The sequence below is a fragment of the Bradyrhizobium sp. SBR1B genome (assembly GCF_014198205.1).
GTDB lineage: Bacteria > Pseudomonadota > Alphaproteobacteria > Rhizobiales > Xanthobacteraceae > Bradyrhizobium.
The window spans coordinates 334,462-449,804 of the sequence record NZ_JACIHC010000003.1; the positions used below are offsets into that span (position 1 = coordinate 334,462).

The 115,343-nt window shown below is 65.7% G+C and carries 97 protein-coding genes, 1 other RNA gene and 1 pseudogene (2 of these 99 only partly in view); 41 read left to right on the forward strand and 58 right to left on the reverse strand.

Annotation, left to right across the window (positions count from 1 at the left end):
- Together GGD61_RS09985 and GGD61_RS09990 are read right to left on the reverse strand one after the other, a co-directional pair.
- Positions 1-1,662, reverse strand: the start of a protein-coding gene (locus GGD61_RS09985) for an AsmA-like C-terminal region-containing protein (RefSeq protein ID WP_092253361.1). It extends 1,950 nt beyond the left edge of the window; only the first 1,662 of its 3,612 coding nucleotides appear in the window; it begins with the start codon at positions 1,660-1,662; its stop codon lies off the left edge, out of view.
- A 142-nt stretch (positions 1,663-1,804) separates the two neighbouring features.
- Complete coding sequence (locus GGD61_RS09990; protein WP_092253362.1) at positions 1,805-3,034, reverse strand: cytochrome P450; 1,230 nt, start codon at positions 3,032-3,034, stop codon at positions 1,805-1,807.
- A gap of 128 nt (positions 3,035-3,162) precedes the next feature.
- Here GGD61_RS09990 and GGD61_RS09995 point away from each other — a divergent pair, with 128 nt between their 5' ends.
- Together GGD61_RS09995 and GGD61_RS10000 are read left to right on the forward strand one after the other, a co-directional pair.
- Positions 3,163-3,774, forward strand: coding sequence for a TetR/AcrR family transcriptional regulator (locus GGD61_RS09995; RefSeq protein WP_092253363.1), 612 nt, complete (start codon positions 3,163-3,165; stop codon positions 3,772-3,774).
- Between the two features lie 147 nt (positions 3,775-3,921).
- Positions 3,922-4,848, forward strand: coding sequence for a catalase (locus GGD61_RS10000; protein WP_092253966.1), 927 nt, complete (start codon positions 3,922-3,924; stop codon positions 4,846-4,848).
- A 23-nt stretch (positions 4,849-4,871) separates the two neighbouring features.
- Here the strand turns inward: GGD61_RS10000 and GGD61_RS10005 are convergent, their stop codons facing one another.
- Positions 4,872-5,804, reverse strand: a complete 933-nt coding sequence (locus tag GGD61_RS10005; RefSeq protein ID WP_092253365.1) for an AraC family transcriptional regulator — start codon at positions 5,802-5,804, stop codon at positions 4,872-4,874.
- A gap of 403 nt (positions 5,805-6,207) precedes the next feature.
- Between GGD61_RS10005 and GGD61_RS10010 the strand changes: the two genes are divergently transcribed.
- From GGD61_RS10010 to GGD61_RS10035, 6 genes and pseudogenes are all read left to right on the forward strand, one after another.
- Positions 6,208-7,167 (forward strand): AraC family transcriptional regulator, encoded by a 960-nt coding sequence (locus tag GGD61_RS10010; RefSeq protein ID WP_177237001.1) that lies wholly within the window; start codon positions 6,208-6,210, stop codon positions 7,165-7,167.
- A gap of 54 nt (positions 7,168-7,221) precedes the next feature.
- Positions 7,222-7,520: pseudogene (locus GGD61_RS10015) on the forward strand (helix-turn-helix transcriptional regulator); the annotation flags it as partial.
- Positions 7,521-7,617: 97 nt separating this feature from the next.
- Positions 7,618-7,938, forward strand: a complete 321-nt coding sequence (locus GGD61_RS10020; protein WP_092253369.1) for a hypothetical protein — start codon at positions 7,618-7,620, stop codon at positions 7,936-7,938.
- Between the two features lie 123 nt (positions 7,939-8,061).
- On the forward strand, positions 8,062-9,267 hold the full coding sequence (locus GGD61_RS10025; protein WP_092253371.1) for an NAD(P)/FAD-dependent oxidoreductase: 1,206 nt from the start codon (positions 8,062-8,064) through the stop codon (positions 9,265-9,267).
- 87 nt (positions 9,268-9,354) lie between these two features.
- Positions 9,355-10,308: an MBL fold metallo-hydrolase gene (locus GGD61_RS10030; protein WP_092253373.1), complete on the forward strand. Its 954-nt coding sequence runs from the start codon at positions 9,355-9,357 to the stop codon at positions 10,306-10,308.
- A 130-nt stretch (positions 10,309-10,438) separates the two neighbouring features.
- Positions 10,439-11,392, forward strand: coding sequence for an MBL fold metallo-hydrolase (locus GGD61_RS10035; protein ID WP_092253375.1), 954 nt, complete (start codon positions 10,439-10,441; stop codon positions 11,390-11,392).
- Positions 11,393-11,466: 74 nt separating this feature from the next.
- Here the strand turns inward: GGD61_RS10035 and GGD61_RS10040 are convergent, their stop codons facing one another.
- The 3 genes from GGD61_RS10040 to GGD61_RS10050 form a co-directional block, all read right to left on the reverse strand.
- Complete coding sequence (locus GGD61_RS10040) at positions 11,467-14,049, reverse strand: EAL domain-containing protein (RefSeq protein ID WP_177236960.1); 2,583 nt, start codon at positions 14,047-14,049, stop codon at positions 11,467-11,469.
- 157 nt (positions 14,050-14,206) lie between these two features.
- Positions 14,207-15,508, reverse strand: coding sequence for an MFS transporter (locus GGD61_RS10045; protein ID WP_092253379.1), 1,302 nt, complete (start codon positions 15,506-15,508; stop codon positions 14,207-14,209).
- Between the two features lie 103 nt (positions 15,509-15,611).
- Entirely contained in the window at positions 15,612-18,002 is a 2,391-nt protein-coding gene (locus tag GGD61_RS10050) for an EAL domain-containing protein (protein ID WP_244550621.1), read from the reverse strand.
- A 328-nt stretch (positions 18,003-18,330) separates the two neighbouring features.
- On the opposite strand from GGD61_RS10050, the gene GGD61_RS10055 reads away from it, so the two are divergent.
- Complete coding sequence (locus GGD61_RS10055) at positions 18,331-19,497, forward strand: ABC transporter substrate-binding protein (protein WP_092253383.1); 1,167 nt, start codon at positions 18,331-18,333, stop codon at positions 19,495-19,497.
- 6 nt (positions 19,498-19,503) lie between these two features.
- On the opposite strand, the gene GGD61_RS10060 is transcribed toward GGD61_RS10055, so the two are convergent.
- From GGD61_RS10060 to GGD61_RS10070, 3 genes are read right to left on the reverse strand one after another with little or no spacing between them, the layout of a single operon-like run.
- A complete protein-coding gene (locus tag GGD61_RS10060; RefSeq protein ID WP_092253385.1) occupies positions 19,504-20,481 on the reverse strand; it encodes an NAD(P)-dependent oxidoreductase in 978 nt (325 codons plus the stop codon).
- A 12-nt stretch (positions 20,482-20,493) separates the two neighbouring features.
- Positions 20,494-22,368: a TRAP transporter large permease subunit gene (locus GGD61_RS10065; protein WP_244550622.1), complete on the reverse strand. Its 1,875-nt coding sequence runs from the start codon at positions 22,366-22,368 to the stop codon at positions 20,494-20,496.
- Complete coding sequence (locus GGD61_RS10070; RefSeq protein WP_092253389.1) at positions 22,368-23,399, reverse strand: TRAP transporter substrate-binding protein; 1,032 nt, start codon at positions 23,397-23,399, stop codon at positions 22,368-22,370. The genes GGD61_RS10065 and GGD61_RS10070 overlap by 1 nt, the downstream gene beginning before the upstream one ends.
- A 425-nt stretch (positions 23,400-23,824) precedes the next feature.
- Between GGD61_RS10070 and GGD61_RS10075 the strand changes: the two genes are divergently transcribed.
- Positions 23,825-25,297, forward strand: coding sequence for a caspase family protein (locus GGD61_RS10075; protein WP_092253391.1), 1,473 nt, complete (start codon positions 23,825-23,827; stop codon positions 25,295-25,297).
- A 52-nt stretch (positions 25,298-25,349) separates the two neighbouring features.
- Here the strand turns inward: GGD61_RS10075 and GGD61_RS10080 are convergent, their stop codons facing one another.
- The 3 genes from GGD61_RS10080 to GGD61_RS10090 all read right to left on the reverse strand — a co-directional run bounded on the left by GGD61_RS10080 (position 25,350) and on the right by GGD61_RS10090 (position 28,614).
- A complete protein-coding gene (locus tag GGD61_RS10080) occupies positions 25,350-25,721 on the reverse strand; it encodes a hypothetical protein (protein WP_026202237.1) in 372 nt (123 codons plus the stop codon).
- 35 nt (positions 25,722-25,756) lie between these two features.
- On the reverse strand, positions 25,757-27,055 hold the full coding sequence (locus GGD61_RS10085) for a Spy/CpxP family protein refolding chaperone (protein ID WP_092253393.1): 1,299 nt from the start codon (positions 27,053-27,055) through the stop codon (positions 25,757-25,759).
- Positions 27,056-27,189: 134 nt separating this feature from the next.
- Positions 27,190-28,614: an FAD-binding oxidoreductase gene (locus GGD61_RS10090; RefSeq protein ID WP_092253968.1), complete on the reverse strand. Its 1,425-nt coding sequence runs from the start codon at positions 28,612-28,614 to the stop codon at positions 27,190-27,192.
- Positions 28,615-28,698: 84 nt separating this feature from the next.
- Here GGD61_RS10090 and GGD61_RS10095 point away from each other — a divergent pair, with 84 nt between their 5' ends.
- Complete coding sequence (locus tag GGD61_RS10095; protein ID WP_018319671.1) at positions 28,699-29,205, forward strand: thioesterase family protein; 507 nt, start codon at positions 28,699-28,701, stop codon at positions 29,203-29,205.
- 16 nt (positions 29,206-29,221) lie between these two features.
- Here the strand turns inward: GGD61_RS10095 and GGD61_RS10100 are convergent, their stop codons facing one another.
- The gene (locus GGD61_RS10100; RefSeq protein WP_018319670.1) at positions 29,222-29,395 is read right to left on the reverse strand and encodes a DUF1328 domain-containing protein; all 174 of its coding nucleotides are present in this window, start codon (positions 29,393-29,395) and stop codon (positions 29,222-29,224) included.
- 237 nt (positions 29,396-29,632) lie between these two features.
- Between GGD61_RS10100 and GGD61_RS10105 the strand changes: the two genes are divergently transcribed.
- From GGD61_RS10105 to GGD61_RS10145, 9 genes are all read left to right on the forward strand, one after another.
- A complete protein-coding gene (locus tag GGD61_RS10105; RefSeq protein WP_092253395.1) occupies positions 29,633-32,272 on the forward strand; it encodes an ATP-dependent helicase in 2,640 nt (879 codons plus the stop codon).
- A 9-nt stretch (positions 32,273-32,281) separates the two neighbouring features.
- Complete coding sequence (locus tag GGD61_RS10110; protein WP_092253397.1) at positions 32,282-32,569, forward strand: type II toxin-antitoxin system HicB family antitoxin; 288 nt, start codon at positions 32,282-32,284, stop codon at positions 32,567-32,569.
- Between the two features lie 88 nt (positions 32,570-32,657).
- Positions 32,658-33,074: a hypothetical protein gene (locus GGD61_RS10115; protein ID WP_092253399.1), complete on the forward strand. Its 417-nt coding sequence runs from the start codon at positions 32,658-32,660 to the stop codon at positions 33,072-33,074.
- Positions 33,074-33,742: an OmpA family protein gene (locus GGD61_RS10120; protein ID WP_092253401.1), complete on the forward strand. Its 669-nt coding sequence runs from the start codon at positions 33,074-33,076 to the stop codon at positions 33,740-33,742. The genes GGD61_RS10115 and GGD61_RS10120 overlap by 1 nt, the downstream gene beginning before the upstream one ends.
- A 172-nt stretch (positions 33,743-33,914) precedes the next feature.
- Positions 33,915-34,433, forward strand: coding sequence for a DUF962 domain-containing protein (locus tag GGD61_RS10125; RefSeq protein ID WP_177236961.1), 519 nt, complete (start codon positions 33,915-33,917; stop codon positions 34,431-34,433).
- Positions 34,434-34,461: 28 nt separating this feature from the next.
- On the forward strand, positions 34,462-35,493 hold the full coding sequence (locus tag GGD61_RS10130; protein WP_092253405.1) for an NAD-dependent epimerase/dehydratase family protein: 1,032 nt from the start codon (positions 34,462-34,464) through the stop codon (positions 35,491-35,493).
- A 27-nt stretch (positions 35,494-35,520) separates the two neighbouring features.
- The gene (locus GGD61_RS10135; protein ID WP_092253407.1) at positions 35,521-36,147 is read left to right on the forward strand and encodes an isoprenylcysteine carboxylmethyltransferase family protein; all 627 of its coding nucleotides are present in this window, start codon (positions 35,521-35,523) and stop codon (positions 36,145-36,147) included.
- A 296-nt stretch (positions 36,148-36,443) separates the two neighbouring features.
- Positions 36,444-36,653, forward strand: a complete 210-nt coding sequence (locus GGD61_RS10140; RefSeq protein WP_092253409.1) for a hypothetical protein — start codon at positions 36,444-36,446, stop codon at positions 36,651-36,653.
- 143 nt (positions 36,654-36,796) lie between these two features.
- Positions 36,797-38,101, forward strand: a complete 1,305-nt coding sequence (locus GGD61_RS10145) for a sorbosone dehydrogenase family protein (RefSeq protein ID WP_092253411.1) — start codon at positions 36,797-36,799, stop codon at positions 38,099-38,101.
- A gap of 185 nt (positions 38,102-38,286) precedes the next feature.
- On the opposite strand, the gene GGD61_RS10150 is transcribed toward GGD61_RS10145, so the two are convergent.
- On the reverse strand, positions 38,287-39,111 hold the full coding sequence (locus GGD61_RS10150; RefSeq protein ID WP_092253413.1) for an aspartate dehydrogenase: 825 nt from the start codon (positions 39,109-39,111) through the stop codon (positions 38,287-38,289).
- A gap of 37 nt (positions 39,112-39,148) precedes the next feature.
- On the reverse strand, positions 39,149-40,066 hold the full coding sequence (locus GGD61_RS10155) for a LysR substrate-binding domain-containing protein (protein ID WP_183230653.1): 918 nt from the start codon (positions 40,064-40,066) through the stop codon (positions 39,149-39,151).
- A gap of 138 nt (positions 40,067-40,204) precedes the next feature.
- Here GGD61_RS10155 and GGD61_RS10160 point away from each other — a divergent pair, with 138 nt between their 5' ends.
- Positions 40,205-41,278 carry a tartrate dehydrogenase gene (locus GGD61_RS10160; RefSeq protein WP_183230654.1) on the forward strand — a complete coding sequence of 358 codons (1,074 nt, stop codon included), beginning with the start codon at positions 40,205-40,207 and terminating at the stop codon, positions 41,276-41,278.
- Between the two features lie 201 nt (positions 41,279-41,479).
- On the opposite strand, the gene GGD61_RS10165 is transcribed toward GGD61_RS10160, so the two are convergent.
- Together GGD61_RS10165 and GGD61_RS10170 are read right to left on the reverse strand one after the other, a co-directional pair.
- On the reverse strand, positions 41,480-42,421 hold the full coding sequence (locus GGD61_RS10165) for a LysM peptidoglycan-binding domain-containing protein (protein ID WP_183230655.1): 942 nt from the start codon (positions 42,419-42,421) through the stop codon (positions 41,480-41,482).
- A gap of 181 nt (positions 42,422-42,602) precedes the next feature.
- Positions 42,603-43,097: a MarR family winged helix-turn-helix transcriptional regulator gene (locus GGD61_RS10170; RefSeq protein WP_018322528.1), complete on the reverse strand. Its 495-nt coding sequence runs from the start codon at positions 43,095-43,097 to the stop codon at positions 42,603-42,605.
- Between the two features lie 100 nt (positions 43,098-43,197).
- Between GGD61_RS10170 and GGD61_RS10175 the strand changes: the two genes are divergently transcribed.
- Positions 43,198-44,406: an ABC transporter substrate-binding protein gene (locus GGD61_RS10175; RefSeq protein ID WP_179736162.1), complete on the forward strand. Its 1,209-nt coding sequence runs from the start codon at positions 43,198-43,200 to the stop codon at positions 44,404-44,406.
- 14 nt (positions 44,407-44,420) lie between these two features.
- On the forward strand, positions 44,421-45,599 hold the full coding sequence (locus GGD61_RS10180; RefSeq protein ID WP_183230656.1) for a cytochrome P450: 1,179 nt from the start codon (positions 44,421-44,423) through the stop codon (positions 45,597-45,599).
- A gap of 28 nt (positions 45,600-45,627) precedes the next feature.
- Here GGD61_RS10180 and GGD61_RS10185 read toward each other — a convergent pair whose 3' ends face one another.
- The gene (locus GGD61_RS10185) at positions 45,628-46,347 is read right to left on the reverse strand and encodes a hypothetical protein (protein ID WP_183230657.1); all 720 of its coding nucleotides are present in this window, start codon (positions 46,345-46,347) and stop codon (positions 45,628-45,630) included.
- A gap of 275 nt (positions 46,348-46,622) precedes the next feature.
- On the opposite strand from GGD61_RS10185, the gene GGD61_RS10190 reads away from it, so the two are divergent.
- Together GGD61_RS10190 and GGD61_RS10195 are read left to right on the forward strand one after the other, a co-directional pair.
- Positions 46,623-47,546 carry an ABC transporter ATP-binding protein gene (locus tag GGD61_RS10190; protein WP_183230658.1) on the forward strand — a complete coding sequence of 308 codons (924 nt, stop codon included), beginning with the start codon at positions 46,623-46,625 and terminating at the stop codon, positions 47,544-47,546.
- The gene (locus GGD61_RS10195; RefSeq protein ID WP_018322533.1) at positions 47,543-48,304 is read left to right on the forward strand and encodes an ABC transporter permease; all 762 of its coding nucleotides are present in this window, start codon (positions 47,543-47,545) and stop codon (positions 48,302-48,304) included. The genes GGD61_RS10190 and GGD61_RS10195 overlap by 4 nt, the downstream gene beginning before the upstream one ends.
- 7 nt (positions 48,305-48,311) lie before the next feature.
- Here GGD61_RS10195 and GGD61_RS10200 read toward each other — a convergent pair whose 3' ends face one another.
- Positions 48,312-48,638 (reverse strand): hypothetical protein, encoded by a 327-nt coding sequence (locus GGD61_RS10200; protein WP_018322534.1) that lies wholly within the window; start codon positions 48,636-48,638, stop codon positions 48,312-48,314.
- A gap of 304 nt (positions 48,639-48,942) precedes the next feature.
- Between GGD61_RS10200 and GGD61_RS10205 the strand changes: the two genes are divergently transcribed.
- Positions 48,943-49,737: a L,D-transpeptidase gene (locus tag GGD61_RS10205; protein WP_026202764.1), complete on the forward strand. Its 795-nt coding sequence runs from the start codon at positions 48,943-48,945 to the stop codon at positions 49,735-49,737.
- A 67-nt stretch (positions 49,738-49,804) separates the two neighbouring features.
- Complete coding sequence (locus GGD61_RS10210; RefSeq protein ID WP_183230659.1) at positions 49,805-50,788, forward strand: glycerophosphodiester phosphodiesterase; 984 nt, start codon at positions 49,805-49,807, stop codon at positions 50,786-50,788.
- Positions 50,789-50,873: 85 nt separating this feature from the next.
- On the opposite strand, the gene GGD61_RS10215 is transcribed toward GGD61_RS10210, so the two are convergent.
- On the reverse strand, positions 50,874-53,153 hold the full coding sequence (locus GGD61_RS10215; RefSeq protein ID WP_183230660.1) for a fused MFS/spermidine synthase: 2,280 nt from the start codon (positions 53,151-53,153) through the stop codon (positions 50,874-50,876).
- 228 nt (positions 53,154-53,381) lie between these two features.
- On the opposite strand from GGD61_RS10215, the gene GGD61_RS10220 reads away from it, so the two are divergent.
- Positions 53,382-54,992: an NAD(P)/FAD-dependent oxidoreductase gene (locus tag GGD61_RS10220; protein WP_183230661.1), complete on the forward strand. Its 1,611-nt coding sequence runs from the start codon at positions 53,382-53,384 to the stop codon at positions 54,990-54,992.
- A gap of 272 nt (positions 54,993-55,264) precedes the next feature.
- Here the strand turns inward: GGD61_RS10220 and GGD61_RS10225 are convergent, their stop codons facing one another.
- A complete protein-coding gene (locus tag GGD61_RS10225; protein WP_018322539.1) occupies positions 55,265-55,420 on the reverse strand; it encodes a Flp family type IVb pilin in 156 nt (51 codons plus the stop codon).
- A 162-nt stretch (positions 55,421-55,582) separates the two neighbouring features.
- Between GGD61_RS10225 and GGD61_RS10230 the strand changes: the two genes are divergently transcribed.
- Entirely contained in the window at positions 55,583-56,470 is an 888-nt protein-coding gene (locus tag GGD61_RS10230; RefSeq protein ID WP_183230662.1) for a 50S ribosomal protein L11 methyltransferase, read from the forward strand.
- A gap of 125 nt (positions 56,471-56,595) precedes the next feature.
- On the opposite strand, the gene GGD61_RS10235 is transcribed toward GGD61_RS10230, so the two are convergent.
- Entirely contained in the window at positions 56,596-56,775 is a 180-nt protein-coding gene (locus tag GGD61_RS10235; protein WP_018322541.1) for a hypothetical protein, read from the reverse strand.
- 186 nt (positions 56,776-56,961) lie between these two features.
- On the opposite strand from GGD61_RS10235, the gene GGD61_RS10240 reads away from it, so the two are divergent.
- On the forward strand, positions 56,962-58,791 hold the full coding sequence (locus tag GGD61_RS10240; protein ID WP_183230663.1) for an aminopeptidase P family protein: 1,830 nt from the start codon (positions 56,962-56,964) through the stop codon (positions 58,789-58,791).
- Positions 58,792-58,980: 189 nt separating this feature from the next.
- Positions 58,981-60,255 (forward strand): multidrug effflux MFS transporter, encoded by a 1,275-nt coding sequence (locus GGD61_RS10245; protein WP_183230664.1) that lies wholly within the window; start codon positions 58,981-58,983, stop codon positions 60,253-60,255.
- Positions 60,256-60,434: 179 nt separating this feature from the next.
- Here the strand turns inward: GGD61_RS10245 and ligA are convergent, their stop codons facing one another.
- The 20 genes from ligA to rsmH form a co-directional block, all read right to left on the reverse strand.
- Positions 60,435-62,588, reverse strand: a complete 2,154-nt coding sequence (gene ligA / locus GGD61_RS10250; protein WP_183230665.1) for an NAD-dependent DNA ligase LigA — start codon at positions 62,586-62,588, stop codon at positions 60,435-60,437.
- A 197-nt stretch (positions 62,589-62,785) separates the two neighbouring features.
- Positions 62,786-64,459, reverse strand: coding sequence for a DNA repair protein RecN (gene recN / locus GGD61_RS10255; RefSeq protein WP_183230666.1), 1,674 nt, complete (start codon positions 64,457-64,459; stop codon positions 62,786-62,788).
- A gap of 13 nt (positions 64,460-64,472) precedes the next feature.
- Positions 64,473-65,363 (reverse strand): outer membrane protein assembly factor BamD, encoded by an 891-nt coding sequence (locus GGD61_RS10260; RefSeq protein WP_092253450.1) that lies wholly within the window; start codon positions 65,361-65,363, stop codon positions 64,473-64,475.
- Between the two features lie 246 nt (positions 65,364-65,609).
- Positions 65,610-66,572, reverse strand: coding sequence for a UDP-3-O-acyl-N-acetylglucosamine deacetylase (lpxC, locus tag GGD61_RS10265; RefSeq protein WP_092253452.1), 963 nt, complete (start codon positions 66,570-66,572; stop codon positions 65,610-65,612).
- Between the two features lie 363 nt (positions 66,573-66,935).
- Entirely contained in the window at positions 66,936-68,735 is a 1,800-nt protein-coding gene (gene ftsZ / locus GGD61_RS10270) for a cell division protein FtsZ (protein ID WP_092253454.1), read from the reverse strand.
- Between the two features lie 87 nt (positions 68,736-68,822).
- A complete protein-coding gene (ftsA, locus tag GGD61_RS10275) occupies positions 68,823-70,145 on the reverse strand; it encodes a cell division protein FtsA (RefSeq protein WP_018318682.1) in 1,323 nt (440 codons plus the stop codon).
- On the reverse strand, positions 70,142-71,164 hold the full coding sequence (locus tag GGD61_RS10280) for a cell division protein FtsQ/DivIB (protein ID WP_018318681.1): 1,023 nt from the start codon (positions 71,162-71,164) through the stop codon (positions 70,142-70,144). Before GGD61_RS10280 ends, ftsA begins: the two co-directional genes overlap by 4 nt.
- 349 nt (positions 71,165-71,513) lie before the next feature.
- Positions 71,514-72,500: a D-alanine--D-alanine ligase gene (locus tag GGD61_RS10285; RefSeq protein WP_092253456.1), complete on the reverse strand. Its 987-nt coding sequence runs from the start codon at positions 72,498-72,500 to the stop codon at positions 71,514-71,516.
- Positions 72,501-72,596: 96 nt separating this feature from the next.
- Positions 72,597-73,517, reverse strand: coding sequence for a UDP-N-acetylmuramate dehydrogenase (gene murB, locus GGD61_RS10290; protein WP_092253458.1), 921 nt, complete (start codon positions 73,515-73,517; stop codon positions 72,597-72,599).
- 192 nt (positions 73,518-73,709) lie between these two features.
- The gene (gene murC / locus GGD61_RS10295) at positions 73,710-75,113 is read right to left on the reverse strand and encodes a UDP-N-acetylmuramate--L-alanine ligase (RefSeq protein ID WP_092253972.1); all 1,404 of its coding nucleotides are present in this window, start codon (positions 75,111-75,113) and stop codon (positions 73,710-73,712) included.
- 124 nt (positions 75,114-75,237) lie between these two features.
- Positions 75,238-76,338, reverse strand: a complete 1,101-nt coding sequence (gene murG / locus GGD61_RS10300; protein WP_092253460.1) for an undecaprenyldiphospho-muramoylpentapeptide beta-N-acetylglucosaminyltransferase — start codon at positions 76,336-76,338, stop codon at positions 75,238-75,240.
- Between the two features lie 172 nt (positions 76,339-76,510).
- Entirely contained in the window at positions 76,511-77,662 is a 1,152-nt protein-coding gene (gene ftsW, locus GGD61_RS10305; protein ID WP_018318676.1) for a putative lipid II flippase FtsW, read from the reverse strand.
- A 211-nt stretch (positions 77,663-77,873) separates the two neighbouring features.
- Positions 77,874-78,278, reverse strand: coding sequence for a hypothetical protein (locus tag GGD61_RS10310; RefSeq protein WP_092253462.1), 405 nt, complete (start codon positions 78,276-78,278; stop codon positions 77,874-77,876).
- Between the two features lie 2 nt (positions 78,279-78,280).
- Complete coding sequence (gene murD, locus GGD61_RS10315) at positions 78,281-79,681, reverse strand: UDP-N-acetylmuramoyl-L-alanine--D-glutamate ligase (RefSeq protein WP_183230667.1); 1,401 nt, start codon at positions 79,679-79,681, stop codon at positions 78,281-78,283.
- A 7-nt stretch (positions 79,682-79,688) separates the two neighbouring features.
- The gene (mraY, locus tag GGD61_RS10320) at positions 79,689-80,792 is read right to left on the reverse strand and encodes a phospho-N-acetylmuramoyl-pentapeptide-transferase (protein WP_018318673.1); all 1,104 of its coding nucleotides are present in this window, start codon (positions 80,790-80,792) and stop codon (positions 79,689-79,691) included.
- Between the two features lie 175 nt (positions 80,793-80,967).
- Positions 80,968-82,347 (reverse strand): UDP-N-acetylmuramoyl-tripeptide--D-alanyl-D-alanine ligase, encoded by a 1,380-nt coding sequence (gene murF / locus GGD61_RS10325; protein WP_092253467.1) that lies wholly within the window; start codon positions 82,345-82,347, stop codon positions 80,968-80,970.
- Positions 82,344-83,801, reverse strand: coding sequence for a UDP-N-acetylmuramoyl-L-alanyl-D-glutamate--2,6-diaminopimelate ligase (locus GGD61_RS10330; protein ID WP_092253469.1), 1,458 nt, complete (start codon positions 83,799-83,801; stop codon positions 82,344-82,346). Before GGD61_RS10330 ends, murF begins: the two co-directional genes overlap by 4 nt.
- Positions 83,802-83,880: 79 nt before the next feature.
- Entirely contained in the window at positions 83,881-85,623 is a 1,743-nt protein-coding gene (locus GGD61_RS10335; protein ID WP_092253471.1) for a penicillin-binding protein 2, read from the reverse strand.
- Positions 85,620-86,012 carry a hypothetical protein gene (locus tag GGD61_RS10340; RefSeq protein WP_092253473.1) on the reverse strand — a complete coding sequence of 131 codons (393 nt, stop codon included), beginning with the start codon at positions 86,010-86,012 and terminating at the stop codon, positions 85,620-85,622. The genes GGD61_RS10335 and GGD61_RS10340 overlap by 4 nt, the downstream gene beginning before the upstream one ends.
- A gap of 3 nt (positions 86,013-86,015) precedes the next feature.
- Positions 86,016-87,005 carry a 16S rRNA (cytosine(1402)-N(4))-methyltransferase RsmH gene (rsmH, locus tag GGD61_RS10345; RefSeq protein ID WP_177236962.1) on the reverse strand — a complete coding sequence of 330 codons (990 nt, stop codon included), beginning with the start codon at positions 87,003-87,005 and terminating at the stop codon, positions 86,016-86,018.
- A gap of 524 nt (positions 87,006-87,529) precedes the next feature.
- Here rsmH and GGD61_RS10350 point away from each other — a divergent pair.
- Positions 87,530-88,312: an N-acetylmuramoyl-L-alanine amidase gene (locus GGD61_RS10350; RefSeq protein WP_092253477.1), complete on the forward strand. Its 783-nt coding sequence runs from the start codon at positions 87,530-87,532 to the stop codon at positions 88,310-88,312.
- Between the two features lie 5 nt (positions 88,313-88,317).
- Here GGD61_RS10350 and GGD61_RS10355 read toward each other — a convergent pair whose 3' ends face one another.
- Positions 88,318-89,553: an RNA polymerase sigma factor gene (locus tag GGD61_RS10355; protein WP_092253479.1), complete on the reverse strand. Its 1,236-nt coding sequence runs from the start codon at positions 89,551-89,553 to the stop codon at positions 88,318-88,320.
- A 22-nt stretch (positions 89,554-89,575) separates the two neighbouring features.
- Entirely contained in the window at positions 89,576-89,929 is a 354-nt protein-coding gene (locus GGD61_RS10360; protein ID WP_026202052.1) for a YciI family protein, read from the reverse strand.
- Positions 89,930-90,078: 149 nt separating this feature from the next.
- On the opposite strand from GGD61_RS10360, the gene rnpB reads away from it, so the two are divergent.
- Positions 90,079-90,558, forward strand: an RNA gene (gene rnpB, locus GGD61_RS10365) — RNase P RNA component class A.
- Positions 90,559-90,693: 135 nt separating this feature from the next.
- On the opposite strand, the gene GGD61_RS10370 is transcribed toward rnpB, so the two are convergent.
- Positions 90,694-91,158, reverse strand: coding sequence for a DUF983 domain-containing protein (locus GGD61_RS10370; protein ID WP_177236963.1), 465 nt, complete (start codon positions 91,156-91,158; stop codon positions 90,694-90,696).
- Between the two features lie 49 nt (positions 91,159-91,207).
- On the opposite strand from GGD61_RS10370, the gene GGD61_RS10375 reads away from it, so the two are divergent.
- A complete protein-coding gene (locus tag GGD61_RS10375; protein ID WP_177236964.1) occupies positions 91,208-92,578 on the forward strand; it encodes a PLP-dependent aminotransferase family protein in 1,371 nt (456 codons plus the stop codon).
- Position 92,579: 1 nt separating this feature from the next.
- Here GGD61_RS10375 and GGD61_RS10380 read toward each other — a convergent pair whose 3' ends face one another.
- Positions 92,580-92,843 (reverse strand): hypothetical protein, encoded by a 264-nt coding sequence (locus GGD61_RS10380; protein ID WP_177236965.1) that lies wholly within the window; start codon positions 92,841-92,843, stop codon positions 92,580-92,582.
- A 224-nt stretch (positions 92,844-93,067) separates the two neighbouring features.
- Between GGD61_RS10380 and GGD61_RS10385 the strand changes: the two genes are divergently transcribed.
- Positions 93,068-93,811, forward strand: coding sequence for a sulfite exporter TauE/SafE family protein (locus GGD61_RS10385; protein ID WP_183230729.1), 744 nt, complete (start codon positions 93,068-93,070; stop codon positions 93,809-93,811).
- Here GGD61_RS10385 and GGD61_RS10390 read toward each other — a convergent pair.
- From GGD61_RS10390 to GGD61_RS10410, 5 genes are all read right to left on the reverse strand, one after another.
- The gene (locus GGD61_RS10390; RefSeq protein WP_092253487.1) at positions 93,808-95,079 is read right to left on the reverse strand and encodes an O-antigen ligase; all 1,272 of its coding nucleotides are present in this window, start codon (positions 95,077-95,079) and stop codon (positions 93,808-93,810) included. The genes GGD61_RS10385 and GGD61_RS10390 overlap by 4 nt on opposite strands.
- 74 nt (positions 95,080-95,153) lie before the next feature.
- Positions 95,154-96,560, reverse strand: coding sequence for an MATE family efflux transporter (locus GGD61_RS10395; RefSeq protein WP_177236966.1), 1,407 nt, complete (start codon positions 96,558-96,560; stop codon positions 95,154-95,156).
- 78 nt (positions 96,561-96,638) lie between these two features.
- Complete coding sequence (locus GGD61_RS10400) at positions 96,639-98,438, reverse strand: ABC transporter ATP-binding protein (RefSeq protein WP_177236967.1); 1,800 nt, start codon at positions 98,436-98,438, stop codon at positions 96,639-96,641.
- Between the two features lie 519 nt (positions 98,439-98,957).
- On the reverse strand, positions 98,958-100,541 hold the full coding sequence (locus tag GGD61_RS10405; protein WP_183230668.1) for a DHA2 family efflux MFS transporter permease subunit: 1,584 nt from the start codon (positions 100,539-100,541) through the stop codon (positions 98,958-98,960).
- A gap of 29 nt (positions 100,542-100,570) precedes the next feature.
- Entirely contained in the window at positions 100,571-101,884 is a 1,314-nt protein-coding gene (locus GGD61_RS10410; RefSeq protein WP_092253495.1) for an HlyD family secretion protein, read from the reverse strand.
- A 196-nt stretch (positions 101,885-102,080) separates the two neighbouring features.
- Between GGD61_RS10410 and GGD61_RS10415 the strand changes: the two genes are divergently transcribed.
- Positions 102,081-102,716, forward strand: a complete 636-nt coding sequence (locus GGD61_RS10415) for a TetR/AcrR family transcriptional regulator (RefSeq protein ID WP_092253497.1) — start codon at positions 102,081-102,083, stop codon at positions 102,714-102,716.
- A 44-nt stretch (positions 102,717-102,760) separates the two neighbouring features.
- On the forward strand, positions 102,761-103,096 hold the full coding sequence (locus tag GGD61_RS10420) for a DUF6665 family protein (RefSeq protein ID WP_092253499.1): 336 nt from the start codon (positions 102,761-102,763) through the stop codon (positions 103,094-103,096).
- A gap of 42 nt (positions 103,097-103,138) precedes the next feature.
- Here the strand turns inward: GGD61_RS10420 and GGD61_RS10425 are convergent, their stop codons facing one another.
- Positions 103,139-104,344 carry an extensin family protein gene (locus GGD61_RS10425; RefSeq protein ID WP_092253500.1) on the reverse strand — a complete coding sequence of 402 codons (1,206 nt, stop codon included), beginning with the start codon at positions 104,342-104,344 and terminating at the stop codon, positions 103,139-103,141.
- Positions 104,345-104,815: 471 nt separating this feature from the next.
- The gene (locus GGD61_RS10430) at positions 104,816-105,655 is read right to left on the reverse strand and encodes a DUF2147 domain-containing protein (RefSeq protein WP_092253976.1); all 840 of its coding nucleotides are present in this window, start codon (positions 105,653-105,655) and stop codon (positions 104,816-104,818) included.
- Positions 105,656-105,849: 194 nt separating this feature from the next.
- On the opposite strand from GGD61_RS10430, the gene GGD61_RS10435 reads away from it, so the two are divergent.
- Both GGD61_RS10435 and GGD61_RS10440 read left to right on the forward strand, forming a co-directional pair.
- The gene (locus tag GGD61_RS10435) at positions 105,850-106,629 is read left to right on the forward strand and encodes a DUF2147 domain-containing protein (protein ID WP_092253502.1); all 780 of its coding nucleotides are present in this window, start codon (positions 105,850-105,852) and stop codon (positions 106,627-106,629) included.
- Between the two features lie 264 nt (positions 106,630-106,893).
- Positions 106,894-108,336 carry a FecR domain-containing protein gene (locus GGD61_RS10440; RefSeq protein WP_177237002.1) on the forward strand — a complete coding sequence of 481 codons (1,443 nt, stop codon included), beginning with the start codon at positions 106,894-106,896 and terminating at the stop codon, positions 108,334-108,336.
- Between the two features lie 179 nt (positions 108,337-108,515).
- Here GGD61_RS10440 and GGD61_RS10445 read toward each other — a convergent pair whose 3' ends face one another.
- Both GGD61_RS10445 and asd read right to left on the reverse strand, forming a co-directional pair.
- A complete protein-coding gene (locus GGD61_RS10445; RefSeq protein ID WP_018318648.1) occupies positions 108,516-109,079 on the reverse strand; it encodes an NUDIX hydrolase in 564 nt (187 codons plus the stop codon).
- 69 nt (positions 109,080-109,148) lie between these two features.
- The gene (asd, locus tag GGD61_RS10450) at positions 109,149-110,012 is read right to left on the reverse strand and encodes an archaetidylserine decarboxylase (protein ID WP_092253506.1); all 864 of its coding nucleotides are present in this window, start codon (positions 110,010-110,012) and stop codon (positions 109,149-109,151) included.
- A gap of 35 nt (positions 110,013-110,047) precedes the next feature.
- On the opposite strand from asd, the gene GGD61_RS10455 reads away from it, so the two are divergent.
- Positions 110,048-111,712 (forward strand): aminotransferase class III-fold pyridoxal phosphate-dependent enzyme, encoded by a 1,665-nt coding sequence (locus GGD61_RS10455; protein ID WP_183230669.1) that lies wholly within the window; start codon positions 110,048-110,050, stop codon positions 111,710-111,712.
- 350 nt (positions 111,713-112,062) lie between these two features.
- On the opposite strand, the gene GGD61_RS10460 is transcribed toward GGD61_RS10455, so the two are convergent.
- The 3 genes from GGD61_RS10460 to GGD61_RS10470 form a co-directional block, all read right to left on the reverse strand.
- Complete coding sequence (locus tag GGD61_RS10460; protein ID WP_018318645.1) at positions 112,063-112,722, reverse strand: hypothetical protein; 660 nt, start codon at positions 112,720-112,722, stop codon at positions 112,063-112,065.
- A 125-nt stretch (positions 112,723-112,847) separates the two neighbouring features.
- Positions 112,848-113,537, reverse strand: a complete 690-nt coding sequence (locus GGD61_RS10465; protein WP_095426049.1) for a methyltransferase domain-containing protein — start codon at positions 113,535-113,537, stop codon at positions 112,848-112,850.
- A 33-nt stretch (positions 113,538-113,570) separates the two neighbouring features.
- The gene (locus tag GGD61_RS10470) at positions 113,571-114,623 is read right to left on the reverse strand and encodes a glycosyltransferase family 1 protein (RefSeq protein ID WP_183230670.1); all 1,053 of its coding nucleotides are present in this window, start codon (positions 114,621-114,623) and stop codon (positions 113,571-113,573) included.
- A 275-nt stretch (positions 114,624-114,898) separates the two neighbouring features.
- Between GGD61_RS10470 and GGD61_RS10475 the strand changes: the two genes are divergently transcribed.
- On the forward strand, positions 114,899-115,343 hold the 5' portion of the coding sequence (locus GGD61_RS10475) for a L,D-transpeptidase (RefSeq protein WP_018318642.1). Its footprint extends 272 nt past the window's final position; only the first 445 of its 717 coding nucleotides appear in the window; the start codon lies at positions 114,899-114,901; its stop codon lies beyond the right edge, outside the window.

The window sequence follows — 115,343 nt, forward strand, 5'->3', positions numbered from 1 at the left end:
CTCCGTGGTCACGCCGCCGGCCTGGCCGAAGCGCAGCTGCTCCAGCGACAGCGATGCCGGGCCGTAACCGAGCTTTGCCCCGAATGGCCGCAACTCCTGGCCAGCGGAGATCGCGCTGCCGATATCGAGCGAGAGCTTTGCCTCTTCCGGCCATTCGCCCTGCGGCCCCGCAAGCGCGCGCACAAAGCTCGCGGCGGCGTCGAGATCGAGCCGATCGGCCTTGAGCTCGGCGTCGATCCGCGAGCCCTTGCTCGCGCCTGTTTGCACGAAGGCGATGCGGCCCGTGACGGCGCCGCCTTCGATGTCGGCCTTCAGCCTGTCGATGGCGAGATGGTTGGCGGCGATGGTTACGTCGCCGGCAAGGCGCAGCGGCCGCGTGCTGCGGCGGTTGATCTCGCTGCGGCCCTGCAACCAGGCCACCAGCGCGTCAGGATCGGAGGATTCGACACTGAGACGACCGCTGAAACTGTCGGCGCCGGGAGCTGCGCCGTTGAGCGAGAGCTGCGTCATGCCGGGCGCGCGCAGCTCGAGCCGCTGGAAGGTCCAGGACCTTCCATCGGTCTGAAGCTCGGCCGCGATGTTCTGCAGCGGGCGGCCACCGAGCATGATCTGGTCGGAATTGAACTCGATCTGCGCCGGGATCGGCGCCTGCGGAATGGCAGCCAGCCCCGCGCGCAGCGCCGGCAGGATGCGAAGCGGCTCGGCATCATCCTTGCCCGCGAGCCTGTCGGCATCGACCTGGCGCGCCGACAGCACCGCGCGCAGCAGCGGCGAGGCGCCGAATTTGAGGTCGCCGACGCCGCCGAGCTTCAGCGCATTGTCTTCAGCGCCGAAGCTCGCGTCGATCTGCTCGAACTTCGCGCCGGCTGGATCCGCCCTAAGCTTGGTCGTGAGCTTCCACGGCGTTGGACCCGCCTCACCCGCCTTCTTGACCGCCGGCACGGCCAGCGTCAGCGCACCGTCGAATTTCGGCAGGCGGTTGTCGAAGGCGAGCACGCCCTCGAGATCGGCGAGGATGGCACGCTCGCCAGGATCGATGTTGAGATGGAGACGGGTGGCGCTGCCGTCGGCGCTCGGGCCGGAGGAGACGCGGAACGGATAGCGCACCCCGGCGGCGGTGAACCTGCCGTCGCCGCGCACCGAGCCCGCGAGTGAGCGGACGTCGCCGGAGAAGCCGATGTCGTTCAGCTCCAGCGTCGAACGGCTGGCGGCATCGTGGAGCGCAATGCGGCCGGTGAGATTCACCCGCTCGATGGCGAGCGAGGCCAGATTGAAGGTGCCGCTCGCGGTGGAGGGCAAATCGACCCGCCCCCGGGCATCGAGGCCGAGATCGACCGCCATGCCGCCTACCGAAAGCTCGGTGGCGCGCCATTCGCCGCGCATCAATGAGCCCAGGCTGAACTCGACATCGAGCTTGTCGGCGCGCAGGCGGCCGAGATCGTTGTTGCCGCCGAAGGTGACCTGGCGCAGCCGCAGCGTCGGCGCCGGCAACAGCCGCGCGTCGAGCTCGCCCGCGACCCGCACCGGTACGCCGATGATCTTGCCAGCCTCCGCCTCGAACTGGGGCCTGAACTGGTTCCAGTCGACGTAGTAAGGCCCGATCAGCGCGGCCAGCAGCGCAATAATGAAGGCAATCGCCAATCCGAGCAGCGTCGTCTGCACGGGTCTCCCCTCGGCCAAACCGGCATCCGGACCAAACCCTGGCCTTAGTGGACTTCAGGCGTGCCGGAACAGCCCCTTATATAGGGGGAAGTGTGGCGAAGTCACAGCGACTGTTGCGCGCGGAGGTTAATGCCGGCGCGCCTCACCAGCTCGCCGGCAGCCGCTTCAGGCCGCGCAGCACGAAGGTCGGCCGCCATTCCGGGTTTTCGACGTTGTCGATGCGCAAATCGGGCAGCCGCCGCAGCAGCGTGGCAATGGCGATCTCGGCCTCGATGCGCGCCAGCTGGGCACCGAGGCAGAAATGGATACCGCCACCGAACGACAGCGGTTTCACATTCTGGCGGGTGACATCGAGTTGGTCGGGCCGATCGGGATAGACCGCGGGATCGCGGTTGGCCGAGCCGAGCAGGCACAGCACGGTCTCGCCCTTGGGGATCCTCTTGCCGCCGAGATCCTCGATCTCCTCCAGCGCGACGCGTCCGGTCATCTGCACCGAGGAATCGTAGCGCAAGAATTCCTCGATCGCGCCTGCCATCAGCTCGGGGCGCGCCTTGAGCAGCGCAAGCTGGTCCGGATTGCGGTGGAGCGCGAGCAGGCCGTTGCCGATGAGATTGACGGTGGTCTCGTGGCCGGCGCCGAACAAGAGGATGATGTTGGCGGTCAGCTCCTCATTGGTGAGCTTGTTGCCGTCCTCCTCGGCCTGCACCAGCTGGGTGGTGAGATCGTCCCCGGGGTTCTTGCGGCGCAGCTCGAACAGCTGCTGGAAATACATCTGCGCCATCAGGTTGCCCTCGTTGCCCTTCCTGATCTCCTCGGCAGTGAGCGGAACGGGGTCGAGCAGCCGCCCGCCGTCACGCGAGCTCTTGTAGAAGACCTCGCGATGGTCCTCGGGGATGCCGAGCATCTCGCAGATGATGGTCACGGGCAGGCGGAAGGCGAAATCCTCGATCAGGTCCATGTGGCCGCGGTCGATCACGGCATCGATGGCCTGGTCGACGATCTCCTGGATGCGCGGCCGCATGTCCTCGACGCGGCGGGCGGTGAAAGCCTTCACGACGAGGCCGCGCAGACGGGTGTGGTCGGGCGGATCGGCCTGCAGCATCCAGTGGCTCATGCTGCGGAACACCGGCTCGTCCATGATGGCGGCGCTATATCGGCGCTTGGAGCGCTCGACGAAATCCTTGCCGAAGCGCTTGTCGCGCATCACGAGGCTGACGTCGGCGTGGCGACTGGTGACGAACTGGCCGAACGGCGTCACGTGGATCGGATCGTTCGTGCGCAGCCGTTCATAGTGCGGATAGGGATCGCGGATGAAGTCCGGCGACAGCGGGTTGAACAGCGGTCCGCCTGCGCCTTGCACGTGCTCGTTCATGGTGACCTCAATCGGTTGCCGATGACACGAATACGCCGATCGCAGCCCCACTGCCCGGCGTAACCATCCCTGAATTATCAACTCGATACATTGTTGTATCGAGTTGCATTCTGCCCTAACCTCGTCCGATGTCAAGGGTGAGAACCAGGCCGACCAGGGACGATACGCGCGACAAATTGTTCGAAGCGGCCGCGCGCGTGTTCGAGCAGGACGGCATCGGCGGCGCCAGCATCGAGGCGATCGCGGCGGCGGCAGGCTTCACCCGCGGCGCGTTCTATTCCAACTTCAAGAGCAAGGACGAGCTGATCATCGCCATGCTCGAGGACCATGTCGAGCAGTCGATCCGGCGCAACCTCGACATCCTCGCCCAGCACGACAATCTCGACGACTTCATCGCTGCGCTGAAGGCGATGGACCGCTCGCGGCAGGATCCCCTCGCCCGCTCGCCGCTGCTGCACATGGAGATGATCCTGTTCGTCGCCCGCGCCGAGAAGCGCCGTCCCGAGCTTGCCAAGCGCCTGCGCGCGCGGCGCAAGCTGGTGGCCGACATCGTCGAGGCGACGTTGAAGAGCAACGGACGCAACGACAATCTGAATCCGCCCTGGATGGCCTCCGTCGTGCTGGCGCTCGAAGACGGCTTTCGCCTGCACCGGCTGATCGATCCCGAGACGACGCCTGCGGACAGCTTTCTGCGGGCGATCACGGATTTGCGGCGGAGGACGGGGCTGGCGTCGGACTAGGGGGCGTCTTCATAGCGCGCGGTGGCCCCGAGCAAGCGAGCCGCGAGATTTGTCGCAGGATCGGACAAGGCGCGCCCGCTTTGGGAAAGAAGCTCGATCCGCCCTGCGTCACAAACGAGCGCCATCGTTCGAACCCAGGGTTTCGTCCTGCCTAAGTTCCCCAGCGGCGCTGCCCCGCCGACGTCTGTTGTCGATGCCCTGAAGGCGGTTGCCGGGCTTCCGCCAAAGGCACGGGCGAGCTTTGCCTGGAGCCAATGCGTTCGCGGCACCTACACCCCGTCGCATCAGGCCGAGGAGATCACCAGATCCCGCAGCTTCACCAAGCCGTCCCGGGTGCTGGCGCGGTTCTCGGCGGACGGCTGCCCCCCGAACGCGATGAACACTGACAGGTGCTCGCTGCGTGGCTTCAGCTTCCGGCTGGGCAGCGAGGGGCAGCGCTCCGAGATCTTCACCCAGAGCGCCCCGGTTCATTTCGCCAGAACGCTCGACCAGATGCTGGCGTTCCTCCAGGCGCGCATGCCGGGACCGGACGGCAAGCAGGACATGGCGCAGGTCGAGGCATTCTCCGCCGCCAATCCCGAAACGCTGCATCAGGCAAGCTACCTTGCCGTGCATCCGCCGCCCGCAAGCCTTGCGTGCACGACCTATTGGGGCGTGCACGCCTTTCCCGCGACGAATGCAAATGGCGAGACACGGTTCATCAAATTCAAGGTCGCGCCGGTCGGCGAGGAAGGCAGGCCGCCCGAGGACGCCGCCGCAGCCGAGTCCACCGGCCTTCTGCGCGGCGAGCTCGAAGCCCGGATCGGGGCACGCGATGTCAGGTTCAGCGTGATGGCGCTGCTGGACCGGCCCGGCGACCCCGTCATGGACGTGACCGATCGTTGGCCCGATGAGGATGCGCGCGAAGCGGTACGCCTCGGAACGATCGTGATCACGGGCACAGAATCAAACGAGGCGTGCGACGGGTCCGCGTTCAATCCGGCCAATCTTGCCGACGGCATCGGCCATCCGCCGGACGAGATGTTTGCAGCGCGCAGCGCCGCCTATGCCATCTCTCAGGCAAGGCGCCGTTGAGCGGATGGCGTCTTGAGCCCGGATCACGTTTCGCTTTCCGGCACGCCCTGCGCCTCGCGGCGCCATATTCCCGGGCTCATCCCGACCACCGAGGAAAATACCCGGGTGAAGTGGCTTTGATTGGCGAACCCGGCCGATATCGCAATCTCCGCCAGCGACAGGTCGCGCACCGTCATCAATTGCTTGGCCGTGTCCACGCGCTGGCGCAGCAGCCATTGGTGCGGCGGCAGGCCGGTGGAGACGCGAAATGCACGCGAAAAATGACTGACGGAGAGATCGAACTCGGCTGCGATCTTGTCCAGTGAGAGCTTTCCGCGGAGATCGGATTCCAGTCTTTCGCAGGCCCGCTTGACCTGCCAAGGAGCAAGGCCGCCGCGCGCCGGCTCGGCGGCGCACCGCAATCCGCCGTAGGTCGTCGCAACATGTGCGGCGAGCGCGAGCATCATGTGGTCGATGAAGAGCTGGTTGGCCTCATCAGGCTGGCGCAATGCCGCCAGGAACGATGCGCCGAGATGGCGGATCGTCATATCGTCATGGCCGACGCCGGGCTGATAGGCGAGTTCGCCAATCCTTGGCGCGCCGCCTTGCCTCGCCATGTCGTCCAGCACTGAACGGGGCAGATAGAACAACAGGGAATGGAAAGGCTTGTCGATCACGTAGCGCGGATCGCGTTTCAGGTCGTACAGGTATGTCGCGCCGGCTTGGATATCGCTCTTGATTACGCAGCGGCCGCGCTCCCAGCACTCGCAATCGGCGAAATCGCGAAATTTCAGGCCAACGAGATAAGCGTCCTCCGAGGGCATCGAATCGGAAAGACGCGGCATTGGATGGTCATCCCGGGTCTCGGTGACGGCGAGCTCGGCGCTGCGCAGCGAACGCGTGACCAGCGTTGGCGGCGCATCTTTCAGATGCAGAAACCGTTCGACCTTCTGCGCGAAGGCAGCTGCCTGTGTCATGGCGGGAATCTCGGGCGTGGATCTCGTGTGAGAGGAGACTTGAGAGCGCGGCGCCATCGCCAAATCACGCCCGATTATCCGACATCGCCAAGCGACGGTCCAGACCAGCGCGTCGGAGCGGCAGCCGTATGACGGCCCGCCGCATTTATTGCCCGGACCGTTTTTCACGAGCGATTTCAACGTGTTTTGGTACCTCTCCGCGCAATACCGATTCAGTGCCTCGGTAAGCGCATCGCCGGCCCATCGTGCGTTTGTGAAAGCGCGCGCCGGCTTGGAGCAGGATCGGACAAAGCATCACCGCTTCAGGAAATACACGGAACCTTCGCAGCGCATAGAACACGCGCCGACCCGTACAAGTACGGACACTGATCGAAAGCTTGAGCTGATCAGGAGGAGCCACGCAATGACCGGGAGCACTGCACTCATGCGCAATCCCTCGCACCAGGGCTTGCCACCCCCGCCGGGCTCACAGCCGCACGATCGCTCGAGCTCCGAGCGACGCGCCGATGCGGAAATGGCGCGCGTGCTCGGGACCGAGCCACTTCGCATGGCACTGGACTCCTCCGGCGCCGGGATTGCCCATTGGAAACATGATCGATTGCACGACGTCGTCAAGCCCATGAGCCACCACGTGATCATGGCCCATAACGGCATGGTGCAGCGCATGGAGCGGCGGACAGGAAAATCGGTTGCGATCGGCACGTTTCGTCGCGGGGTCGTGGTCATCATTCCGGAAGGATCAAGCTCCCGCTGGGACATTCCGAAGCCCGTGGATGTAGTTCAACTGTATCTTCCCGATGCAACGTTAAAGCGCGTTGCTCGCGAAGCCGAGATCACGGGAACGAACGAGCTGCTGGAGCGGACGGCGCATCCTGACCCCATTACGTCTCGGCTGCTCCTGAGCGCGGCTGATACGCTGGGAGGCAACGAAGCCCTGGATACGCTGTTTCGGCATCAGCTGACGGATCTTCTGGCCACGCGCCTGCTGGTTGCGCACACAGGTTCGCCAGCCACGCTCCAGCCGACCATGGGCGGGCTGTCGCCGAAGATCCTGCTCCGTGCGATCGAACGATTGCGCTCGGACAGCGATGCGGACGTCTCGCTCGATGCGCTGGCTTCCGATGCCGGACTATCGCGCTTTCACTTCTGCCGCGCCTTCAAGGAGAGCACCGGCCTTTCCCCGCACTCGTGGCTGCGCCAACACCGGCTCGAGCAGGCCATGAAGATGCTGCGCGACAGCGACGAAGCGGTCGTCTCGATCGCTGCGGCGCTGGGCTATTCGTCGCAGACGGCGTTCGCAGCAGCCTTCAGGAAGCTGACCGGCGAGACGCCGAGCGACTGGCGCAGGCGGCACGCACGCTAAGAGCCCCGCCGATCCGGTCCGTCATCGGCGGACTGTCAGCGACGACACTGAACCCGCGCGATCCAGCGCCCGCGGTCCGAAGTCGAGACGGACCTATCACTCGCCGCGCTGGCGTCGGATGCCGGGCTGTCGCGCTTCCGTTTCCGCCGCGCGTTCAAGGAAAGCACTGGACTTTCACCGCATGCCTGGCTGCGCCAGCACCGGCTCGAGCAGGCCATGAATATGCTGCGCGACTCCGACGATTCGATCGTCTCGATCGCAGCTGCGCTTGGCTATTCCTCGCAAACGGCGTTCGCAGTCGCCTTCAAAAAACCGGCGAGAGCCCGAGCGACTGGCGCAGGCACAAGCGTTAGCAGCAATCGCGATGCAACCGCGGCAATCGCTCTGGCGCAGCGGCAGATTCGATCCGCTAGACCATCACCGTGCCAGACCAATCGACGGAGACCGAAGATGACCTGGAAAAACTTCATCAGCCGGCGGGTGATCGCTTCGCGACGCCGAGGCCTTGCAACCGCAACATTGTACGGACTCTCGCTGGCCGTTCGCTTCACGTCGGCGACGGGCGAGCAGGTCGAGATTCCGGCGCAAGCCATGCATCCGACCTACCCGCTGGTGTCCATCATGACCCGGGATGGCTCCGGTCTTCCCTACCAGGACTGGGGCCCGAGGACGACTCAGCCGGTCGTCTCTCGTCAAGGTTGGCTACGCCAAAGTTCGTTGCACCAAGGCTGGCCATCGAGTTCGCCGCTGTCGCGCTGCGCCGCGCCTTAAGGCCGGCGATTCACTTCACCTCTTCGTGGAGTCACCGGACGCTGCCTCAAGCGGAGCAGCGACGGCGTGCGCACGGACTTTCGAAACGCAGAGATCGAAACGCAGAGATCAAGGAGTAAACTCATGCGACTAGTCATCGTCGGCGCCGGCTTTGCCGGCATGTACGCCGCCCTTTCCGCCGCCCGCCTGCGCGAGATCCAGGGCGTCTCGCCAGAGCAGCTCGAGATCGCGCTGGTTGCCCCCGAGCCGACGCTCGTGGTTCGCCCGCGGCTCTATGAACGAAAGCCCGAGACCCTGACGGCACCCCTGCTCGACGTGCTCGAGGCCATCGACGTCAGCTATGTGCAAGGCATTGCCGAGACGGTCGACACCAAATCGAGCATGGTCAAGATCGCGACAGTGAAGGGCACGAAAAAGACGCTCTCTTACGACCGCCTCGTCGTGACCACCGGCAGCCGGCTGTTTCGCCCGAATATCCCGGGTCTCGCCAAGCACGGCTTCAGCGTCGATTCGCTCGAGGATGCGATCACGCTGGACAAGCATCTGCATGGCCTCGCCAAGCGGCCCGCCAGGAACGGGCGCGACACGGTCGTCGTCGCCGGCGGCGGCTTCACCGGCATCGAGGCGGCCACCGAAATGCCGGCGCGGCTTCGCGAAATCCTCGGCACGAGCGCCAGGCCCCGCGTCATCATCGTCGAACGCAACACGTCGATCGCGCCCGACATGGGCGCGGGTCCCCGTCCCATCATCGAGGAAGCCCTTGGCAAGCTTGGCGTGGAAGCCCGCCTCGGTGCAGGGGTCGCCTCGCTCGACAAATCCGGCGTCACCCTGTCCAGCGGCGAGCACATCGAAACCGAGACCGTGATCTGGGCGGCGGGCATTCGCGCCGCGCCGTTGACGACGCAGATTCCCGCCGAGCGCGACAGTTTCGGCCGGTTGCTTGTCGACCGCTGCCTGCAGGTGACAGGCGTTCAGGGCGTCTTCGCGGCCGGCGATGCGGCGCGTGCGGCCTGCGACGACGAGGGCAATTACGCGCTGATGTCGTGCCAGCACGCCACGCGGATGGGCGCCTTCGCCGGCAACAATGCCGCAGCCGAGCTGCTCGGCCTCGCGACCAGGCCCTATCACCAGAAAACCTACGTCACCTGTCTCGACCTCGGCGAGGCCGGCGCGCTGTTCACGCGCGGCTGGGAGCGCAACGTCGAGATGGTCGGCGACGTCGCCAAGAAGACGAAGCGGGAGATCAACACGGTCTGGATCTATCCGCCACGCGCCGAGCGCGCCGCCGCGCTCGCGTCAGCCGATCCGGAACGCGTGACTGATCTCTAGACGCCCACCTGATGACGGCCGCGCTCCTGCGGGCGCGGCCCGCTGCAGCCCCTCAACAATCCACATGCGAACAGAGGAGTCTCAAAGATGAATCAGATGATCTCTCACGCTCAAAAGGAGACGAACATGAACCTGCACGACACCACACATTTCGACAAAGCGCGGTCCGACGAGCTGGTTCCGTCGCGTTATGCGCTCCGTGTCGGCGAGATCGACGTGATGGTGATCAGCGATGGCGTGTTGACACCGCCCGCGGAGTCGATGGCCACCAACGCCGACCCGGCTGCACGAGGCGCGTGGCTGGACGACATGTTCCTGTCGCGCGACGCGTTCGATTGGGCGCTGAACGAGGTCGTGGTGCGCAGCGGCGACCAGACCATCCTCATCGACAGCGGGCTCGGTGTGGAGTACCCGGAATTTCCGCGAGCCGGGCAGCTCGGCTCGCGGCTCGATGCTGCCGGCATCGATCTTGGATCGGTGACCGACGTGGTGCTGACCCACATGCACTTCGACCATGTTGGCGGACTGCTCGTCGACGGGGTGAAAGAGCGGATGCGTCCGGACCTGCGGATTCACGTGGCTGCGGCCGAGGTCAAGTTCTGGGCAGCGCCGGATTTCTCCCGCACCGCCATGCCGCCGGCGCTCGCCGACCTGGCTCGGCGAGCATCCAGGCAATTCATGGACGAATACCGCGACCAGCTGCGCACTTTCCAAGAGCAGCACGAAGTGGCGCCGGGCGTGGTCGTCAGTCGCACCGGCGGTCACACCCCCGGGCACAGCGTGGTCCGCCTGGCATCCGGCGGCGACCGGCTGATGTTCGCCGGCGATGCCATATTCCCGGTCTCGTTTGATCACCCCGAATGGCACAACGGCTTCGAGCACGATCCCGAGGAGGCGACCCGCGTCCGGATCCGGCTCATGCGCGAGCTGGCGGAGACGGGCGCGTGGCTGGTCGCCACGCACATGCCGTTCCCGTCGATCGGCCGGGTAGCGGCCGCAGGCGACCTGTTTCGTTGGGTACCGACCTGGTGGGACTACTGACCGCGTGTTGGACCAGGTCGCCCCAGCACGCCTCAATCTCCGAACACCTCAAGGCATTGACCGCACTGCCCACGGCAGACGCGCGGTCACTTACTGAACTGCGTCAAGACAGAGCAAAGGAGCTTTCAAGATGAACCAGACGATCCGTAACACTGAGGAGACGAACATGAACCTGCACCACACCACACGCCCCGGCGAGCCGGGGTCCCAAGAGCTGGTTCCTTCGCGCTACGCGCTGAAGATCGGCGAGATCGACGTGATGGTGATCAGCGACGGCGTACTGACGCTGCCAGGCGCGATGCTGGCCCACAACGCCGACCCGGCCGTCCGCGCGGCGTGGCTGAAGGATATGTTCCTGCCGCCGGACGCGTTCGATTGGGCGCTGAACGTGGTCGTGGTGCGTAGCGGCGACCGGACCATCCTCGTCGACGCCGGACTAGGATCCGACCCGGACTTGCACTTGCCGCGGGCCGGCCAGTTGAGCAAGCGACTGGAAGCCGCCGGTATCGATCTTGAGTCCGTGACCGACGTGGTGCTGACGCACATGCACATGGACCACATTGGCGGGCTGCTCGTCGACGAGGTGAAGGAGCGGCTGCGCCCGGACCTGCGCATCCACGTGGCAGCCGCCGAGGTCGCATTCTGGGAGGCGCCCGATTTCTCCCACGTCTCGATGCCGCCGGGATTCCCGGACGCGCTTCGGGCGACCGCCAAGCGGTTCGCGAAAGAATACCACAACCAGCTGCGTACCTTCGAGGACGAGCACGAGGTGGCACCGGGCGTGGTGGTCACGCGCACCGGTGGCCACACCCCCGGGCACAGCGTGGTCCGCCTGGCATCAGGCGGCGATCGGCTGACATTCGCCGGCGACGCCGTGTTCACTGTCGGGTTCGACCACCCCGACTGGCACAACGGCTTCGAGCACGATCCCGAAGAGGCGGCCCGCGTCCGGGTCCGTCTTCTGCGCGAGCTGGCGGCGAACGAAGAACTCCTCGTCGCCACGCACATGCCGTTCCCGTCCATCGGACGGGTCGCGGTCGACGGCGACCACTTTCGCTGGGTGCCAGCCTTCTGGGACTACTGACCGCTCGTCGGGTTAGAGCCGGGGGTGCGTACTCACCGCATGAGTGAGTTCGCACCCTGTGTTCGGCGCGGCCCCTAAGCCGACCGCCTTACGGCGTCGCTGCCTGCCGGCGCAACATCCAGCCGCCCCAGCATCGCCCTCGCCTGCTCGGCGCAGTGCTCGATCAGCCAGCGCTCGAACGCGACGGGGGGAAGTGCGGGGGCGTAGAAGAAGCCTTGCACGACGTCGCAGCCGAGCTCGGCCAGGGTCTTGCGCTGGCCTTCGGTCTCGACGCCCTCGGCGACGACGGTCATGCCGAGGCCCTGGCCGACGCGCACCACGGCGGTGGCGATCGCGAGCGCGCCGGCGTCACGCTCGATATCGCGCATGAAACTGCGGTCGATCTTCAATTCGCGGATCGGCAAATGCGCGAGACGGCTGAGGCTGGAATAGCCGGTACCGAAATCGTCCAACGAGAGCCCGACGCCGAGCTCGCGAATCGCGTTCATCGTCTCGAGCGCGGCGACGCCGTCCTGCATGAAAGCGCCTTCGGTGATCTCCAGCATCAAGGCGTCCGCCGACAGATCGTATTCGGAGAGAATGTCCTTGAGCCGCGCGGCCAGCGTGACGTTGCGGAAATTGATCGGCGACAGGTTGACCGACACGCTAGGGATGTTGAGCCCGGCGCGGCGCCAGCTCGCCATCTGCCGGCAGGCCTCGCGCACCGACCACAGTCCGATCTGCTCGATCAGGCCGCACTCCTCGGCGAGCGGGATGAACTTTGCCGGCGAGACGTCGCCGAGCACGGCATCACGCCAGCGCGACAGCGCCTCGACGCCGTGGATGGCGCCGTCGCAGCTGCGGATCTGCGGCTGGTAGCTGAGAGTCAGCGCGCCTTCGACGATGGCACGGCGGAGCGCCGCGATCAGCGCCAGCCGCTGCTCGGTGAGCCCGTTCATCTCGGCGCTGAAGATACGATAGGTCGAGCGGCCCGCCTGCTTGGCCATGTACATGGCGGCATCGGCCTGCTGCATCAGTGTATCGATGTCGGTGGCATGGTCGGGATAGAGGCTGATGCCGATGCTGGCCGACATCGGCATCAGCTTCGATCCGAGCTTCAAGGGTGCAGCCAGCGCCTCCGTGATGTCGGCCGCGACGCGCGCGGCGCTCTCGGCGTTGCGTTGCGGCAGCAGGATGACGAACTCGTCGCCGCCGAGCCGTCCCAGCATGTCCTCGGGGCCGATCTGCTCGCGCAGGCGCTGGGCGAGCTGGATCAGGAGCTCGTCGCCGGCGGCGTGACCGAGCGTGTCATTGACGTCCTTGAAATGATCGACGTCGAGAAAAGCGAGTGCGACATGGCTGCCGGTCGGGCAGGCATCGATCGCCGTGGTGATCAGGTGGCGCAGCTGCGCGCGGTTCGGCAGCCCGGTGAGAATGTCGTGATAGGCGAGCCGCGCGATCTCGGCGCGCGCTTCCTTGCGCTCGATCGCGAAGGCGCCGAGATTGACGCAGGCCTCGACGATGCGCCGATGCCAATTGCTCGGCGCGCGGGGCTCCCGATAGTAGAAGGCGAAGGTCGCGATGACCCGGCCGTCCTTGGCCTTGACCGGCGTCGACCAGCAGGCGCGCAGGCCGATCGCGAGCGGCATGGCCTTGTAGGGCTGCCAGCGCGGATCGGTCTCCAGATCGGTCGCCAGCACCGGTTCGCCGTAGAAAGCGGCGGTGCCACAGGAGCCGACATCGGGGCCGATGGCCACGCCGTCCAGCGCGCGGGAATAATCATCGGGCAGGCTGGGACCGCCGAGCGGATGGATCAGGCCCGCGGCATCGACGTGAAGCAACGAGCAGACCACGTGGGGCGCGATCTCCTCGACGCGACGGCACAGCCTGTCGGCGATCTCGCCGATCGGCACCTCGTCGGCGAGCGCGCCCATGATGAGTTGCTGGAGCGAGCGCAGCTGCTTGGTCTCGGTGATGTCCTCGAGCAGCGCGAAGATGTGCTTGACCCGGCCCTTCGTGTCGCGGAAGGCATCGATCCGGGCGCAGACCCAGATCTCCTCGCCGTCCTTGTCGTAGACCAGCACCTCGGCTTCGCCGCGGCGACCGCCATGCATCAGGCGCTTGATGAGCTTCGCGATGGCCTTGCGATCGGTATGCCGGCCGGCGATCAGCTCGCCAGCGCGGCGGCCCTCGGCCTCCGCGTTGGTATAGCCGAACAGCGTCGTGAAGGCGGAATTGACATAGACGATGTTCTGCTCGGTGTCGCTGATGATCACCGCCCGGTTGGTCTGGTCGGAGACGGCGTGGAGAAGCCCGATCCTGACGCGGCGCTCGGCTTCGATGGTGACGTCACGCGCAAACAGGATGTAATGATTGGCGCCGCCGATTTTCACGGAAGACAGCGCGATAGCCGCCCTGATGCGGCTGCCGTCACGGCGCACGAGACTGATCTCGTCCCGGAGATCGGCCACCGGATCGGCCTGAAGGCCCTTGAGGGCGAGAATTTCGGCATCGCGACCCAGCACGTCGGTGCGTGCCAACTTCCAGATGCGCTCCGCGGCGGCGTTGAAATGAGTGATGCGATGCGCGTCATCGACGATGACGACGCCATCGTCGGCGCGTTCGAGCGCGGCTCGCAGCACGTCCGGAATTTCAGTGAGACAATCGAAGGCGGACATCGTTTGACCCGGCGATATCGGGAAAATACGGCAAGCGGTCCGACGCTAACGCTCCGATGGTGTCCAAGTCGTTTTTTGCCGCGTCATCGCTCCTCGCCAAGAGGCGGCATGCTTAACGATCCGCGAAAACGGCGACGGTATCTTGATGCGTGCGGAACTAATCCGCGCCGGTTCCCGCGTGAAGCTTGTGCAGCCGGCCGGCGACGGCCCGCACCTTGCGCGGTGCGGCCTGCCAAATCGAGAGCGCCGACAAGGCGCTCACGATCATCGCGATGGCGAAGGCGAGCGTGTAGTCACCAGTGCGATCGTAGAGGAAGCCGGTCACCCACGGTCCGGCGGCACCGCCTGCCAACGCCGCCAGCATGATCGTGCCGAAGATGCTGCCCTGGTGCTTGCCCTGGAAAATCTCGAACACCACCGCGCCCATGATCGAGGTGAGGCCGTAACCGAACGCGCCTTGCGTGAACACCATCACGTAGACCAGCCACAGCGACGGCTGGAACTTCAGCGCCATCAGCGCCGCAAAGCAGATCACAAAGCCGGCGCAACTGATCGCCCACACCCATTCCCGCCCGATCCGGTCGGAGACATGGCCGAGCAGGATCTGGCCGGGAATGCCGAGCAGGCTGACGATGCCGAGCGCCCACACCGCGACACCTGGACTGAAGCCGATGTCGAGCAGGAACTTGGTCTGGTGCACCTGCACCGCGTACCAGATGTACAGGCCGCAGAAATAGCCGAGTGCGATCCACCAGAACCGCGCGGTCGCGACGGCACGTTTCAGCGTCCAGTCGGTCCCGACCCAGACGGGATCGACGACATTGGAGATCGGCTCGGCCGCACCTGCGGCCGGGACGACATCGCCGTCCGGCTCGAGGCCGATGTCCTGCGGGCGCTTGTGCAGCAGCAGATTGACCGGCGCCAGCACGACCAGGATGAGCAGGCCCATCGCGGTGCAGGCGGTGCGCCAGCCGGTCTGCTCGATCATGTGCTGCACCCATGGCAGCAGCGTCACCGAGCCGATACCGACGCCGGCGAAAGCGATGCCGATGGCGAAGCCGCGCTTGCGGATGAACCAGTTCGGCAGGAACAGCGACTGGCCGGAATAGCCGAGACACACCGATCCGGCACCAACCATGACGCCGATGGTGACATAGAGGTGCCAGGGCGCGCTGGTGAGCGGCGCAAGCAGCAATCCGCCGCCCATCAGCACGACGCCGAGCTCCATCACCGCGCGCGGGCCGGCGCGGTCCATCAGGCGGCCGATCAGCGGGCTGACCACGCCAGACACCACGAAGCCGAAGGAGAAGGCGCCCGCGGTGACGCCGCGCTCCCAGCCGAATTCGGAGATGATGGGAGGAAAGAACAGTGAAAAGGCGGTACGCGCGTTGACGCCGATGGCCATGGTGACGAAGGTCACGGCGACCACGACCCAGCCGTAGAAGAACGGAAGCCGCATGTTGTGCTTATTTCATCCCTAGACGATCCTTCCGACCATCTGGAGATGTCCGGGTCAAGCGCTTTTCGCGCATGCCCCTTGAGCGAGATGCGTCAGGGAGATCTCAGGCGGCGTCGCGCCGCGAGGGTTTGGCCGGCGCGTCGAACAGGATTCGCTCGATCGGCTGCGGGCGGCCGAACAGATAGCCTTGCGCGAAATTGACGCCGAGCGCCTTCAGTCGCTCGTACTCCTCGCGGGTCTCGACGCCCTCGGCGGTGACCGACATGTCGAGCCCGCGCGCCAGCGTCACGATCGAGGAGATGATGGCGGAGCTACGCGGCTGCTGGGTGAGGTTGCGGATGAACGACTTGTCGATCTTGATCTTGTCGAACGGGAACGCCGTCAGATAGCTGAGCGAGGAATAACCGGTGCCGAAATCGTCGAGCGCGAGCTCGACGCCGAGCTGCTTCAGCCGCTGCATGAAGGCGTGGTTCTCGACCCCGCGCTCCAGCAGCACGGATTCCGTGATCTCGATCTCCAGCCGCTGGGGCGGCAGGCCGGAATCGGCGAGCGCCGCGCAGATCACCTCGAACAGCCGGGCCTCCTTGAACTGGATCGGCGACAGGTTGACGGCGACCGCGAGATCCGATGGCCAGCCGGCCGCATCCGCGCAGGCGCGCCGCAGCACGAACTCGCCGAGCGGCACGATCAGCCCGGTCTCCTCCGCAAGCGAAATGAACTGGTCCGGCGGAATCAATCCGCGTGTCGGATGCCGCCAGCGCACCAGCGCCTCGAAGCCGCGCCGCGCGCCGCTCAGCGCGTCGACGAACGGCTGGTAGTGCACCTCCAGCTGGCACCGCGCGATGGCGTCGCGCAGATCCCCCTCCAGGGTGTTGCGCGCCTCGAGCTCGGCCGACATCGCCTCGTCGTAGATGGTGAAGCAGTTGCGGCCTGCCGATTTCGAACGATAGAGCGCAAGGTCCGCCTTCTTCAGCAATTGCTCCTGATCGCTGCCGTGATCCGGCGCGATGGCGATGCCAATGCTGGTGCCGATCTCGACGCGGTGACCAGGCAGCAGGAACGGTTCGGTCAAGAGCTTGGCAATCCGCGCCGCCAGCTCGGTCGAGCAGGCGCGCTGATCCTCGCCGGTTTCCTGGATGATGGCGAACTCGTCGCCGCCGAGCCGCGCCAGCACGTCGTTGGCGCGCACGGCGGATTTCAGCCGCTGCGCTACCTGGCGCAGCAATGCATCGCCGGCGCCGTGGCCGAGCGAATCGTTGACGTTCTTGAAGCGGTCGAGGTCGAGCATCAGGATCGAGAACGGCAGACCCCGCACGCTCAGCTGGCTGTTCATCTCGTCGAGCCGGGTGAGGAAGAAGGCGCGGTTCGGCAGCCCGGTCAGGATGTCGGTCTGGGCGAGCTCGAGCACCCGCCGGTTCGCCAGCGACAGCCGCCGCGAATTGCGGCTCGCAAGCATGAGATAGGTCGACAGCGACAGCGTCAGCAGCATGCCGACGATCAGCACGGCGCCGGCGCGATCGTAAGTCGTCTCCAGCGGACCGCCGGCGGTTGGAACCGCCCGCACCTGCCAATCGGTGTCGCCGATCTTGAGGCTGCCCGCCCAGTGCAGCGCCCGCGCAACGTCCCGCATCGATTGCGGCGCCGTGGCCGCCGACGAATAATCCGGCAGCATCTGCTCCAGGCTGACGATCTGCGCCGTGAAAGGCGGATAGACGTTCATGCTGACCGCGGGGCTTGCTCCGGTCGTGACGCGAATGGCCTGGATCAGCAACGGCATGTCGAAGATGCCGACCACGAAGCCGGCCAGATTGCGGCGCCGGTCCGCGACCGTATCGCGCGAGGTCCCCTTGGCGTAGACGGGAACGGCAACGAGGACGTCGGGCAGCCGGCCGCCCTCCTTCGGTTCGAACAAGCGCGTGCGAATGGCTGCGACCTTGTCGTTGTCGCGGGCGCGCTCCAGCACCGCGAGGCGCTCCGGGACGGTGGCGTAATCCATGCCGTACACCGCCGAGGTCTTCGGCTGGGTCGAGTAGAACACCGGAAAATATTCATCGGTCTGCGGCGCCGTCGCAAAGCCCGCGCCCTGGAGCGACTTGATGCGATAGCCGGACACGCCGTCCGCGATCGCCGCGGTCTCGTATTCGGCGCGTTCCTTGCGGTTGACGCGCGGCAACCAGGCGATGCGCAGCATGCCGGGATGGCGCTCGAACAGACGGGCGCTGAAGGTTTCGAACTCGCTGCGGGTGACCTCGTCGTTGGTCGATTCGAACAGCGTGCGCAACGCGACGAGCCGGGAGATGTATTCGCCCATGCCGTTCTGCATGACGATCGCTTCGGTTTCGGCCGCGTTCTCGAACTCGATCCTGTTGACGCGATCCTCCCACCGCGCCACGGCGGCCGCGCCCACGACCGAAAACAGAAGACCGACGCCGACCGCGACGAGCGCAGGGCGATACAGCCCGAGCAGCGGCGCGGCACGCCACCATCCGGTCATACGCCTCCGATCCTGATCGTTCTGATCGCGATCGCCCATCTTGAAGCCGCCGTCCCCCTGTCCGCGACGAACCGAACCTCTGGTTGAGGTGCCGGCGCCGCTATCGGAACAAGACCGCGGTTAAGAACTGCACAATTTCGGAACCCCTCCATTCCGCAACGCGTGAATTAGTTAATGAAGTGCCCGAATGATCCGGCATTCTGGAAACAACTTGCCGGTTTTGCCCGGAGTACTACGGGCTGCCGACACGTCGCCGGTTAGCGAGCTATTCAGGCTCGCAGGAATATGTTGCGCAAGGCTCCTCCCCATCATTCGGCAAAACTCCCTGATGTATCGATTTCGATCAGCGACATCCCTCGTCCTGGCCATCGCGCTCCTCGCCGCGACCGTGCTGGCGGCGAGAGCCGACGAGGCCGGCGTCAGCGAGGATGCGATCCTGTTCGGCCAGGCCGCCGCGCTGGAAGGGCCCTCCTCCGCGCTCGGACAGCGCATGCGGCAAGGCATCGTCGCGGCATTCACCGAGATCAACGCCAAGGGCGGGGTCCACGGCCGCAAGCTCCAGCTCATCAGCCGCGACGACGGCTACGACCCCGACCGTTCGGTGGCGCAGACGCTGCACCTGATCGACGACGACAAGGTGTTTGCGCTGATCGGCGCGGTGGGCACGCCGACCGCGATGGCGACAATTCCGATCACCAGCGCCAGGAACGTTCCCTTCATCGGTCCGTTCAGCGGCGCCGAATTCCTGCGCGACCTCGAGCTTGCCAACGTCGTCAACATCCGCGCGAGCTATGGTGCGGAGGCCGAGGCGTGGATCAAGCACCTCACCGAGGATCGCCACTTCACCCGCATCGGCATCTTCTACCAGGACGATTCCTTCGGCCGGGACGGTCTGGTCGGCGTCAAGCGCGCGCTCGCCAAGCGCGGCCTCGAGCTTGCCGCCGAGGGCACGTTCGAGCGCAACACCCGCGCGGTCACCGCAGCCTGGCGGGTGATCAGGCGCGCCGAACCCGAGGCGATCGTGATGGTCGGGACCTATGGGCCCTGCGCGGAGTTCATCAAGCTCGCGCACCGCAGCGGCTTCCATCCGACCTTCGTCAACGTCTCCTTCGTCGGCGCCAATGCGCTGGCCAAGGAACTCGGCCCCGAGGGTGAAGGCGTCATCGTCTCGCAGGTCGTGCCGTTTCCATGGGACCGCTCGCTCAAGCTCGTCGCCGAATACCAGGCGGCGCAGAAGGCGTTCGATCCGACGCTGACACCGGACTTCGTGTCGCTGGAAGGCTATCTCTCCGGCCGGCTTGCGGCCGCGGCGCTGGAAAGGGCCGGGCCGAACCCGACGCGCGCGAGCCTGCTCCGCGCCATCAACGATGTCGGCCGCTTCGACATCAGCGGCAGCGCCGTCAATGTCGGCATCCGCATGATCGATGCGCCGCCGAAGGTGTTTTTGACGGTGATCCAGAAGGACGGAACGTTCAGGGCGGTGGACCGGCTATGAAGCCGCTCACGGCCGCCGCGTCCAGCGCTCGGCATTGACGGCACCCGGCGGAATCTCGCCCTTGACGATTGCCTCGACCTGCCGAACCGTTTCCAGCGACTGATATTCGATCGCCTGCGGCGTCAGCCCGCCGACATGCGGCGTCGCGATGACGTTGGGAAGCTTCGCCAGCTCCGGCGTCGGCATCTGGTCGGGCGCGCGGCCGACATCCATCGCCGCGCCGGCGATGCGATGCTCCAGCAGCGCGCGCGCCAGCGCCGGCTCATCGACGAGATTGCCACGCGAGAGGTTGATGAAGACGGCATGCCTCTGCATGCGGGCCAGCGCCGCTTCGCCGATCAAATTCTCGGTCTGCTCGTTGGCGATGGCAAGGCAGACGACATAGTCGGAGGCAGCGAGGAGCTCATCGAGACCGACCTGCCGGATCGCGGCATCGCCGACGGTTGCGAAGGGATCGGTGACCAGCACCTCCATGCGCAGCACCTGTGCGACCTCGGCGAGATAACGGCCGATGCTGCCGTAACCGATAATGCCGATTTTGCTGCCCGCGAGCTGGCGGCCCATCCGCGCCTCGACCTTGCGGCCGGCCTGGTAGTCCGCCGTCGCCCGGGATATGCCGCGGGAGAGATCGACCATGAAGCCGAGTGCGAGCTCGGCAACGGCCTGCACGAAACCGGGCCCGGCGCGGGTCACGAGCACGCCGACCTCTGAGGCCGCTTCCACATTGACGTTGCGGATATCGACGGCACAGCGGACGAAGGCGCGCAGACGCGGCAGCTGCGCAAAGATCTCGCCGCGCCCTTCCGTCATGCGATCGGCGACGATGATGTCGACGTCTTTCGCCGCGCGCACGAGGCCGGCGGCGTCCAGGGTTTCGTCGCTCTCGTGCAGGATCACCTCGGCGGCCGCGCGTAGGCCGCTCAGGCTGCGATCGCCATAGTAATTGCGCCGCATCTCCGGTGTGTGCGCGAGCAGAACCTTCACGTCAAAACTCCTTCAGTAGCCGAATGCCCGCGGCAGCGCGGTGCTCAGCCACGGCACGAAGGCGATGACGAGCAGGCAAAGGAACAGCAGGCCGAGATAACCCATGATCGGCTTCACCGTCTGCTCGATCGGCACGTTGCCGATCAGGCAGGCACCGTAAAGCCCGAGCCCGAGCGGCGGCGCGAACAGGCCGATGCCCATGGCGATGACCAGCACGACGCCGAAATGCAGGGGATCGACGCCGAGCTGCACCGCGACCGGCAGCAGCAGCGGCCCGAAGATGATCAGCGCGGCCGCGCCCTCCAACACCGAGCCCATCACGATCAGCACGGCGATGGCAAGCAGGATGAACAGCCAGACGCCTGAGGTCTTCGACAATCCGAGCATGAAATCGCCGACCGCATGCGGCACCTGCTGCAAGGTCAGCGTGAACGCGAGCGACTGCGCGGCAGCGACGATGAACAGCACGAGACCGGCGCGCGTCGCCGCCTGCACGAAACTATGCGCGGCCGATTTGAAGCTGAGCTCGCGGAACACCACGCTGCCGACCACGAGCGCATAGGCCACGGCGAAGGCCGAGATCTCGGTCGCGGTGGCAAAGCCGCTCTTGAAGCCGAAGAAGATCATGAAGATCAGGCCGAACGAGGCGATCGCGCCGCTCCAGAGCCCCGACACCGGCATCTGCGGCTCGACGTCCTCGACCTTGTCCGGCCGCTTGCCGAAGATGATGGACACCGCGATCAGAACCAGCGCCATCAGCGCCGACGGCAAGAGACCGGCGACGAACAGGCCGCCGATCGACAAATTGGCCACAAAGCCCAGAATGATCAGGTTGATGCAGGGCGGGATGGTCTCCGCCATCACCGCGGACGCCGCCAGCAGCGCCACCGCGCCGCCGGGGTTCTGCTTCGATCGACGCGCCGCCGGGATCAGCACCGAGCCGACCGCGGCGACATCGGCCATCTTCGAGCCCGAGATGCCGGAGAACAGCACCATGGACGCGATCATCACGACGTTCAGTCCGCCGCGCATGCGCCCGACTGCGCGCTGCAGCAGCTCGATCAGCCGCACCGACATGCCGTTGGCTTCCATGAGGTAGCCGACGAGGATGAAGAACGGGATCGCAAGCAACACGAAATTGTCGATCCCGCGCGCCATCTGCTGGGCGAAGATGACGCCGGGCAGCGCGCCCTCGACCCAGATGAAGATGAGCGCAGCGAGCGCCAACGCAAAGCCGATCGGCAAGCCGCCGAACAGCGTTACGAAGAAGCCGATCAGCATCAAGGTGCCCGCCGACGGCACCGAGGACGGCGACAGGTAATCCCAAGCCAGATAGAGGCCCGTGACGATGATGATCGCAACGAGCCCCCTGATGATGTCGGGGAACGGGCGCGCGCAGAGATGGTCGATCGCGAACACCGTCATGAACAGCGCGCCGACGCCCATCGGATAGAAGGTCAGCTCCAGCGGCAGGCCGGAGCCGGTGGTCTGGCCTGCGGTCAACGAGCCCAGCTTGATGGCGTTGTAGGCGACGTAGCCGGAGATCAGCACGACCAGCAGCGCGCCGGCGGCATCGACCAGCGTGCGCAGGCGCAGCGGCAGGAGATCGCGGAAGAAGGAGACACCGACATTCTCGCCGCGCGCGAGCGCGCTCGCGGCGCCGAAGAAGGCCGAGCCCACCATCAATCCGCGTGCGACGTCGTCGGACCATTCGACCGGCGCGTTGAAGAAGAAACGCAGCAGCACCGAGACGCAGACCACCACGAGATCGGCGGCGAGCAGGATAGCCGCGATCGCATCGCTGAGCCGAAGCAGCAGGGCGATGCTGCCGTGGCGGCCGGCCGAAACGGGCACGGCGGCCGCCACCACCATCTCAGACCTGGCCATCAGGCTTGCGTCGCGCGGATGATGTCGATGACGGCCTTGGACTCCGGACGGGCCTTGATGAAGTTCTCGATCTGCGGCGCGACGCGCTTCTTGAAGGCCTCGCGGTCGCATTCGGCCGCGGTCACGCCCTTCTCGGTCAAGGCGGCCAGCGCCTCCTTCTCGACTGCAAGCCCATGCGCACGCGTGTCGGCCGCGGCCTTCTTCGCGGCGTCGAGAAAGCCCTCGCGCAGCTTCGGGTCCATGCGGTTGTAGGTCATGTCGCTGAAGTAGATCGCAAGCGGCGAGAAATTATGCTGCGTCAGGGCGTAGAATTTGGCCGTCTCGAAGAACTTGCTGGCCAGGATCGTCGGCGGATCGTGCTCCAGGCCGTCAAGCACGCCGGCCTGCAAGGCCGTGTAGATCTCGCCGAAGGCCAGCGGCGTCGCGGCGGCGCCCATCAGCCGCAGGCATTCCGTGATGACGGGGTTCGGCAGCGTCCTGATCTTGAGGCCGGCGAGATCTTCCGGCGTTTTCACCGGCTTCTTCGCCAATACGCTGCGCGAGCCGAAATTATAGGCCCAGGCGATGATGCGGATGTTGCCGCCCTTGAGCAGGGCGTCCTCGATCGGCTTGGCGGCGCCGGCATCGAACGCCTTGGTCTGCTGCGGGAAGCTGGAGAACAGAAAGCCGAGATCGTAGGTGCCGACCAGCGGCACCAGATTGGCCGAGATCGAGGAGCCTGACACCATGAGATCGATGACGCCGAGCTTCACCGAGTTGATGACGTCGATCTCCTGGCCGAGCTGGTTGTCGGGGAAGAAGGCGACCTCGATTTGCTCGCCGAGCCCGTTGCCCTTCAAATTTTTGACGAGGTTGTCGTAGTAGACGCGACCGTTGGCGAATTTGGGATCGTTCGGCAGAGAGGAGGAGCATTTCAGCTTGAGCGTCGCGGCTTCGGCGCGGCCGATGATGGCGGGGGAGAGCACGAGGCCGGCGGTGACCGCCGCGGATGACTTGATGAACGCGCGACGATTCACGGGCACGATGGTCATGGTGCGGTCTCTCCCACATTATTTTTGTTCGCCGCGGTCGTTGCCGTGGCCTGTTGCGCGGACTTTATGGCCAAAGCGACGGCGCAGGCAAGCGGGCGGCCGGCCACCGCAGAGCGTGCGCGAAGTGCGTTGGGAAGTCCGTGAGCGCTCCGAAACGGCTACGATTCCCGGGGATTTTGCGATAGTGATCGGCCTACGGCCATATCCGCGCAATGGGCCCCGTCGCGTCGAGCCTGCATCAATCCAATTGGAGCATGGATCAATGCGTGATTCACATGGATGGGGCTAGACCGATGCATCGCGCATGGGCCGGCGCCTGCCCCATTTTGCCGCAGCGCGCAGCGTGATCCAGCGCACAGACGGCGTCATGGCGCAGACGTAGAAAAGGTGCCATCATCGCAAATATTGCCGATGGAGGTGACACCATGCGCCGTCCAGTCCTTTCCAATTTGCTTCTTGCTTCCGGTTTTCTCGCCCTCGCCCAGTTGATGACGCCGACGGACGCTGCAGCCGAAGCGCGGCTCGCGCTGGTGATCGGACAATCCGCCTATCGCACCGTGCCCGAGCTGCCCAACGCCGCCAACGACGCCAAGGGCATGACGGAGTTGCTCGGCAATGCCGGCTTCACCGTCACCACGGCGGCCAACCTGGCGCAGAACGAGATGCGCGCGGCAATCTCGGATTTCGCCGGCAAGGTCAGCGCCAGCGGCGCCGACACGGTGGCACTGGTGTTCTATGCCGGCCATGGCCTGCAGATCGACGGCGAGAACTACCTGGTGCCTGTCGATCTCGATCCCAAGCGCGAGGCCGACATTCCGCTCCAGGGCGTGCGGCTGAACGACATGCTCAACACGCTCGGTGCGCTGCCGACGCGGGCGCGCATCTTCATGCTCGATGCCTGCCGCAACAATCCGTTCCCGGCGCTCAGCGGCGCCGGCCACGGCCTTGCGATCGTCGACACCAAGGCCGGCGCGCCGGGCTCCTTCATCTCCTATTCGACCTCCCCCGGCGCCGAAGCCGAGGACGGCAGCGGCATCGACAGCCCTTACACCACGGCCGCGCTGACCATCGCCAAGCAGCCCAATCTGCCGATCGAGGAAGTGTTCAAGCGCATCCGCGTCGCCGTCGCGCAATCGACCGACGGCCGACAGATCCCCTGGGAAAGCTCCTCGCTGACGACCGACTTCAAGTTCTTCGGCGAGAGCAGCGGCAGCACACCCGCTCTTCCGGGCGCGAACGCGATGGCGCTCGCCGGGGGCACGCGCAGCCTCGAGGACTGGCGCAAGGAATTGCGGGGCAAGCCTGCGATGGTCGCGTATGAGCTCGTGATCACCGAGGACACGGTGGAGGCCTATCAGGCCTATATCGAGCTGTACGCGCAGGACACCCGCACGCCGCGCGTGCGCACGGTGCTGGAACGGCGGCGCCAGATGCTGGCCTGGGAGCGCGCAACCGCGATCAACACCCGCGCTTCGTTCGAGGCTTACCTGGCCAATTGGGACAATAGCGACCTCGCCGCGACTGCGCGCCGGCTGCTGCTCCGCGTCCAGAACCGCAATTATGGCGTCCCCGTCGCCGCCGCAGCGATCCCGGTCGCCGTCGCGATGGGCCCGACCTGCCCGTGCTCGACGCCAACGACACCGGCAACGCCGGTCACTCCGAGCGTCGCGCCCGTGATCAAGAAGCGCGTCGACGACACCCCGCCCAAGCGCAAGGTGGTCGAGACGCCGCCGAAGCGCCGCCCGCCGCCCGAGGAAGTGGTCTACGAACGCGCGCCGCCCCCCGGCCCACCGCCCGGCGCCGTGATGCAGGGTATCGGCATCGGAATCGGGATCGGCATGGGAATGGGCGGCCGCGGCGGCGGCGACCATTATCGCGGCGACTACCGCAGATACTGAGACTGTCCAGCATTGACATAGATCCGGCTCGCGCCCGACGCGCGAGCCGGATCTACTGCGCCAGCGCCGGATAGTCGTGCTGGACGGCCTCCCGGATCCAGCCGGCCTGGATCGCGCGAAACAGGATCTGCGCCGTCTTCATATCATTTGCCTTCACGCAGAGGTCGACGATGCGGCGGACCGCATCGTCACGCATCAGATCGTCCGCGATCTTCATCGCAATCTCCATCGCGACGCGGGCTGCACGTTCAAAGCGCTCACGTTCGCGCTTATCAGCCGGTGCGGAGCCTCCGACAGCCTCCGCGCCCGCTCTCGCAGCCTCGCAGATGTTACGAATGCGCTCCGCCGCGTCGATATCGCCGATCGGTCCCTGGATCGGCTCATCCCAGATGTCGGCCGGCTGCCGCCTTGCGAACCACTTCATTGCCCCCACCCGTGGCCTTTATTGGCTTGCACCGTTCAGGACGTGCGGCGCGGCCCGATCGCCTCGAACTGCGCCTTCTGCTCGTCGTTGAGCGTGGCATAGAAATCATCGAGCGCCGCGCGCACCGACTTGATCCCGTCCAGCATCGCATCGAGCCGTTTGCGGATTGTGGCCATGCGGGCCGGCGGAGTCATCACGTCATTGGGCTCGCAGCCCGCCTTGAGCGATGCGCTGACCTTTGCGCTGGTATCCTGGAGCACCTGCAGCGCCGCGCGCTGGGTGTCGCTCGGACGAAGCCTCTCATCGATCGCAGCAGCAGGCCAATCGAACGCGGCGGCCACATTGCAAGCCTGCACCGACGATTCCCTCGCATTGTTCGATGCCGTCGCACGACGCTGATCCTCGGCGAGCGCATTGAAGCGCGCCTTCTGCTCGTCGTTCAGCGAGCCATAGAACTGGTCGAGCGCGGGCTGGACCAGCTCGACAGCCTTCTGCATCGCCTCGATGCGCTGCTGCATCGCTGCGAGCCGGCCTGGCGCCGTCGCTGCGGCCTGCGTCGGACAGGATGTGCGGATCAGCGCTGCGGCGTCGATCGAGGCATTGCCGAGCGCATCGAGAGCTGTGCCCTGCGCATCCGTCGGCTGCACCGCGGATGCGATCTGATCGATCGGTAGTCCGGCGATGGCACGGCGGTCACTGCCGCAGAGCTGATCGAGCGGTGCGCTACGCGCCCGTCGTCGTCCCTGCGATTGCTGCGGCAGATAGGCCGACAGGCGATCATAGCCATAGGGGCCGAAAATGCCGGCATAGATGTCCGGGTATCCGTAACCCCAGAAGCCGAGCCCGTCGCCCCAGATCGTGTAGTCGTAGAGATCGTTATAGGCGAACGGCCAGAACAGCGGCCCGACCCAGCCATAGCCGCCGCCCGCATGCTGCCACCATCCGCTGCTTGCGCCGCTCCAGCCGGCCAATGCGGCCGCTGCCGCGAGCTGTGCACGCGCTGCCGGATTGCTGATCAGCCGGCCATTCCGGAATGCGCTGGTGTTCAGGGCATTGCGGAAGCTCGCGGGGCGGATCGCCGCGTTGCGGATCTGACCGAAGTTGGGCCCGCCGCGTCGGACACCGGACGTGAACCGCATGCCGCGATGATGCCCGCCGGCATGCCCATGTCCACCGCCGTGGCCACGGAAATGTCCGCCGCCGTGATGGCCACCGCCGTGCCCGCCTCCATGGCCACCGCCATGTCCGCCCCCATGGCCGCCCTTGGCCAGAGCCGCGCCCGCCAGCATGCAGGCAAGCGCCATCGCGGCAATTCCAATGACCGGTCGCACCATCGCACCCTCCCGCAGAGCCGCGCCATTGAGGCATCGGAACTTGGCGGGAATTGGAACCGACAGGATTGCCGAAAGTTCCCGCCCCCGACCGGTGGACGGCATCGGCCTTGCGGCGGCTTTGTTGTGCCGAAGGCCTACGCCTCCGGCACAATCTTGCCGGGATTGAAGATGTTGAGCGGATCGAGCGCCTTCTTCAGCGCCCGCATCGCATCGAGCGCCTCGGGGCCGAGCTCGGCCTGGAGGTATTTCTGCTTGCCCTGGCCGATGCCGTGCTCGCCGGTGCAGGTGCCGTCCATCGCCTGCGCGCGCTCGACCAGGCGATGCATGAACTCTTCGCCGCGCGCCATCTCGGCCGCGTCCTTGGTGTCGCAGACCAGCGAGCAATGGAAATTGCCGTCGCCGACATGGCCGACGATCGGCGACAGCAGGTTGAGCCGCTTGAGATCTTCCTCGGTCTCGCTGACGCAATCGGCGAGCCGCGAGATCGGCACGCAGACGTCGGTCGCGACCACGCCGATGCTGTCGCCGGGCCGCAGCGCCTTCACGGACCAATAGGCATCGTGCCGCGCCTGCCACAGTTTCGTGCGGTCCTCCGGCTTGGTGGTCCAGGAGAATTCGCCGCCGCCGCAATCCCTGGCGATCTCGCCGAACGCCTTGGACTGCTCGGCAACCTCGATCTCGCTGCCGTGGAATTCCATCAGCAGCAGCGGCGTCTCCGGCAGCGTCAGCTTCGAATAGGCGTTGCAGGCCTGCACCTGCGCGGCGTTGAGCAGCTCGATGCGCGCCACGGGGATGCCGGTCTGGATCGCCAGGATGACGGCCTGACAGGCCCCGTGCACGGTCTCGAACGACACCGCACCGGCTGCGATCGTCTCGGGGATGCCGCGCAGGCGGATGGTCAATTCCGAGATGATGCCGAGCGTGCCTTCGGCGCCGACGAACAGATGGGTGAGGTCGTAGCCGGCGGACGATTTCTTGGCGCGCGTGCCCGTGGTGATGATCTCGCCATCGCCGCGCACCACCTTCAGGGCCAGTACGCTCTCGCGGATGGTGCCGTAGCGCACCGCATTGGTGCCGGAGGCGCGGGTCGAAGCCATGCCGCCGAGCGAGGCGTCCGCGCCGGGATCGATCGGGAAGAACAGGCCCTGGTCGCGCAGATGCTCGTTGAGCGCCTTGCGGGTGACGCCGGGCTGGATCACGCAGTCGAGGTCCTCGGCATGGACCGCCAGCACCTTGTTCATGTCGCGCAGGTCGATCGAGATACCGCCGGCCGGCGCGTTGACCTGGCCCTCGAGCGAGGTACCGGTGCCGAAAGGAATGACCGGGACGCGGTTCTTGGCGCAGATCCGCACCACGTCCTGGATGTCGGCGGTCTCCTGCGCCATCACCACGCCATCCGGCGGCTGGTTGGGAATCCAGGTGGTGGTATGGCCATGTTGCTCGCGCACGGCCTGCGAGGTGATGAGACGGTTGCCGAAGCGTGCGGCAAGCTGCTCCAGCGCGCTCGCGAGGGCTTTCGGCTCCGGCCGCGGCGGATTATTGGTGATGGTGGTACCCACGGACATTCCTCCCGACAGAAGAACCGTGGCAAAGGATATAAAACCGGTCAAGTCAAGCGACCGGACGCATAGCTGGAAGGAAACATGCCGGAGACTGCCGCCTCAGCGCCCAGAGCCGAGCCGTTCCGCGCCTCGATCATGCAGATCGAGCCGCAATGGATCGACTATAACGGCCATCTCAACATGGCCTATTACAACGTGATGTTCGACCGCGCGATCGACCAGCTCTGGGCCGAGCTCGGCATCGGGCCGACCTACATGAAGGAGCGAGGCGGTTCGACTTTCACTGCCGAATGCCATGTGCGTTACTTGCGCGAAATCCACCTCGGCGATCCCGTGCAGATCCTGGTCTGGCTGCTGGAGGCCGACGACAAGCGGCTGCACACGTTCGAGGAGATGCGGCACGCAACCGAGGGCTGGCTGTCGGCGACGTCCGAGAACATGTCGCTTCACATGGACATGAATGCGCGGCGCGTCGCGCCATTTCCGCCGGATATAAGCGAGCGCATCGCGGCGGTCACAAAGGCCCACAGCGCGGTCTCGCGCCCCGAGGGCATCGGCCGGAACGTGGCGATGCCCTCGAAGCGGTAGCGCGTGATCCGGCGGCCTATACCCTGTTGCGGCCGCGGGCCAGGCCGACCACGGCCGAGACCAGGAACAGAACGACCGCGATGAAGAAGATGATCTTGGCGATCTCAATCGAAGCGCCGGCGATGCCGCCGAAGCCCAGGATGCCGGCGATCAGTGCGATAACCAGAAACGTCACAACCCAGCCAAGCATGGTCAAACCCTCGTCTTGATGTCTGTCTGCGTCTAGCGCGGCTGGCCGCGCCACCTGTCCAGACAATCTCGAGGCGGGAACGATGGTTCCGGCCCGGACAGGGTGGAAATTCGCGAGGACCGCTGGAACAAAATGACGTGCCCCGCACGTGGAAAACCTCGTTCCGCCGCCCCATATAGGCACCAATCCCTGTTAGAAGGCTCCCTTCCGCCACCCCGCGGTGCCATCGTGGGGCCAATGATTCGCATGACCGAGCCGAGCAAGATCACGTCCCAGAACGTCTCCGACCACCAGCCCGCAGCCGGCGGCATCGCCGCGCGTGCGCGCGCCTCGGTGGGCCCGAAATATCTGTCCGGGCTCAATCCGGAGCAGCGCGAGGCCGTGGAGACGCTGGACGGCCCGGTCCTGGTGCTGGCCGGCGCAGGCACCGGCAAGACGCGCGTGCTGACGACGCGTATCGCCCACATCCTGAGCCAGGGCCGCGCCCGCCCCGCCGAGATTCTGTCGGTGACCTTCACCAACAAGGCGGCGCGCGAGATGAAGCACCGGCTCGGCCAGATGCTCGGCCACGCCGTCGAGGGCATGCCGTGGCTCGGCACCTTCCACTCCATCGGCGGCCGCATCCTGCGTGTCCATGCCGAGCTGGCGCAGCTCAAGTCGAACTTCACCGTGCTCGATGTCGACGACCAGGTGCGGCTGCTGAAGCAGTTGCTGCAGGCCGAGAACATCGACGACAAGCGCTGGCCGGCACGCATGCTCGCCGGCCTGATCGACGGCTGGAAGAACCGCGGCCTGATGCCCTCGCAGGTGCCCTCGGGCGAAGCCGCCATGTTCGCCAACGGCAAGGGCGGCAAGCTCTATGCGAGCTATCAGGAGCGGCTGAAGATTCTGAACGCGGCCGATTTCGGCGATCTGTTGCTGGAGAACATCCGCATCTTCCGCGAGCACCCGGATATCCTCAGGCAGTACCAGCAGCGCTTCAAATATATCCTGGTCGACGAATATCAGGACACCAACGTCGCGCAGTATCTGTGGCTGCGGCTGCTGTCGCAGGCGCCTTCCTTCACCTCTCCCCGCCCGCGGGGAGAGGTCGCATCGCGCAGCGATGCGGGTGAGGGGGACTCTCCGAGCACTGAGCTCGTGGAGACTCCCCCTCATCCCGACCTTCTCAGTGCGAGCGAAGCTCGTCACGACCCCGCATCCGCCTTCGCCAAGGCTTCGGCGGACATGAGCGGGGAGAAGGAGAAGACCAAAAACATCTGCTGCGTCGGCGACGACGACCAGTCGATCTATGGCTGGCGCGGTGCCGAGGTCGACAACATCCTGCGCTTCGACCACGATTTTCCCGGCGCCAAGGTCATTCGCCTGGAGCGCAACTATCGCTCGACCGGCCACATCCTCGCCGCCGCATCGCATCTGATCGCGCATAACGAAGGCCGGCTCGGCAAGACGCTGCGCACCGAGGACCAGGACGGCGAGAAGGTCACGGTGACAGGCTCGTGGGATTCGGAAGAGGAAGCCCGCGGCATCGGCGAGGAGATCGAGCAGATCCAGCGCCGCGGCGAGAAGCTCAACGAGATCGCGATCCTGGTGCGCGCCTCCTATCAGATGCGCGAGTTCGAGGACCGCTTCGTCACGCTCGGCCTGCCCTATCGCGTCATCGGCGGCCCGCGCTTCTACGAGCGCGCCGAAATCCGCGATGCGCTGGCCTACTTGCGCGTCATCAACTCGCCGGCCGACGACCTCGCCTTCGAGCGCATCGTCAATGTGCCCAAGCGCGGCCTTGGCGATGCCACCGTGCAGATGCTGCACGACCACGCTCGCAAGCGCCGCATTCCCTTGTTCGAGGCGGCCCGCGCGGTGGTCGAAACCGACGAGCTGAAGCCGAAGGCGCGCGGCTCGCTTCGTGAGGTCGTCGCCCAGTTCGACCGCTGGCGCGCCCAGCGCGAGGTTACCGCGCACACCGATCTCGCCCAGATCGTGCTCGACGAGAGCGGCTATACCGAGATGTGGCAAAAAGACCGCTCGGCGGACGCCGCGGGCCGGCTCGAAAACCTGAAAGAGCTGGTGCGCTCGATGGAGGAGTTCGAGAACCTGCAAGGGTTCCTCGAGCACATCTCGCTGGTGATGGACCGCGACGGCGGCGCCGAGGACGACGCAGTGTCGCTGATGACTTTGCACTCGGCCAAGGGGCTCGAATTCGACAACGTGTTCCTGCCGGGCTGGGAGGAAGGCCTGTTCCCGAGCCAGCGCACGCTGGACGAACAGGGCCGCGCCGGCCTCGAGGAAGAACGCCGGCTCGGCCATGTCGGCCTGACCCGTGCCCGCCGCCGCGCCATGATCTATTTCGCGACCAACCGGCGGATCCATGGCACCTGGTCGACCACGATCCCGTCGCGCTTCCTCGACGAACTGCCGGCGGCCAATGTCGAGATCACCGAATCCAAGGGCGGCTCGGCCTGGGGCGGCACCGGCGGTTACGGCGCCTCACGCTTCGACGACATGGAGGCGTTCGGCTCCACCTATTCGACGCCGGGCTGGCAGCGCGCGCAAGCCAATCGCAACCGCGGCGGCGGGCGCAGCGGCGGTGGCGGTGGCGGCGGCTTCGAGGAAGAGGCTTCGACGTTCTCATCCTCCTCGTCGTCCGGCCCCGATTTCGGCAGCTTCTCCTCGCGCCGCCGCGGTCCCCTGACGATCGAGGGCGAGCTGGTCGCCAAATCGACCGGCACCACCTCGGAATTCTCGCTCGAAGACCGCGTCTTCCACCAGAAATTCGGCTACGGCCGCGTCACCAAGATCGACGGCAACAAGCTCACCATCGCCTTCGACAAGGCCGGCGAGAAGAAGGTCGTAGACAGCTTCGTGCAGCGGGCGTGAGCGCGCGATATGGCTCAGTATGTCGCCATCATCGAGGACACCGATCCGGACGCTGTCAGCCTGTGGTTTCCCGACCTGCCCGGCTGCATTTCCGGCGGTGATGACGTCGACGAGGCCCTGGAGAGTGCACCGGAGGCACTGGCGTTCTATGCGCAGGAGCTGATCGCGGACGGTCGGCAGCTTCCTCCGCCCAGAACATTGGACGAGCTCAAGGCCGACCCTGATGTGGCCGACGACCTCGGGAAACACACGGTCGCCCTGATCGAATGGCCGCCCCGCGAAGACGCCGCGGAGTGAGGACTGTTCGCCGCACTCCCCTCGCCTTCGACAGTTCTCGTCCGAACAGCCCTTGACCCGCCCGAACTTCCCCGTATCAGATGCAGCCATGGTCCGGGGCTCCATGACACTGATCTTGCTGGCATTGGGGATGCCGTCGCTTGCGGCGGCGGAGACCATGAGCTTTGGCGATTCGATCGGGCTGCTGGCCAAAAGCTGCGGCGCCGAAATCGTCGCCAATTGCCGCGGCGTCAACCCGGATTCGACCCGCCTGAAGGAGTGCCTGTCGCGCAACCGCGACGTGCTGTCCCAGCAATGCGCGAGCGACTATCTCGGCGCGTTCGATGCCATCCAGAAGCGCGTCGCCGCGCGCGTCACGGTGGCGAACGCCTGCCAGCGCGAGATCGTCAAGGTCTGTGGCGGCTCTACCAAGGAGACTAGCAAGTCGATCCCCTGCCTGGTTTCGACGCCCAAGGGCATCAGCAACAACTGCCTGAAGGCCGTCGACGACGCGGGGTACCGCTGATGCGCGCGAGCAGGCTCTTCATTGCCGGAACCGCGGTCGCGCTCGGTCTCGCTTTGCTCGCGGGCACGGCCGTCGCCCAGACGGCGGCACCGACCCGCGACGACATCGTCGGCAAGCTCAACCATTTCGAAGAAGCCGCCGAGGCCGACCTTCCCGCGCTGAAGCAGCAGGTGATGGAGCGCGCCAAGACCAGGATCAAGAACGATCCCGGTCCGGTGAACCGGCCGCTGATCGCACCTGATCTCGCCAAGCTGCCCGCCTTCAATGCGCAGATCCAGTTCGATGCCGACACGCCGATCATCCAGCCGGCGTCCTACCAGACCGTCGGCCGCATCGCGGACGCGCTGGTTCATTCCTCGCTGCTGCCCTACACGTTCCTGATCGTCGGCCACGTCGAATCCAACTCGAAGACTCGCGAGGCCAACGCGATCCTGAGCCAGCGCCGCGCCGACGCGATCCGCGACGTGCTGGTGAACACGTTCAAGATCTCGACCAAGCGACTGCATCCGATCGGCCTCGGCGAGGAGCAGTTTCTCGACCGGGCGAGGCCGACCTCGGCCGTCAACGGCCAGTTGCAAATCCTGACCTATGCCAAGCTGCCGGAGGACGCGCCGCATACGGCTGCGGCACCTGCGCCTGCGGCGAAAAAGCCCGCCAAGAAGCGCTGAGCGAGCGCAGCTTCGCACCCGACGGAACCCTTTGAAGTCCTGATCGTTTTGTAGCCTGTCCGGGGCGCACAAATACGGTTTCACGCGACAAAAGCCCCGGTTTGTGCACCGCCCGGTCCAGTGCTATAGCCTCTGTTCGCCCTTCCCCGACCCCGTGCTGCATGAGACCGAAATGGGTGGCTATTTTCAGCGCCAACTTGCCGTTTATGTCGAGTACCATCGCGACCCCCGGAACACGGCGATGCATGTGGTCGGTATTCTCCTGTTGTTCACCGGCGCCGTGATGCCGCTGACGCTGGTCAGGCTGCCGCTGCTCGGTTTCGATGTCAGCCTCGCCGTGATCCTGGCTTTGCCGGTCCTGATGTACTGGCTGCTGCTCGATGTGGCGCTCGGGATCGGCATTCTGGCGGTCTCGATCGTGCTGTTTTCGGTTGCGACGACCGTTGCGGCGCAAGTCAGTACCGCGACGATGTGGGCGATTTTCGCCGTGCTGGTGGCGCTCGGCCTCGCCGCGCAGGCCATCGGCCACAAGGTTTTTGAGGGCCGCGAAGCCTCATTGTTCACTTTTCCTTCGCATCTTTTGCTTGGACCGATGTTCGTGATGGCAAAATTATTCATTGCATTGGGCTTCCGTCGCGACCTTGCCGCGATTCTGGCGCCTCTTCCGACCAATTCCCTTTCAACCCGATAGCTCTAGACGCGAAACAGCAACCTTCTGCATGGCTCTCGTACTGGTTACCGGTGGCAGTGGCTTCATCGGACATCACCTCGTCGAAGCGCTCCGCGCCCGTGGGCAGCGGGTGCGCGTTCTCGATGTCCGCGCGCCGGCCGCGGCGAACGCGGATGTTGAATTTGTCCACGGCTCGGTGCTCGACGGCGCCGCGGTCGATGCTGCGATCGCCGGGGTCGATCAGGTCTATCACCTCGCCGGCCTGCCCGGCATGTGGGTCGCCAACAAGCAGGACTTTCACGACGTCAACTGTCGCGGCACCGAAATCGTGCTCGCGGCCGCAATGAAGCGCGGCGTGTCGCGCTTCCTGCACTGCTCGACGGAATCGATCCTGTTCCCCTATTCCGACCTCAAGGGCGCTGCCGCCGAGGAGGCGCTACAGCCGGCCGACGCGATGCCGGGCGCCTATACGCGCTCGAAGTCGCTCGCCGAGCATCATGCCGCGAAGGCGGCGGCCAGCGGCTTTCCACTCGTGATCGGCACGCCGACCATGCCGATCGGCGCGGCCGACCACAATCTGACGCCGCCGACGGCGATGCTGTGGTACTTCCTGCAGAAGAAGGTGCAGCCGCATCTCAACTTCCTGGTCAACCTCGTCGACGTCCGCGACGTGGCCATGGGCCTCGTGCTGACCATGGAGCGCGGCCGCATCGGCCAGCGCTACATCCTCGGCGGCGACTGCGTCCCGCTCGGCAACATCCTGCGGATGATGTCGGCGATGAGCGGCCGCCGGCAGTTCCCGGTCGTCGTGCCCGGCAAGATCGCCGAGCTCTCGGGCATCATGCTCGAATACCTCGCCGATCGTGTCACGCGCCGGCCGCCCAACGGCACCGCCGAGGGCGTGCGCATTGCGCTCGCCGCAAGCGACCTCTCGATCGGCAAGGCGCGCACCGAGCTCGGCTACGCGCCGCGTCCGATCGAGCCGGTGCTGCGCGAAACCATCACCCATCTGCTCGCCCGCAACGGCCAGCAGCCCTCCGGCGCCATCAAGCATCACGCGCTCTCCTCGCGCGCGAGCTAAAGCCGCCGCCCAACGCAAAGAACCTTCATGTCCTTCGATTTCAGCAAGCTTCTCTCGGTCGCCTGGGGTGGCTGGACCACGGCCTGGCCGACCGAATTCCTGGCCCTGGTCTGGCTCGCCTTTCTCGCCAGCTGGGTCGGCGCCTCGTTCTGGCAGGGGCGGACCAAGAAGCAGGTCATGACGCTGGAGTCGCAGCGCTATCGCCTGCCGATCCTGGTCGGCGGCATCCTGTACACCCCGTGGGTTGCACAGCTGCTGGGCTGGAAGCCGCTTTGGGTGCTCGGCAACACCGGCATCTACATCGCCGCGGTCCTCTCGGCCGCCGGCATCGCTTTCGCCTGGTGGGGCCGACTGCATCTCGGAAAATTCTGGTCGAACACCATCACCCACAAAGAAGATCACCGCGTTATCGACACCGGCCCCTACGGCATCGTGCGTCACCCGATCTACACCGGCTTAATCTTCGGCATGCTCGTCACCGGCATCGCAATCGGCCTCGTAACGACGATCCTCGGCGCGATCCTGATCTCGCTCGGCATGTGGCAGAAGGGCCGGATGGAGGAGGTGTTTCTGTCGAAGGAGCTCGGCGAAGACGCCTACGGCGCCTACTGCCGCCGCGTGCCGATGATCATCCCGTTCCTGTCGCCGCGGTGAGGGGCGTAGCACCTTCCTACTATTTTCTCCGCGTAAGACTGCTGTTTGGTCCCGTCATCCTGAGGTGCGAGGTTTGCGATGCGAATGCATCGTAAGCCGAGCCTCGAAGGATGCACGGCCGCCAATGCATCCGGGCCCTCCATCCTTCGAGGCTCCCCATGCGGCGCGTTGCGCCCCATGGCTCGCACCTCAGGATGACGGGAACGGAATGGCACAACTCGGAACATTCAACCAGGAACCGCCCCTCTCCAAGCCCGTTATCCCTCGACAGCTGCCACCTGCGCGAGCATCGAGCCATGTCGGACGCCTACGATTATTTCCGCGAGCACGCGATCGCCGCCGTCCGCAAGGCGCGGGCACTGCCGCGTGGGCGGCCGAAGCAGAAGCAGCGCACGGTGGCGCGGATCTATCACCTGCTGTCCAAGGAGGCAGCGCTGGTGCCGAACATGCATCACCTCAACGATTTTCGCGCAGCACGGCGGCTGGAGCGTCAAATCTCTCGCTGATCTCCGGGCAAAGGCCATCGGCGTTCGTCCCATGCAAAATCGATCGGCTGCCATTCCACGGGAATAGGCCCGGCCGGCGCCCCGCACAGGTTGACGTCTGCCCCGTCAGCCAGTTGGATGCGCGCGCAAACAGGGGCCCTCTCATGACCTTCTCCAGCGTCTTTGCGCAGTTCGTTGCGCTCCTCGGCGGCATCGCGCTGCAATGGCGGAAGCTGTCAGGCACCGTGCCTGCGCCGGCCTGGGGAGAGAAGCCCGCCATTCCCGAGGCGAAGCCGCAAGGCGCGATCCCGACTTTGAAGATGCCGACCGCGCGCGGCTGGAGCGAGGGCCAGAAGCCGACCGTCGCGCCCGGGCTCAAGGTCAACGCGTTCGCGACCGGGCTCGACCATCCGCGCTGGATCGAGGTGCTGCCCAATGGCGACGTGCTGATCGCGGAGGCGACGCAGATCGCTGGCGCGCCGCGCAGCGTGTTTCACTACGCGATGCAGGCAACGATGCGGCGCGCCGCAGCGCTCGGCGTGTCCGCCGACCGCATCACGCTGCTGCGGGACAAGGACGGCGACGGCGTCGCCGAGCAACGCGGCGCCTTCATGGAAAATCTCAGCCAGCCGTTCGGCATGGCGCTGGTCGGCAACACCTTCTATGTCGGCAATACCGACGGCGTGATGGCTTTCCCTTACGTCGCCAATGCCGACCGCATCACCGCGCCGGGCAAGCGGCTCACGACGTTCAAGCCAAGCGGACACTGGACCCGCAGTCTTTTGGCAAGCCCCGACGGCAAGAAGCTCTATGCCGGCGTCGGCTCGCTCAGCAACATCGCCGAGATGGGCATGGAGGTCGAGGAAGGCCGCGCTGCGGTCTACGAGCTCGACCTCGTTGCCGGCACGCACCGCATTTTCGGCGCGGGCCTGCGTAACCCGGTCGGGCTTGCTTGGGAGCCAAATACGGGTGTGCTCTGGACCGTGGTCAACGAGCGCGACGGGCTCGGCGACGAGACGCCGCCGGATTATTTGACGTCGGTGCGCGACGGCGGCTTCTACGGCTGGCCCTATTGCTATTGGGGCAAGACGGTGGACGACCGCGTGCCCCAGGATCCTGCGATGGTCGCCAAGGCGCTTCAACCGGACTACGCGCTCGGCGGCCACACCGCCTCGCTCGGCCTGTGCTGGATGCCCGCGGGCACGCTGCCCGGCTTCCCCGACGGCATGGTGATCGGCCAGCACGGCTCGTGGAATCGCAGCAAGCTGTCCGGCTACAAGCTGGTGTTCATCCCGTTCGAGAACGGCAAGCCGTCCGGTCCCGGTCGCGACATCCTGTCGGGCTTCCTGTCCCCGGACGAGAAGGAATCCTACGGCCGCCCGGTCGGCGTCACGATCGGCCCCGACAAGAAATCACTGCTGATGGCCGACGACGTCGGCAACGTGATCTGGCGCGTCACGGGGGCATAGCGGCGATTGGTAGGCGCTCCCGGGGCTCCGCCTCTCCCGCTTGTGGGAGAGGTCGGCGCGAAGCGCCGGGTGAGGGTTCTCTCCTCTGGGGGAGTGTCCCATTGCGGAAATAACCTCTCCCCACCCCTCCCCCGCAAGCGGGGGAGGGAGCGCACCGCCGTCTGGGCTAGTGACGTCTCAACCCATCACGTCCCCACACACAGCGTGGCGCGCTGCTTGCGCAGCAGCGCAATCACGGACAGCGCGGTGATCAGACCGGTCTTGGGATTCTCGGACGGGATGTTCTCGATGCCCATCGAGAACCGCGCCGAATCCGCCTCGACCTCGATGCGGTGAACGTTGCGCGTCACGGTTGGATCAGCCCAAACCTGGATCTCGGTACGATCAGGCCCGATGCCCGCCAGCGACAACGCAACGGCGACATTGACGTTCGCTGGAAAGCCCTTGGCCGCTTCGCGCGCGCTGCCCTCGAACAGCTTGAGTGGCTCGCGCAGATTGTCGATGTCGATGTTGTTCTGAACGATGAACGGCGCGCCCTTCAGTCCGTCGATCGGCTTGCGCGTCACCATCTTCACGGAATGAATGGTGCCGATTGCGGCGGCGTTGACGGCGTCGAGCCCGATCAGCGCGCCGGTCGGCACGATGATGCGGCCGCCATTGGCACGCGCGAGATCGACGAGATCAAAATTGTCGAGCAATCCGCCGACGCTGACGACGACCGCGGCCTTGCCGCGCTTCACGGCAGGCTCGACGATCGCACGCAACTGGCTGCTTGGTGCGCACTCGACCACGATGTCGGCGACCTCGCCGAGCTGATCGATCGGCAGCACCTGCGGCAGGCGGCGTAGGCCGCCGATGAAAGCTTGATGCTTGGCGGGATCGCGCACCGCGACAGCCGACAACGCCAGCCCCTCGATGCCTTGATCGAGCGCGGTGGCGATCTTGGTGCCGATCGAGCCCAAGCCTGCGATGCCGACTCGCAATTCGCCCGACGCTTTTTGTTCAGTCATAGCATCCACCTTTTCACCTAGCACAGTTCTTAGCCCCTCACGCCTCCCGCGCATAGCTGCGCAGGCGCGCCTCCAGCACCGCCAGCATGGCATCGCGAGCCGGATCGCGCGAGCCGCGCAGCCACGCGGCGGCGAGCGGCAGCCGGCCGACCGGCCCGCTCTGCCTTGGCCGCAGCGGCACGAAGCGCACGCCCGACACCGCCATCCGCATCGTCCAGCGCGGCACGATCGCTACCCCGAGCTTCGTCGCCACCAGGTTGATGATGGTCTGCTTCTCGTCGGCGACCTGGACGATGCGCGGCGTCATTCCGGCCTGATCGAACAGCTTCACCGTGGGGTCGTGGCTGTGCGGCCGCGAGCGGCGGTTCGGTACCAGCATCGCCTCGTCGGCGATGTCGGCCAGCGTGATCGACTTGCGCCGGGCCAGCGCATGCTGCTGCGGGAAGGCCACGATCGCGGTCTCATGGAGCAGATCGCGGAATTCGAGCCGCTTGTCCGCGCGGCCGGGCGGGCGGACGAAGGCGAGATCGAGCGCACCCGTCAGGATCTTCGGCAGCAGCCGGACCGTCTTGTCCTCCAGGATCTGTACCACGATATCAGGATGCTTGGCGCGGAAGTCGCGCAAGAGCGGCGGCAGCAGCCCGGCGGCGGCGCTGTCGATGGCACCGATCCGCAGCCGCCGAGCAGCGCCGGCGCGCGAGCGGTTGCGCAAGTTGCTCTCGACCGCCTCGACCCGGGCGAGGATGGCGCGGGCATCGCGCAGCAACGTCGTGCCGTCCTCGGTGAGCGACACCGCACGCGTCGTCCGCGCGAACAGCCGCGTGCCCAGATCCTCCTCCAGCAGCCTGATCTGGCGGCCCAGCGCGGAAGGCAGCATCTGGAGCTGCTGCGCCGCGCGGCCGAAATGCAGCTGCTCGGCCGCCGCCACGAAGCATCGGAGCTGATGCAATTCCATCCCGGGTCCTCTCGTCTCGCGAGGATTATATCATTTTTTTGTATAAACCAGCGCCAATTGAGTCCGTCCTGCACTCCCGTCTAGATTCGCCGACGACGCAGCCAGCCTGCCGGCCCCATCTCTTAACGGAGCATTCTCATGCGCACCCATTCGATCGCAGCAATTCCCGCCGGCGGCATCGGCCCCGAGGTGATCTCGGCCGGAATCCGCGTGCTGGAGGCACTGGCAAAGCGCAGCGGCGACCTCGCCTTCAACGTCAAGACGTTCGACTGGGGCTCGGACTATTACAAGAAGCACGGCGTGATGATGCCGGCCGACGGCCTCACTGAACTGAAGAAGTTCGACGCGATCTATTTCGGTGCGGTCGGCGCGCCCGATGTGCCGGACCACATCACGCTGTGGGGCCTGCGGCTGCCGATCTGCCAGGGCTTTGACCAATACGCCAATGTGCGCCCCACAAAGATCCTGCCCGGCGTCGCCTCGCCGCTGCGCAATGTCGGTGTCGGCGACCTCGACTGGGTGATCGTGCGCGAGAATTCGGAAGGCGAATATGCCGGCATGGGCGGCCGCGCCCACAAGGGCCTGCCGGAAGAGGTCGGCACCGAAGTCGCCGTCTTCACCCGCGTTGGCGTCACCAGGATCATGCGCTACGCGTTCCAGCTCGCACAGTCGCGCCCGCGCAAATTCCTGACAGTCGTGACCAAGTCGAACGCGCAGCGCCACGGCATGGTGATGTGGGACGAGATCGCAGCCGAGGTCGCCGGCGAATTCCCCGACGTCAGCTGGGACAAGATGCTGGTCGATGCCATGACGGTCCGTATGACGCTGCATCCGAAAAGCCTCGACACCATCGTGGCGACCAACCTGCACGCCGACATCCTGTCCGACCTCGCCGGCGCGCTGGCCGGCAGCCTCGGCGTGGCGCCGACCGGCAACATCGATCCGCAGCGCCGCTTCCCCTCGATGTTCGAGCCGATCCACGGCTCGGCCTTCGACATCACCGGCAAGGGCATCGCCAATCCGGTCGCGACGTTCTGGACCGGCGCGCAGATGCTCGAGCATCTCGGCGAGAAGGACGCCGCTACAAGGCTGATGGCGGCGGTCGAGCGCGTCTGCGCGGCGGGCGTGCTGACGCCTGACGTCGGCGGCAAGGCGACGACGAAGGAAGTGACGGACGCCGTGATCGACGCGATCAGCGGGTCAAATGTGTAGCCTTATCGGATCGAGTGTCGCCCAGCACTCGCTGCACCTCTCCCGCTTGCGGGGGAGGTCGACGCGCTCGGCAGCGCAATTGCGCGCCAGAGCGCGGCGGGTGGGGGCTCTCTCCTCTCGGGGGTTCTCGATCGTGGAGAGACCCCCTCCCCCGCAAGCGGGAGAGGGAGCGCACCGTCCTCTGCGGCAAGATAACGAGCCCTACTTCCGCTTCGTCGGAGCCGGCGGCGGCGTCACCATCGCGGCCGTGGGCTCGGGCGGTGTCAGATGCCGGGGCACGATAATGGTCTGGCCCGGCGTGAGCTGCGCGTTCTCTGCAAGCGAGTTGCTCTGCGCGAGCGTCCACAGCGGCACGCGATTGGCGACGGCGATGCTCTCCATGGTGTCGCCGCGGCGCACCGGCACCCGCACGCCGCTGTCCCATAACTCGACCAAGGTGTCCGCGGGGACGAGGTAGCGCAGCGGCACGGCATCGCCCTGGGTCTGCGGCGGAATGCGCGGCAGTTGCGTCACCATCTCGACGATCTGGCGATGGATGTCGTCGGACTTCTCGATGTTGATGTGCGAGACGCGCGCGTTTGCCTTCAGGTCGTAGCTCGCATAATGGCCGCGAAAGCCGGGGACCGCGACGACGTCGCCGCCGCCGAGCACGCTGTCGGACAGGAAGATGTTGATGAAGCGCTCGACATTGAGCGGCACGTCGCCGGTCGCATGCGCGGGATCGATGGCGATGACGAGGCTGATCGGGATGCTCTCCTTGGCCGCCATCTCGGAGATGACGATCGAGCACAGACCACCCATGGAGTGCCCGATCAGCACGATCGGCGCCGCCTTCTCCTTGTAGCTGGCGATGACCCGGTTGCCGATGAACCGGCAGAGGGTGAATTCATAGACATCGGCGGAAAAGCCGGCCTGTGTCAGCTTCTCGCCGAGCCGGTCCATGCCGGTCGAGAAGATCGGGCCCATGGCGCCGCGGAACAGGTAGACGTTCGGCGGCGGCAACGGCTCGAACGGTGGAGGCGGCGGCGCTGCGGGTGCGGCCGCGGTGGCCTTGGACTTGGCAGGTGAGGCGGCGGCCATGCCGGGGCTCAGGGCGAGCAGCGCAACGGCTGCCAGCGCGACTAGTCGCCTCAAATCAATCATCAATCCAGCAGTCCCACGACGGGAGGCGATCACCTCCCCCGCGGGCTTAGTGACGGCCGATTGGGTGGAATTTGGGGCACGGAACCGGCCTCCATCCCCTCCGGGCGCGAACTCTCACCGCACGCCTGGCGGCGCGACCGGACTTTGCGACGATTTGGCCTCAGTCCTCGCTCGCGAACGGCTAAAATGGCAGCATCCGGTTCAGCAATTCGAGCAGCGTGCGCTGCTCGGCGTCGCTGAGCGGCGCCAGCATCTTCCGATTATAGGGCTCCGTCAGCCTTGCGCCCTCCGCAATGAGCTTTGTCCCCTTCGGCGTCAGCATGAGCTCGACGGCGCGGCGATCGGACTTCGAGCGGTTGCGCTTGATGAAGCCGGACGATTCCAGCTCGTTCAGGATCTTGATCAGGTTCGGCAGCCGCAGCCGGAGCAGGCTGGCGAGGCTGCTCGGCGGCACGCCGGGATTGTCGCGAATGACGGCGAAGATCGCATACGTCGCGGGCGTCAGGCCCAAGGCGGCGAATTCCTCGTAGAAGCCTTCGAAGAACTTCAGCTGCGCCAGGCGCAGCATGAAGCCGGGGGTGCGCTGCAGCGCGCGCAGGTCCAGCGATTTCTCCGTCTGCGGAGCGGACTTTTGCGGAGTGGATTTGGCTCCGGGTCTTAGAGGCTTCGAGCTCATGATTCTCAATCCTAGGGACGGCCGAATTGACACTCTCAAAAATAGCTATAAAATATAACTATTATTCAGCGGCACCAAGACCGCCCATGGGAGGGATCCAATGAACAGCAAATTCCTGCATAAATTGTGCATCTTGGCCGCAACCCTGACCGCGGCGCCGGCCTTCGCACAGGAGGTCGTGAAGATCGGCATCCTGAACGACCAGTCGGGCCCGTTCGCGAGCTACCAGGGCATCGGCTCGGTCGTCGCCGCCAAGATGGCCGTCGAAGACTATGGCGGAAAAGCCGCGGGCAAGGTGGTCGAGGTCGTCGCGGCCGATCACCAGAACAAGACCGACATCGGGATCGGCATCGCTCGGCGCTGGTACGAGAACGAGAGCGTCGATGCGATCTTCGACCTTCCGAATTCCTCGATCGCGCTCGCTGTCGCCGGCATGAGCGCCGAGAAGAACAAGGTGTTCGTCGGGTCGGGCGCGGGGACGGTGCTGCTGACCGGTGAAAAGTGCACGCCGAACACGGTGCACTGGACCTACGACACCTATTCTTACGGCCGCGGTCTCGGCAAGGCGATCGTGCAGCAGGGCGGCAAGAAATGGTTCTTCATCACGGCCGACTACGCCTTCGGTCATGATCTGGAAAAGCAGGCCGCGGAAGCCGTTAAAGCTGCCGGCGGCGAGGTGCTCGGCAGCGTGCGGCATCCCTTGGGAACGGCCGACTACGCCTCTTTCCTGCTGCAGGCCCAGGCTTCGGGCGCGAACGTCGTCGGCTTCGCCAATGCCGGCGATGACACCATCACGTCGATGAAGCAGGCCGCCGAGTTCGGGCTGACCAAGGACCACAAGCTGGTCGGATTGATCCTGGGCATGAACGGGCTTCCCGCGCTCGGCCTGAAGTTCGCGCAAGGCGCGCAGATCATGAACCCGTTCTACTGGGATCTGAACGACGGCACGCGGGCTTTCGCCAAACGCTTCGCCGAACGGATTCCCTCGAAAGCCTATCCAAACGACATGCAGGCCGGCGTCTATGCCTCGGTCATTCACTATCTCAAGGCGGTCGACAAGACCGGCGGCGCCAAGGATGGCAAGGCCGTCGTCGCCGCAATGAAGGAGATGCCGACCGACGATGTGCTGTTCGGCAAGGGCTATATCCGCAAGGACGGACGCAAGATCCACCCGCTGTACCTGTTGCAGGTCAAGTCGCCCGAGGAGTCGAAATCGAGCTGGGATCTGCTGAAGGTCGTCGCCACCATCAAGGGCGAGGACGCGTTCCGCTCGGAGAGCGATGGCCAGTGCCCGCTCAGCAAGCCCTAGAAGCGGAGCTGACCATGAGCGGCATCGCCTCCAGTCCGATCGACCCGTTTGCGCCTGACTTCCTGTTGACCCCCTATCCTGCCTATGAGGCGCTACGCGCGCTCGGGCCCGTCTTCGCGCTGGAGCGTTACGGCGTGTGGGCGATGGCGGGCTATTCCGAGGTCGAGCCGGCCTTGAAGGACTGGAAGACGTTCATCAGTGGCGAGGGCGTCGGGCTCAACGGGATGAACCCTGCGCTGCCGAAGCCGCTGACGCTCCAGATCGATCCGCCCGATCACGACAAGGGCCGGCGGGTCCTCGGCCGCACGCTGTCTCCGGGTGTCGCGAGGAAGCTGCGCGAGACGTTTCAGCAGGAAGCGGAGAAGAAGGTCACGGAGCTGATCGACAAAGGCACCTTCGATGCCGTCACCGATCTTGCCGAAGCCTATCCGATGAAGGTGTTTCCGGATGCGATCGGCATCCGGGCGGACGGCCGCGAGAAGCTCTTGGCCTGGAGCACGTTCGTGTTCGACAGCTTTGGCCCCGAGAACGAGATGCTAGCGGCTTCACGCAAGGCAGGCCTCGCCGCCCAGAGCTGGATCATGGACTGCTGCGCACGAGATGCGTTGCGGCCCGACAGCCTCGGCATGATGATCTACCAGGCGGCCGACGACGGCGAGATCACCGAGCACGAAGCGACCCACCTGGTGCGGCCATTCCTCACGGCGGGGATCGACACCACCGTCAACGGCATCGGCAACACCCTGCTCGCGCTCGCCACCCATCCGGATGAATACCGCAAGCTCCACCAACGGCCGGAGCTGGCGCGCAATGCCTTCGAGGAAGGCCTGCGCTATGATTCGCCGGTGCAGACGTTCTTTCGAACCACCTCGCGCGACGTCGAGATCGGCGGCGGCGTGATCCCGGCACACCGCAAGGTGCTGCTGTTCATGGCCTCGGCCAACCGCGATCCGGCGCGATGGGAGAGAGCCGACTGGTTTGAGGTCGAACGGACCGCGACCGGGCATGTCGGCTTCGGCGCGGGCATCCACGCCTGCGTCGGTCAGATGATCGCGCGTCTGGAAGGCGAATTGATCTTCAGCGAGCTCGCAAGGCGCGTGAAGACCATCGAGCTCACGGCGGAGCCGAAACGCAGGCTCAACAATTCCCTGCGCGGGCTGGAGAGCATGCCAGTCCGCGTGACGCCCGCTTAGGCGGCATCACGCGGGAGGAGGCGACGGCTCAGTTCCGTGCCGGAGCGGCCGCGGCGGCCGAGCGCGCCTGCCCGGGCGCGCCGCGTTCGGCGACCGGGACAGCCGGTGCGCGCGAACGCATGATGGCGGCGTCGATCTCGGCGATGACGCGGCGCTGGATCGCCTCGTTCTTGTCGATCGAGATGTGGCCGACACCGGTGCCGCGCACGTCGACATTGTCGAGCTTGCCGCGGAAACCGTCGGCACGCTTGACCGGCTCGCCGGGGCCGTCGCCGATATAGATGTTGATGTAACGCTCCGCGCCGGTCGAGAGCTTGGTCTTGAACACGGAATCGAGGCCGATCGCGAGCTTCACGGGCACGCCGAGCCGGTTGAGTTTTGCGATCATGTCCGGCAGCGCGGTCGCGCCGGAGGAATGGCCGACCAGGACGATGGTCTTGAGCCGGCCGGCCTTGTAGGCGGTCGCGGCTTCATCGGCGAGCGACGACCAGGACACGAAGTTGGCGACCGTCACCGGGATACCCTGCGCCTGGAGCCGGGCACCGATGGTGTCGAGGCCGAGCGAAAAGATGTTGAGCACGCCGCGGAGCAGATAGACATGCGTGGTCGCGACCTGGGCCTGGCTCGGGGCCGCTCGGGCCGTGGTCGGGCTGATGGCAACAGCTGACAGCAGGAGCAGGCAGATTGCCCAGACACGGAGGGCGGACAACTGGCTGGCGCCGGCGGTGTGACGGCCGTTCGGTCTCATCGGTGTTTTCCCTGGGACAATACGCTTTGCGATTGGCCGGAATCGTAGCCATGGCCTGCTCGCAGACGCAACAAAGAGCCGCGTGAATGGCAATCTTAGCCACAGCCCGTGACCATCGCGCAACACCTGCCCGAAACTTGCCACCGAACCGCCTGTTTTGAGACCATTTTTCTCCGGGCAATTGCGGCCCGGCAAAGGCATTCCTATCTCAGGGCTCCGCTGACCCGCCGTTCCCGGCAGGTTCCAGCCTCCCCTGCCCAGTCCTACCGGCCCTCATGTCCTCCATCATCTCCGTCGCCAACCTGTCGAAGACCTATGGGTCCGGCTTCAAGGCGCTCAAAAACGTCAATCTCGACATCAAGCGGGGCGAGATCTTCGCGCTGCTCGGCCCGAACGGCGCCGGCAAGACCACGTTGATTTCCATCATCTGCGGCATCGCCAATCCGAGCGAGGGCCGCGTCCTCGTCGGCGGCGAGAACATCCAGACTTCCTACCGCAAGGCGCGCTCGCTGATCGGCCTCGTGCCGCAGGAATTGCACACCGACGCCTTCGAGAGCGTGTGGGCGACCGTGAGCTTCTCCCGCGGCCTGTTCGGCAAGCCGAAGAATCCTGATCACATCGAGAAGGTGCTGAAGGACCTCTCGCTCTGGGACAAGAAGGAGAACAAGATCATCACGCTCTCCGGCGGCATGAAGCGCCGCGTCATGATCGCCAAAGCGCTGTCGCACGAGCCGCAGATCCTGTTCCTGGACGAGCCCACCGCCGGCGTCGACGTCGAGCTGCGCAAGGGCATGTGGGAGGTGGTGCGCACCCTCCAGCAGTCCGGCGTCACCATCATCCTCACCACGCATTACATCGAGGAAGCCGAGGAAATGGCCGACCGCATCGGCGTCATCAACAAGGGCGAGATCGTGCTGATCGAGGACAAGGCGACGTTGATGCAGAAGCTCGGCAAGAAGCGGCTGACGCTGCATCTGCAGGGTAAGCTCGACGCGCTGCCGGAGAGCCTTGGGCATTACGAGCTGGAGCTCTGCGATGCCGGCGCGACGCTGGTCTACGATTACGACACCAAGGGCGAGCGCACCGGCATCACCAGCCTGCTCGGCGATCTCCGCACCGCCGGCATCCGCTTCAACGATCTCGACACGACGCAATCGTCGCTCGAGGACATCTTCGTCGATCTCGTGAGGACGTCATGAACCATCGCGCCATCCGCGCCATCTATCTGTTCGAAATGGCGCGCACCTGGCGCACGCTGCTGCAAAGCATCGTCTCGCCCGTCGTCTCGACCTCGCTCTATTTCGTGGTGTTCGGCGCCGCGATCGGCTCGCGCATCAGCCAGGTCGAGGGCGTCAGCTACGGCACCTTCATCGTGCCGGGCCTGATCATGCTCTCGGTGCTGACCCAGAGCATCGCCAACGCCTCGTTCGGCATTTACTTCCCGAAATTCACCGGCACGATCTACGAGATTCTGTCGGCGCCGATCTCCTATTTCGAGATCGTGCTCGGCTATGTCGGCGCCGCCGCGACCAAGTCGATCATCTTAGGCCTGATCATCCTGGCAACGGCCGGACTGTTCGTGCCGCTGCATATTCACCATCCGGTCTGGATGCTGGCCTTCCTGGTGCTGACGGCGGTGACGTTCAGCCTGTTCGGCTTCATCATCGGGATCTGGGCCGACGGCTTCGAGAAGCTGCAGATGATCCCGATGCTGGTGGTGACGCCGCTGACCTTCCTCGGCGGCAGCTTCTATTCCATCGACATGCTGCCGCCCACCTGGCGCACGGTGGCGATGCTCAACCCGGTCGTCTATCTGATCTCCGGCTTCCGCTGGAGCTTTTACGAGATCGCGGACGTCAGCATGTCCGTCAGCGTCGGCATGACGCTGGCGTTCCTGGTGATTTGTCTCGTCGTGATCTGGTGGATTTTTCGGACGGGGTATCGGCTGAAGAACTGACGCGTCATCACCGATAACAATGGAATCGGTGATAGCCGTCGTAATAGCCGTGGCAGCGGTGACGGTAGTGACGATGGGGAATGCCGAGCACGCCCTCGACTGCACCAACGGCGCCGCCGACGCCGGCACCGACGACGCCTCCGACCGCGCCGCCCACGGGGCCGGCAATCCGGTTGCCCTCGTACGAGCCTTCCTGGGCGCCGCGGACGATGCCCTGGGCGTGGCCGGCCTGGGGCAGCGCCAACAGCGCGAGCAGGATGGCGGCGGCTGCGAACACCAGACGGAAGGCTAAACCGGCCGGCGACGGCGCGGCGGCGATGCGGGCTTTGTTCATCTTCGATCCCAAACGGTGAATGGCGGCGAGCGCCGCCTGTCGAGGCAGGTGATCGTCAACGCACCGGGCGGCCAAATGGTTGCGCCTTTGTGACGAATTGTCGGCGTTGTGAACGGGGCACCGCTCGCGAAAATGTCAGCTTCGCCGCGCGCGGCGCGGCACAAAGCGGCCTTGCTTACGCCTCGCGCCGCGTTAACGATGGGCAGGCAGGCCGCTGGAACGAAAGCCGGATTGCAGGCATATTGCACGCCGGGGACGGAGAGCCGCGGCGCCTAGCGTGAACAGGCCGGAGGCCAGGATTCAAATGCGTTTCCAGATGCGTTCATTTTTTATCGCTTTCACCTCACTGATGCTTTTGAGCGCAGGCAGCGCGCAAGCCAAGGTCGAGATCACCGTCGACAAGGACAATCAGCAGATGACCGTCGCCGTCGACGGCGTCGCGCGCTATCACTGGCCGGTGTCGACCGGCATCCCCTCGCGCGAAACGCCGAACGGCGCATTCCGCGCCTTCCGCATGGAAGAGGATCACTATTCCAAGGAATTCGACGACGCACCGATGCCTCACGCGATCTTCTTCACCAAAGTCGGCCACGCCATCCATGGCACCGACTCGGTCGGCCGTCTCGGTTCGCCGGCGTCCCACGGCTGCGTTCGGCTGTCGCGCCAGAATGCTTCGACGCTCTATGCGCTGGTGCAGCAGCAGGGCGTGCTCAACACCTCGGTGACGCTGACCGGCTCGGCGCAGGTGGCGCTGGCGCGCAATCCGCGCGGCCGCACCAACAATGCAGTCGCCCGCGCGCCGCAGCAGCCTGCCGAAGAGCAGTACGCGACCACCGGCGATCCCGTGAACCTGACGCCGCCAGCGCAGCCCGCCCGCCGCTACATGCCGCAGGACGACAACTACATCTATCCCGCCGACGGCAGCGACACCGGCGCGCGCTATCCGGCACCGCGCGGCACACGCCCGCTCTATGATGCGCAGGTCTACCAGCAGCAGCCGCGTCCCTATTACGACCAAGGCTCCGGCCAGCAGGGCTATTACTATCAGCCGCAGCCGAGGCAGGTTTACCAGCCGCGCGGCTATTACTATCAGAACTGACGCGGCCGCGGCCGCCATCCGCCGCGCTCGCCGACCTGCATGTACAAATAGTTTCTTTCGAGGCACCATGTCCTCACGTGCCGCGACTATTCTGATCGTGTTCTCCATGCTGATCGCGGGCCCGGCCATGGCCTTTGATATCGAGGCGCATCGCGGCGGGCGGGCGCTGCTGCCGGAAAACACCCTGCCAGCCTTCGCCAACGCGCTGTCGATGGGTGTGGACACGCTGGAGCTCGATGTCGGCGTGACCGCGGACGGTGAGGTCGTCGTCTCGCATGAGCGCGGGCTCAATCCTGATCTCGCACGCGGCGTCGGCGGGACTTACATTGCTCCGCCCGGCACGCCCTTGGTAAAACTGCGGCTGGACGAGGTCAGGACCTATGACGTCGGCCAAATCCGGCCGGACAGTGCCTATGCGAAACAATTCCCCGACCAGCGCGCCCTGCCGGGGACACGCATTCCCACCCTGAGCGAGCTGTTCGCGCTGGTGCGCAAGTCTGGCAACTCGCGTGTGCGCTTTAACATCGAGACCAAGATCGATCCGAACCGCCCCGACGAAACGCTCGATCCGCAAGCCTTTGTCACGAAGCTGCTGGGACTGATCGAGACCGAAACGTTTTCCGACAGGGTCATGATCCAATCCTTCGACTGGAGAACCCTGCAGCTCGTCCAGCAGCAGGCGCCAAAGATACCGACCGTGTACCTGACGCTCCAGCGCGGCACGGGCCAGACAGTCGCGCTGGACAAAGCCACCAATTGGACGGCGGGCTTCAGCCCGGCCGATCACGGCAGCTCGCTGCCACGGACGATCAAGGCGGCGGGCGGCACGATCTGGTCGCCCAATTTCGGCGACGTGACGGCGGCGCTCATCGCGGAGGCCCACGGACTCGGATTGCGCGTCGTGGTGTGGACGGTCAACAAGCGCGAAGACATGGCGCGGATGATGGAGCTCGGCGTCGACGGGATCATTTCCGACAGGCCCGACCTGCTGCGGGAGGTTGCCGGCGAGAAGGGCATTGTGCTGCCGGCGGGGACGCCGGTCGTGCCGTAACCGTCGGTCTCGTGTCCCGGACGCGGTGCAGCGTGCAACGCTGCTGCGCTGCGTCCGGGGGCACGGAGACGATTGTCGTGCCGCCCTACTCTCCGTTCTTCAAACGCCGGTACAAGGCGCCCAGGATGTTGGAATAGTCGTCGGTCCACACCCGCACCCTGTCGTCGGCTTCGGTCTGCTCCCAGACCTTCGAGGACGCGAGCCGACCGATGTCGGCCTCATCGCGCGCGGAGATGACGACGTCGGTCGAGAAGATGTAGTCGCCATCGCGCCCGGAATCCTCATTGAAGACCCAGCTCTTGAGATCGTTGGCGTCGGCGATGCCGACCACGACGGTCTCGAGATCGAGGTGCCGGTTGGAGACGTGCATCACGACGGCCCCGTGCGGCGCGAGCTTGTCCTTGTAGATCTTCATCGCCTCTTCGGTGGCGAGATGAATCGGGATCGCATCCGACGAATAGGCATCGACGATGATGAGGTCGTAGGCGCTGTCGGGCTCCTTTGCGAAGGTGAGGCGCGCATCGCCGATCACCGGCTTCGTGTCCGGCAGGCAGCTCGAGATGTAGCGGAAATTTTTGGGATCACGGGCAGCATCCACCATCGACTGGTCGATCTCGAAGAATTTCCAGTCCTCGCCAGGTTCGGCGGCGCAGGCGAGCGTGCCCGATCCGACGCCGATCGCGGCGACCTTGAGCGGCGCGCCCTTGCGCTCGCGGATCGCGCTGACGGCCTGACCGATGCCGCCGTCCTTGTGATAGTAGGTGATCGGCTCGGGCCGGCCGGTGACCGGCGTGCCGTCATTGTTGCGGAAGCGCTCGGCGCCGTGGATGGTGGTGCCGTGCATCAGCACGTGGAAATAGCCGCCGGGCGTCACCACGATCTTGTGCACGCCGAAGAAGCTGCGCACCGTCGTAACGCGACCTTCGTCCGCGGGATAAACTCGGATCAACGCCAGCGCGAGCGCTACGGTGGCGAAGATCTTCCAGCGGCCGGCATTGAGCGCCAGCGCCAGCAGCGCGGCGAGCACGCCGACGGCGCCGGCGACCCAGACGCGGTGATCCTCCAACCAGGTCGAGAGGCCGCCAGTGGTGTAGGACGGCGCAACCAGCGCAACCGCGAGCGCGGCGAGCACCAGCCAATACCATTTGACGACACCTGCGAGACGCTCATTCGCGGGCGGCCGGCACAGCGCGGCAAGCGCGATCAGGATCGGGTATTCGGCGATCCACGAGAAGGTGAAGGGAGCAACGAGGCCAGCAAAGAGACCGCCGACCATGCCGCCGAACGACAGCGCGACATAAAAACCGGTGAGATATCTGGCGGCCGGCCGCGTCCGCGCCAGCTCGCCGTGACAGGCCATGGCGATGACGAAGAAGCAGAGTTGATGGCCGCCGAGTGTCAGCAGCAAATTCTGCTCGCCGCCGAAGGCGAGCAGGACGATGACGCCCGCGATCGCGACCGGCTGCAGCATCAACATCCATTTGTGCGGCAGCAGCGGCCGCGACTGGAACACCACGACCCAGGTGAGCAGGTACAGCGACAGCGGCAGCACCCATAGCAACGGCGCCGCGGCGACGTCGGTCGAGATGTGTGCGGTGACCGCGATGAGCAGACCCGAAGGCACCGCGGCGAGGAAGATCCAGCGCAGCCGCGTCACGATATCAGGCGCCGGCGCGTTGACGTCCTCGGTTCGCGCATCGGCCACCGCCAGCTTCGGCGAGCGCAACAGCAGCACGCCGCAGGCGGCGATCAGGAGGATCAACAGGCCATAGCCACCGGTCCAGAGCCGGTTCTGCGCATGCAGCGTGAACATCGGCTCCAGCAGGAACGGATAGGACAACAGCGCCAGGAAGCTGCCGATGTTGGAGGAGGCGTAGAGGAAATAGGGATCGTGCCCGGCGGGATGGCCGGTGCGGACGAACCAGGCCTGCAGCAGCGGATTGTTGGCGGCGAGCGCAAAGAACGGCAGGCCGATCGAGACCACGAACAGGCCGAGCAGCCAGAACGCATAACCCGAAGCGGGCGGCTCGCCATAGGCAGAGGCTATTCCGAGCGGCAGCGTGGCGAAGGCCGCGATCAGCAGCAGCAGATGCACGGCCACCGGCACGATGCGGCGCCTCGCCTGCATCAACAGATGCGCATAGGCATAGCCCGCCAGCAGTAGCGACTGGAAGAACACCATCGCCACCGACCACACCGCCGGCGAGCCGCCGAGCCGCGGCAGCACCATCTTCGTGAACAGCGGCTGCACCGAGAACAGCAGCAGCGCGCTGACGAAGATCGCAGCGGTGTAGACCGTCAGCAGCAGCCGGTTGCGCGAGGACGACGGCTGCTCCGTGGCGGCAGGTTGCACGATCGAATCCATGGAAGCTCCAGCCTACATTCCCCGGCGGGCGCCGGACGCGCGCAATGGAGCACAAGGCGCCTGAACGGGCAATAAAGGCACTCGTGATGTTGCAGCGAGGAATGCCTGATATAGAGATGTCATTCCGGGGCGCGCGAAGCGCGAACCCGGAACCTCGAGATTCTCCGGTGCGGAGCCCGCACCATAGTTCGATGCTGCGCATCGCCCCGGAATGACGCCAGGGAAATCATGACCGAAACCGACGTCGTCATCATTGGCGCTGGCCATAACGGCCTCACTTGCGCCGCCTATCTCGCGATGGCGGGCCTGCGCGTGCGCGTGGTCGAGCGCCGCAAGGTGGTCGGCGGCGCCGCGGTCACCGAGGAGTTTCACCCCGGATTCCGCAATTCGGTCGCGGCCTACACTGTGAGCCTGCTCAATCCGCAAGTGATCCGCGACCTCAAGCTCACTGAACAGGGCCTGCGGATCGTCGAACGGCGCGCCCAGAACTTTCTGCCCGCGCCGGATGCCAGCTATCTCCTCACCGGCGAAGGGCGGACAAAGGCATCAGTCGCGCGGCTGAGCGCGCATGATGCAGGCGCGCTCGACGGATTTTCGCGCGAGCTGGAAGACATCGCCGACGTGCTGCGGCAGTTCGTGCTTCGCGCGCCGCCGAACCTCGTCGACGGCTTTGGCACAGCGGCCGTTCGCGAAGGCGTCAACGCCTGGAAGACCGCCAACATCCTGCGCGGTCTCACGCTGGAACAGAGCCGCAGCCTGCTCGATCTCTTCACCCGCTCGGCCGGCGAGATGCTGGACGAGCGCTTCGAGCATGATCTGGTCAAGGCCCTGTTCGGCTTCGACGCCATCGTCGGCAACTATGCCAGCCCCTACGCCGCCGGCTCGGCCTATGTGATGCTGCATCACGCCTTCGGCGAGGTGAACGGCAAGAAGGGGGTCTGGGGCCACGCCATCGGCGGCATGGGCGCGATCACGCAGGCGATGGCGCGCACAGCGCGCGATCGGGGCGTCATGATCGACACCGATGCCGGCGTCCGTGAGATCATCGTCGAGCGCGACCGCGCCGTCGGAATCGTGCTGGAGAACGGTTCAACCATCCGCGCGAAATATGTCGCGGCCAATGTCAATCCAAAGCTGCTTTACACGCGGCTGGTCGCGGCCGACGCGCTCCCTGCGGACTTCCTTGCCCGCATCCGGCACTGGAAGAACGGCTCCGGCACCTTCCGCATGAACGTTGCGCTGGACTGCCTGCCCTCCTTCACGGCGCTGCCGGGCGAGGGCGATCATCTCAGCTCCGGCATCATCCTGGCGCCGAGCCTCGGCTACATGGACCGCGCTTATCTCGATGCGCGGGCGCAGGGCTGGAGCCGGGAGCCGGTCGTCGAGATGCTGATCCCCTCGACGCTCGACGACACGCTGGCCCCAGCTGGAAAGCACGTCGCCAGCCTGTTCTGCCAGCACGTCGCGCCGGAGCTTCCCGATGGAAAGTCGTGGGACGACCATCGCGAAGAGGTCGCCGATCTCATGATCGCGACGGTGGACAAATACGCGCCGGGTTTTGCGGCGAGTGTGCTGGGCCGCCAGATCCTGTCCCCGCTCGATCTCGAACGGCAGTTCGGCCTCCTCGGCGGCGACATCTTCCATGGCGCGCTGACGCTGAACCAGCTGTTCTCGGCGCGGCCGATGCTGGGCCATGCCGATTATCGCGGGCCGTTGAAGGGCCTCTACCATTGCGGCTCCGGCGCCCATCCCGGCGGCGGCGTCACCGGTGCGCCCGGCCATAACGCCGCGCAGACGATCTTGAGAGATCACCGGTCGCTGTTCGGAAGCCGTGGATAGGTCTGTGGATGAGCTGTGGACTGGCCGTTGAATGATCTGTGGTCAGACCGAGGATACATGGGCCAGAACGCCGGGACCGAATTTGGGGAAAGCCGGTGGACAATCGCGGGACAAGCGGGTGGACGGCGTCCCGGCAAGCGGTGGACAATTTGTGAAGATCACTGAGAACGCTCGCCCGAAAACGACCTCGCCCGCCAGGGTATCCCCTCGCGGGCGGTGATCAGGAAAAACCTCAAAGAAAAATAGCCCCCGCTGGGAAATGGAGGCGGAAATTACTTCAAGGAGCTGCTAATCGAAGTGAACTTGTCGTTCAGGGTGACGCCCAGGCTGTTCACCACGGTGATGATCGCCAGAGCGATACCTGCGGCAATCAGGCCGTACTCGATCGCGGTTGCGCCGGACTCGTCCGACCAGAACTTTTGAACCATGCGCTTCAAAACTCGCCTCCGTTTCAATTCCAAGCTGTGTTGGTTGGTTTCGACATCCGCAAAGATACGGGGCGCAACCTACAGCCCGGTTAACCGGGAACCGCAACTTATGCGGAAAAATGGCAATAAAAGCTCCAAAAATTGAACTCAACGGAACCCTGAATGCAGCCTTCTCCCACCCATCGCGCCAGCTTTTCGATCGGCAGCGAGGCCGACGCCAGGCGCGTCGTCGACGTGCTCACCGAGGTGTTTTTCGACGGCGATGCGGCGGTTGCCGCCTTCGAGCGGCCCGACGGACCATGGGACGTCACGCTCCATTTCGCCGAGGCGCCCGATCAGGCTTGGCTACGCGAACTCGTTGCAACTTCAGCAGGAAATGCGATCGCCGCGACGCTTCTCTTCGACACGGTCGAGGCCAAGGACTGGGTCAAGGCCAGCCTGGAAGATCTCGTCCCGGTCCCGGCCGGGCGCTTCGTCGTACACGGCAGCCATGACCGCGACCGCGTGGCGCCGAACAAGCTCGCCATCGAGATCGAGGCGGCGCTCGCCTTCGGCACCGGCCACCACGGCACCACCCGTGGCTGTTTACTGCTGCTTGACCATGTCCTTAAGAGTTCCCGTCCGAGGAACCTGCTCGACCTCGGCACCGGAACCGGCGTCCTCGGCATCGCGGCGGCGAAGGCGCTGCATCGCGCGGTGCTCGCCTCCGACATCGACCCGCCGTCGGTGCGGGTGGCGGCCGAGAACGCGGTGCTGAACGAGGTCGGCAACCAGGTCCGCGTAATACGCGCCACCGGCTTCGCCGCGCCGGATTTCGAAAAGGCCGGCCCATTCGACCTGGTGCTGGCCAACATCCTCGCCAACCCGCTCAGGCAACTCGCGGGCCCGATGGCGCGGCATCTCGCGCCCGGCGCACGTGTCATCCTCTCCGGCCTGTTGACGCACCAGGCCCCCGCCGTGATCGCCGCGTACCGCGCGCGCGGCCTCGTGCCGTTGAAGCATCTGCGGATCGAGGGGTGGAGCAGCCTGTTGCTGCGGAAGATGTCGTAGGGTGGGTTAGCCCTGCGATTTCGCAAAAGCGCAATCGCTCGGCGTAACCCACCTTTTCTGTCACCGCGGGAAAAGACGTGGTGGGTTACGCCTTCGGCTAACCCACCCTACGAAATTCCGCCGCGCTACTCCGCGGGCTTCTCGTCCCGCCGCATCGGAGGCTCGTCCTGCAAGCTACGCCTCGCGCGACGCTCGGCGATACGGTCGATCATCTGGCGCATGACGCCGCGCGGTTTCTTCGGTGCCGCCGCAGTCGGGGCGCGACGCACCGGCGGCGTAATCTTCTCAAACGTGAACGCTGGCATCGTGTGTCCCCTCGCCGTTGAGATGAACCACCTGCTCGAATTTCCCTGTCATCCGGACGAAGCGCAACTGCCGCATCCTTTACTCCACTCAATTCGAATGGAACCATTCAAGCACAGTCCATGCCAGATGCGATGCGAATGCGTCCAGATTGCGGACTCGTCCCCATGATCCTAAAGTGATCCACCATGTTCGAAGCACACTTCCAGACATTCGAGGAGCCGGAGGCCGGCGTCGCATTGACGGCGCGGCTCGCCGCCCTTCGCGAAGAACTCGCCCGCCGCAAGCTGACCGGCTTCGTGATCCCGCGCGCCGATCAGCAGCAGAACGAATATGTGCCGCCGTCCGAAGAGCGGCTGGCCTGGCTGACCGGCTTCACGGGCTCGGCGGGACTCGCGGTGGTGCTGACCCAGGAGGCCGCACTGTTCGTCGACGGCCGCTACACGCTTCAGGCCGCCAAGCAGGTCGATGCAAAGGCCTGGGCCGTGGAATCGCTGATCGATCCGCCGCCGGAGAGCTGGGTGTCGGGGCATCTGAAGGCCGGTGACCGCCTCGGATTTGATCCGTGGCTGCACACTTTTGCGGCAGCCGAGCGCCTGTCCGCCGCCTGCGCCAAGGCCGGCGCCGAGCTGGTCGCGGTCGACAGCAATCCAATCGACGCAATCTGGCAGGACCGTCCGCAGCCGCCGCTCGCCCCCGTCGCCGTGCACAGCCTGCAGAATGCCGGCGTCACTGAAGCCGAGAAGGTGACGCAGATCAGGGCCGAGATCGTCAAGCTCGGCGCCGACGCGCTGGTGCTGTCCGACAGCCACGCGGTGGCCTGGACCTTCAACATCCGCGGTGCCGACGTCGCGCACACGCCGCTGCCGCTGTCCTATGCGCTGGTGCCGAAGGACGGTCGCCCCACCATCTTCATCGACCATCGAAAACTCTCCAACCTGACGCGCGACCATCTCGAGCAATCCGCCGATGTGCGCGAGCCCGATGCGATGGCACCGACGCTGATGGCGCTAGCCAAGAGCGGCGGATCGATTGCACTCGACAGCGCCACCGCGGCCGACGCACTCAGCCGGCTGATCGCGGGGGCCGGCGGCAAGCCGGTACGCGGCAGCGATCCGATTGCACTGCTCAAGGCCGTCAAGAACGCGACCGAGATCAAGGGCACGCAGACGGCACATCGGCGCGACGCCGTGGCGCTGGCGCGCTTCCTCGCCTTCATCGATCGCGAGGCCGCAAGCGGCAAGCTCACCGAGATCGACGCGGTCGAGGCGCTCGAGACGTTCCGCCGCGACACCGGCGCGCTGAAGGACGTATCGTTTCCGACCATCTCAGGCACCGGCCCGAACGGCGCCATCGTGCACTACCGCGTCACCCGCAAGAGCAACAGGCGGATCGCGCCTGGCGACCTGCTGCTGATCGATTCCGGCGCGCAGTACGAAGACGGCACCACCGACGTCACGCGCACCATGGCGGTGGGCGACCCCACCGCTGAGATGCGTGACCGCTTCACCCGCGTGCTGCGCGGCCATATCGCGATCGCGCGCGCCGTCTTTCCGGACGGCACCACGGGCGCGCAGCTCGACACGCTGGCACGGCAATATCTCTGGGCCGTCGGCGTCGATTTCGAGCACGGCACCGGTCACGGCGTCGGCAGCTATCTCTCGGTGCACGAAGGACCGGCGCGGATCTCGAAGCTCGGTACCACGCCGCTGAAGCGCGGCATGATCCTCTCCAACGAGCCTGGCTATTACAAGACCGACGGTTTCGGCATCCGCATCGAGAACCTGGAGCTGGTGGTGGCCGCCGACATCAGGGGCGCCGAGAAGCCGATGAACGCGTTCGAGACGCTGACGCTGGCGCCGATCGACCGCCGCCTCATCGATGTCGCGATGCTGAGCCGCGACGAGCTCGGCTGGCTCAACGCCTACCACGCGCGCGTCCGGGCCGAGGTACGGCCCGCGCTGGACGAGGCGACACAGACCTGGCTCGATCAGGCGACGACGGAGCTGAAGGCGTAGGGTCACCCTGCCGCAGCGCGCATGGCGCTACGCCGTTTGCGCAACGCTGTTTTCCCGACACGGATGCTAAAGCGAATATCGCGCCTCCAGCATAACCATCCCGGAATCCGTATAGCCGCATTCCGAAACGCCGATATCCGTCTTGCGCGAGCGCGCTACAGTCGATTCGAACTCGAAAGACGGACACCAATGCACGGCATGATCAGCAAGCCGCCGGGAGCGGCGGCCAACCTCGCGACATCGCGCCTGGTGCTGCTGTTGCTGGTCGTGATGACCGGGATCGCGCCGATCTCTCTTTATATCCTGGTTCCGGCACTGCCGGTGCTGGCGACGAATTTCGGCAGCGACATCTCGATCGCGCAGATGACGGTGTCGCTCTACATGGTCGGCATCGCGCTGTCGCAGCTCATCATGGGACCGCTGTCCGACCGGTTCGGACGACGCCCTGTGCTGCTCGGAGGACTGGCGCTGATGGTCGTGGCAAGCGTGGCGAGCATCTTCGCCGAGACCTTGCCGCAATTGATTGCCGCGCGCTTTTTCCAGGCGCTCGGCGGCGCCTCCGGCATGGTGATCAGCCGTGCCATCATCCGCGACATCTACGAGCGCGACCGCGTCGCCTCGATGATCAGCCTCGTGGTTGCCGCGCTAATGATCGGGCAGATGGTTTCGCCGCTGACCGGCGGCCTGATCGAGACCGCGTTCGGCTGGCGCGCGATCTTCTACGCCATCACCATCGCCGCGATCATGGTCGCCGTCGGCATCGCAGTGGCGCTGCCCGAAACGCGGCGCAGCCGCGCCGCCGGCAGCGGCTTCCGCGGCGACGTCGGCATCCTGATCCGCAACCGCGCCTTCGTCGGCTATGTGATGTGCCAGGTGCTGGCCTCGCAGATCATCTTCACCTTCGCGGGCGGCGGCCCCTACATCGTGGTGACGCAGATGGGCCGCAGCAGCGCCGAATACGGCGCCTGGTTCGCGACCTCGGGCTTTGCATTTCTCGTCGGCAATCTGCTCTGCGTACGCTTTGCGCCGCGGCATTCGCTGGAAAAGCTGATCTGGTTCGGGCTCGCCCTTCAGCTCGCCGGCAGCCTTGCGAACCTGCTGTGGAGTTTGGTCGGCTGGAATGAGGCGCCGGCCTGGCTGTTCGGCACGCAGATGATCGTGATGGCCGGCAATGCCTTCGTGATGGCGAATTCGGCCGCCGGCGCCATCAGCATCCGCCCCGAGGCCGCCGGCACCGCCTCCGGCACGATCGGCTTCCTCCAGCAGGGCATCGGCGCGCTGATGTCGCAATTCGGCGCCTATCTCGGCGGCCACTCCGCAACGACGCTGCCACTCACCGCCGCAGTCCTCGCGATCTCGCTGCTCTGTGCCTGCGTGATGATCTTCGTCGTCCCCCGCCGCGAGATGACGGTGAGCGAGACGCTGATCAAGCAGGCGGAAGAGGAAGAGAGCGGGATGATGTGAGGGAGGCTATGCGCGTTACCCTTCCCCTCCCCCCTTGTTGGAGAGGGTGGCTCGCCGCGGAGCTGCGAGACGGTGAGGGGTCTCTCTCCACGCAGATCACTCTCAGTCGAGTTTGTGAATACAACCCCTCATCCGGCGCTTCGCGCCACCTTCTCCCACAAGGGGAGAAAGAAGAAACCTCACTCCCCGATCAGCGTCAGCCACTCGTCCTCGGTCAGCACCTTGACGCCGTGCTTGTTGGCCTCAGCCAGCTTCGAGCCCGCGCCAGGACCGGCAACGACGAGATCGGTCTTCTTCGACACCGAGCCTGAGACCTTGGCGCCCAAGCGCTCCGCTGTGGCCTTGGCCTCGTCGCGCGTCATCTTCTCCAGCGAGCCCGTGAACACCACCGTCTTGCCGGCGACGGCCGAGTTGCTCTTTGGCTTCTCGGCGTCGACGATCTCGACTTCCTTGGTCAGCCGCTCGACGATGCCGCGGTTGTGGCTCTCGCCGAAATAATCGGCGATGCTCTTGATCACGGTGTCGCCGATCTGGTCGAGCGCGTCCATGTCGGCCATCGCCTCCTCGTCGCCGTGAGCGATCTTGAGGCAGGCGTCGTGGAAGGCGTCCCAAGAGCCATAGCCGCGTGCCAGCGCCAGCGCCGTGGTCTCGCCGACATGACGCATGCCGAGCGCATAAATGAAGCGTTCGAGCGCGATTGTGCGCCGGCTCTCGATGGCGCCGAACAGATTGCGCACCGAGGTGGCACCGTAGCCCTCGATCTCCTCGAGCTTCAGCTTCGCGTTGCGCTTCTCCAGCGTGAAGATGTCGGCGGGCTCCTTGACCCATCCCTCGTCAAAGAAATACTGCAGCTGCTTCTCCCCTAAACCGTCGATGTCGAAAGCACGGCGCGAGACGAACAGCTTGAGGTGTTCGACCTTCTGATACGGGCAGGCGAACTCGCCGCTGCAGCGGGCGCGGGATTCCTCCTCGCCGGCTGCGGTTGCGCCGCGGACGACGTCGGTGTGCAGCGGGCACGGGCACTTCTTCGGGAAAGAGTATTCCCTGGCGCTCTTCGGCCGCTTGTCGAGGACGACGTCGACGATCTGCGGAATCACGTCGCCGGCGCGCTGGACCACGACGGTGTCGCCGATCCTGATATCGCGCCCCTCGCGCAGCACCTCGCCCTTGTTGCCGATGCCCTTGATATAGTCCTCGTTGTGCAGCGTGACGTTTTGCACGATCACGCCGCCGACGCCGACCGGCTCGAGCTTGCCGACCGGCGTGAACGAGCCGGTGCGACCGACCTGAATCTCGATGTCGCGCAGCACGGTCATGGCTCGCTCGGCCGGGAATTTGTGCGCGATGCCCCAGCGCGGCGTGCGCGAGACGAAGCCGAGCCGCTCCTGCCAGTCGATGCGGTCGACCTTGTAGACAACGCCGTCGATGTCGTAGTCGAGCTCGGCGCGCTCTTCCTCGATGCTCTGGTGGAACGCGATCAGCTCCTCGACGGAGTGACACAGCTTGGTCAGCGGATTGGTCTTGAAGCCGCAGCGCTCGAACCAGTCGATCATGCCGCTCTGCGTCGCTTCCGGCATCGCGTTCATCTGCCCCCACGCATAGGCGAAGAAGCCGAGGGGACGCGAGGCGGTGATGGTCGGGTCCTTCTGGCGCAGCGAGCCCGCGGCCGAATTGCGCGGATTGGCGAAGATGGTATCGCCCGCCGCCTTCTGCCGCTCGTTGAGCGCGAGGAACGCCCTCTTGGTCATGTAGACCTCGCCGCGGACCTCGCAGATATCGGGGATGTTCCGGCCCTTCAGCTTTTGCGGTACGTCTTCGAGCGTGCGGATGTTGGCAGTGACATCCTCGCCGACCGCACCGTCCCCGCGCGTCGCCGCAGTGACGAGCTCGCCACCCTCGTAGCGCAACGACATCGAGAGGCCGTCGATCTTCGGCTCGGCGGAGAAATTGACCTTGTCGTCGTCGAGCTTCAGGAAGCGCACGATGCGGCCGACGAAGTCGCGCACGTCCTCCTCCGCAAAGGCGTTGTCGAGCGACAGCATGGGAACGGAATGCCGGACCTTCTTGAAGCGGCCTGACGGCGCTGCGCCGACCTTCTGAGAGGGCGAGTCCGCGGTGACGAATTCAGGAAAGCGCTTCTCGATCGCATTGAAGCGTTGGCGCAGCGCGTCGTACTCGGCGTCGGTGACGGTGGGCGCGTCCTCCTGATAGTAGCGCTCGTTGTGCCCCTCGATCTCCAGCGCCAGCCGCATGTGCTCGACCTTGGCCTGGGCCTTGGTGAGGTCGGCGACGTCGCGAAGCGGTGTTGTTTTGGATTTTGCTGCTCTGACCATGGTGCTTGGATACGACGGAGCGGGTAGCACGGTAAAGGCGTGTGGAAATCTCGTGCCCCGAACGCAGCGCAGCGCTCCCGGCGATGCGGAGCATCATCCGGTGCGGTGCGCTGCAGAGCCGGGGCCCACGTGGCAGAAATCTGGGTCCCGGCTCTGCGGAGCAGCGCTACGCGCTGCGCCGCGTCCGGGACACACAATCAAGCCGTCGCCGCCTTCAGCAGCCTCTCCGCCGCCGCCCTCGCCTCGGCCGTAATCTCTGCCCCCGCCAGCATGCGCGCGATCTCCTCGCGGCGGTGGTCGGCGGCTAGCGCATCGACGCGGGTGGCGACGCGCTTGCCCTTGTCGAGGGCATCCTTGGAGATCAGCAGGTGCTGGTCGGCGCGGGCGGCGACCTGTGGGGCGTGGGTCACGGCCATCACCTGCACCTTGCCGGCAAGCCGCGCCAGGCGCCCGCCGATAGCGTCGGCGACCGCACCGCCCACGCCGGTGTCGATCTCGTCGAACACCAGCGTCGGCGCCGAGCCGCGGTCGGACAGCACGACCTTGAGCGCCAGCAGGAAGCGCGACAGCTCGCCGCCGGAGGCGACCTTCATCATCGGTCCTGCCTTGGTGCCCGGATTGGTCTGCACCCAGAACTCGACGCGGTCGAAGCCTTGCGGGCCTGGAGCTGCCTCATCGGTCGCGACCTGCGTCATGAACCTGGCGCGTTCGAGCTTGAGCGGCGCCAGCTCGGCGTTGACCGCCTTGTTGAGCTTCTCAGCCGATTTCTGCCGCACCAGCGACAGCTTCTTGGCGGCGGCGGCATAGCGGCTATCTGCCTCGATCGCGGCCTGCTCCAGCTTTTTCAGCCGCGAGGCGCCGGCATCGATCAGCACGACGTCGGCGGCGTATTTGGCGGCCAGCGCGGCCAGCCCGTCGACCGGCGTCGAATATTTGCGCGAGGCGGCCCTCAGCGCGAACAGGCGCTCCTCGATGCGTTCGAGCTCGGCCGGATCGAAATCGGTCGCGGCGAGTGCCGCCTGCAGATGCTGGTCGGCCTCCTCCAGCGCGTTGATCGCCATGTCGATCGCCTTCACGGCCGGCTCGACCAGTGCGGGCGAATTGACGCCGCGGCGTTCCAGCCGGCGTACCGCCGCCGAGAGCGTCGAAACCGGCGAATGGTGCCCACCGACAGCCTCCTGCGCCTCGCGCAAATCGGAGGCGATCTTCTCACCCTGCATCATGGTGGTGCGGCGGTTGGCGAGCGAGGTTTCCTCGCCGTCCTTGGGCGCGAGCTGCTTCAGCTCGGCGGAGGCGTGGCGCAGATAGTCGGCCTCCCGCGCGGCGCGCTCCATGGCGGAGCGATGCTCCTCCAGCGCGGTGTTGGCGGTGCGGCGTGCGTCCCAGAGCGTTTCGACCGCGGCGACGTCCTTCTCCAGGCCGGCGAACGCGTCGAGCAGGCGGCGGTGGGTCGCGGCATCGACCAGCGCACGCTCGTCATGCTGGCCGTGGATCTCCACCAGGGCGGCGCCGACCGCCTTCAGCGTCTGCACGCTGATCGACTGGTCGTTGATGAAGGCCCGGGTGCGGCCGTCGGCGAGCTGCACGCGGCGGAGAATCATCTCGCCGGTGTCCTCGAGGCCGTTCTCGGCGAGGATTTTCGTCGCGGGGTGATTCTTGGGGACATCGAACACGGCGGTCACCTGCCCCTGCTCCACGCCGTGGCGCACGAGGCCCGCGTCGCCGCGGCCGCCGAGTGCCAGCGCAAAGGCATCGAGCAGGATGGATTTGCCCGCACCAGTCTCGCCGGTCAAAACCGCAAGGCCGGTGGCGAATTCGATATCGAGCCGTTCGATCAGGACGATGTCACGGATCGACAGACGCGCCAGCATGGAACCAAATTTCCTAGCCGAGACCCATCTTCTTGAAAGTCCGGCTGATCCAGGACCCCTGATTCTCGCTCGGTTCGAGACCGCCGGATTTTACAAGATTATAGGCGTCCTTGTACCAGCGGCTGTCAGGAAAATTGTGCCCAAGCACGGCCGCCGCGGTCTGCGCCTCGCCGACAATGCCGATCGCCATATAGGCCTCGGTCAGCCGGAACAGCGCTTCCTCGACATGGCGGGTGGTCTGGTACTGCGTGACGACGGTCTTGTAGCGGTTGATCGCAGCCGTGTAGTCGCGCTTCTGCGCGTAATAGCGGCCGACGTTCATTTCCTTGCCGGCAAGCTGGTCGCGCGCACCCTCGATCTTGGCCTTGGCGGATGTCGCGTATTCCGAGTTCGGATATTTGCGCACCACCTCTTCAAGGGCGGCGATCGCCTTCTCGGTGCGGGCCTGATCGCGGCTGGTGTCCGGGATCTGGTCGTAATGGGATGCGGCAATCAAATATTGCGCATAGGCCGCATCCGGGCTGCCGGGATGCAGCGTGACGTAGCGGGTGGCAGCGCCGATGCAGCCGTCGAAGTCGCCGCCCTGGTAGGACGCATAGGCCGACATCAGAAGCGATTTACGGGCCCAGTCGGAATAAGGATGCTGGCGGTCGACCTCTTCGAACTTCTTGTTCGCCGCCTTCATGTCCTTCTTCTCGTTCATGAGGTACAGGCCCTCATTGTAGATCTTGTCGGCGGGCTCCTCGACGAAGGTGTCGTCCTTGGCGGTGAACTTGTCCCAGAGCGAGCCGGTGCCGCAGCCGGCCAGCGGCAGCGCGAGCATCATGAAGGTGACGGCCTGAAGCAGCCCGCGGGCTCGCGACGAGACCGAGAAATATCCGCGCGTCGTACGCTGTGCCGACATGAGTTTAAGCCCTGACGCCCTGTGATGCGGTGCCGCCAGCCCATGAACCCCGTCATGGGCGCGAAATGTAACCGTGGTGCCTTGCCATGCGACCACGCCGATGTATCCGAAAAGCGATCTTTAACCAACCGGATAGGCAGGCATTTCGCCCGGATTAAGGCGAACGTGCCGCAATCCTAGCCGATCGTGGTTACCAGGAGTTTCCCGGGGTAAGCCGCTGCCTGAGGCAGGCGGCAACAGCTCTGTTCAGGACACGTCCGGCCCATAGGCCGCAGCGATCCGGCCGCCGACGATTCCGCGGCCGACCTCGCCCACGGGGCGCGTGGTGCGGCGGGCTGCCTCGCCCTCGACCACCCGCCAGGCGGTACGGTCGGCGAGCAGCGCGGTCAGCACAGCGTGGTTGAGCTTGTGGCCGCCACGCACCGAGCGGTAGGCGCCAAGCAGCGGCAGGCCGGCCAGGGAGAGGTCGCCGATCACGTCCAGCACCTTGTGGCGGGCGCATTCATCGGCGTAGCGCAGGCCCTCGGTGTTGAGCAGCCGCTCGTCGTCGAACACGACGGTGTTGTCGAAGGAGGCGCCGAGGGCATAGCCCGCGCTCCAGAGCCGCGCAACGTCGCTCATCAGACCGAAGGTCCGGGCCCGGCCGACTTCGCGGCGGAAACGCTCCGGGTTGAGATCGAAGGCGTAGCTCTGCTGGCCGATGACGGGATTGGTGAAATCGATCTCGACCTCGACGCAGAACCCGTTGGCATAGGGCCTGATCTCGCCGAAGGAGTCGCCGATCTTGACTGAGATCGGCTTCAAAACCTGGATGAAGCGGCGCTGCGCCGGCTGGGTAACGATGCCGGCCTGGTCGATCGCCGCAATGAAAGCCGCCGCGCTGCCGTCCATGATCGGCACTTCGGGACCGTCGATCTCGATGGTGGCGTTGTCGACACCCATACCCCGCAGTGCAGCAAGCACGTGCTCGGCGGTGGACACCAGCGGACCGTTGCGATCGCCGAGGACGGTGGCGAAGTCGGTCGCGATCACCTGCTCGGCGGTCGCCTGAACTTCGCGGTCACTTCCCTCGAGGCCGGTGCGGACAAAAATAAAACCCGCGTCGACAGGCGCAGGCCCAAGGGTGAGAGTGACGGGAAGACCGGAGTGAACGCCTACGCCTGCCACGGAGGCTTGCGCACGAAGCGTTGTTTGCCGGCTAAATTTCATCAGGAACCCGCCCCACTACGACCCACTGCGACTTATACTGGACTCACTTGGCCGGCCAGTGCCGGGCCCCTGCGAATCCGTATCCCCAAGTCACGCCAAACCATAGTCACTGCCTCAAACAGCGCCAACTCACGCTTTTTTACCGATTGTTACCCCAAACCTGCCGTATTCGCGCCAAGGCTTAACCAAATTGCGCCGAGGTTTTGGGTCGCTTCCGGCAGTTTGACTGAACACCCAAACACGTAATTAATGATTTAAAATCAGTTGCTTGTCTGCACAATCCGGACATGCACGGGACAAAAGGAAAGGTCCCGGCAAGCTTGTTGCCGGGACCTTTTTTCGTCTGCCTTATTGTAACAATCCTCAGGTCGCCTGCCGCCGCAGGAAGGCCGGGATATCAAGATGGTCGTCGCCCTGTGGCGCCGGCGCAACAGGCGCCGGACGGCCGTGCATGTCCAGACCCTGCGGCGCGGGGCGGCGGGCATACTCAGATACCGGCTCGCTCGATGCGATCTGCTGCGCCACGGTCTTCTGCTGGCGGCGCTCGGGCAGCGGCGGCATCGCGGGACCGGCGGTGCGGGCCGCGACCGGCGGCTCGCTTTCCTCGTCGCGACGGCCGAGGCCGACATTGGCGAGGCGCTGCAGCAGCGACAGGCGGGTCTTCTGCGGGGTCTCCTCCTCGACCTCGCCGCGGGCCTGGCGAATCTCGGCCTGGGCCGGCATCGGCAGCTCATCGAGGCGCGGCATCCGCGGCGCACGAACCGGCGCGCGCTCGGCCTGCGGTGGAATGAAGTTCTCCGGCGTCATCGGCTCCTGCATCGCGATCGGGGCCATGTCGGGTTCCGGGAACAGCGTCGGCTTCTGCGCGATCGGGCGCACGGTGACGTCGCCATAGGTCTGCATCGGCGCGGGCGCCTGCGGGACCTCCGCAACGGCGGCGGCGATGGCAGCGAGCGCGGCGCGCTCGACATTCGGACGGGGCGCCATCGGCGCGGCAGCGACCGGGGCTGCGGCCGGAATCTGGCCTTCCAGCTTCTGGGCGCGCTCAGCCATACGCTGATTGTCGGCGCGGAGCCGCGCGGTCAGGTCGGCCAGACGGCTCTCGGCGGCGACGGCGGGGGCTGCGGGAGCCTGCTGTGCCTGCGGCGCCGCGTTCGCAACCGGTGCGGAGGTCGCCTGGCTGTTGCGGGCGATCGCGGCCTGCTCGATGCCGGTGGCAACGACCGAGACGCGGATCAGCCCATCGAGCGCTTCGTCGAAGGTCGCGCCGACGATGATGTTGGCGTCCTGGTCGACTTCCTCGCGGATACGGGTCGCGGCTTCGTCGACCTCGAACAGCGTGAGGTCCTTGCCGCCGGTGATGGAGATGAGGAGGCCCTTGGCGCCCTTCATCGAGCTGTCGTCGATCAGCGGGTTGGCGATGGCGGCTTCGGCGGCGGTCAGCGCCCGCTTGTCGCCGGAGGCTTCGCCGGTGCCCATCATCGCCTTGCCCATCTCGCGCATGACGGCGCGGACGTCGGCGAAGTCGAGGTTGATCAGGCCTTCCTTGACCATCAGATCGGTGATGCAGGCAACGCCCGAGTACAGCACCTGGTCGGCCATCGCGAAGGCGTCGGCGAAGGTGGTCTTCTCGTTGGCGACCCGGAACAGGTTCTGGTTCGGGATGATGAGCAGCGTATCCACGACCTTGTGAAGCTCGTTGATGCCGGCTTCGGCCGTGCGCATGCGGCGGCCGCCCTCGAAGTGGAAGGGCTTGGTCACGACGCCGACGGTGAGGATGCCCATGTCGCGCGCGGTCTTGGCGATCACAGGAGCTGCACCGGTACCGGTGCCGCCGCCCATGCCCGCGGTGACGAACACCATGTTGGCGCCCGAGAGATGGTCGCGCAGCTCGTCAATCACCTCTTCCGCCGCCGCCGCGCCGACGTTCGGCTGCGAGCCGGCGCCGAGGCCTTGCGTGACCGCCGTGCCCATCTGCACGATGCGCTGCGCCTTCGACATCGTCAGCGCCTGCGCGTCGGTGTTGGCGACCACGAAATCGACGCCCTGAAGGCCCGCCGTGATCATGTTGTTGACGGCGTTGCCACCGGCGCCACCGACGCCGAACACGGTGATCCGGGGCTTCAGTTCGTGAATATCAGGAACATTGATGCTGATGGTCATGTTTGCCTCTCGATCACGCGCGCGTGGGTTCGCCCCGGCCGGCGGCCGCGGGAGTTGGTGAAAGTCGGGAATTGCGGAAATGAATCATCAGAAGCCCTCGCGTAGCCATCGTCCGACCTTTCCGAAATAACCGCCGGTCCCTGTCTTGACCTGCTGCCGCGTATGCCGCGGTTCGACATGTTCGTGGTGAACATATTGCGGGTAGACGAGGAGTCCGGCCGGCACCGCGAACGCGGCGTTCTTCGCCTCGTTGGGCAGCCGGCCGAAGCCGAGCGGACGTCCGACCCGCACGGGCCGGCCGAGAATCTGGGTGCCGAGTTCGACGAGGCCGGTCAGCTGCGAGGCGCCGCCCGAGAGCACGACCCGGCCGTTGGGCTCTGAGGCGAAGGGCGAATCCTTCAGCTTGTCCCGAACCATTTCGAAGACTTCCTCGGCACGGTGCTTGACGATGTTGGCGATGGTGGCGCGGGAGACGATCTGCGGCAGATCCTGCTCGTCACCGGCTGTCGGCACAGACATCAGCTCACGCGAGTCCGATCCGCCGGTGATGACGGTCCCGTATAACGTCTTGATTCGCTCGGCATCGGCAATGGTCGCGGAGAGTCCGCGCGCAAGATCCATCGTGATGTGTTGCCCGCCGACCGCAAAACCCGCCGCATGCACGAAACGGCCGCCTGAATAAACGGCAATCGTAGTGGTGCCGGCGCCCATCTCGACAACGGCGGCGCCGAGATCGGCCTCGTCGTCGGTCAGCACCGACAATCCGGCGACGTAAGGGCTGGCCGCCATGGCTTCGACATTGATGTGGCAGCGCTCCACCGCCAGCATCAGGTTCCGCGCCACGGTGGCGTCGCAAGTAACGACGTTCATGTCGACGCCGAACTGATGCGCAACCATGCCGCGGGGATCGCGGATGCCCTTGACGCCGTCGAGCGTGTAGCCGACCGGGAGCGCGTGCAGCACGGTGCGGCCTTCGCCGGTGGCATGACGCATGCCGGTCGAGGTGACGCGGCTGACATCGGCCTGCGTCACGGCGCCACCACGGATATCTGCGGCGGCTTCGACCAGTTGGCCAGAAAGCCGACCGCCGGAGACCGAGAGCAGCACGGACTCGACCCGCACCTTGGCCATTTTCTCCGCGAGCGCGACGGCCTGGCGCACGGCTTGCTCGCATTCGGTAAGGTCGATCACCGCACCGGCCTTCATGCCGCGCGACTGGATCTGGCTGTAACCGATCAGTTCCACCGCATGGGTGCGGCCGCGCAGCGCCTCGCTCGGCGGCGACGGCTTCAGCCGCGCGATCATGCAGGCGATCTTGCTGGTGCCGATGTCGAGGCAGGCGACGAGGCCGCCGCGCTTGTGCGGCATCGGGCGCGTCTTCGGGGTCTGGGTGCGATCAAGACCGGTCATGCGGAATCCCCGGCCTTCTTTTTCTTCTTGTCCTTGAACAGCTCCTCGCGCGCCTTGGCGGCGTCCTCGGACAGCTGCACCACCAGGCGATCAGGCAGGCGCATGTCGACGGCGACGATGTCGCGCGAGAACAGCCTGTCCTCCTTGTCGAGCTTGGACAGCATCGCCAGCGCGTTGCCGACGTCCTGCTCGGGCAGACGGATGTCGAGACCGTCCTTGAGCCTCAGGTTCCAGCGCCGCTCACCGACGAAGATCGCGGCCTTGGTGATCGAGTTGACCTGCGGATAGCGCGCCAGCAGCGCGAGGAAATCGCGGGCCTGGGTCTCGGCGCCCTTGCCGACCACGAGCGGCAGCGACAGGAAGCGACGCGAGACGTAGGGTTCGAGGACGGCGCCGTCATCGGCGATGACCGAGAGCCGGCCGGCCTCCTGCCACAGCGCGAATGCCTTGCGCTCGGTGAGCTCGATCATCAGCTGGCCCGGATAGAGCTTCAGCACGGTCGCATCCGCGATCCACGGATTGGCCTTGAGCTTATCGCGCACCGCGTCAGCATCGAGGAACAGCAGCGAGGAACGGCCGCTGACACCGCCGATGGCCAGGATCTCGTCCTGGGTCAGATGCTTGCGGCCGTTGATCACGACGGAAGTGATGCGGAACCCGGCGGAATTGGCCAGCGCGTTGCGGGCATCGCTGACCGCGGTGATGAAATCCTGGAGATGGCCGCCCTTGACGATGCCGAAGCCGGTGCTGCCGATCAAAAGCAGCACGGTCATGCTGATCCCGACCCGGCGCGGCAGATAGCGCTCCACCAATGCGACCACGCGCGGCGGCGGCTCACGCTCGATGATGGCCTTGGCCTTGATCTTGGCGGCAGCACGCGCGGCGTGAAGTCTTTGCTGGCGCTTGTCCTGCAGCCACTCGCGCAGAAGCACGACCGCTCCGACAGCGGCCGCCTTCAGGTCAGCTTGGGGCCTCAGCGATCTGAAAAACGACCGGGTGAGGCTTCCTGCTCCATCCATTGCACGAGCTCGTCAACAGTTTGCCCGCGACATCGCGCGGATCCTGGCGAACATGACGTCTTCGACGTGCCGGGCCGGGTGCTGGTCTTCAGCAGAAGAAGCCTCTCCCCTTCAAAGCGTTCGCTGGAGGTGACATCACCCCCGACAGCTCACGCGCCGGCAGCCAAAGCGCCATATGCGCCGCCAGCGTTAACCTTCGGACGTCCTGGTAAACAAAAGGTAAAGTTCGTTAACGTCCGGCGCATTTTGCCCCGCGATGTGAGGCATTTATGCCGCGATGTCCGGCATTTTACCGGTTTTGGACCCCAAACTGGCCCGTTTGGCCGATTCGGCCGTTAACCAGTCCTAATTATTTCCGCACGCGCTGCCCGGCAAGCTCCACCAGGCCGCGCAGGAAGTCGACGAATTCGATGCCCTCGGCTTTCAGCGCCTTGGGGTAGAGCGAGGACTTGGTCAGCCCGGGCAGCGTGTTGGTCTCGAGATAGACGAGGCCCTTGTCCGAGACGATGAAGTCCGACCGGGAATAGCCGGCGCAGGACATCGCGCGATGCGCCAGCATCGCCTGCGCCTGCAGCGCCGCGGTGATCTCGGGTGCGAAACGGCCGGGGCAAATCTCCTGGGTCGACTTCAGGAGATATTTTGCGGCGTAATCGAAACTGCCCTCGCCCGGGATGATCTCGATCGGCGGCAGCGAGATGATCGAACCATCGGCGCGCTCCAGCACGCCGCAGGTCGCCTCGACGCCCGCGATGTAGGGCTCGATGACGTACTCTTCGTGCTTGGCCGCGTTGCGGACGGCGACGAGATCCTGCTTGGCGTTGACGAAGATCAGGCCATAGCTCGATCCGTCGCGCGCGGGCTTTGCGATCAGCCTTCCGTATTGGGCAAAAGCCTCGTCGATGTTCTCGAGCGCAACGTTTTCTGGCGGGGTCACACCGCCGAGCGCCGCAAACCGCTTGGCCGCGAACTTGTCGAAGGCCAGATGCGAGGAGGCCGAGCCCGAGCCGGTGAAGGGCACGCCCCGCGCCTCGCACATCACCTGCAATTCGCCGTTCTCGGCGCGTCCGCCATGCAGGCCGAGCACCAGCACCCGATCCTCGGCCTTGGCCTGGTCGAGCGCCTGCGCCAGCGGGATGCCGCGCGTTCCGGGGGCGAACTCGTCCTCGAAGGGGCGGGCATGTTCGAGCAGCTGCTTGGACTGCACCACATGCACCTTGTCCTCGACGTCCCACCACCACAGATCAGCCTCGGGCAATGCATGATGCAGGGCCTGGGCCGAGGCGACCGAAACCAGGCGCTCGCGGTTGGAGCCGCCGAAGAGGATGGTGATGCGCATTCGCTGCCTCGTGCTTTGTCATTCCGGGATGGTGCGCAAGCACCAGACCCGGAATCTCGAGATTCCGGGTTGCGCTGCGCGCCCCCGGAATGAGTGTTAGGGGGAAACCCCAATCCGCTTGATTTCCCAGTGTAGCTCAATTCCGGAATTTGCCTTCACGCGTTCGCGCACGGTCTCGCCCAGCGTCTCGATGTCGTGCGCCGTGGCATCGCCCGTGTTGATCAGGAAATTGCAGTGCATCTCGGAGACCTGCGCTCCGCCGACGCGCAAGCCGCGGCAGCCGGCGGCATCCACCAGCTTCCAGGCGGAATGGCCGGGCGGATTCTTGAAGGTCGAGCCGCCGGTCTTTTCGCGGATCGGCTGCGCGGTCTCGCGATGGGTCTGCACCTCCGCCATGCGCGCGCGGATCGCCTCACTATCCCTGATCTCGCCGCGAAAGCGCGCGGAGGTGAAGATGATGGAGGGATCGACGCCGCTGTTGCGGTAGACGAACTTCATGTCGGCGTTGGAGAAGGTGTGCTTGCTGCCGTCTCGCCCGACGCCGCGCGCCTCGATCAATACGTCCTTGGTCTCGCCGCCGTTGGCGCCGGCATTCATGCGCAACGCGCCGCCGATGGTGCCGGGGATACCGAAATAGAATTCGAGCCCGCCGACATTGGCGGATGCAGCCACTTCCGCCACGCGCTTGTCGAGCGTGGCTGCACCGGCAGTGACGATATCGCCGCTGGCGCTGGCCTCGCCAAAGCTGCGCGGCGCCAGGCGGATCACGACGCCCGCAATGCCGCCGTCGCGCACGATCAGATTGGAGCCGACACCGACGACGTAGACGGGAACGTCGGGAGAAAGATGCGCGAGGAAGTAAGCGAGATCGTCCTCATCCGTCGGCGTGAACAGCACCTGCGCGGGACCGCCGACGCGAAACCAGGTGAGCTCGGCCAGCGACTGGTTGGCCAGCAGCCGCCCGCGCAACTTTGGCATCGCGGCCTTGAGCGACGGTGTGATGTCGGGAAAGCTCATGTGCCAGCGCTCACCAAGAGTGAGGGACGCAGCCTGCTTCCGTTCCCTCCCCCCTTGTGGGGGAGGGGTAGGGAGGGGGGTAGCCACGAACTCAGACCTCGCCCGGGGCCACCCCTCTGCCCCACCCTCCCCCACAAGGGGGGAGGGAGCGCAGTGTGCTCCGTGGCGAATAGTGAAATCAAAATCACCGCCCTACCCCAGCGCCTTCAGTTGGTCCGGCAGCGCATATGCCCATTGCGTGATGTTGCCGGCCCCTAAGCACACGACGAGATCGCCCGACTTCGCCAATCCCTTGACGATGCCCGCGAGCTCCGGCGCGGCCGGCAGCGGGACCACCTCGCGATGACCGTGGGCGCGCAGGCCCGTGACGAAATGATCGCGGTCGATGCCTTCGATCGGCGCTTCGCCGGCGGCATAGACGTCGGCGACAACGACCGCATCGGCATCGTTGAAGCAGGTGCAGAATTCCTCGAACAGCGATTGCAGGCGGCTGTAGCGATGCGGCTGCACCACGGCGATGATCTTGCCGTTGGTGGATTCCCGCGCCGCCTTCAGCACCGCCGCGATCTCGACCGGATGGTGGCCGTAATCGTCGATCACGGTGACGCCGTTCCATTCGCCGGTCTTGGTGAAGCGGCGCTTGACGCCGCCGAAGCCGGCGATCGCCTTGCGGATCGCTTCGTCGGACACCCCGAGCTCGCGCGCGACAGCAATCGCCGCCGTCGCGTTGGAGGCGTTGTGGCGTCCCGGCATCGGCAGCATCAAATCGGAAATCTCGTGCACCGCGCCGGTCTTGCGATCGCGGAACGCGACCTTGAACCTCGATCCGCCGCCCATGGGGGTCAGATCGACGAGCCGCGCATCGGCCTGCGGATTCTCGCCATAGGTGATGATGCGGCGATCCTCGATCTTGCCGACGAGGCTCTGCACAATGGGATGATCGATGCACATCACCGCAAAGCCGTAGAACGGCAGGTTCTCGACGAAATGACGGAACGCGTCCTGCACGGCCTCGAAGGTCTTGAAGTGATCGAGATGCTCGGGGTCGACATTGGTGACGATGGCGACATCGGTCGGCAGCTTCAGGAAGGTGCCGTCGCTCTCGTCGGCCTCCACCACCATCCAGTCGCCCGCGCCAAGGCGCGCGTTGGAGCCATAGGCGTTGATGATGCCGCCGTTGATCACGGTGGGATCGAGCCCGCCGGCATCGAGCAGCGTTGCGACCATCGTGGTCGTGGTGGTCTTGCCGTGGGTGCCGGCGATGGCGACGCAGCTCTTCAGCCGCATCAGCTCGGCGAGCATCTCGGCGCGGCGCACCACGGGAATGCGCCGTTCGCGCGCCGCTATCAGTTCCGGATTGTCGCGCTTGATCGCGGTGGACACGACCACGACCTCGGCGCCGTCGACATTCTCGGCCTTGTGGCCGACCGAGACTTTTGCGCCCTTCTTGCGGAGGCGGTCGAGATTGTAATTGTCGGAAGCGTCCGAGCCCTGCACGGCATAGCCGAGATTGACCAGCACCTCGGCGATCCCACTCATGCCGATCCCGCCGATCCCGACGAAGTGGATGGGTCCGATCTCGCGCGGCAGTCTCATGCTGTGTTCCCTGACCTCGCCGCCTTGCGCAGGCGGCATCTGGCGAAGGTCACGGCCAAATCAGCCGCGCGCCTTTCCTACTGGATGCCCCGCTTTAGAAGGCGAAGACAAGGGCTTTTTCGCGTCAGATTCCCGCGACCTTGACCACCAGATCAGCCAGTCGCTCGGCGGCGTCGAGCCGGCCGGCGCCGCGGGCGGCCTGCGCCATGGCGGCAAGGCGCGCAGGCTCGGCGGCGAAGGCGGAGATTTCGGACGCCAACCGGTCGGAGGTGAACTCGGTCTGCGGGATGCGGATCGCGCCATCGACCTTGACCAGCACGCCGGCATTGGCGAACTGGTCCTGGTCGATCGAGCCCGGCAGCGGCACCAGGATCGAGGGCCGGCCGATCGCTGCGAGCTCGGCCACCGTGCCGGCGCCGGAGCGCGATACCACGAGATGGTTTGAAGCGAGCCGTGCCGGCAAATCGGTGAAGAACGGCGCCAGCTCCACCTTGATCTTGAGCTTGTCATAGACCGCGCGCACTCGTGCCATGTCCTCGTCCCGCACCTGCTGGGTCAGCATGAGCCGGCTCCACAGCGCAGGCTCGAGCCGCTCGATCGCACCGGGCACGATATCGGCCATGATGCGCGCGCCTTGACTGCCGCCGACGACGAGCAGCCGCAGCGGGCCGTTCACCTCGGGCGCAGCGTAAGGCACGGCAGCCGCGGCGAGCACCGCCGGGCGCATCGGCGTGCCGACCGTCGTGGTCTTGCCTGATAGCGCCGGATCGCGATCGAGCACGCCGGGCAGCGACGTCGCGATCGCGCGTACGCGGCCCGAGAGGAACCGGTTGGCGCGGCCGAGCACCGCGTTGGCGTCGTGAATAATGCCGGGTACGCCGGCGAATTTGGCAGCGACCAGCGGCGGCAGCGTCGGATAGCCGCCGAAGCCGACGACGGCAACCGGCTTCAACCGCTTGATCAGACTATACGCAGAGAGCGTGCCGGCCGCGAGCGTGAGCCCGGCATAGGCGAGCTGGAGCGGATTGCGGCCCCGTGCGGTCTCGCTCGAAACGACGTCGATCATGTCCTTGCTGAACAGCCCGCTGTAACGCAGCGCGCGCTCATCCGTGACGAGACGAACGCGAAAGCCGCGCCGGATCAGCTCGACGCCGAGTGCCTCGGCCGGAAACAGATGGCCGCCAGTGCCGCCCGCGGCGAGAAGAATCAGGGGGGAATTGTCCATGGTGGAAGGTTTTACAGGGACTTTTTCGCCATTGCGAGCCGGCTACGCGGCGCTCGTGCCCGGGCGCAGCGCAGCGCTCTTGGCGACGTGGTGCGCTGCTGAACCGGGGCCCATTGGTTGCGGCATTCCGGGTCCCGGCTCTGCGCTTCGCTTGTCCGGGACCCGAGAGCGGCTAAGCGTAACTCCGCATCGCGTCGGCATGGCCGCTGGCCTCGACCTCTGTGCGTGGGCGCAGCCGCGTCAGGGCCAGCATCATGCCGACGCCATAGGCGAGCGACACGATCGAGGAGCCGCCATAGGAGATGAACGGCAGCGTCATGCCCTTGGCGGGGATGAGCTGGAGGTTCACCGACATGTTGATCGCCGCCTGCACGCCGAACAGGATGGCAAGGCCGGAAGCCGCGAAGCGCGAGAACATGTCCTCATTGGCATAGGCGCGCGACAGCGTGCGGATGACGACGAAGGCGAACAGCGTCAGCATCGCCAGGCACAGGATGATGCCGAACTCTTCGGCCGCGACCGCGAACACGAAGTCGGTGTGACTGTCCGGCAGGCTACGCTTGGCGATGCCCTCGCCCGGCCCGAGCCCAAACCAGCCGCCGTTGTAGAAGGCCTCCATGGCGGTATCGACCTGAAAGGTGTCGCCCGAGGCCGGGTTCATGAAGCGCTTGATGCGTCCGGCCACGTGAGGAACAAAGAGATAAGCGCTGAACAGGCCGGCCGCCCCGAGGCCCGCCAGGCCGAACACCCAGATCATGCGCATGCCCGCGATGAAGAACAGCGAGCCCCACACCATCAGGATCAGCATGGTCTGACCGAAGTCCGGCTCCATCACCAGCAGCGCGACCAGCATCATAAGCAGCACCAGCGCCATCGAGGTCGCCGGCATCTCCGGCCGCTTGGTCGATTCCGCGAACAGCCAGGCGGCGATCACGACGAACGACGGCTTTGCGATTTCGGAGGCCTGGATGTTGACGCCGAGCAGCGTGATCCAGCGCCGCGAGCCCTTCACCTCCGGGCCGATCGCAAGCGTGAGCACGATCAGGATGATGCTCGCCGCGAAGATGATCAGCGCCGAGCGGCGGATTGCGCGCGGCGACAGGAAGGACACCCCGAGCAGCACCAGGCAGGACGGGAGCAGGAACAGCACGTGACGGCTGAAGAAGTGGAAGGGATCGAGCCCGATGCGGGTCGCAACCGGCGGACTTGCAGCCAGCGACAGGATCACCCCGGTCAGCATCAGCGCCAGGATGGCGCCCATCAGCGGCTTGTCGACGGTCCACCACCACTCGGAAAAGGGGGTGCGTTCTTCACGGGAGAGCATGGGCGGCCGCTTTCGGACAGAGGTCCGTCCATTGGTCGCCGAGGTTGGTTACCGCAGGGTTAAGGAAGTGGATGAAGTTGTGCACAGTCTCGTGCCCCGGACGCAGCGCAGCGCCCTTGCGGTGCGCTGCAGAGCCGGGGCCCAGCGGCTCCTGGGTCCCGGCTCTCCGGAGCGTCACTTCGTGCCGCACCGCGTTCGGGACACGAGAGGCCTACTCGTAATTGATCGTGACATCCCCCACGCGTTGGTCGCGTTTGTAAATCTGGACTGTCCCCGAAATGGACCCGATCCTGACGGCATGCTCGCTACTCCAGGCAACGAGAACGTCCTGATGCTCGAGTACGCTAAGAAAGGTCGGCGTGCTCTCGGGCGAGAACGTCCGGCCGCGCGCGATGATGCTGGCTTGCGTGCTGTCGGGCACCGTCGCTCCGCACGACTTCCAGACCACGACGACCAACTGGCTACCGCTTGGCGAGGCGAATGCGCGCTGGCGAACGATGCGGCATGCGCCGAATCCGCTCATGACATTGTCGACGATGACAACGAAGAAAAAACCCGCGGCGACCGGGACGGCGAGAGCAGCGACGACAATTCCGATCCAGCGTCGCCGCGACATCCTCACACCACCGGCTTCACGCCCGGCAGCGCCTGCACCAGCTCGCGGAACTTGGTGCCGCGGATCTCGAAATTGCGGTACTGGTCGAAGGAGGCGCAGGCCGGCGAGAGCAGAACCACGGCGTCGGTAAGGTCTGAGGCTTCCGCGTCGCGCGCGGCGTTCTCGACCGCGACGTCGAGGGTCTGGCTGATCTCGTGCGCCACTTGCGTGCCCAGCGTTCCCGAAAACTCCTGCGCGGCCTCGCCGATCAGATAGGCCTTGCGGATGCGCGGGAAATAGCCGGTCAGGCCAGTGATGCCACCGGCCTTGGGCTTGCCGCCGGCGATCCAGAAAATGTCGGCAAAGGACGACAGTGCGTGCGCCGTGGCATCCGCATTGGTGCCCTTGGAATCGTTGACGAACAGCACGTTGCCGCGGCGGCCGACCTGCTCCATGCGATGCGCAAGGCCTGGAAAGCTGCGCAGCCCGCTTTGCAGAACATCGAGGCTGATGCCCATCGCGAGCGCAGCAGCGGCGGCGCAGGCTGCGTTCTGCGCGTTGTGCTGGCCGCGCAGCGAGCCGATGCCGCCGAGCGCGGCGATTTCGCTGCGGGCGCCGCCCGCGGTGCGCACGATATTGCCGTGCTCGACATGGATGCCTGAGGCCAGCGGATTCTTGACGGAGATCCGCACCACGGTCTTGCCGGCGCGGTCGAGCCGGTCGGCGATGTCGCGGCAAAAGCCGTCATCAACGCCGACGATCGCGGTGCCGCCGGCTTGCACGCCGGCAACGAGGCGCTCCTTCACCGCAGCGTAGTGCGCGATGGTGCCGTGGCGATCGATGTGGTCCTCGCTGACATTAAGCAGGATGCCGACGGAGGGATCGAGCGAGGGCGTGAGGTCGATCTGGTAGGACGACATCTCGATGACGTGGACGCGGCCCATGCGCGGCGGCTCCAGCGACACGATCGCGGTGCCGATATTGCCGCCCATCTGGGTGTCGTAACCGGCGACCTTGGTCAGATGTGCGATCAGCGCCGTCGTGGTCGACTTGCCATTGGTGCCGGTGATCGCGACGAACGGCGCATCCGGCGCGTGGCGGCGCCGCTCGCGGCAGAACAGCTCGATGTCGCCGATCACCTCACAGCCCGCCTCGCGCGCCTTCAGCACGCTCCAGTGCGGCACTGGATGGGTCAGCGGCACGCCGGGCGCGAGCACCAGCGCGGTAAAATTCGCCCAGGACACGTTGCGCAGATCGGCAGTGATGAAGCCGGCCTGCGCGGCCTTGGCGACATTCTCGGCATTGTCGTCGGCGGCGATTACCTCGGCACCGCCGGCCTTCAAGGCGTGGCAGGAGGCAAGCCCCGAGCCGCCGAGGCCGAACACCGCGACCGTCTTGCCGGCAAAGGACGTGACGGGGATCATCGACCGATCACCGCAGCTTGAGCGTGGAGAGACCGGCCAGCGCCAGCATCACCGAGATGATCCAGAAGCGGATCACGATCTGCGGCTCGGTCCAGCCAAGCTGCTCGAAATGGTGATGGATCGGCGCCATCCGGAAGATGCGTTTGCCGGTGAGCTTGAACGACACCACCTGCACGATAACCGAGACCGCCTCCAGCACGAACAGGCCGCCGATCACCGCCAGCACGATCTCGTGCTTCACCGCCACCGCAATCGCGCCGAGCATGCCGCCGAGCGCGAGCGAGCCGGTGTCGCCCATGAAGATCGAGGCCGGCGGCGCGTTGAACCAGAGGAAGCCGAGGCCGGCGCCCAGCAGCGCGCCGCAGAGCACCGCGAGCTCGCCGGTGCCGGCGACATATTTGATCTGCAGATATTCGGCGAACACCGCGTTGCCGGCGAGATAGGCAATCATCGCAAAGCTCGCGGTCGCGATCATCACGGGAACGATGGCGAGGCCGTCGAGGCCGTCGGTGAGGTTCACCGCGTTGCCGGAGCCGACGATGACGAAGGCGCCGAAGATGACGAAGAACCAGCCGAAATGCAGCACGGTGTCCTTGAGGAACGGGATCGTCAGCGCGGTCGATGCGGGATCGCGGTTCAGCCGCACCAGCGCATAGCAGGCCACCAGCGCGATCGCCGCCTCGATCAGCAGGCGAAGCTTGCTGCCGAACCCGGTCGTGGTCTGCTTGGTCACCTTGAGGTAGTCGTCATAGAAGCCGACGAAGCCGAAGCCGAGCGTCACCGCCAGCACGATCCAGACATAGGGGTTGAGCGGATTGGCCCACAGCACCGTGCCGACCGTGAGGCCGGACAGGATCATCAGCCCGCCCATGGTGGGCGTGCCCTTCTTGGCGAGATGCGATTGCGGACCGTCGGTCCGGATCGGCTGGCCCTTGCCCTGGCGGATGCGCAAATGATCGATGATCCAGGGCCCGAACAGGAACACGAACAGCGCGCCGGTGACGACGGCGCCGCCAGTGCGGAAGGTGATGTAGCGGAAGACGTTCAGGAAGGTGCGAACGGCACCGAAGCCCGGAAATGTGTTGGAGAGCTCGATCAGCCAGTAAAACATTCAGACGGTCCTATGGCGCCTTTGCGCACGCGGTCTTGGCCTTGATCTTCTTGAGCTTGGCCTCAACGTGCCTTACGCGCATTCGCTGGTCTTCATCATGGTCGCGCGACCTCCGGGAAACCGGACGCTTCGCGGCGCAAAGGGTGGGATTCGGGAACAGCGCCTTCCAAGCAGTTTACGCCTTTGCCTGCAAGGCGGCCACCAGGCCCGGCACAAACTTGTTGACCCAGAACATCTTCTTGCTGCCCTTGACAACCACGACGTCGCCTGCCTTCAGCAGGTTCGCGACCTCACTCGGCTTCAAGGTGGCGGGATCGTCGTGCCAGCCGAGGCCCTTGCCGGCCGGGAGCACATCGTAGAGATGGCGCATCAGAGGGCCGACGCAGTAGATCCCGTCGATCCCGTCGAGATGCTTGGCAAGGCCGGTGTGATAGCCTGGTGCATCATCGCCCAGCTCCAGCATGTCACCGAGCACGGCAACGCGACGGCCGCCGGTCACATTGCGCGCCTGGAGGCTTTGCAGCGCCGCGGCGACGCTGGCCGGATTGCCGTTGAAACTGTCGTCGATCACGGTGATACCGCCGACCGCCTGCTCGACGCCGCGGCCGGTCATGATGCCGACCCGATCGAGCTTGATCGCCAGCGTCGCCGCATCGAGGCTCGCGGCGCGGATGGCGGCGAGCGCGGCCAGCGCATTCTGCACGCGGTGCGGCGCGCCCGGCGTCAGGCTGAAGGCGATTTGCTTCTTGCCGATCATGGCCACGACCTGCCAGCTCTCGCCATGCGGCGCGTGCGTGACCTCGTGCACCTCGGCATGCTCGCCGAAGCGCACCACCTTGCCCTTCCATTCGGATGCCTTCAGCCCGGCCGGCAGCACCAGCACCCCGTCCTCGGGCAGGCCGAGCGCGATCGACACCTTCTCGCGGCGGATGGCTTCGAGCGAGCCGAGCTTTTCCAGATGCACGGGCTGGACGTTGACGACGAGTGCGACGGTCGGCTGCGTCAGTTCGCTGAGCCGCGCAATCTCGCCTTGCTGGTTCATGCCCATCTCGACGACCCAGAGGCTGGCATCTAGCCTGGCATTGCACAGCGTCAGCGGCACGCCCCAGAAATTGTTGAAGCTCGAGGGGCTGGCATAGGCGTTCGGATAGGCCGCCAGAAATTCCTTGGTGCTGGTCTTGCCCGCGCTGCCGGTGAGCCCGATCACAGGCCCGCGGAAGCGGGCGCGGGCGGCGCGCGCGAGGCCCCAGAGGCCGTCGATCAGCGTGTCCTTGACGACGATCTGCGGAATGCGGATGCCCGCGATCTCGTGCGGCACGATCATCGCGACCGCGCCGGAAGCCTCGGCCTTGTCCGCGAACTCCCAGCCGTCGCGCGCGCTGGCGAAGGCCGAGACGAAGCCGCCGCTCGGCGTACCGCTCAGCGCGACGAACAGGCTGCCGGGCTTTACCAGCCGGCTGTCCTGGGTGACAAAGTGGATCGGCGTATCCGGAAATGATCCGGCAGCGCCCAGCGCGCGCGCGACTTCGGCAACCGTCCATATCGGCGCGCTCATGCAACCCTCGACGCTAATGCGGCGGCGACCGCCTCGTGATCACTGAAGGGCAAAACCTCTCCGCCGACGATCTGCCCGGTCTCGTGTCCCTTGCCAGCGACGAGCAGTGCATCGCCTTCCTGTAGTTCCTCGATCGCGGTTCGGATTGCCGCGGCACGGTCGCCGATCTCGCGGGCGCCCTTCGCCGTGGCGAGGATTTCGGCGCGGATGGCTTCCGGCTTCTCGCTGCGCGGATTGTCGTCGGTGATGATGACGCCGTCGGCATTGTCGGCCGCGATCTCGCCCATGATCGGACGCTTGCCGGCATCGCGATCGCCGCCGGCGCCGAACACGACAACCAGCCTGCGCTTCGCATAGGGCCGCAGCGCCTGCAGCGCCTTGGCGAGCGCATCGGGCTTGTGCGCGTAGTCGACGAAGATCGGCGCGCCATTGCGCTCGCCGACGCGCTCGAGCCGGCCCTTGGCGCCTTCGAGATGTTCGAGGCTTGCGAACACATTGGCGGCATCGCTGCCGGTACCGATCGCAAGTCCGGCCGATACCAGCGCGTTCTCGATCTGGAATTCGCCGACCAGCGGCAGCCGGACGGCATGGCGCTTGCCGCGATGCTCGACCGTCAGCTTCTGAGAAAATCCTTCGACCTTGGCGTCGGCAAGACGGATACCATCGCCTGCCCCGTCGCCGTTGCGGCCGACTGCCATCACGCGCAGGCCGCGTGCCTTCGCAGCATCGATCGCTTCCGCCGAGCAATCTTGATCGGCCGAGATCACCGCCGCGCCGCCCGGAGAAACGAGTTCCCGGAACAGGCGCAGTTTCGCTGCAAGATAATGCGCGACGGTCGGATGATAATCCATGTGGTCGCGCGACAGATTGGTGAAGCCGCCGGCCGAGACGCGCACGCCGTCGAGCCGGTACTGATCGAGCCCGTGCGAGGACGCTTCGAAGGCGAGGTGCGTCACGCCCTCGCGCGCGATCTCGTCGAGTTGCCGGTGCAGCGCAATCGGATCCGGCGTGGTCAGCGAGCCATAGACGGTGCGCTTGGGCGAGACGAGGCCGATGGTACCGATGCTGGCGGAAGCGTGCCCCAGCCGCTCCCAGATCTGGCGCGTAAACGCTGCGACCGAGGTCTTGCCGCTGGTGCCGGTCACCGCGGCGATGGTCGCGGGCTGCGACGGGAAGAATTTTGCAGCTGCCAGCGCCAGCGCGCGGCGCGGATTGGCGACAGTGATGAACGGCACCTTGCAGGCAGCCGGCGCGTGGTCGCCGACGACGGCCACGGCGCCTGCGGCCACCGCGGCATCGATGAAGCGCGCACCGTCCGTCTTGCTGCCCGCGAGTGCGAAGAAGAGGTCGCCGGCCTTGACCACGCGGCTGTCGAGCGCAAGGCCCGTCGCCTCGAGCGCCGCGATTGCGGGCTCGATCGCGGCATCATTGCCTAAGAGGTCGCGCAGCTTCATGGTCTTCCAGTCGCCGTACCGAAAGCCGAATCTTGAGGGAAATCCCCGACTCAGCAACGGCTACGGCCCACCCGATTGATTACTGGGTTGTCCTGGATGCTGCAAGAATAAGGCGCTCGGACGGCGGCAGGTCGAACCGCGGCTCGACGCCCAGAAGCGGCGCGATCCGCTCGATCACCTTGCCGCCGGTCGGCACCGCGTTCCAGCCCGAGGTGATGAAGCCCTTGGTTTCGGGAATCGCCTGCGGTTCGTCCAGCATGATCAGGATCTGATATTTCGGATCGTCGCAGGGCATGATGGCCGTGAACGAGTTGAGCACGCGCTTCTTGGCATAGCGGCCGTTGATGACCTTCTCGGACGTGCCGGTCTTGCCGCCGACATAATAGCCCTTGACGTCGGCGGTCTTGGCGGTGCCGATTTCGGCGTTGAGCCGCATCAGGAACCGCATCTTGTCGCTGGTCTCCGTCTTGATGACGCGCTTGGCCATCGCCGCCGCTTCGGATTCGCTGCGCTTCATGAAGGTCGGCGGAATCAGATAGCCGCCGTTCACCAGCGCGTTGATCCCCATCACCGCCTGCAGCGGCGCCACCGACATGCCCTGGCCGAACGCGATGGTGACCGTGTTCAGCTCACCCCAGCGGCGCGGGATCAGCGGAGCCGCGCTCTCCGGAAGTTCCGTGCGCAGCCGCGTCAGCTGGCCCATCTTGGCAAGGAACGCCTTGTGCGCTTCCACACCCTGGCCGAGCGCGATCCGCGCGGCGCCGATGTTGGACGAGTAGGTGAACACTTCCTTGGTGTTGATGAAGCGTCCGAGCGGGTGACTGTCGTGGATGGTGAACTTGCCGTAGTGCAGGTTTCCGCGGGCATCCCACGACGTGTTCAAATTGATCTTTCCGGAATCGAGCGCCATCGCCAGCGTGAACGCCTTGAAGGTCGAGCCCATCTCGTAGACGCCGGTGGTCAGGCGGTTGATGCGGTCCGGGTCGTGCGCTTCCTTCGGATTGTTCGGATCGAAGTCCGGAAGCGAGACCATCGCCACGATCTCGCCGGTCTTGACATTGGAAACGATGCCGGAGGCCGCCTTGGTGTGGAACTTCTCCTTGGCCTTCAAGAGCTCGTCCCGCAGCGCGTGCTCGACGCGCAGATCGATCGAGAGCTCGATCGGCTTTTGCAGCCGGTCGGTGGCAAAGCCCGCGCGATGGAGATCGGCAAGGCCCTGGTTATCGAGCCACTTCTCCATGCCGGCGATGCCCTGGTTGTCGATGTTGACGAGACCGATGAGGTGGGCGACCTCGTTGCCGGTCGGGTAGACGCGCTTGTTTTCGCGCAGGAAGCCGATGCCGGGAATGCCGAGCTTGTGGATGGCCTGCTGCTGCTTCGCCGTGACCTCGCGCTTGAGCCAGACGAAGCCCTTGCGCGTCCTCAGGCGCTCGCGCACCTCGGCCTCGTCGAGGTCGGGCACGGTGGCGGTAAGAAGCTCGATCGCCTCGTCCTTGTCGATGATGCGGCGCGGCTCGCCGAACAGGCTCGCCGCCTTGACGTCGGTCGCAAGAATGGCACCGTTGCGGTCGACGATGTCGGGGCGTGCGGTCGCCACCACCTCCTGCGCCGCGGCGCGGCGTGCGCCATGGGCATCGGCGCCGATCGCGAACATCACGAGCCGCCCGCCGATCAGGGCGTAGACCGAGGCGAAGGCGAGCATGGCAAGACCAACGCGCGCGCGTGCCTTCGCGGCGCGGTCGACATTGCGCCCGTAGAGCAGGCTGCGGATCAGCCGCTGGCGCCAGGGTTCCGTCGGTTTGGCCGGAATCGCACCGCTCATTGCTTGTCCTCGGGCTGAGGCACGGAGCCCGTCACATTGTCAGGATCGCTCGCGGCTTCGATGGTGTTGAGCATGGCTCCGATCGGATCGGGCTCGCCCGGCCTGAACATCCGCGGCGGACGCTCCGGCAGGTTCTTGAGCTGATCATATTGCGTGCCGTTGACCGGCTTGAGCTGCAGATGCCGGTCGGACAGGCCCTGCAGCCGATGGGGCGCATCGAGCTTGGCCCATTCGGATCGCAGCGAAGCGATCGCGTCGCGCTGTTCGCGGATCTCCGCATGCAGCCGCAGCACCTTCTCGACGCGCGCCGTGGAGTCCATCTTGATCCGGTAGACATAGGCCGCCGCGAAGATCAGCGCGCCGATGACGAAGAGGTGGATGATGCGCATGCGCTAGCCGCCCCTCATCACGTCGGAGAGTTTTGGCCAGGACGATGGTTCGCCATCCTGATGCGCGGGCGCCGAGGTGCGCTCGGCGGCGCGGAGCTTTGCGGAGCGCGCGCGCGGGTTATGCGCGACTTCGTCCTCACCGGCGATTACGGGCCGCCGCGTCAGGAGCTGGAAGCTCGGCGGAACCTGCGCCACCTCCGGTAAATGCCGCGAGCCGCCGCCGGTCTTGGAACGCTCGGAGAGGAAATTCTTGACGATGCGATCTTCCAGCGAATGAAAGGAGACCACGACGAGGCGTCCGCCCGGCTTGAGCACGCGCTCGGCCGCAGCGAGCGCGGTCTGAAGTTCCTCGAGCTCTTCGTTGACGAAGATGCGCAGGGCCTGGAACGTCCGCGTCGCCGGATGAATGTCGCCGGGCTTCGAGCGCACCACCCTGCCGATGAGGTCGGCAAGCGCACGCGTCGTCGTGAACGGCGTCTCCTGACGGTCCGCGACGATGGCGCGGGCGACGCGGCGCGAATGCCGCTCCTCGCCGAGGAGATAGATGATGTCGGCGAGATCGGCTTCCGAGGCAAGGGCGACGACGTCCGCCGCGGTCGGCCCCGCCTGCCCCATCCGCATGTCGAGCGGACCGTCGAGGCGGAACGAGAAACCGCGACTGGCCTGGTCGAGCTGCATCGAGGACACGCCGACATCCATCACGACGCCGTCCACGGCGTCCACGCCTTGCGCGGCGCAGACCTCGGCAAGATTGGAGAATCGGTCCTCGACCAGCGTCAACCGACCCGCGGAGCGTTCGACCAGTTCGGCACCGCCGGCGATGGCGGTGCTGTCGCGGTCAATGGCAATGAGCCAGGTTCCCGGCACGTCGAGGATGGCGCGGCTATAGCCGCCGGCGCCGAAGGTGGCATCGACATAAATACCGCCATCGCGCGGGGCGAGATGGGCGACGGCTTCGCGGCCGAGAACGGGGATGTGCGGAGCCGAGCTCATGCGCCAGGCCTGCTGGAGGCCCAGCCTGACGTCCAAGCGAGATTGGGGACGAACAAGCCCATGACGCCTCGAATGACTCCGTATCGCGGCGGTTCCACGACCGCACCGTCCAGCATGGTTACCGCGCCCGGTCGTCCCGGGCGGCAAACCCAGTGTTCCCAGCGGAATTTGTCGGGCAGCCATGGGATTTCGAGCCAAAATACGCTTTGGCCGCCTCCGGACGCGGGTCGGCTCTTCATCCCTCAGTAACGGCCCTTAGCGTTAAGAAAGCGTTGCTCGGCTGGTGACAAGTCGAAAAGCTGATGCGGCGGTGATGCTTCATCCACACACTTGCGCCAAAATGCATCCGTTAACCGCGCTGCGCGATTGCGCGGGGTGGAGGGTAAAGGAATAGTAAAGAGAAGGGCTTGGCCCACTCTCCGTCCCACCTTGGTTTGCCTATGCCGCCGTCCGGTTCGTCCACACCGTCTGGATCTGATTCGAAGCGTCAACGCGTTCTCCCGGTTCCCAAGGCCGCGGCGAGCATGAGGGCGTTCGAGCCGGATTCCTCGATCGTGTCCGACATCATCCCCTCGCCGAACTATGGCGAGCGCAGCAAGGCACGGCAGCCCGATATGATCGTGCTGCACTATACCGGCATGCCCGATGTCGAGGGCGCGCTGGCGCGGCTGTGCACGGCCGGGACCGACGTCTCGGCGCATTACGTCGTGCTGGAGGACGGCCGCATCGTGCAATGCGTGCCCGAAACCAGGCGCGCCTGGCACGCCGGCGTCTCGTCCTGGGCCGGCGAGGACGACATCAACTCCTGCTCGATCGGCATCGAGATCATCAATCGCGGCCATGACTGGGGCTATCCGGAATATCCGCTGCGCCAGATCGCCGCCGTGATCGCGCTGTGCCGCGGCATCATGCTCCGCCGCAAGGTGCCGGCCCACCGGGTACTCGGCCATTCCGACGTTGCACCCGCGCGCAAGAAGGACCCCGGCGAAAAATTTCCGTGGCACTCGCTGGCCAATTCCGGCGTCGGTCACTGGGTGACGCCGGCCCCGGTCGTGCGCGGCGAGACTCTGATGCTGGGCACCATCAGCGACGAGGTGCTGAGCCTGCAGCAAGCGCTCGCCAGATACGGCTACGGCGTGCCGCTGACCGGCAAATACGACGCCGCGACCATGGAAGTCGTCACCGCCTTCCAGCGCCACTTCCGCCCGGCGCGGCTGGACGGTGTCGCGGATCATTCGACGCTGTCGACATTGCAGGCCCTGCTGGCGAGCCTGCCGGCAGAGGGGACGACCGTCGCGTCGAAGTGACGGCGCTAGTTATTCATCTCCCTCACCCGCCGCGCATAGAGCCGCCGCAACGGCTCGAGCTGTGTCGCCTCCGTCGCTGCCCGATACGCCTCGCATGCTTCATCCTTGCGCCCCATTCGCCGCAACAGATCCGCGCGCACTGCGGGCAACAGCTCATAGCCGCGGAGCCCGCCTCGGCCGCTGATCGCATCGACGAGATCGAGCGCACGTGCCGGCCCATCGACCATCGACACGGCGCCAGCGTGGTTGAGCTCGATCACCGGAGAGGGAGAGATGCGCAGCAGCACCTCGTAGAGCCCGGCGATCTGCCGCCAGTCGGTCTGCTCGAAGCTCGGCGCGCGGGCATGCAGCGCGGCGATCGCGGCCTGCACAGCATAAGGCTGCGGCCGTCCGGGCACGCGCAGCGCATCCTCGACCAGGCCCAGGCCCTCCTCGATCTGCGCGCGATCCCACAGCATGCGGTCCTGCTCCTCGAGCAGCACGATATCGCCGGCCGCGGTCTCGCGTCCGGCGCGGCGCGCATCGTGCAGCAACATCAGGGCCAGCAGACCCTTGATGCCGCCGCGATCCGGCATCAGCCGATCAAGCAAGCGGCCGAGCCGGATGGCTTCGGCCGCAAGATCAGGCCGCATCAGATCCGCGCCAGCGGTCGCGACATAGCCCTCGGTGAAGACCAGATAGATCACAGCGAGCACGCCATCGAGCCGCGGCGCCAGCGCCTCGCGCTCAGGTACCTCGTAGGGGATACCGGCGAGCCTGATCTTCTGCTTGGCGCGGACCAGCCGCTGCGCCATCGCCTCCTCGCCCACGAGAAAGGCGCGCGCGACCTGAGTGGTCGACAGCCCGCAGACGGTGCGCAGCGTCAACGCGACTTGGACCTCTGGCGCGAACGCCGGATGGCAACAGGTGAAGATCAGCCGCAGCATGTCGTCGTCGAGTGTTGTCGCCGGCTCGTCGACCGTTTGCGCGTTGAGCTCGATCTCGTGCAGGAGCGCCTGCTGCTTGCCGCGGAAGACAGCCTGGCGCCTGACACGATCGATCGCCTTGCGCCTGGCGACATTGACCAGCCAGGCGCGCGGATTGTCGGGGACCTCGCACGCCACCCAGCGTTCCAGCGCGACGGCAAAAGCATCCTGAAGCGCGTCCTCGGCGAGATCGAAATCGCCGACGAGGCGGATCAGCGTGGCCAGCGCCCGCCCCGCCTCGTCGCGGAAGATTTTGTCGATCTCGCCTGGGGTCATGCGGTGACGCGCGGCCCGGCCGTCACTTGTCGTAGACCCAGATCGGCCGCACCTCGATCGAACCGACGCGCGCGCTCGGAATCCGCGCCGCGATCTCGATCGCGGCGTCGAGATCCTTGGCCTCGATCAGATAGTAGCCGCCGAGCTGCTCGCGGGTCTCCGCAAACGGTCCATCGGTCGTCAGCATCTTGCCGTCGCGCACCCGCACCGTCGTCGCGGTCGTGGTCGGTCGCAGCCGATCGCCGGCCTTGAAATTGCCGTTCCGGATGATGGATTGCGTGAAGGCTTCATACTCCGCCGACATCTTCTGGCTGGTTCCGGTGTCAATCTTCGCGTACTCGGCCTCGTTCTGGTAGATCATCAGCAGATATTGCATCGCTTCACTCCTGTTGTTCGGCTGTGTCGCCGACATCCAGTCGAACGGGGCACGCAGCAAACGACATCTTCAGGATAAATTATTTCGGGCGGATCGTGGGCCGCGATATCGGCTTGACGAAACCGTCACAAATGCCCATGCGTTGTCAGTCAGTCGGCCGGACGGCCGCTCCGGCAGGTGCCGAAAGGCCGCCGGGGAGGAAAGTCCGGGCTCCCTTGACATACGGTGCCGGATAACGTCCGGCGGGGGCGACCCCAGGGAAAGTGCCACAGAGAACGAACCGCCCGCCTTCGCCCCTATGGGGCTTTGGCGCGGCAAGCCCTCGGGCCTGCCGCGTCGTAGCAGCGAACGCTGCGTAGACGGGTAAGGGTGAAAAGGTGCGGTAAGAGCGCACCGCGGGTCCGGCAACGGAGCCGGCATGGCAAACCCCACCGGGAGCAAAACCGAATAGGGACGGCGTAGCGGGCTGTTCGCGCAAGCGATAACGCCGCGGGGCGATGTCAGGCCCGCCGTCCGGGTAGGTTGCTCGAGGCCATGTGCAAACATGGTCCCAGAGGAATGGCCGTCACGTATCGTTCGCGCAAGCGGACGATGCCTTACAGAACCCGGCTTACAGGCCGGCTGATATTCTAAAGCGTTTTCGAGCGAAGTGGGTTTCCGGTTCGCGCGAAGAAAACGCGTCTTGCTAAGAAGCAACGAGGGGTTCGATGCTGACCGCATCGAACCCCTCACCATTTTCAGGAACGCCTTAACGTCGCCGCGCCTCAGGCCGCGCGCGTGTCCGCTTTTACCAGCACCGGCGCGAGCTCATCGGCTTCACGCCGCTGCTTGCTCACCTCAAAACCGTGCATGCCGATCTGCCATTGCAGCCCGACGATGGCACCCTTGGTCGGCTGCAGCAACGCGAGCGAGGCGAACAGCGTCACCGGCAACCACACCACGAGTTGCAGCCAGACCGCCGGCGCATAGGCGGTCTCGACTGCGAGGATCGCGGGGACCACGAGATGGCCGACCACGACGATCACGAGATAGGCGGGGAAGTCATCGGCGCGCTGGTGGAACAGCTCCTCGCCGCAATGATCACAGCTATGGGCGACCTTCAGGAAGCGGCCGACCAAATGTCCTTCGCCGCAGTTCGGGCATTTGCCACGACAACCGCGCCACATCGCCTTCGCCAGAGAGACTGAACCTGCCGCCATGACCCCACCTCTTCCTTTTCGACGATCCATACAATAATATCTTGCATCCATACATTCAAAGGATATGGGCCTAAATTGCATGGATTGGACCCCGACAATCTCGGAGCTATCAGGGCCGCGCTACCAGCGCATCGTCGAGGCCATGGAAGCCGACATCGCCGCCGGCCGGCTCGTGCGTGGCCAGCAGCTGCCGACGCAGCGCGCGCTTGCAAAGGCGCTCGACGTCGACCTCACCACGGTGACGCGCGCCTACACCGAGGCGCGGCGTCGCGGAATCATGGAGGCGCGGGTCGGACAGGGCTCGTTCGTGTCGGAGACCAGCGCGCGGCGCGCGGTCGACCTGCCGCATCCCGTCGCGATCGATCTTTCGATGAACGTGCCGCCGCATCCGCTGGAGGCGCAGCTCGACGAGCGCATCATCGCCGGGATGGAAGCGATCCGCGCGCAATCGGGCCTGACGGCGTATCTCAACTATCAGCCGCCTGGCGGCAGCGCGCATGAGCGCGAGGTCGCCGCGCACTGGATGCGCGCAAGGGTGCCGCACGCGCATGCCGACAGGCTCGTAGTCTTTCCGGGCACGCAGACGATCCTGTTCAACTTGCTCGCCCATCTGGCGCGGCCCGGCGACATCGTGTTGACGGAGGCGCTGACATTCCCCGGCATCAAGGCCGCAGCAGCGCGGCTCGGCATCAAGCTCGTCGGCGTCGCCATGGATGACGGCGGCATCCTTCCCGATGCGCTGGCAAAGGCCTGCCGCGCGCACAAGCCGAAGGCCGTCTATCTCATCCCGACGCTGCACAATCCGACCACGGCGACGCTTGTCCCCGAGCGGCGCGGCGCGATCGCAAAGATCATCGGCGATACCGGCACGATCCTGATCGAGGACGACGCCTACGGCCTGCTCGACCGCTCGGCATCGCCGATCGCCAATCTCATTCCGGAGCGGACTTATCTTGCGACCACGCTGTCAAAATGCATCGCGCCGGCGCTCCGCGTTGCCTATCTGGTGACGCCCGACGGCGAGGCGCAGCGGGACATGCGGACATATTTGCAGGCGACCGTGCAGATGCCGGCGCCGCTGATGGTCGCGCTGGTGACGCATTGGATCGAAAGTGGCATTGCCGATCGCATCATCACGGCCATCCGCAGCGAGGCGGTCGGCCGTCAACAGCTCGCGCAGCGCACACTGAAAGGCTTCCAGTTCCTGGCCAAGCCGGCGGCGCATCATCTGTGGCTGCGGCTGCCTGAGGACCGGCCCGATGTCGCGGCGCATCTGTTGCGGAACGGACTGGCGGTCGTCGCCGGCGATGCCTTCACGATCGATGGGACACCGCCGCATGCGGCGCGCGTCTCGCTGGGCGCGGCACGGAACAGGTCTGAATTGACGGAAGCGCTGCGCATCCTGGTCGGCGCGCTGCAGAAGCCCGCCGACACCAGACAGATCGTCTAGATCATCGACGATGACGGCGATGGGCCGAGCGCACGACCGGTGCCCCAGGCGACGGATAGGCCTGCAAAGCATATGCATCGCTGGGCGCGCCCCGCTGACCGAGAGCCGCACGCGCCGCAGGCGTGAGCTGGCCGCCATTCAGCACGTCGCGGTCGGGATGGGCGGCCTGATAGGCCGCAGGCTCTGAAAGCTGCGCCTGGGCCATTGTCGGCATCAAGGCGGCCGCCAACAGCGCGGCTGCAGCGGCGATTTCAGCGCGGGTCATGGTCATTCTCCATCGTCGCCTTCGGGGGCCGTCCGATCCGAGCGCAGATAGCGGCGGCGGGACCCGATTTGAAGTACGACCGTCATGTAGGCGTGTCTTTCGCGAACGCCCGACGCCGCAGATCACGCTTGCGTGCAGGGCGGATTGACTTGCACAGCAGCAAGCATGCTATGCGGACGACGGCGATCAACAGTTCGGGATCGCCCGGCGACGAGGACATTCTGTTGGAAACGCTCACCTACGCGCTGCTGTTGCTCGGCGCATTGGCCGGCGGCTTCGTCTCGGGCCTGGCCGGGTTCGGCACGGCACTGATGGCGCTCGGCATCTGGCTCTACGTGCTGCCGCCCTCGCTCGCGGTGCCCCTGGTGCTGATCTGCTCGGTGATCGCGCAAACCTCGACGCTGCCCTCGATGTGGAAGAGCTTCGATCTCTCGCTGGTCTGGCCGTTCCTGATCGGCGGTCTGATCGGCGTACCGCTCGGCACCATGCTGATCGCCTCCGCCGATCCAAAAGTGTTCAAGCTGAGCGTCGGCATTTTGATTCTGGTCTTCTCGAGCGCGCTCTATCTGAACAAAAGGCCGCTCGCGATCAAATTCGGCGGCCGACTCGCCGACGGCGCGATCGGCTTTGCCGGCGGTATTCTTGGCGGCCTCGCCGGGTTGTCCGGACCACCGCCGATCCTCTGGGCCAACATCCGCGGCTGGAACAAGCATGAGCGGCGCGGCATCTTCCAGCTCTTCAATTTCACGGTGCTCGCGACAGCACTGGTGCTGCAGACCGCATCGGGCCTCGTCGAGCTCAAGGTGGTCTGGCTGGCAATGGTCGCGTTTCCCGGCACTTTGATCGGCGCCTGGGCCGGCGCGCGCGTCTATCACGCCCTCAACGACAAGCATTTTGGCGACGTCGTGCTCGGCCTGCTGTTCCTGTCGGGCCTGACCCTCGTCTGGAACAGTCTCGGCGCACTCTAATTCTGCGTCTTTTTGGCGAGCGCCATGCCGCCGGCGACACCGACGCCGAGGACGTAGATCCAGCCCGGCGTGAAGTCGAACAAATGCGTGTTGAGCAGCGAGGTCAGCATGTTCTGCACCACGACCAGCAGGCCTATCCAGGAGGCCAGCCCCGCGGCGCGAAACAGCGAGAGATGCGCAAACCAGAGCGCGTAGAGGATCAGGACACCGACGACGCCCCACTGCACGGCTACGCTGAGGGTCTGATTGTGCGGGTTGCTGACGATCTCGCCGCGCAGCGGGTCGATCTTCGCATCGGCGGCCACGCTTGCGAACAGGCCGCGGATCGAGCCTGTGCCGTGACCGACCAGCGGTGCATCGGCGATGAAGCGAAGGGACTTCCGCCAGTATTCCAGACGTGAACCCATGCCGCTGACCTGACGATCCTGCACGCTCGTCTCATAATCGGCCTGAAACTTCGCAACCGTCATGCGCAGATGCGGCGACACGCCAAAGAGCAGCACGGCCAGCAGCCCCATCGCGCCCGCGGCAAGCAGCGCCGCACGCAGGCGCAGATACAGCAGCGCGAACAGCACCACCAGGATCGGCAGCGTCACCAGCGCCGTGCGCGAGACTACGACGAAGAACATGTTGGCGAGAAATCCGATCGTGAGCACCGCGAACAGCGCCGCGGTGGCGGCGCGGCGTTGTCGCAGCAGCGACACGATCGGATAGACCAGCGCGAGCGCACAGAGCGCGAATTCCTGGCTCTGGTCGATATAGTTGCGCACTGCGATCCCGCTTTCGACCCTGAAAGGCCCACGCGACAGATAGAGCTTCAGCGAGAGTGCGGGGTCGAAGGCGACGGCGAAGGAATAGAGCATCAAGGCCGCGCAGGACGCCAGGAAGGCGGAAAACACCCAATGGCCGTAGGGCCAGCGCTCGAACTGGTAGATCAGGAGCGGAATGACCAGCAGCTTCGCCGCCGGCCCGATCGCGTGGATACGCTCCGGCCATGGCGCATCCGACCAGAGCGTTCCGACGGCGGCGAGCGCGACCAGCGCGATCGGCAGCAGGCAGATCGGGCGAAGCAGCGAACGTGGAAACGCGCGAAGATCGACGAATGCGAACGCGATCAGCCAGGGTATGAGCGCGAAGATCAGCCCGGTCGTGGTCCACGGCAGCAGCAGCGCGATCAGCGCAACGAAGCGGGCTGGCGTGCGATAGCGCGCCGCCCAGATCGCGGAGAGCCATGACGCCGCCCGCGGCTCGTTCGTCACTCCGGTCATTGGCCCTTCTGCAGCCCACCATCCTCAACCGCCCGGCAAGTTAGCCGGAGCGGCCGGGATGGAACAAGCCACCGTTACGCAGGCTCGCGGGCGAGAGGAACAATGGGTTCGGTGCTCTCCTGCTCTAGGGCCTTCTCCTTCGGCGCCGGAGTCAGGCGCTTCCTGAACTCGCGGCGCAGCAACCACAGGCTCAAGCCCGCCTGCAACATTGTCGCCGCGACCGACAAATACCAGACGTACTCCATGCGAAAGCCCGGCCGCGTCGACAGCCAGATCGCCGGCAGCGAGTAGGTGAAGACGCGCGTCGCCGAGCTCAAGAGCACCGGCCTGGTGTTGCCAAGGGCCTGGAACATGCTCGAGCAGGTGAAGATCAGCCCCTGTGCGACCATGTTGAGGGAGATGATCCGCAGGAACAGGTAAGCGATGTCCATGGTCTCGCGGTCGTTCGAGAATCCGGCGAGCAGCAGCTCCGGCTTCACTTGCGCAAGGATCATGAAGCCGGTCATCACGATCGTGACGATCAAGGCGGCCTTGACGAAAGTTTCCCGCACGCGCGCAGCGTTGGCTGCGCCGACATTCTGGCCGGCGATCGGCCCGGCCGCCAGCCCGACCGCAAGCGCCGGCATGTTGATCAGGCCGAGCACGCGCTGCCCGATGCCGAAGCCGGCCTGCGCCGCCGCGCCGAAATCGCGCAGCACGTAATAGACCACCGCCATGAAGATGAACATCATCGCGAACTCGCCGCCGGCCGGCAGGCCAACATTGAGAATGCGCTTCAAATGGTGCGGCTGCGGGCGCCATTGCGCCGGATTGAAAGCGACATAGCGCTCGACCTTGCGGAAATACGCCAGCAGCACCAGCACGCCGATGCCGACCGCGATCGAGCTCGCCAGCCCCGCACCGGCGACCCCGAGCGGATGGCCGGTGCCCCAGCCCGTGATCAGGACCGGCGCCAGCGCGATATTGATGGCCACGGCAAACGCCTGCACCAGCATGGTGGGACGCACGATACCGGTCGCGCGCAACGCAGCCCCCATGACTTGGGTCGCGAACTGCAGCGCGAGCGCCGGCATGAACCACAGCAGATAAGTGGTCCCGGCCTCGATCGTGGCCTGGTCCGCTGCGATCGAACGCATGTAGGCGCGCGACAGCGCGGCACCTGCGAGCAGGGTCGACAGTCCGAACAGCACCGACAGCACGATCGCCTGGTTGAAGATCAGGTTCGCATCCCGCCGGTCCTTGCGTCCCACGGCATGCGCGATCAGTGCCCCCGCGCCGACACCGAGCACCTGCATCAGCCCGTTGACGAGAAAGCCAGCATTGCCGGCCGCGGCCACGCCCGCCACGGCGGCATCGCCCAGGCCCGACACGAAGTACAGATCGACCAGTTGGCAGATCATGATCGAGATCATGCCGGCCATGATCGGAGGTGCCATGGCCAGGATGTGTCTCACGATGGAGCCGTTCGTCAGGTCTTTCATCTCATTCCATCCTTGACGCATTCCTTGACGAATTCCTTGGCGGCGTGACAGCGGGACGTTCGCCCCGCTGCCGCCCCCTCACTCCGCCGCTGCGACGCGCCCGAGCTCCACCACCTGGCGCTCGAACAGGCCGCGATAGATGCCTGCAGGCTTGCTCGCGAGCACGGCGTGGGTGCCCTGCTCGACGACCTCGCCGCGGTCGAACACCAGGATGCGATCGAGGCTCCTCACCGTCGACAGCCGGTGCGCGATCACGATCGAGGTGCGGCCCTTCATCAGCCGCTCCATCGCCTCCTGGATCAGCGCCTCCGATTCCGAATCGAGGCTCGAGGTCGCCTCGTCCAGGATCAGCACCGGCGCGTCCGCCAGGAACGCGCGCGCCAACGCCACGCGCTGCCGCTCGCCGCCCGACAGTTTCACGCCGCGCTCGCCGACCAGCGTGCCGTAGCCCTTGGGCAGGCGCAGGATGAAGTCGTGCGCGTTCGCAAGCCGCGCCGCCTGCTCGATCGCCTCGAGGCTGGCGCCGGGCCGGCCATAGGCGATGTTCTCGGCGAGCGAGCGGTGAAACAGGATCGGATCCTGCTGCACGATCGCGATCTGGCTGCGCAGCGATTGCTGCGTCGCCATAGCGATGTCCTGCCCGTCGATCAGCACATGGCCGCCGGTGACGTCGTAGAGCCGCTGCACCAGCTTGACGAAGGTCGTCTTGCCGGAGCCGGAGCGTCCGACGAGGCCGACACGTTCACCGGCCCGGATCGTCACCGACAGCCCGTCATAGAGCGGCGCGCGATGGCCGCCATAATGGAACGTCACGTCGTCGAACACGATCTCGCCGCCCTCGATCGCGATCGGCCGCGCATCGGTTGCATCGGCGATGCCGATGGGCTCGGCATGGATCGCCACCAGCTCGTCCATGTCGTTGACCGAGCGCTGGAGGTTGTTGATGTGCATGCCGACGTCACGCAAATAGGCGTGGATGATGTAGTAGCTGGTCAGCACATAGGTCACGTCGCCAGGTGAGGCGCGTCCAGACATCCACAACAGCACCGCGCCGCCGATCACGGACGTGCGGAGGCAGAGCAGCAGCGACAGCTGCGCCATGGACGTGTAGTTGTAGCGCAGCCAGGTCCGCCGCACCCGCACGCGCCATCGGTTGATGACGCGGGCGAGCCGCGTATCCTCGCGCGCTTCCGCGCCGAACGACTTCACCACCGCGTTGCAGGTCAGGGCATCCGCAAGCGTGCCGCCGACCTTGGTGTCCCAGGCATTGGAGACTCGGGCGGCCGGCGCGATGTAGCGCGTCGAGAACACGACGGTGATGGTGACGTAGAAGAACGCACCGACCGCGATCACCACGCCGAGCGAGGCCCAGTGCATCCCGATCAGGACCATCGAGCCGATCAACACCAGCAGCGAGGGCGCCAACGCCATCAGGATGGTGTCGTTGAGCAGGTCGAGCGCCCACATGCCGCGCGTGATCTTGCGCACGGTGGAGCCCGCGAAGGAGTTTGCGTGCCAGTCGGTGGAGAAACGCTGCACACGGATGAAGGCCTCCTGTGCGACGTCCGACATGGTCTTGAGCGTGAACGGCACGATCGCCTGCAGGCCGGCCAGCCGCAGCGCCACGGAGGTAGCGCCCAGCGCCACGATGGCGCCGAAGGCAACCAGGGCGGCATGCCGCGCATCGGGATCGGATGGGCCACGCGTCAGCGCATCGACCAGCCGGCCCGAGAAGACCGGCATGAACAGGTCGGCAATGGTCGCACCCAGCAGGCCGCCGGCCACGATGAGCCCCCGTCCCGGCTGCTTCAGCCAGTGCCGGAATACGAAGGGCAGCACCAGGCGGATCGCCGCGGGCTTTTTTGACAGAGCGGTCATGACATCATCCGGCCGCCTTTGGCGCGGGCCGGCTCCATCGATGGACGCAGGCCGGCCGCGAGGGCCGAGACGGCGTCACTTAAGGTTGGCTTTGACTTGGGAAAGAAAGCGATCGGGACGCTTGGTCGAAAACTTGGCCCAATCGAAACTGGCGGAGGAGGCCTCTAACAGGCCGCGTACATACCGAACCAGAACATCATCGAGCGCGGGCGTACGATCTGCGAATGCGACGAAATCATGCAAATCTCTCCCCGGTTCGAGTGAATGAGGTGCGCTTTATAGATGTGTCGTTCGCGACTTGCAACGGGGCTCGCGTGAGATCACGGATGAGTGTTGCAATTTGGTGCGCGCGGCCTTGGTGCGCTCCACAGCCGCCCCGCCCTCCGCCGTGATGCTCCGCGAAAGCGGGGCATCCAGTCCGCCGCGGCGGATGTGGTGAGAGCGAGTTCACCAACGCCGGCCTCTGGAATACTGGATCGGCCGGTCAAGCCGGACGACGACACCGCGTGTGTGGCAGGCTCAATGCGCGTCGCCGCCGCCGGTCATTGGGGCCGGCTTGCTCAGCAGCGTCACCAGCAGGGCGAGGCCGAGATAGAACAGCGTCAGCACAAAGAAGGCATCGCCGAAGCTCATCACGACGGCCTGGCGGTGCACGAGCTGGGAGAGCTGCTTCATCGCCATCAGCGTGGAATCGCCGAGCCCCTGGAACTTCTGCATGAACATGGTCAGGGTTTCAGTCGCCGTCGCATTGCCCCAGGTCACGCGCTCCTGCAGGCGGGTGATGTGCAAATCGGTGCGGTCGTTGAGCACGGTGTTGATGACCGCTAGTCCGACCGCGCCGCCGAGATTGCGCATCAGGTTGAACAGGCCCGAGGCGTTCTTCACCCTATCAGGCGCCAGCGTGCCGAGCGCGATGTTGTTGGTGGGCACCATCGCGAACATCATGCCGACGCCGCGCAGGATCTGCGGCACCAGCAGCTCGTAGAAATCGTAGTCGCGCGTGATCCAGGTCATCTGGTAGGAGCCGATCGCGAACACGACGAGGCCGAATGCGATCATGTAGCGCATGTCGAGCTTCACCATGAGGCGGCCGACCAGCGGCGCGACCAGGAACATCGTGATCCCGGAGACGAACATGGTCTCGCCGATCATCAGCGCGCTGTAGCCGCGCACTTCGGCGAGATAGCGCGGATAGATGTAGGTCAGGCCGTAGAGGCCGATGCCGATGCAGAACTGCAGCACGCAGCCGATCGCGAAATTGCGGTTGGAGAAGGTGCGCAGGTTGACGATCGGCTCGGCCGCCGTGAAGACGCGCCAGAAGAAGGCGATCGCCGAGATCGCGCAGATCCAGGCGCAGATTGCGACCGAGGTATCCTGCATCCATTCATATTGCGGCCCCTCCTCCAGCACATATTCCAGCGTGCCGAGGAAGCCGGCCATGAACAAGAGACCCCACCAGTCGAAGCGGTCGAGCAGCTCGAAATGCGGCTCGTCGAAATCGACCAGCGCCAGCACGCCCAGGGTGATGCCGATGCCGGGTACGACGTTGATGAAGAACAGCCAGTTCCACGACATCAGGTCGGTGATGTAACCGCCGACCGTCGGCCCGATGGTTGGGGCCAGCGTCGCGACCAGCCCGATGATGGGACCGACGATGTGAAATTTCGTGCGCGGAAACACGGTGTAGGCCGAGGCGAACACCGTCGGGATCATTCCGGCGCCGAGGAAACCCTGCAGCGCGCGCCAGAGGATCATCTCCTCGATGGTGGTGGCGAAGCCGCAGAGCAGGCTCGAGGCGGTGAAGCCGGCCGCCGAGATTGCGAACAACAACCGCGTGCCGAAGGCGCGCGACAGGAATCCGGACAGCGGGATCGCAATGACCTCGGCGATCAGATAGGCGGTCTGAACCCAGGAGACCTCGCTGGAGCTCGCTGACAATCCGGCCTGGATTTCGCTCAGGGAGGCCGAGACGATCTGGATGTCCAGGATCGACATGAACATCCCGAACACCATAATGATGAACGCGAACAGCCGCTTCGGCGCGATGCGCTCCGAAGCGGGATCGGCCATCATGGCGGGCGAAGCGGTGGTGGCGTTGGCCATGGTCTGACCTCGCAGCGCTCAGGCTGTGGCTACTGCGGGTGGATCGCGGTGGGATCGTCGAGGTCGACCTCGCTGTCGGCGTCGGCCGCGCCCTTGTTGGTGTCGACGGTTGCATAGACCGACATGCCGGCACGAAGCAGGTTCTGCTTCGCCACCGACTTCGGCACGCGGATGCGGACCGGCACGCGCTGCACGATCTTGGTGAAATTGCCGGTGGCGTTGTCGGGCGGCAGCAGAGTGAACACCGAGCCCGCACCCGCCGCAATGCTGTCGACGACACCGGAGAACTTGCGCATGCCGTAGGCATCGACCTTGATCGTCACCGACTGGCCGGGACGGATGCGCTTGAGCTGCGTTTCCTTGAAATTGGCGTCGATATAGACGGCGTCCAGCGGCACGATGTTGCCGAGGCGCTGACCGACCGCGACGAAGTCGCCGGTGTTGACGAGGCGATTGGAGAACGTGCCGTCGACCGGCGCGCGGACCGCGGTGAAGGCGAGGTCGCGCTCGGCCTTGGCGAGCGTGGTCTTGAGCTCGGCGAGCTGGGCCTGCGCTTCGGCCTGCTGCGCCTTGGCGACATCGACATTGCTGATTGCAACGTCGTAGGCGGCCTGCGCGGCCTTGACCGCAGCGGCGCCCTGGTCGCGTCCGGCTTCCGAGCTCTCGAAGGTGGCGCGCGAGGCAAACCCCTTGTTGCTCAGGGCCTGCTGGCGCTCATAGTCGAGATCGGCGCGCTTGAGGCCGGCCTCGGCCGAGACGAGCTGTGCCTTGGCTTGCGCCACCTGGCTGTCGAGCGCGGCGACTTGGCGGCCGATGCGATCGATGGTGGCTTGCTGAGTCGCGATCCTGGTCGCGGCGGCATCGACCGCGATCTTGTAGTCACCCTCGTCGATGCGGAAGACAATGTCGCCCGCTTTCACGGTCGTGTTGTCGCCGGCAAGGATCGAGGCGATGTGGCCGGAGACGCGCGCGCCCAGCATGGTGTTGTTGGCGCGGACATAGGCGTCATCGGTGGAAATGTAGAAGCGGCCAACCAGCGTGTAGTAGCCGGCATAGCTCGCGGCCGCGAGCGCCAGCAGGAGGCCGACGCCCATCAGGACGAACTTGCGCTTGCCGGATTTGGGAGCGCCGGCAGCGGGTGCCTCCGGCGCAGATGCGGCCGGCTTGTCGGTCGCGGGCTTCTCCGGCGCCTCGGCAGTGCGGCGCTTGGCTTCCTCGGCCACGTGAGCGCGCAATTGCTCGGCAAGGGGGGCAGCGTTCTCGATCGCGGCATCACCGTCCGCGTGCTCCTCCACCGTTTCCTGGCGAAGGACGCGCGCGGCCTGGTCTCTCGATACGGCCATAAAGGCCTCCCCAAAAAAGCGCGATCAAAGGGACAGCCGGCGTGCGGCCTGTTCCCTCTCGCTAATCCAAATATCATTGACCGAACGGTTCGGTCAATATACATAATAATTCCGGCCGGACCCTACTGACGAGAATCCTTTATTCGGGTTTCATGGCCGCCGACCCGACTCAAAAACCTGCCGAGACCCTGAACCAATGGTTGTAGCCGGCCGCGATCATCTGCACGTCATCCAGGAGGAGGACGGCTCCAAACGTCGCCAGATCCTGGATGGCGCCCGCAAAGTGTTCATGGATCTCGGCTTCGACGGCGCCAGCATGGGCGAGATCGCGCGCGCCGCGCAGGTCTCCAAGGGCACGCTCTACGTCTACTTCGCCGACAAAAGCGCGCTGTTCGAAGCCATCCTCGAGCAGGAGGCCCTCCAGTTCGGCCAGGTCGTGTTCAATTTCGATCCCGCGCGCGATGCCGAGACCACACTGAGGGAGTTCGGCCGGGCCTACATCCACTTGCTCTGCCGGCCCGGCGGCGGATCGGCGATCCGCACCGTGATGGCGATCGCCGAGCGCATGCCCGATGTCGGCCGCCGCTATTATGCGCGAGTGCTGGATAAGACCATCAACCGCCTCTCCGATTATCTCAAGATCCATGTCGCCTCCGGCGATCTCAGGATCGACGATTGCGACCTCGCAGCGTCGCAGTTCATGGAGCTGTGCAAGGCCTCGCTGTTCCTGCCCTTCGTGTTCCAGGCTGCGCCCGCGCCGTCGGAAGAGCGCATGACCGAGGTGGTCGACAGCGCGACGCGGATGTTCCTGGCCGCGTATAAGGCGAAGTAGCGGCGCGTTGCGCGGACCGGTCAGGCGGCCCTATATTTGCGGCCATGTCCCGTGATCTTCGCCCTCCCGTCGATATCCTCCATTACGAGATCGTCCAGGAACAGGCCTCGGCGCTTGGACGGATGGGCCGCACACTCGAACAGGCGCTAACGCGCTTGCGCGAGTTCGACGCCGCGCACGCGCGCTCGGAGCTGCCGGCATCGATGCAGCCGGCGCGGCGCAAGCTCGTGCTGGAAGCCGGCCAGGCGCTCTGGATGTTCGTGGTGCAGCGTGAAGCGACAGGCTTGCGCGACAGCCGCCACATCATGCGAACCTACAACGTGCCGGGCGAGGTGCAGCTCTGCATGGGGCTGGTCCCCGCACCGGCGAAGCCGAAGTAGATCGTAGCCTCGTGAGCGCAGCTACAAGAGCAACTGCTCCGTCTAATCGTCGGCGTAGTCGTCTTCCTCGCGCTTGTGCCCCGTGCTCTTGCGCGCACCGAGCGAGCCGGTCACGGAAGGCTCGCGCGCATTCGCGTACGGCCTGCGCGACTGCGCACGCGAGGCGACCTCTTCACCGGAGACGGCGGCGGGCTGACAGATCAGGCGGCGGCTGGCACGGCGCATCAGATCGACGTGGATGTGATCGTAGTGATAGACGTTCGACCCCGGCGCGAGCACCGTGGTGAAATGCGCGCAGGCACCCGACTGCACGTCGCGCAAAAATCCCTGCTCCTCCGGCATGCCGCGCCAGCCATCCTTCACGGTAACGCGGCGGCCGTCGGCGAGCACGAAGGCGGAAATGTCGAGCGCGTTGCCGAAGGCGTGTTCGGAGATGTGAGAATGCGGATTGCCGTTCATGCCGCGGCAGGAATAGGCGGAGATCTGCTTGATCTCGGCGACGCGGACGCCGAACCAGCGCATCGCGGAGGGCTGCACGGTGTCGGCGAGCCAGCGGTCGAGCTCGGACACGATCGGACAGGCGAGCGTCGCGGTCGGCTTGATCGCGACCGGACCGACGGCCGTGACGGGATTGCCCTGTGCCGGGCCAAGGCGCGGCGGCGGCTGCTGCGCAGGCGCCTGGGAGTAAGGTGCAGGCCGCGCCGGATAGCTCGGCGAATTCATGTAGCGTGCCGCTCCCGCGGCGTCGGTGCCATCGGGCGGCAGGTCGATCTCGTCCTCCTGCGCGGCGACGCCGGGCGCGTTTAGCGACACCGGCCCGCTTGAGCTGCCATAGCCGGAGGGTTGGCGCACCGCGCTTTCGGGATAGTTCGATCGTTGCGGATAGGACGATGCCGGATAATTCTGGCTCTGCGGCGTAGTCGAGCGCGGCTGCGTCACCGGCCAGCGCGGCTGGCCGCCGATGCTGCCCGGCGGGCGCAGCTCCTCGTCGGCAAAGCCGTAACTGCTCGAGGCTTCGCCGATGGCAGCGACCTTGAGCGGAAACTCGGCGCCGCACATGCCGGGCCCGGAGATCGGGTCGATGCGGACGAGATCCGGCCCCTCTTTCACCGCGCCCGATTTCAGGCATGCGGCTTCGGCCTCGGCCCGCCACGGTTCGCGTTCGGCCTGGAAGAAGCCGCGTCCGCAACCCGCTAGCGAAACAAGGACGATGGAGCCGACGAGATACAAACGAACTCCGCGCGTCATGCACGCACGTTCGGTGAATTTACTTAAAGACTCTTCAACACGTTGATTTCAGAGTTCTTTAACCATACGGGCTTGCCGCGCGCCCGGAGCCGGCAGGACCGAGCGACAGCAAGCCTGACTTTTTCGCGAGGAGACTCTCTGTTAACCATAATGCCCCCGCGCAAAGCGGCGCGCATGGAGGGAGCGACCTCATGACGTTCGCCGGGAGACTGAGCATAGTCACCGCGTACCTCGCCATGGCGTTCGTCGGCGCCATCGTGCTCGGCATGATCTAGCATCGATCAACCACATCGCGGCCGCTTACCCTCCCCTGGAGGGGGAGGGTCGGCTCACATGAAGCGCAGCGGAATGTGAGACGGGGTGGGGTGACAGTCTCTCCTCGTCGAACAGTGCCCGAGTGGAGAGATCACCCCACCCCGCTCGCGCTTTGCGCGATCGACCCTCCCCCTCCAGGGGAGGGTAAGAGAAACGCTACGACCGCGCACTCCATTGCCGCGATGTCGTGATCAGTTGCTCTCGTGGCGCCTCGATCCGCGTCCAGTCATTGCCGGAGCACCAGAAACGGCCGAGCGCACAGGCTTCGACGTGGAGCCTGCCGGAGCTCTTCAGCGTCATGGTCGCGTAATAGGTGTTGCCGCTGGAGCGGCTGTAGATGTTGCCGGTCCAGACGTCGTGCGACTTCGGCTTCATGTTGACGAGCACGCTCTCGCCGCGGCTCGACGCCTCCGTCAGCGCGTAACCGCACAATGCAGGACCACAGCGCTCGATGCGGACCGTGCCCTTGGCGCCGGGGCTCTCCCATTCGCCGAGCGGCATATGGGCCGGCTCGTCGTCGCTGGGCTGTGCGACCGTTGCGGTCTGCTTGATCTCGGGACTCGGGAAGGGCGGCGGCTCCATGCGCGGCGGCAGGTCGACCCGCGGTGGATTGAGGTTCGACGCCGCGAGTGTCGGCGTCTCGACCCCGGTCGGCGGCACGACAACGGGCTGCGACGTCGTGGCGGCGACAACAGGGCCGGTCGGCGCTGGCGATGCCGCGACGACGCTCGCTTGCGCCGGTTTGACCGGCGCCGGGGGATAGGCCGGCTGCAGCGCCGCGACCGCAGGCGGCGCGGCTGACGTCGTGTTGACGTCCTCTGTCGGTCGAAGGCTGCGGCTGGACACCGAAACACAAGAAGCAGACCGGCAATTGCGCGGCGACTCAACGCGGAAGCGGTGACCGCCGATCGAGAAAGAATAGGAGCCAGCCACGGCCGCGGGCGTGATCGCCATCAGTGCGATCAAGGTGCCAAGCGAAGTCGCAAGCCGTTTCATCCACACCTCCTTGAGTGTCGCCACGAGCTTACGCAGAGGCGTTGCCACTGAATGTGCGGTGTCTCACCCAGACGGCGCGCATCGTTGTGACCCCCATCACAGAACGCTCGGCCGGTCCGGCGTAGGGTTGAACCACGCTTCATCCACCAGCGACTTCGGTCCATATCGGGATCACGCCATTTTCGGAGGTTGTCATGAACAAGCTCACCATCGCCGCCGCCGCGCTCTTTCTGGCGTCGACCGCCGCCGCTCAAGCCGGCGGCAACACGATCTCGTTCCAGATCGAGGGCCAGCACATCCGCATCGAGACGCCGCGCAACTGCGCCTCGCTCAACTGCGTGACCATCGTTGCGCCGGGCCTGTCGGACAAGCCGATCAAGCTGAACAACATCAACCTGAAGGGCCTCGGCGGCTCCAAGGACGATGACGTCGACACCACGCCGGCTCCCGCCACCACCGCGCAGCCCGCCCCGGCGCCGCAGCCCGTGCAACAGGCGCCCGTGCAAGCGATCGCGCCAGCCGCCCCCGTTGTTGCTCCCGCGGCCCCTGCGGCGACCGTCGCCGCCGCGCCGTCCATCGATGCGACGACGCAGCCCGCGCCCGTTGCGGCTCCTGCTCCGGTCGCCGCTGCGCCGGCCCCTGCTTATGTGCCTGCTCCGGCTCCGGCGGCCGCCGCGCCCGTGCAAGCCGCCAACACGCCGATCGGCGTTTGGGCGACCGAAGAGAACAAGGGCAATGTCCGCGTCGAGCAGTGCGGCGCCAATCTCTGCGGCTATGCCGTGAAGACCAATGCGCGCATCCTGATCAACATGAAGCCAGAGGGCTCGAAGTGGAGCGGCCGCATCCACGATCCCGACTCCGGCCGCAATTACGACTCGACCATCGCGATGAAGGGCCCGAATGCGATGCGCGTGCAGGGCTGCGCCTTCGGTGGCATGTTCTGCGGCGGCCAGACCTGGAAGCGCGTGAGCTGACATTAACCTCGTCATCCCGGGCGATGCGAAGCATCGACCCGGGATCTCGCGCGGCGAACTCGCACCACAGCTTCGAGATTCCGGGGTCGCGACTTCGTCGCGCCCCGGAATGACGAGTAGGAAGGCGGCGCCACATCCCTCGCCGAACGTGACTTCTGAACGTTCACCCTCGCTGCGACAGACGTTCATCCGCCATTCAGGTCCTCCCGGCTGATATCAACCGATCTCGCCTCGCGTTCTCACCGGGACTTTCTCGTGCCATCAATGCTGGCTTGGCGCCGCTTCGTGTTCGCGCTCGCCCTGCTGGCCCTGCCGCTGGCCGGCGCGAGCGTTGCGATCGCATCCGATGCGATCGAAGTCGCGCAGGCCCAGCCACAAGCGCAGCCGGCGCCAGCGCCCTCCCCGGCGCCGTCAGCTTCACCGACACCGGCCGCGGACGCACAACCCGCCGCCGTCGAACCGATCGGCAACGTCGCGACGGTGACGGGCATCGCGACCGTGATCCGTGACAAGAATTCCTATCCGCTGCGCGTGCGCGACGACATCTATCTCAACGACGTCGTGCAGACCTCGTCGAACTCCACGGTTGGCATCACTTTCGACGACGCCACCACGTTCAATCTTTCAGCCAGCTCGAAGATCACCATCGACAATTACGTCTATGAGGACGGCGGCAAGCAGAACTCCGCGATCTTCGACGTCGGCAGGGGCACGGTCGCCTTCGTTGCGGCTGCGGTGGCGAAGACCGGCAACATGAAGATCACGACGCCGACCGCGACGCTCGGCATCCGCGGCACCACCGGCGTCGTCGACGTGCCCGAGGGCGCGGCAGCGAGCAACGCGCGCAACGTCAACATCAAGCTCTATCCCGACGCCGACGGCCGCGTCGGCCACATCGACGTCGACGACCGCAGCAGCGGCACGCGGCTCGGCGCACTGACGCAAGGCGCGAGCGGCTTTGCGATCCGGCCCGGCGCGGGCATTGCCGGCGCGATGCGCTTTGCCGCGGTGCCGATCACGATTCCCGCGCAGCAGATCGCGCGCGACCGCGGCTTCGTCGGCCAGGTGCACCTGGCGCAAACCACGGGCCGCCAGATCGTTACCGAGCAACGCGACTTCCGCCGCGCCAATCCGACCGCGCTCAGCCGCATTCCGCGGCCGGCCCAGCCACCGCAGCAACAACAATTGCGGCCGATGACCGCGCCGGGACAGCAGCCGCAGCGGCCGAACGGCCAGCCCGGCCAGAATAACCGTCCCGGTCAGCAGCAGCCGGGCACGCCAGGTCGGCAAGGTGCCCAGCCGCCGCAACGGCAAGGACAGGGCGGCGCGGTGCAACCGGGCACGCCGCGCGTGGGCCAGGGGCAGCAGCCGCGAGGCCAGCAGCAAGGCCAGCCGCAGCGCGGCGAGCAGCAAGGCGCCGGACGTCCACGTGCACCGCGCGAAGGACAGGGCGCAAAGCCAAACGGCACGCCGCAAACACAGCCGCAGCGTGGTGGGCAAATTCAGCCCGGAGGAGTCATGCCGTCACAGCCGGGCGGGACTCATCCGCAGCCGCAACTGCCGCGCACCGGCATGCAGCCGGGCCAGCCGCCCGCAGCTCAACAGCCGGGCATGCAGCGCCCCGGCGGCTTCCAGCAGCGCCTCCCTGCCGCGCAACGCCCCGCCGCACCGCGCAGACCGGTGCCGAAGGAGAAGGAGCGGCGGTGATAGTGCCGCCCTCGCCGCGCCGCTTTCTCCTTCGTCATTGCGAGAAGCCCTTGCGACGAAGCAATCCAGGATCTTTCCGCGGAAGGATCCTGGATTGCTTCGCTGCGCTCGCAATCACGATGTGGAGGGAGTTGACGCTCGCCCAACCGCATTAACTCGCGAAAGCAGCGCGCTTGAACTCACGCCTCGCCGCGCAGCCAGGCCTTCACCTTCTGCAGCAGACCATGCCGCAGCTCCTCGACAGATGCGGCTTCGGCGGGTGTCAATGTCTGCAAGGCGGCATCTATGTCGTCGCTCGACGGTACCGGCTCGGCCACCGGTGCGGACGCCAACCCCGCGGCCGCAAGCGCGATCGGGCCGATCTGGGTCAGGAAGGCGCGCTCATATTCCCGCGACAGGCGCGCAAGCGCGTCGTCCAGCGGCAGCCAGTCGACCGCCTTGATGTCGTTCATCAGCTTGCGAACCGGACCGCCGTCGGCTTCCATCCGCCAGAAATGCACGACTTTTGAGCGGCCGCCGGACTGGTAGACGAGCGTGCCCAAAAATTCGTGGATCGCGACGTCGTGACCGGTCTCCTCGAGCACCTCGCGGTGCGCCGCTTCCTTCGGCGTTTCGCCGTCGTCGAGCTTGCCCTTGGGCAGGACCCATTCATTGCGCTTGCGCTGACGCACGACTGCAACCAGCGGCACCGCTCCCCGCCGCAGCACAATACCACCCGCCGCCATCACCGGCGCTCGCGCCATCACTCACATCCGTGTCGATCTATGCATCCCCGAAGGACGATATAGGCGGCGGACGCGGCGGATTGAAGGCTATCCTCTCCTCAACAGCGCCTCTCCTGCACGAATGCGCGTGCCCTCGGCGATGCCCTCGCAAAAGGTAAAATCGCCGGGCGCGAGGATGATGATGGTCGAGCCGTGCTCGAACCAGCCGAGCTCCTCGCCCTTGGCCACGTTGACGTCGCAGGGGAAATTGACCGGCCCGCGGGTCTGCGCGTTCAGCACCATGTCGAGGAAGTGCAGGCGGATGCTCGCGACCAGGATCGCGGCGACCGGCACCAGCGTCACCGCCTCGCCGGTCGAAAGATGCGTCCGGATCACAGCGCGCTCGTTCTTGCAGAAGAGACGCTCGACCCGCTTCAAGGCGATCGGATTGACGTTCCAGACATCGCCATGGATCAGCGTGACACGCTCGATATGCGCGTCAAACGGCGCATGGAAGCGATGATACATGCTCGAGGTCAGCCGCAGCGTGACGAAGGAGCCGTTGCGGTGCTGGTCGACCAGCGCGGAATCGCCGAGCAGGTCGAGCAGCGAATAGGGCGCGCCCTTGACCTGAAACAGCTCGGTGTCGGCGATCTTCCCGTGGGCGCCGACGATGCCGTCAGAGGGGCTGGCGACAGTGGAAGGATCCGGATCAAAGGGTCGCAGGCCCGGCTTCAGCTCCCGGGTGAAGCAATCGTGCAGACTCCTAAAATGCGTCTTGCGTGCCTCGGACAGATCGAGGTCGGAGAACAGCTTCCACAGCGCGATCGAGAAGTCTCGCACGAGCGGATTCTCGATCTTGGAGAACCAGCCCATGAAGCGGGTCAGGGCCGCGCGCGGAATGCGGTTGGTCAACAGGAAGTTGAGGTCTTCCTGCTGGGTGAAAGAGGCTATGAGGGCTTTGACTGTCATGAATCTGTCAGCTCACAGGGTTAGCGCTTGTTGTCATGGAAACGACACTGCCGATTCTCTCGATGTCCGTGGCCGCCGCAGCGTCCGCTGCCGCCGTCTTCCCGAAGATCAAGGCGCGGGTCGAGTTGTCCCGCGCCAAGCACCGCTCTCTCGCCGGGCACTCCAAGATGTCGCGCCGGGTGGCGAAGCTGCTCCCGTTCTACGAGTTCAGCGGGGATCAGTATTTCGGCTGCGATGGCGCGCCTGATAACGTCGTGACGCAGCGCAAGGACGCCTTCTTCCGTCTCGCCAAACTCTACGCCGAGCGCTATCCCAAGGGACGCGCGATGACGAAGGAAGCGGCGGAGACAATCTCCGACCTGCACTTCACCGAGAGCTACCGCGTGCCATTCCAGTTCTCGCGCCTCGTCCGCGAGCACCTGGGCACCTCGACCTTCATGGAATCGTCCAGCGGCGTCACCGTCACGGATGTCGACGGCAACACGTCCTACGACCTCACGGGATCCTACGGCGTCAATATCTTCGGCAACGACTTCTACAAGGAGTGCATCGAGGGCGCCGAGAAGCGCGCGCATGCGCTCGGTCCCGTGCTCGGCCCCTATCATCCCGTCATCCTCGATAACGTGCAGCGTCTGTGCCAGATCTCCGGCCTCGACGAAGTCTCGTTCCACATGTCCGGCACCGAAGCCGTGATGCAGGCGGTGCGGCTTGCGCGCTACCACACCAAGCGCACGCATCTGGTTCGTTTCGCCGGCGCCTATCACGGCTGGTGGGGCGACGTGCAGCCCGGCGTCGGCAACCCGATTCCCGCGCACGAGACCTACACCCTCGCCGAAATGTCCGAGAAGACGCTGCACGTCCTGCGCACCCGCAAGGACATCGCGTGCGTGCTGGTCAATCCGCTGCAGGGCCTGCATCCCAACGCCAACGCGCCCGGCGATTCCTCGCTGGTGGATTCCTCTCGCGGCGGCAATTTCGATCGCGCGGCCTACACCGAGTGGCTTGCGAGGCTGCGAGAAGTCTGCACCGAGCGCGGCATCGTGCTGATCTTCGACGAGGTCTTCGTCGGCTTCCGCCTCGCCGCTGGCGGCGCCCAGGAATATTTCGGCGTGCGCGCCGACATGGTGACCTACGGCAAGAGCCTCGCCGGCGGCCTGCCGGTCGGCATGGTCTGCGGCAAGCGCGAGCTGATGCGCCGCTTCCGCGACGACCGGCCCGCCGACATCTGCTTTGCCCGCGGCACCTTCAACTCGCATCCCTACGTCATGACGGCCATGGACGAGTTCCTGAGCCGGCTCGCCAGCCCGAACTTCCGCGCCATCTATGACGGGCTGGACGCGACCTGGAATAGCCGCGTGCAGAAGCTCAACCAGATGATGACCGACGCCGGCCTGCCGGTGCGGTTCGCCAACTTCTCGTCGATCTGGACGGTGAAATACACCACGCCGTCCCGCTACAACTGGATGCTGCAATATTATCTGCGCGCCGAAGGCCTGTCCTTGAGCTGGGTCGGCACCGGCCGGCTGATCTTCAGCCTGAACTACACCGACGCCGACTTCACCGAGGTTGCCGAACGCTTCGTCCGCGCCGCCGGGAAGATGAAGGCGGACGGCTTCTGGTGGCACGACGGCGTGCTCACCAACAAGCAGATCAAGCGGCAGATCCTGAAGGAGATGCTGGCCAAGCGCTTCGGGCGCTGAGGCCACACTGCGCGGGCTTGCTCCGCCTCTCCCGCTTGCGGGAGAGGCCGACGCGCCCCGGGCGATGCGAAAGCATCGTCCCGCGCGCGGCGGGTGAGGGTTCTCGCCGCGTAGGGGCACCCTCAGCAATCCCCGACAATCCCGACGCCGAGACACCCCCACTCCAGCCCTCCCCCGCAAGCGGGAGAGGGAGCCCGCTGCCTTTGCCGCTGCACTGTGTGCACCATATGCGATTGTCCGACCGCAAGCGGGGAGAGGCGAAGAAGAAGCCCCCAAGACGTGGATGCCCGGGACAATCCCGGGCATGACGCAACCATTAGACATCGGAGTGTGTCGTGTACGCAGCGCGCTCAGGCGTGCTGCTCTTCGAGCGTGGGCTCGCCGATGAGGCCCAGCGTGTGCTCGGGGTTGAGGTGCAGGCCGGGGTCCATCAGCTCGCCGCGCATCAGGGCGAGCGGCGCGCTGCGATAGAGCATCAGATCGTGGAAGGGATCGGTCAGGATTTTGGTCATCCAGACGAGGCCGGTTTCGACGTCACGGATGAAGAACAGGTGCACGGTGCGGAACAACAGACCGCCGCCGCCAACCACGAGCCAGATCTTGGCGACCTGCCGCATGAAGTCGGTCGCGCTCGCCCAGGGGGTGAACAGGCCGAACAGAGTCGGATCGGCGAACAGCACCAGCGGAGAAGCCGCCCAGATCGCCATCAGCACCACCTTGCGCTGCAGGTTGTAGCCGACCTTGATCTCTTCCTTGTGCTCGTGGGTGGCCTGGTTGATGTGGTCGTAGCCGTGCGGCTCGAAGAAGAAGTGACCGGCCTGGCGCGAGGTCATCGAGACCAGCCAGCCGACCAGCGCGGAGACGACGGGATCGATGAACAGCCAGACATAGGCGAAGAGAAAGCTCAGCGCGCTGACGAAGTGCAGGCTCTGGTTGATGCGGCTGTGGTGATAGTAGCGATGGTCGTCCCAGCGCTGGATCCGCAGCTGCTCGAGATAATTCTTGATCATGCTCTCCCCCAAAATGCTTTCGGGTACGGGATTACAGGGATTCGATGTAGGCCGTGTGACATCATCATTTTGTCATGTGACGATGTGCAGCGGCGCGATGACGCACTTAACGCGTGAGCTTCAGCTCACGCCGCTTTGGCGACGTCGACCTTGCGGAAGCGCACCAGCGAGAAATGGCCGAGCGGCGGAATCAGGCGGCGCTCGGCGAGCTCGATGCCGTGGGCGCCGGCCAGCCATTTGGCATAGCGCGACCAGGCGAACTCGGCGGTGCGGAAGCCGAGCGGACGCACCACCGGCTGCAGCTTCTGCTCGATGAAGCGGCGCATGCCGGCGTCGGCGCTGACGCGGGTGAGGATGATCAGCTCGCCGCCGGGACGCAGCACGCGGGCGAATTCGTCGAGCGCCTTCTCCGGGTTCGGCACGGCGGTGACGACATATTGCGCCATCACGACGTCGAAGGAATTGTCGGGGAATTCGAGCTTCTCCGCATCCATCACCGCGAGCCCCTCGACGTTCTTCAGCTTGCCCTCAGTGACGCGCTGGCGCGCCTTGTCCAGCATCGCTTCCGAGATGTCGGTGCCGAAGATGCGCAGATTCGGTGCATAGAGCGGCAGCGAGATGCCGGTGCCGACGCCGACCTCGAGCACGCGGCCGCCGATCTTGTTGGTGGCCGCGATCGCAGCCTGCCGGCCCTTGGCGAACACACCGCCGAACACGAGATCGTAGACAGGCGCCCAGCGGTCATAGGCCTGCTCGACCGTGCCACGCGTGAGGTCGAGCTGCTGGGTGCCGTCAAGGTTCATGATCTTAGCCATCGATGAGGTTCTCGCTGTGGTTCAAATGAAAGATCAACCGCGCACCGGCCGCCGCGCCATGCGAGGCGAGGCGCGCAGGACGCGGCTGGGCTGAAGTGAGGTGAGATTGCCGACGAACTGGCGCGCGCTGTTTTCCCAGGAACGCTCCAGCGCGAAGTTGCGGCAGGTCTCGCGCGACATGGTGAGCGCGCGCAGGCACGCGGTACGCAGATCGTGGTCGATCGCGCCGATCGGGTGATCGGCGATGACGTCCTTGGGGCCCGTCACCGGAAACGCCGCAACCGGCGTGCCGCAGGCCAGCGCCTCCAGCTGCACCACGCCAAACGTATCGGTCAGGCTCGGAAACACGAACACGTCGGCGGCGGCGAGATGCGCGGTGAGATCCGCGCCCTTCTTCTCGCCGAGGAACACCACGTCCGGATATTTCCTCTCGAGCGCCGCCTTCTGCGGGCCGTCACCGACGACGACCTTCGTGCCGGGCAGATCGAGCGAAAGAAACGCTTCGAGATTCTTCTCCACCGCGACCCGGCCCATGGTCATGAAGATCGGCCCCGGCAGATCGAGCCGTGCCGGATGATCGGGATGAAACAGCTCGGTGTTGACGCCGCGGGTCCAGAAGCCGAGCCGCTTGAAGCCGCGCTCGGAGAGCTCCTGGCGCAGCGAGGGCGTCGCCACCATCGTCATCGCCGCGGCATCATGGAAGTGGCGCAGCACGGCATAACCGACGGCGGCGGGGATGCCGGTCCGCACCGCAACATATTCGGGAAAGCGCGTCGTGTAGGACGTGGTGAAGGCAAGCCGGTTGCGACGGCAATAGGCCCGCGCGGCCCAGCCGATCGGACCTTCGGTCGCGATGTGGAGCGCGTCCGGCGCAGCCTTCTCGATCCGTCGCGCGATCTCCTTTCCGCTCGGCAGCGCGATGCGCAGGCCCGGATAGGTCGGCAGTGGCCAGGACGGAAAGCCGTCCGGCGTCAGGAAGTCGATCTCGACATCGAGGGCCTTGGCGGCATTCGCCAGCGAGGTCAGGGTGCGGACCACACCGTTAACCTGGGGATGCCAGGCGTCAGTCGCGATTAATACCCGCATGGGGAAATCCCGAGAGTTTGATGATTCTCGGTTTCCGACCATCAACGAAGGATATTTCAGGCGTGTGACGTCACAGAAGTGTCGGCCCACCGTTTTGTTCGTTAACGGGCGCCTGCGGCCACGAAACTGTCATGAAACAATCCTTGCCGCCGTGAAACCGTTTTCGGTTTTCCGCGCAAATGTCCCGAAACGTTTTGCCGTTAGTGATCTTGCGCAACGGAGCACCGCAACGGTGCCGCGGTGGCCGAGACCACCGAGCAAACAGGGGCGATCACATGTTCAATCTGGACACGTTCAAGACGTTTTCGCGCGCCGTTGCTTTTGGCGCAGTCGCGGTCTCCGCGATCGCATTCGCAGGCGCAGCCAAGGCCGCGCCAGTGCAGCTCTTCCCCTTCTTCCAGCCGCTGCCGCCGTTCGCCGCGCCGCAGCCGATCCAGCCCTATCAGCCCTACCAGGCACCGACCTATCAGACCGAGCCGTCCGAAGATCAGGACGCCGTGGAGATGCCGGCACGCTTCCGTCGCCAGACCGTGTCCTACGCGACGCGTGAGGCGCCGGGCACCATCATCATCGATACGCCCAACACCTATCTCTATTACGTGCTCGGCAACGGCCAGGCGCTGCGCTACGGCATCGGCGTCGGCCGCGACGGCTTCACCTGGTCGGGCACGCAGTCCGTCACCAGAAAGGCAGAGTGGCCGGCCTGGACTCCGCCGCCGG

Bases quoted from the DNA above. Each gene is read 5' to 3' on its own strand.
- GGD61_RS10100 (WP_018319670.1), bottom strand. From the start codon at position 29,395: ATGCTTGGCTGGGTTGTGACGTTTCTGGTTATCGCACTGATCGCCGGC.
- GGD61_RS09990 (WP_092253362.1), bottom strand. From the start codon at position 3,034: ATGAACGAGCACGTGCAAGGCGCAGGCGGACCGCTGTTCAACCCGCTG.
- GGD61_RS10055 (WP_092253383.1), top strand. From the start codon at position 18,331: ATGTATCGATTTCGATCAGCGACATCCCTCGTCCTGGCCATCGCGCTC.
- GGD61_RS10105 (WP_092253395.1), top strand. From the start codon at position 29,633: ATGATTCGCATGACCGAGCCGAGCAAGATCACGTCCCAGAACGTCTCC.
- GGD61_RS10395 (WP_177236966.1), bottom strand. From the start codon at position 96,560: ATGAAAGACCTGACGAACGGCTCCATCGTGAGACACATCCTGGCCATG.
- GGD61_RS10335 (WP_092253471.1), bottom strand. From the start codon at position 85,623: ATGAGCGGTGCGATTCCGGCCAAACCGACGGAACCCTGGCGCCAGCGG.
- murB (WP_092253458.1), bottom strand. From the start codon at position 73,517: ATGAGCTTTCCCGACATCACACCGTCGCTCAAGGCCGCGATGCCAAAG.
- murF (WP_092253467.1), bottom strand. From the start codon at position 82,347: ATGAGCGCGCCGATATGGACGGTTGCCGAAGTCGCGCGCGCGCTGGGC.
- GGD61_RS10230 (WP_183230662.1), top strand. From the start codon at position 55,583: ATGCAGCCTTCTCCCACCCATCGCGCCAGCTTTTCGATCGGCAGCGAG.
- GGD61_RS10235 (WP_018322541.1), bottom strand. From the start codon at position 56,775: ATGCCAGCGTTCACGTTTGAGAAGATTACGCCGCCGGTGCGTCGCGCC.
- GGD61_RS10010 (WP_177237001.1), top strand. From the start codon at position 6,208: ATGACCGGGAGCACTGCACTCATGCGCAATCCCTCGCACCAGGGCTTG.
- GGD61_RS10200 (WP_018322534.1), bottom strand. From the start codon at position 48,638: ATGAACAAAGCCCGCATCGCCGCCGCGCCGTCGCCGGCCGGTTTAGCC.
- ligA (WP_183230665.1), bottom strand. From the start codon at position 62,588: ATGGTCAGAGCAGCAAAATCCAAAACAACACCGCTTCGCGACGTCGCC.
- GGD61_RS10205 (WP_026202764.1), top strand. From the start codon at position 48,943: ATGCGTTTCCAGATGCGTTCATTTTTTATCGCTTTCACCTCACTGATG.
- GGD61_RS09995 (WP_092253363.1), top strand. From the start codon at position 3,163: ATGTCAAGGGTGAGAACCAGGCCGACCAGGGACGATACGCGCGACAAA.
- GGD61_RS10185 (WP_183230657.1), bottom strand. From the start codon at position 46,347: ATGAGACCGAACGGCCGTCACACCGCCGGCGCCAGCCAGTTGTCCGCC.
- murD (WP_183230667.1), bottom strand. From the start codon at position 79,681: ATGATCCCCGTCACGTCCTTTGCCGGCAAGACGGTCGCGGTGTTCGGC.
- GGD61_RS10170 (WP_018322528.1), bottom strand. From the start codon at position 43,097: ATGAGCTCGAAGCCTCTAAGACCCGGAGCCAAATCCACTCCGCAAAAG.
- GGD61_RS10065 (WP_244550622.1), bottom strand. From the start codon at position 22,368: ATGGCCAGGTCTGAGATGGTGGTGGCGGCCGCCGTGCCCGTTTCGGCC.
- lpxC (WP_092253452.1), bottom strand. From the start codon at position 66,572: ATGAAATTTAGCCGGCAAACAACGCTTCGTGCGCAAGCCTCCGTGGCA.
- GGD61_RS10045 (WP_092253379.1), bottom strand. From the start codon at position 15,508: ATGCGGCTTCCGTTCTTCTACGGCTGGGTCGTGGTCGCCGTGACCTTC.
- GGD61_RS10125 (WP_177236961.1), top strand. From the start codon at position 33,915: ATGGGTGGCTATTTTCAGCGCCAACTTGCCGTTTATGTCGAGTACCAT.
- recN (WP_183230666.1), bottom strand. From the start codon at position 64,459: ATGCTGGCGCGTCTGTCGATCCGTGACATCGTCCTGATCGAACGGCTC.
- mraY (WP_018318673.1), bottom strand. From the start codon at position 80,792: ATGTTTTACTGGCTGATCGAGCTCTCCAACACATTTCCGGGCTTCGGT.
- GGD61_RS10415 (WP_092253497.1), top strand. From the start codon at position 102,081: ATGGTTGTAGCCGGCCGCGATCATCTGCACGTCATCCAGGAGGAGGAC.
- GGD61_RS10120 (WP_092253401.1), top strand. From the start codon at position 33,074: ATGCGCGCGAGCAGGCTCTTCATTGCCGGAACCGCGGTCGCGCTCGGT.
- ftsW (WP_018318676.1), bottom strand. From the start codon at position 77,662: ATGCTCTCCCGTGAAGAACGCACCCCCTTTTCCGAGTGGTGGTGGACC.
- GGD61_RS10145 (WP_092253411.1), top strand. From the start codon at position 36,797: ATGACCTTCTCCAGCGTCTTTGCGCAGTTCGTTGCGCTCCTCGGCGGC.
- GGD61_RS10135 (WP_092253407.1), top strand. From the start codon at position 35,521: ATGTCCTTCGATTTCAGCAAGCTTCTCTCGGTCGCCTGGGGTGGCTGG.
- GGD61_RS10225 (WP_018322539.1), bottom strand. From the start codon at position 55,420: ATGGTTCAAAAGTTCTGGTCGGACGAGTCCGGCGCAACCGCGATCGAG.
- GGD61_RS10020 (WP_092253369.1), top strand. From the start codon at position 7,618: ATGACCTGGAAAAACTTCATCAGCCGGCGGGTGATCGCTTCGCGACGC.
- GGD61_RS10150 (WP_092253413.1), bottom strand. From the start codon at position 39,111: ATGACTGAACAAAAAGCGTCGGGCGAATTGCGAGTCGGCATCGCAGGC.
- GGD61_RS10400 (WP_177236967.1), bottom strand. From the start codon at position 98,438: ATGACCGCTCTGTCAAAAAAGCCCGCGGCGATCCGCCTGGTGCTGCCC.
- GGD61_RS10355 (WP_092253479.1), bottom strand. From the start codon at position 89,553: ATGACCCCAGGCGAGATCGACAAAATCTTCCGCGACGAGGCGGGGCGG.
- GGD61_RS10340 (WP_092253473.1), bottom strand. From the start codon at position 86,012: ATGCGCATCATCCACCTCTTCGTCATCGGCGCGCTGATCTTCGCGGCG.
- rsmH (WP_177236962.1), bottom strand. From the start codon at position 87,005: ATGAGCTCGGCTCCGCACATCCCCGTTCTCGGCCGCGAAGCCGTCGCC.
- GGD61_RS10260 (WP_092253450.1), bottom strand. From the start codon at position 65,363: ATGTCGGCACAGCGTACGACGCGCGGATATTTCTCGGTCTCGTCGCGA.
- GGD61_RS10310 (WP_092253462.1), bottom strand. From the start codon at position 78,278: ATGTCGCGGCGACGCTGGATCGGAATTGTCGTCGCTGCTCTCGCCGTC.
- GGD61_RS10285 (WP_092253456.1), bottom strand. From the start codon at position 72,500: ATGCGCATCACCATCCTCTTCGGCGGCTCCAACCGCGAGCGCCTGGTT.
- GGD61_RS10130 (WP_092253405.1), top strand. From the start codon at position 34,462: ATGGCTCTCGTACTGGTTACCGGTGGCAGTGGCTTCATCGGACATCAC.
- GGD61_RS10430 (WP_092253976.1), bottom strand. From the start codon at position 105,655: ATGAAACGGCTTGCGACTTCGCTTGGCACCTTGATCGCACTGATGGCG.
- murC (WP_092253972.1), bottom strand. From the start codon at position 75,113: ATGAGACTGCCGCGCGAGATCGGACCCATCCACTTCGTCGGGATCGGC.
- GGD61_RS10095 (WP_018319671.1), top strand. From the start codon at position 28,699: ATGCCGGAGACTGCCGCCTCAGCGCCCAGAGCCGAGCCGTTCCGCGCC.
- GGD61_RS10180 (WP_183230656.1), top strand. From the start codon at position 44,421: ATGAGCGGCATCGCCTCCAGTCCGATCGACCCGTTTGCGCCTGACTTC.
- GGD61_RS10350 (WP_092253477.1), top strand. From the start codon at position 87,530: ATGAGGGCGTTCGAGCCGGATTCCTCGATCGTGTCCGACATCATCCCC.
- GGD61_RS10160 (WP_183230654.1), top strand. From the start codon at position 40,205: ATGCGCACCCATTCGATCGCAGCAATTCCCGCCGGCGGCATCGGCCCC.
- GGD61_RS10050 (WP_244550621.1), bottom strand. From the start codon at position 18,002: ATGACCGGATGGTGGCGTGCCGCGCCGCTGCTCGGGCTGTATCGCCCT.
- GGD61_RS10455 (WP_183230669.1), top strand. From the start codon at position 110,048: ATGGAAACGACACTGCCGATTCTCTCGATGTCCGTGGCCGCCGCAGCG.
- GGD61_RS10470 (WP_183230670.1), bottom strand. From the start codon at position 114,623: ATGCGGGTATTAATCGCGACTGACGCCTGGCATCCCCAGGTTAACGGT.
- GGD61_RS10080 (WP_026202237.1), bottom strand. From the start codon at position 25,721: ATGAAGTGGTTCGCAAGGCGGCAGCCGGCCGACATCTGGGATGAGCCG.
- GGD61_RS10040 (WP_177236960.1), bottom strand. From the start codon at position 14,049: ATGTCCGCCTTCGATTGTCTCACTGAAATTCCGGACGTGCTGCGAGCC.
- GGD61_RS10460 (WP_018318645.1), bottom strand. From the start codon at position 112,722: ATGATCAAGAATTATCTCGAGCAGCTGCGGATCCAGCGCTGGGACGAC.
- GGD61_RS10435 (WP_092253502.1), top strand. From the start codon at position 105,850: ATGAACAAGCTCACCATCGCCGCCGCCGCGCTCTTTCTGGCGTCGACC.
- GGD61_RS10440 (WP_177237002.1), top strand. From the start codon at position 106,894: ATGCTGGCTTGGCGCCGCTTCGTGTTCGCGCTCGCCCTGCTGGCCCTG.
- GGD61_RS10165 (WP_183230655.1), bottom strand. From the start codon at position 42,421: ATGATTGATTTGAGGCGACTAGTCGCGCTGGCAGCCGTTGCGCTGCTC.
- GGD61_RS10330 (WP_092253469.1), bottom strand. From the start codon at position 83,801: ATGAAGCTGCGCGACCTCTTAGGCAATGATGCCGCGATCGAGCCCGCA.
- GGD61_RS10405 (WP_183230668.1), bottom strand. From the start codon at position 100,541: ATGGCCAACGCCACCACCGCTTCGCCCGCCATGATGGCCGATCCCGCT.
- GGD61_RS10075 (WP_092253391.1), top strand. From the start codon at position 23,825: ATGCGCCGTCCAGTCCTTTCCAATTTGCTTCTTGCTTCCGGTTTTCTC.
- murG (WP_092253460.1), bottom strand. From the start codon at position 76,338: ATGGACAATTCCCCCCTGATTCTTCTCGCCGCGGGCGGCACTGGCGGC.
- GGD61_RS10085 (WP_092253393.1), bottom strand. From the start codon at position 27,055: ATGGTGCGACCGGTCATTGGAATTGCCGCGATGGCGCTTGCCTGCATG.
- GGD61_RS10210 (WP_183230659.1), top strand. From the start codon at position 49,805: ATGTCCTCACGTGCCGCGACTATTCTGATCGTGTTCTCCATGCTGATC.
- GGD61_RS10445 (WP_018318648.1), bottom strand. From the start codon at position 109,079: ATGGCGCGAGCGCCGGTGATGGCGGCGGGTGGTATTGTGCTGCGGCGG.
- ftsZ (WP_092253454.1), bottom strand. From the start codon at position 68,735: ATGACCATCAGCATCAATGTTCCTGATATTCACGAACTGAAGCCCCGG.
- GGD61_RS10360 (WP_026202052.1), bottom strand. From the start codon at position 89,929: ATGCAATATCTGCTGATGATCTACCAGAACGAGGCCGAGTACGCGAAG.
- GGD61_RS10140 (WP_092253409.1), top strand. From the start codon at position 36,444: ATGTCGGACGCCTACGATTATTTCCGCGAGCACGCGATCGCCGCCGTC.
- GGD61_RS10425 (WP_092253500.1), bottom strand. From the start codon at position 104,344: ATGACGCGCGGAGTTCGTTTGTATCTCGTCGGCTCCATCGTCCTTGTT.
- GGD61_RS10465 (WP_095426049.1), bottom strand. From the start codon at position 113,537: ATGGCTAAGATCATGAACCTTGACGGCACCCAGCAGCTCGACCTCACG.
- GGD61_RS10070 (WP_092253389.1), bottom strand. From the start codon at position 23,399: ATGACCATCGTGCCCGTGAATCGTCGCGCGTTCATCAAGTCATCCGCG.
- GGD61_RS10005 (WP_092253365.1), bottom strand. From the start codon at position 5,804: ATGACACAGGCAGCTGCCTTCGCGCAGAAGGTCGAACGGTTTCTGCAT.
- GGD61_RS10280 (WP_018318681.1), bottom strand. From the start codon at position 71,164: ATGGATGGAGCAGGAAGCCTCACCCGGTCGTTTTTCAGATCGCTGAGG.
- GGD61_RS10155 (WP_183230653.1), bottom strand. From the start codon at position 40,066: ATGGAATTGCATCAGCTCCGATGCTTCGTGGCGGCGGCCGAGCAGCTG.
- GGD61_RS10370 (WP_177236963.1), bottom strand. From the start codon at position 91,158: ATGGATCGTCGAAAAGGAAGAGGTGGGGTCATGGCGGCAGGTTCAGTC.
- GGD61_RS10035 (WP_092253375.1), top strand. From the start codon at position 10,439: ATGAACCAGACGATCCGTAACACTGAGGAGACGAACATGAACCTGCAC.
- GGD61_RS10175 (WP_179736162.1), top strand. From the start codon at position 43,198: ATGAACAGCAAATTCCTGCATAAATTGTGCATCTTGGCCGCAACCCTG.
- ftsA (WP_018318682.1), bottom strand. From the start codon at position 70,145: ATGACCGGTCTTGATCGCACCCAGACCCCGAAGACGCGCCCGATGCCG.
- GGD61_RS10025 (WP_092253371.1), top strand. From the start codon at position 8,062: ATGCGACTAGTCATCGTCGGCGCCGGCTTTGCCGGCATGTACGCCGCC.
- GGD61_RS10110 (WP_092253397.1), top strand. From the start codon at position 32,282: ATGGCTCAGTATGTCGCCATCATCGAGGACACCGATCCGGACGCTGTC.
- GGD61_RS10410 (WP_092253495.1), bottom strand. From the start codon at position 101,884: ATGGCCGTATCGAGAGACCAGGCCGCGCGCGTCCTTCGCCAGGAAACG.
- GGD61_RS10245 (WP_183230664.1), top strand. From the start codon at position 58,981: ATGCACGGCATGATCAGCAAGCCGCCGGGAGCGGCGGCCAACCTCGCG.
- GGD61_RS10030 (WP_092253373.1), top strand. From the start codon at position 9,355: ATGAATCAGATGATCTCTCACGCTCAAAAGGAGACGAACATGAACCTG.
- GGD61_RS10390 (WP_092253487.1), bottom strand. From the start codon at position 95,079: ATGACCGGAGTGACGAACGAGCCGCGGGCGGCGTCATGGCTCTCCGCG.
- GGD61_RS10195 (WP_018322533.1), top strand. From the start codon at position 47,543: ATGAACCATCGCGCCATCCGCGCCATCTATCTGTTCGAAATGGCGCGC.
- GGD61_RS10380 (WP_177236965.1), bottom strand. From the start codon at position 92,843: ATGACCCGCGCTGAAATCGCCGCTGCAGCCGCGCTGTTGGCGGCCGCC.
- GGD61_RS10240 (WP_183230663.1), top strand. From the start codon at position 56,962: ATGTTCGAAGCACACTTCCAGACATTCGAGGAGCCGGAGGCCGGCGTC.
- GGD61_RS10215 (WP_183230660.1), bottom strand. From the start codon at position 53,153: ATGGATTCGATCGTGCAACCTGCCGCCACGGAGCAGCCGTCGTCCTCG.
- GGD61_RS10375 (WP_177236964.1), top strand. From the start codon at position 91,208: ATGGATTGGACCCCGACAATCTCGGAGCTATCAGGGCCGCGCTACCAG.
- GGD61_RS10190 (WP_183230658.1), top strand. From the start codon at position 46,623: ATGTCCTCCATCATCTCCGTCGCCAACCTGTCGAAGACCTATGGGTCC.
- GGD61_RS10220 (WP_183230661.1), top strand. From the start codon at position 53,382: ATGACCGAAACCGACGTCGTCATCATTGGCGCTGGCCATAACGGCCTC.
- GGD61_RS10420 (WP_092253499.1), top strand. From the start codon at position 102,761: ATGTCCCGTGATCTTCGCCCTCCCGTCGATATCCTCCATTACGAGATC.
- asd (WP_092253506.1), bottom strand. From the start codon at position 110,012: ATGACAGTCAAAGCCCTCATAGCCTCTTTCACCCAGCAGGAAGACCTC.
- GGD61_RS10115 (WP_092253399.1), top strand. From the start codon at position 32,658: ATGGTCCGGGGCTCCATGACACTGATCTTGCTGGCATTGGGGATGCCG.